At 63.0% G+C, this 115,343-nt stretch carries 99 protein-coding genes, 1 tRNA gene, 2 pseudogenes and 1 riboswitch (1 of these 103 running past the window's edge); of the genes and pseudogenes, 56 read left to right on the plus strand and 46 right to left on the minus strand.

Annotated elements, in window-relative coordinates; translation table 11 throughout:
- A pseudogene (locus FJ949_RS14390) lies at positions 1-356 on the minus strand (NAD(P)(+) transhydrogenase (Re/Si-specific) subunit alpha); the annotation flags it as partial.
- A 168-nt stretch (positions 357-524) separates the two neighbouring features.
- Between FJ949_RS14390 and FJ949_RS14395 the strand changes: the two are divergent.
- From FJ949_RS14395 to FJ949_RS14435, 9 genes are all read left to right on the plus strand, one after another.
- Positions 525-2,327: an IlvD/Edd family dehydratase gene (locus tag FJ949_RS14395; RefSeq protein WP_140496487.1), complete on the plus strand. Its 1,803-nt coding sequence runs from the start codon at positions 525-527 to the stop codon at positions 2,325-2,327.
- Between the two features lie 159 nt (positions 2,328-2,486).
- Positions 2,487-3,554 carry a PilN domain-containing protein gene (locus FJ949_RS14400; protein WP_140781785.1) on the plus strand — a complete coding sequence of 356 codons (1,068 nt, stop codon included), beginning with the start codon at positions 2,487-2,489 and terminating at the stop codon, positions 3,552-3,554.
- On the plus strand, positions 3,551-4,159 hold the full coding sequence (locus tag FJ949_RS14405) for a GspMb/PilO family protein (protein WP_140496491.1): 609 nt from the start codon (positions 3,551-3,553) through the stop codon (positions 4,157-4,159). Before FJ949_RS14400 ends, FJ949_RS14405 begins: the two co-directional genes overlap by 4 nt.
- Positions 4,156-4,647, plus strand: a complete 492-nt coding sequence (locus tag FJ949_RS14410; protein WP_140496494.1) for a hypothetical protein — start codon at positions 4,156-4,158, stop codon at positions 4,645-4,647. The genes FJ949_RS14405 and FJ949_RS14410 overlap by 4 nt, the downstream gene beginning before the upstream one ends.
- 124 nt (positions 4,648-4,771) lie before the next feature.
- Positions 4,772-5,977, plus strand: a complete 1,206-nt coding sequence (locus FJ949_RS14415) for a type II secretion system F family protein (protein ID WP_140624774.1) — start codon at positions 4,772-4,774, stop codon at positions 5,975-5,977.
- Positions 5,978-5,989: 12 nt separating this feature from the next.
- Complete coding sequence (gene gspG, locus FJ949_RS14420; RefSeq protein ID WP_140496499.1) at positions 5,990-6,430, plus strand: type II secretion system major pseudopilin GspG; 441 nt, start codon at positions 5,990-5,992, stop codon at positions 6,428-6,430.
- 37 nt (positions 6,431-6,467) lie between these two features.
- Positions 6,468-6,887 (plus strand): hypothetical protein, encoded by a 420-nt coding sequence (locus FJ949_RS14425; RefSeq protein WP_140496501.1) that lies wholly within the window; start codon positions 6,468-6,470, stop codon positions 6,885-6,887.
- Positions 6,884-7,252 carry a prepilin-type N-terminal cleavage/methylation domain-containing protein gene (locus FJ949_RS14430; RefSeq protein ID WP_140496503.1) on the plus strand — a complete coding sequence of 123 codons (369 nt, stop codon included), beginning with the start codon at positions 6,884-6,886 and terminating at the stop codon, positions 7,250-7,252. Before FJ949_RS14425 ends, FJ949_RS14430 begins: the two co-directional genes overlap by 4 nt.
- The gene (locus tag FJ949_RS14435) at positions 7,249-7,899 is read left to right on the plus strand and encodes a prepilin-type N-terminal cleavage/methylation domain-containing protein (RefSeq protein ID WP_140496507.1); all 651 of its coding nucleotides are present in this window, start codon (positions 7,249-7,251) and stop codon (positions 7,897-7,899) included. Before FJ949_RS14430 ends, FJ949_RS14435 begins: the two co-directional genes overlap by 4 nt.
- Positions 7,900-8,035: 136 nt before the next feature.
- Here FJ949_RS14435 and FJ949_RS30655 read toward each other — a convergent pair.
- A pseudogene (locus FJ949_RS30655) lies at positions 8,036-8,370 on the minus strand (DDE-type integrase/transposase/recombinase); the annotation flags it as partial.
- A gap of 368 nt (positions 8,371-8,738) precedes the next feature.
- Here FJ949_RS30655 and FJ949_RS14445 point away from each other — a divergent pair.
- Positions 8,739-10,478, plus strand: coding sequence for an FAD-dependent oxidoreductase (locus FJ949_RS14445; protein ID WP_140497280.1), 1,740 nt, complete (start codon positions 8,739-8,741; stop codon positions 10,476-10,478).
- 244 nt (positions 10,479-10,722) lie between these two features.
- Here FJ949_RS14445 and FJ949_RS14450 read toward each other — a convergent pair whose 3' ends face one another.
- Both FJ949_RS14450 and FJ949_RS14455 read right to left on the minus strand, forming a co-directional pair.
- On the minus strand, positions 10,723-11,649 hold the full coding sequence (locus FJ949_RS14450; RefSeq protein WP_140496511.1) for a LysR family transcriptional regulator: 927 nt from the start codon (positions 11,647-11,649) through the stop codon (positions 10,723-10,725).
- A 422-nt stretch (positions 11,650-12,071) separates the two neighbouring features.
- Positions 12,072-12,473, minus strand: a complete 402-nt coding sequence (locus tag FJ949_RS14455) for a hypothetical protein (RefSeq protein WP_140496513.1) — start codon at positions 12,471-12,473, stop codon at positions 12,072-12,074.
- 366 nt (positions 12,474-12,839) lie between these two features.
- Between FJ949_RS14455 and FJ949_RS14460 the strand changes: the two genes are divergently transcribed.
- The 7 genes from FJ949_RS14460 to FJ949_RS14490 all read left to right on the plus strand — a co-directional run bounded on the left by FJ949_RS14460 (position 12,840) and on the right by FJ949_RS14490 (position 21,519).
- Positions 12,840-13,739 (plus strand): DeoR/GlpR family DNA-binding transcription regulator, encoded by a 900-nt coding sequence (locus FJ949_RS14460; protein WP_318013633.1) that lies wholly within the window; start codon positions 12,840-12,842, stop codon positions 13,737-13,739.
- A complete protein-coding gene (locus tag FJ949_RS14465; protein WP_140496515.1) occupies positions 13,726-14,826 on the plus strand; it encodes a four-carbon acid sugar kinase family protein in 1,101 nt (366 codons plus the stop codon). Before FJ949_RS14460 ends, FJ949_RS14465 begins: the two co-directional genes overlap by 14 nt.
- Before the next feature lie 223 nt (positions 14,827-15,049).
- Positions 15,050-16,081: a 4-hydroxythreonine-4-phosphate dehydrogenase PdxA gene (pdxA, locus tag FJ949_RS14470; RefSeq protein WP_210239487.1), complete on the plus strand. Its 1,032-nt coding sequence runs from the start codon at positions 15,050-15,052 to the stop codon at positions 16,079-16,081.
- Between the two features lie 41 nt (positions 16,082-16,122).
- Positions 16,123-17,607, plus strand: a complete 1,485-nt coding sequence (aldA, locus tag FJ949_RS14475) for an aldehyde dehydrogenase (protein ID WP_140496519.1) — start codon at positions 16,123-16,125, stop codon at positions 17,605-17,607.
- Between the two features lie 76 nt (positions 17,608-17,683).
- A complete protein-coding gene (locus tag FJ949_RS14480; protein ID WP_140496521.1) occupies positions 17,684-18,826 on the plus strand; it encodes a substrate-binding domain-containing protein in 1,143 nt (380 codons plus the stop codon).
- 165 nt (positions 18,827-18,991) lie between these two features.
- Entirely contained in the window at positions 18,992-20,575 is a 1,584-nt protein-coding gene (locus tag FJ949_RS14485; RefSeq protein ID WP_140496523.1) for a sugar ABC transporter ATP-binding protein, read from the plus strand.
- Between the two features lie 62 nt (positions 20,576-20,637).
- Positions 20,638-21,519, plus strand: a complete 882-nt coding sequence (locus tag FJ949_RS14490; RefSeq protein ID WP_181165435.1) for an ABC transporter permease — start codon at positions 20,638-20,640, stop codon at positions 21,517-21,519.
- Between the two features lie 121 nt (positions 21,520-21,640).
- On the opposite strand, the gene FJ949_RS14495 is transcribed toward FJ949_RS14490, so the two are convergent.
- From FJ949_RS14495 to FJ949_RS14520, 6 genes are all read right to left on the minus strand, one after another.
- Positions 21,641-22,858: a DUF2235 domain-containing protein gene (locus FJ949_RS14495; protein ID WP_140496527.1), complete on the minus strand. Its 1,218-nt coding sequence runs from the start codon at positions 22,856-22,858 to the stop codon at positions 21,641-21,643.
- 141 nt (positions 22,859-22,999) lie between these two features.
- Complete coding sequence (locus FJ949_RS14500; RefSeq protein WP_140496529.1) at positions 23,000-24,199, minus strand: mandelate racemase/muconate lactonizing enzyme family protein; 1,200 nt, start codon at positions 24,197-24,199, stop codon at positions 23,000-23,002.
- Between the two features lie 9 nt (positions 24,200-24,208).
- Entirely contained in the window at positions 24,209-24,535 is a 327-nt protein-coding gene (locus FJ949_RS14505; protein WP_140496531.1) for an NIPSNAP family protein, read from the minus strand.
- 102 nt (positions 24,536-24,637) lie between these two features.
- Positions 24,638-25,999, minus strand: coding sequence for a mandelate racemase/muconate lactonizing enzyme family protein (locus tag FJ949_RS14510; protein ID WP_140496533.1), 1,362 nt, complete (start codon positions 25,997-25,999; stop codon positions 24,638-24,640).
- Between the two features lie 66 nt (positions 26,000-26,065).
- Complete coding sequence (locus FJ949_RS14515) at positions 26,066-27,232, minus strand: mandelate racemase/muconate lactonizing enzyme family protein (RefSeq protein ID WP_140496535.1); 1,167 nt, start codon at positions 27,230-27,232, stop codon at positions 26,066-26,068.
- A gap of 52 nt (positions 27,233-27,284) precedes the next feature.
- The gene (locus tag FJ949_RS14520; protein ID WP_140496537.1) at positions 27,285-27,995 is read right to left on the minus strand and encodes a GntR family transcriptional regulator; all 711 of its coding nucleotides are present in this window, start codon (positions 27,993-27,995) and stop codon (positions 27,285-27,287) included.
- A gap of 214 nt (positions 27,996-28,209) precedes the next feature.
- Here FJ949_RS14520 and FJ949_RS14525 point away from each other — a divergent pair, with 214 nt between their 5' ends.
- From FJ949_RS14525 to FJ949_RS14555, 7 genes are all read left to right on the plus strand, one after another.
- Positions 28,210-29,688, plus strand: coding sequence for a sugar ABC transporter substrate-binding protein (locus FJ949_RS14525; protein WP_140496539.1), 1,479 nt, complete (start codon positions 28,210-28,212; stop codon positions 29,686-29,688).
- A gap of 78 nt (positions 29,689-29,766) precedes the next feature.
- The gene (locus tag FJ949_RS14530; RefSeq protein WP_140496541.1) at positions 29,767-30,726 is read left to right on the plus strand and encodes a sugar ABC transporter permease; all 960 of its coding nucleotides are present in this window, start codon (positions 29,767-29,769) and stop codon (positions 30,724-30,726) included.
- Positions 30,723-31,613 (plus strand): carbohydrate ABC transporter permease, encoded by an 891-nt coding sequence (locus FJ949_RS14535; RefSeq protein WP_140496543.1) that lies wholly within the window; start codon positions 30,723-30,725, stop codon positions 31,611-31,613. The genes FJ949_RS14530 and FJ949_RS14535 overlap by 4 nt, the downstream gene beginning before the upstream one ends.
- 10 nt (positions 31,614-31,623) lie before the next feature.
- The gene (locus tag FJ949_RS14540; protein ID WP_140496545.1) at positions 31,624-32,721 is read left to right on the plus strand and encodes an ABC transporter ATP-binding protein; all 1,098 of its coding nucleotides are present in this window, start codon (positions 31,624-31,626) and stop codon (positions 32,719-32,721) included.
- Between the two features lie 31 nt (positions 32,722-32,752).
- Positions 32,753-33,916, plus strand: coding sequence for a mandelate racemase/muconate lactonizing enzyme family protein (locus FJ949_RS14545; protein ID WP_140496547.1), 1,164 nt, complete (start codon positions 32,753-32,755; stop codon positions 33,914-33,916).
- 24 nt (positions 33,917-33,940) lie between these two features.
- Entirely contained in the window at positions 33,941-34,681 is a 741-nt protein-coding gene (locus FJ949_RS14550) for a ribonuclease activity regulator RraA (RefSeq protein ID WP_140496549.1), read from the plus strand.
- A 1,150-nt stretch (positions 34,682-35,831) separates the two neighbouring features.
- Positions 35,832-36,176, plus strand: a complete 345-nt coding sequence (locus FJ949_RS14555) for a hypothetical protein (protein ID WP_140496551.1) — start codon at positions 35,832-35,834, stop codon at positions 36,174-36,176.
- 116 nt (positions 36,177-36,292) lie between these two features.
- Here the strand turns inward: FJ949_RS14555 and ggt are convergent, their stop codons facing one another.
- The 3 genes from ggt to FJ949_RS14570 all read right to left on the minus strand — a co-directional run bounded on the left by ggt (position 36,293) and on the right by FJ949_RS14570 (position 41,726).
- Positions 36,293-38,032 carry a gamma-glutamyltransferase gene (ggt, locus tag FJ949_RS14560; protein WP_140496553.1) on the minus strand — a complete coding sequence of 580 codons (1,740 nt, stop codon included), beginning with the start codon at positions 38,030-38,032 and terminating at the stop codon, positions 36,293-36,295.
- 211 nt (positions 38,033-38,243) lie between these two features.
- On the minus strand, positions 38,244-39,536 hold the full coding sequence (gene rhaI / locus FJ949_RS14565; protein WP_140496555.1) for an L-rhamnose catabolism isomerase: 1,293 nt from the start codon (positions 39,534-39,536) through the stop codon (positions 38,244-38,246).
- An 87-nt stretch (positions 39,537-39,623) separates the two neighbouring features.
- The gene (locus FJ949_RS14570) at positions 39,624-41,726 is read right to left on the minus strand and encodes a bifunctional rhamnulose-1-phosphate aldolase/short-chain dehydrogenase (protein ID WP_140496557.1); all 2,103 of its coding nucleotides are present in this window, start codon (positions 41,724-41,726) and stop codon (positions 39,624-39,626) included.
- 187 nt (positions 41,727-41,913) lie between these two features.
- Between FJ949_RS14570 and FJ949_RS14575 the strand changes: the two genes are divergently transcribed.
- The 7 genes from FJ949_RS14575 (at position 41,914) to FJ949_RS14605 (ending at position 49,048) form a co-directional block, all read left to right on the plus strand.
- The gene (locus tag FJ949_RS14575; protein ID WP_140496559.1) at positions 41,914-42,717 is read left to right on the plus strand and encodes a DeoR/GlpR family DNA-binding transcription regulator; all 804 of its coding nucleotides are present in this window, start codon (positions 41,914-41,916) and stop codon (positions 42,715-42,717) included.
- A gap of 56 nt (positions 42,718-42,773) precedes the next feature.
- The gene (gene rhaS / locus FJ949_RS14580) at positions 42,774-43,769 is read left to right on the plus strand and encodes a rhamnose ABC transporter substrate-binding protein (RefSeq protein WP_140496561.1); all 996 of its coding nucleotides are present in this window, start codon (positions 42,774-42,776) and stop codon (positions 43,767-43,769) included.
- An 81-nt stretch (positions 43,770-43,850) separates the two neighbouring features.
- A complete protein-coding gene (locus FJ949_RS14585) occupies positions 43,851-45,392 on the plus strand; it encodes a sugar ABC transporter ATP-binding protein (RefSeq protein WP_140496563.1) in 1,542 nt (513 codons plus the stop codon).
- Positions 45,389-46,366, plus strand: coding sequence for an ABC transporter permease (locus FJ949_RS14590; protein ID WP_140496565.1), 978 nt, complete (start codon positions 45,389-45,391; stop codon positions 46,364-46,366). The genes FJ949_RS14585 and FJ949_RS14590 overlap by 4 nt, the downstream gene beginning before the upstream one ends.
- Complete coding sequence (locus tag FJ949_RS14595) at positions 46,363-47,358, plus strand: ABC transporter permease (protein WP_140496567.1); 996 nt, start codon at positions 46,363-46,365, stop codon at positions 47,356-47,358. Before FJ949_RS14590 ends, FJ949_RS14595 begins: the two co-directional genes overlap by 4 nt.
- Positions 47,358-47,675 carry an L-rhamnose mutarotase gene (rhaM, locus tag FJ949_RS14600; protein ID WP_140496569.1) on the plus strand — a complete coding sequence of 106 codons (318 nt, stop codon included), beginning with the start codon at positions 47,358-47,360 and terminating at the stop codon, positions 47,673-47,675. Before FJ949_RS14595 ends, rhaM begins: the two co-directional genes overlap by 1 nt.
- Complete coding sequence (locus tag FJ949_RS14605; protein ID WP_140496571.1) at positions 47,672-49,048, plus strand: FGGY-family carbohydrate kinase; 1,377 nt, start codon at positions 47,672-47,674, stop codon at positions 49,046-49,048. Before rhaM ends, FJ949_RS14605 begins: the two co-directional genes overlap by 4 nt.
- A gap of 16 nt (positions 49,049-49,064) precedes the next feature.
- Here the strand turns inward: FJ949_RS14605 and FJ949_RS14610 are convergent, their stop codons facing one another.
- Entirely contained in the window at positions 49,065-50,315 is a 1,251-nt protein-coding gene (locus FJ949_RS14610) for a D-amino acid dehydrogenase (RefSeq protein WP_140496573.1), read from the minus strand.
- Positions 50,316-50,421: 106 nt separating this feature from the next.
- Entirely contained in the window at positions 50,422-51,417 is a 996-nt protein-coding gene (gene galE, locus FJ949_RS14615) for a UDP-glucose 4-epimerase GalE (RefSeq protein ID WP_140496575.1), read from the minus strand.
- A 277-nt stretch (positions 51,418-51,694) separates the two neighbouring features.
- Here galE and hemA point away from each other — a divergent pair, with 277 nt between their 5' ends.
- Positions 51,695-52,972 (plus strand): 5-aminolevulinate synthase, encoded by a 1,278-nt coding sequence (gene hemA, locus FJ949_RS14620; protein WP_140496577.1) that lies wholly within the window; start codon positions 51,695-51,697, stop codon positions 52,970-52,972.
- A 73-nt stretch (positions 52,973-53,045) separates the two neighbouring features.
- Here hemA and FJ949_RS14625 read toward each other — a convergent pair whose 3' ends face one another.
- A complete protein-coding gene (locus tag FJ949_RS14625) occupies positions 53,046-54,212 on the minus strand; it encodes a pyridoxal phosphate-dependent aminotransferase (RefSeq protein WP_140496579.1) in 1,167 nt (388 codons plus the stop codon).
- A gap of 110 nt (positions 54,213-54,322) precedes the next feature.
- Positions 54,323-54,745 carry a large conductance mechanosensitive channel protein MscL gene (gene mscL, locus FJ949_RS14630; RefSeq protein ID WP_140496583.1) on the minus strand — a complete coding sequence of 141 codons (423 nt, stop codon included), beginning with the start codon at positions 54,743-54,745 and terminating at the stop codon, positions 54,323-54,325.
- A gap of 222 nt (positions 54,746-54,967) precedes the next feature.
- Here mscL and FJ949_RS14635 point away from each other — a divergent pair, with 222 nt between their 5' ends.
- Positions 54,968-58,474, plus strand: a complete 3,507-nt coding sequence (locus tag FJ949_RS14635) for a PAS domain-containing hybrid sensor histidine kinase/response regulator (protein WP_140496585.1) — start codon at positions 54,968-54,970, stop codon at positions 58,472-58,474.
- A gap of 173 nt (positions 58,475-58,647) precedes the next feature.
- On the opposite strand, the gene FJ949_RS14640 is transcribed toward FJ949_RS14635, so the two are convergent.
- Positions 58,648-59,307, minus strand: coding sequence for a response regulator transcription factor (locus FJ949_RS14640; protein ID WP_140496587.1), 660 nt, complete (start codon positions 59,305-59,307; stop codon positions 58,648-58,650).
- 126 nt (positions 59,308-59,433) lie between these two features.
- A complete protein-coding gene (locus tag FJ949_RS14645; RefSeq protein ID WP_140496589.1) occupies positions 59,434-59,868 on the minus strand; it encodes a hypothetical protein in 435 nt (144 codons plus the stop codon).
- 107 nt (positions 59,869-59,975) lie between these two features.
- On the opposite strand from FJ949_RS14645, the gene FJ949_RS14650 reads away from it, so the two are divergent.
- Both FJ949_RS14650 and FJ949_RS14655 read left to right on the plus strand, forming a co-directional pair.
- Positions 59,976-60,326 carry a DUF952 domain-containing protein gene (locus FJ949_RS14650; RefSeq protein WP_140496591.1) on the plus strand — a complete coding sequence of 117 codons (351 nt, stop codon included), beginning with the start codon at positions 59,976-59,978 and terminating at the stop codon, positions 60,324-60,326.
- On the plus strand, positions 60,323-61,402 hold the full coding sequence (locus tag FJ949_RS14655; RefSeq protein WP_140496593.1) for a quinone-dependent dihydroorotate dehydrogenase: 1,080 nt from the start codon (positions 60,323-60,325) through the stop codon (positions 61,400-61,402). Before FJ949_RS14650 ends, FJ949_RS14655 begins: the two co-directional genes overlap by 4 nt.
- Here FJ949_RS14655 and FJ949_RS14660 read toward each other — a convergent pair.
- Positions 61,395-62,657: an MATE family efflux transporter gene (locus tag FJ949_RS14660; protein ID WP_224518988.1), complete on the minus strand. Its 1,263-nt coding sequence runs from the start codon at positions 62,655-62,657 to the stop codon at positions 61,395-61,397. The two genes, FJ949_RS14655 and FJ949_RS14660, sit on opposite strands and share 8 nt — an antisense overlap.
- Positions 62,658-62,885: 228 nt before the next feature.
- On the opposite strand from FJ949_RS14660, the gene FJ949_RS14665 reads away from it, so the two are divergent.
- Positions 62,886-63,788 carry a histone deacetylase gene (locus FJ949_RS14665; RefSeq protein WP_140496597.1) on the plus strand — a complete coding sequence of 301 codons (903 nt, stop codon included), beginning with the start codon at positions 62,886-62,888 and terminating at the stop codon, positions 63,786-63,788.
- 3 nt (positions 63,789-63,791) lie between these two features.
- On the opposite strand, the gene FJ949_RS14670 is transcribed toward FJ949_RS14665, so the two are convergent.
- Positions 63,792-64,055, minus strand: coding sequence for a DUF6460 domain-containing protein (locus FJ949_RS14670; protein WP_140496599.1), 264 nt, complete (start codon positions 64,053-64,055; stop codon positions 63,792-63,794).
- A gap of 441 nt (positions 64,056-64,496) precedes the next feature.
- Between FJ949_RS14670 and FJ949_RS14675 the strand changes: the two genes are divergently transcribed.
- From FJ949_RS14675 to FJ949_RS30345, 5 genes are all read left to right on the plus strand, one after another.
- Positions 64,497-65,525, plus strand: a complete 1,029-nt coding sequence (locus tag FJ949_RS14675) for a glycosyltransferase family 2 protein (RefSeq protein WP_140496601.1) — start codon at positions 64,497-64,499, stop codon at positions 65,523-65,525.
- Between the two features lie 69 nt (positions 65,526-65,594).
- Positions 65,595-67,085 (plus strand): hypothetical protein, encoded by a 1,491-nt coding sequence (locus FJ949_RS14680; protein ID WP_140496603.1) that lies wholly within the window; start codon positions 65,595-65,597, stop codon positions 67,083-67,085.
- A 201-nt stretch (positions 67,086-67,286) separates the two neighbouring features.
- Entirely contained in the window at positions 67,287-69,179 is a 1,893-nt protein-coding gene (locus tag FJ949_RS14685) for an acyltransferase family protein (RefSeq protein WP_140496605.1), read from the plus strand.
- Between the two features lie 107 nt (positions 69,180-69,286).
- A tRNA-Gly gene (locus FJ949_RS14690) sits at positions 69,287-69,360 on the plus strand.
- Positions 69,361-69,566: 206 nt separating this feature from the next.
- Complete coding sequence (locus FJ949_RS30345) at positions 69,567-69,932, plus strand: hypothetical protein (protein WP_181172112.1); 366 nt, start codon at positions 69,567-69,569, stop codon at positions 69,930-69,932.
- Here FJ949_RS30345 and FJ949_RS14700 read toward each other — a convergent pair.
- Complete coding sequence (locus FJ949_RS14700; protein WP_140496609.1) at positions 69,910-70,899, minus strand: LysR family transcriptional regulator; 990 nt, start codon at positions 70,897-70,899, stop codon at positions 69,910-69,912. The genes FJ949_RS30345 and FJ949_RS14700 overlap by 23 nt on opposite strands.
- Positions 70,900-71,188: 289 nt before the next feature.
- Here FJ949_RS14700 and chvE point away from each other — a divergent pair, with 289 nt between their 5' ends.
- The 4 genes from chvE to araD1 all read left to right on the plus strand — a co-directional run bounded on the left by chvE (position 71,189) and on the right by araD1 (position 76,373).
- Positions 71,189-72,259, plus strand: a complete 1,071-nt coding sequence (chvE, locus tag FJ949_RS14705; RefSeq protein WP_140496611.1) for a multiple monosaccharide ABC transporter substrate-binding protein — start codon at positions 71,189-71,191, stop codon at positions 72,257-72,259.
- A 98-nt stretch (positions 72,260-72,357) separates the two neighbouring features.
- Positions 72,358-73,890 carry a multiple monosaccharide ABC transporter ATP-binding protein gene (mmsA, locus tag FJ949_RS14710; protein ID WP_140496613.1) on the plus strand — a complete coding sequence of 511 codons (1,533 nt, stop codon included), beginning with the start codon at positions 72,358-72,360 and terminating at the stop codon, positions 73,888-73,890.
- On the plus strand, positions 73,887-75,179 hold the full coding sequence (gene mmsB / locus FJ949_RS14715; protein ID WP_140496616.1) for a multiple monosaccharide ABC transporter permease: 1,293 nt from the start codon (positions 73,887-73,889) through the stop codon (positions 75,177-75,179). The genes mmsA and mmsB overlap by 4 nt, the downstream gene beginning before the upstream one ends.
- Positions 75,180-75,380: 201 nt before the next feature.
- Positions 75,381-76,373 carry an AraD1 family protein gene (araD1, locus tag FJ949_RS14720; RefSeq protein WP_140496620.1) on the plus strand — a complete coding sequence of 331 codons (993 nt, stop codon included), beginning with the start codon at positions 75,381-75,383 and terminating at the stop codon, positions 76,371-76,373.
- A 48-nt stretch (positions 76,374-76,421) separates the two neighbouring features.
- On the opposite strand, the gene FJ949_RS14725 is transcribed toward araD1, so the two are convergent.
- A complete protein-coding gene (locus FJ949_RS14725; protein WP_140496622.1) occupies positions 76,422-77,195 on the minus strand; it encodes an ABC transporter substrate-binding protein in 774 nt (257 codons plus the stop codon).
- Between the two features lie 98 nt (positions 77,196-77,293).
- Complete coding sequence (locus tag FJ949_RS14730) at positions 77,294-78,388, minus strand: 2'-deoxycytidine 5'-triphosphate deaminase (protein ID WP_140496624.1); 1,095 nt, start codon at positions 78,386-78,388, stop codon at positions 77,294-77,296.
- A gap of 77 nt (positions 78,389-78,465) precedes the next feature.
- A riboswitch (SAM riboswitch) is annotated at positions 78,466-78,543 on the plus strand.
- 57 nt (positions 78,544-78,600) lie between these two features.
- On the opposite strand from FJ949_RS14730, the gene FJ949_RS14735 reads away from it, so the two are divergent.
- A complete protein-coding gene (locus FJ949_RS14735; RefSeq protein ID WP_140496626.1) occupies positions 78,601-79,788 on the plus strand; it encodes an O-succinylhomoserine sulfhydrylase in 1,188 nt (395 codons plus the stop codon).
- A 21-nt stretch (positions 79,789-79,809) separates the two neighbouring features.
- On the opposite strand, the gene FJ949_RS14740 is transcribed toward FJ949_RS14735, so the two are convergent.
- From FJ949_RS14740 to FJ949_RS14750, 3 genes are all read right to left on the minus strand, one after another.
- A complete protein-coding gene (locus FJ949_RS14740; protein WP_140496628.1) occupies positions 79,810-80,136 on the minus strand; it encodes a BrnA antitoxin family protein in 327 nt (108 codons plus the stop codon).
- Complete coding sequence (locus FJ949_RS14745) at positions 80,120-80,335, minus strand: BrnT family toxin (RefSeq protein WP_140496630.1); 216 nt, start codon at positions 80,333-80,335, stop codon at positions 80,120-80,122. The genes FJ949_RS14740 and FJ949_RS14745 overlap by 17 nt, the downstream gene beginning before the upstream one ends.
- 160 nt (positions 80,336-80,495) lie before the next feature.
- The gene (locus FJ949_RS14750; protein ID WP_140496632.1) at positions 80,496-81,647 is read right to left on the minus strand and encodes a ceramide glucosyltransferase; all 1,152 of its coding nucleotides are present in this window, start codon (positions 81,645-81,647) and stop codon (positions 80,496-80,498) included.
- Between the two features lie 231 nt (positions 81,648-81,878).
- Between FJ949_RS14750 and apaG the strand changes: the two genes are divergently transcribed.
- Positions 81,879-82,271, plus strand: coding sequence for a Co2+/Mg2+ efflux protein ApaG (gene apaG, locus FJ949_RS14755; RefSeq protein WP_140496634.1), 393 nt, complete (start codon positions 81,879-81,881; stop codon positions 82,269-82,271).
- 136 nt (positions 82,272-82,407) lie between these two features.
- On the opposite strand, the gene FJ949_RS14760 is transcribed toward apaG, so the two are convergent.
- From FJ949_RS14760 to FJ949_RS14770, 3 genes are all read right to left on the minus strand, one after another.
- On the minus strand, positions 82,408-83,439 hold the full coding sequence (locus tag FJ949_RS14760; protein WP_140496636.1) for an Hsp33 family molecular chaperone: 1,032 nt from the start codon (positions 83,437-83,439) through the stop codon (positions 82,408-82,410).
- Between the two features lie 123 nt (positions 83,440-83,562).
- Entirely contained in the window at positions 83,563-84,474 is a 912-nt protein-coding gene (gene argF / locus FJ949_RS14765; protein WP_140496638.1) for an ornithine carbamoyltransferase, read from the minus strand.
- Positions 84,475-84,489: 15 nt separating this feature from the next.
- Positions 84,490-85,689: an aspartate aminotransferase family protein gene (locus tag FJ949_RS14770; protein WP_140496640.1), complete on the minus strand. Its 1,200-nt coding sequence runs from the start codon at positions 85,687-85,689 to the stop codon at positions 84,490-84,492.
- 355 nt (positions 85,690-86,044) lie between these two features.
- Here FJ949_RS14770 and FJ949_RS14775 point away from each other — a divergent pair, with 355 nt between their 5' ends.
- On the plus strand, positions 86,045-86,563 hold the full coding sequence (locus tag FJ949_RS14775; RefSeq protein WP_140496642.1) for a GcrA family cell cycle regulator: 519 nt from the start codon (positions 86,045-86,047) through the stop codon (positions 86,561-86,563).
- Positions 86,564-86,660: 97 nt separating this feature from the next.
- On the opposite strand, the gene FJ949_RS14780 is transcribed toward FJ949_RS14775, so the two are convergent.
- The 3 genes from FJ949_RS14780 to FJ949_RS14790 form a co-directional block, all read right to left on the minus strand.
- On the minus strand, positions 86,661-87,668 hold the full coding sequence (locus tag FJ949_RS14780) for a magnesium and cobalt transport protein CorA (protein ID WP_140496643.1): 1,008 nt from the start codon (positions 87,666-87,668) through the stop codon (positions 86,661-86,663).
- Between the two features lie 96 nt (positions 87,669-87,764).
- Entirely contained in the window at positions 87,765-88,490 is a 726-nt protein-coding gene (gene phoU, locus FJ949_RS14785) for a phosphate signaling complex protein PhoU (protein ID WP_140496645.1), read from the minus strand.
- Between the two features lie 112 nt (positions 88,491-88,602).
- Positions 88,603-89,868, minus strand: a complete 1,266-nt coding sequence (locus tag FJ949_RS14790) for an ATP-binding protein (RefSeq protein ID WP_140496647.1) — start codon at positions 89,866-89,868, stop codon at positions 88,603-88,605.
- A gap of 194 nt (positions 89,869-90,062) precedes the next feature.
- Between FJ949_RS14790 and ppk2 the strand changes: the two genes are divergently transcribed.
- Positions 90,063-90,971, plus strand: coding sequence for a polyphosphate kinase 2 (ppk2, locus tag FJ949_RS14795; protein WP_140496649.1), 909 nt, complete (start codon positions 90,063-90,065; stop codon positions 90,969-90,971).
- Between the two features lie 56 nt (positions 90,972-91,027).
- Here ppk2 and FJ949_RS14800 read toward each other — a convergent pair whose 3' ends face one another.
- The 3 genes from FJ949_RS14800 to FJ949_RS14810 form a co-directional block, all read right to left on the minus strand.
- On the minus strand, positions 91,028-91,777 hold the full coding sequence (locus tag FJ949_RS14800; protein WP_140496652.1) for an enoyl-CoA hydratase-related protein: 750 nt from the start codon (positions 91,775-91,777) through the stop codon (positions 91,028-91,030).
- Positions 91,778-91,791: 14 nt separating this feature from the next.
- Positions 91,792-92,430 (minus strand): acyl-homoserine-lactone synthase, encoded by a 639-nt coding sequence (locus tag FJ949_RS14805; protein WP_140496654.1) that lies wholly within the window; start codon positions 92,428-92,430, stop codon positions 91,792-91,794.
- Positions 92,431-92,526: 96 nt separating this feature from the next.
- Positions 92,527-93,453, minus strand: coding sequence for a LuxR family transcriptional regulator (locus FJ949_RS14810; protein ID WP_246680010.1), 927 nt, complete (start codon positions 93,451-93,453; stop codon positions 92,527-92,529).
- 60 nt (positions 93,454-93,513) lie between these two features.
- Between FJ949_RS14810 and FJ949_RS14815 the strand changes: the two genes are divergently transcribed.
- Complete coding sequence (locus FJ949_RS14815) at positions 93,514-94,365, plus strand: transporter substrate-binding domain-containing protein (protein ID WP_140496656.1); 852 nt, start codon at positions 93,514-93,516, stop codon at positions 94,363-94,365.
- Between the two features lie 68 nt (positions 94,366-94,433).
- Here FJ949_RS14815 and FJ949_RS14820 read toward each other — a convergent pair whose 3' ends face one another.
- Positions 94,434-94,841 (minus strand): tellurite resistance TerB family protein, encoded by a 408-nt coding sequence (locus FJ949_RS14820; protein WP_140496659.1) that lies wholly within the window; start codon positions 94,839-94,841, stop codon positions 94,434-94,436.
- 159 nt (positions 94,842-95,000) lie between these two features.
- Here FJ949_RS14820 and FJ949_RS14825 point away from each other — a divergent pair, with 159 nt between their 5' ends.
- Positions 95,001-96,647 carry a lysine--tRNA ligase gene (locus tag FJ949_RS14825; RefSeq protein WP_140496661.1) on the plus strand — a complete coding sequence of 549 codons (1,647 nt, stop codon included), beginning with the start codon at positions 95,001-95,003 and terminating at the stop codon, positions 96,645-96,647.
- Here the strand turns inward: FJ949_RS14825 and FJ949_RS14830 are convergent.
- The 8 genes from FJ949_RS14830 to FJ949_RS14865 all read right to left on the minus strand — a co-directional run bounded on the left by FJ949_RS14830 (position 96,613) and on the right by FJ949_RS14865 (position 106,123).
- Positions 96,613-97,464 carry a thermonuclease family protein gene (locus FJ949_RS14830; protein WP_348640298.1) on the minus strand — a complete coding sequence of 284 codons (852 nt, stop codon included), beginning with the start codon at positions 97,462-97,464 and terminating at the stop codon, positions 96,613-96,615. The genes FJ949_RS14825 and FJ949_RS14830 overlap by 35 nt on opposite strands.
- Before the next feature lie 11 nt (positions 97,465-97,475).
- Positions 97,476-98,120 carry a helix-turn-helix transcriptional regulator gene (locus FJ949_RS14835; protein WP_140496665.1) on the minus strand — a complete coding sequence of 215 codons (645 nt, stop codon included), beginning with the start codon at positions 98,118-98,120 and terminating at the stop codon, positions 97,476-97,478.
- Between the two features lie 83 nt (positions 98,121-98,203).
- A complete protein-coding gene (locus FJ949_RS14840) occupies positions 98,204-98,788 on the minus strand; it encodes a thioesterase family protein (RefSeq protein WP_140496667.1) in 585 nt (194 codons plus the stop codon).
- 64 nt (positions 98,789-98,852) lie between these two features.
- Positions 98,853-101,072 carry a 3-hydroxyacyl-CoA dehydrogenase NAD-binding domain-containing protein gene (locus FJ949_RS14845; RefSeq protein ID WP_140496669.1) on the minus strand — a complete coding sequence of 740 codons (2,220 nt, stop codon included), beginning with the start codon at positions 101,070-101,072 and terminating at the stop codon, positions 98,853-98,855.
- Positions 101,073-101,086: 14 nt separating this feature from the next.
- Entirely contained in the window at positions 101,087-102,295 is a 1,209-nt protein-coding gene (locus FJ949_RS14850; protein ID WP_140496671.1) for an acetyl-CoA C-acetyltransferase, read from the minus strand.
- A 31-nt stretch (positions 102,296-102,326) separates the two neighbouring features.
- Complete coding sequence (locus FJ949_RS14855) at positions 102,327-103,496, minus strand: acyl-CoA dehydrogenase family protein (protein WP_140496673.1); 1,170 nt, start codon at positions 103,494-103,496, stop codon at positions 102,327-102,329.
- Positions 103,497-103,608: 112 nt separating this feature from the next.
- Complete coding sequence (locus FJ949_RS14860) at positions 103,609-105,399, minus strand: acyl-CoA dehydrogenase (protein WP_140496675.1); 1,791 nt, start codon at positions 105,397-105,399, stop codon at positions 103,609-103,611.
- A 262-nt stretch (positions 105,400-105,661) separates the two neighbouring features.
- On the minus strand, positions 105,662-106,123 hold the full coding sequence (locus FJ949_RS14865) for a MerR family DNA-binding transcriptional regulator (protein ID WP_140497287.1): 462 nt from the start codon (positions 106,121-106,123) through the stop codon (positions 105,662-105,664).
- Between the two features lie 446 nt (positions 106,124-106,569).
- Between FJ949_RS14865 and FJ949_RS14870 the strand changes: the two genes are divergently transcribed.
- From FJ949_RS14870 to FJ949_RS14885, 4 genes are all read left to right on the plus strand, one after another.
- On the plus strand, positions 106,570-110,580 hold the full coding sequence (locus FJ949_RS14870) for a peptidoglycan-binding protein (protein WP_140496677.1): 4,011 nt from the start codon (positions 106,570-106,572) through the stop codon (positions 110,578-110,580).
- A 192-nt stretch (positions 110,581-110,772) separates the two neighbouring features.
- Positions 110,773-111,696 carry a sulfite exporter TauE/SafE family protein gene (locus FJ949_RS14875; RefSeq protein ID WP_140496679.1) on the plus strand — a complete coding sequence of 308 codons (924 nt, stop codon included), beginning with the start codon at positions 110,773-110,775 and terminating at the stop codon, positions 111,694-111,696.
- A complete protein-coding gene (locus FJ949_RS14880) occupies positions 111,696-112,484 on the plus strand; it encodes a TIGR02186 family protein (RefSeq protein WP_140496681.1) in 789 nt (262 codons plus the stop codon). Before FJ949_RS14875 ends, FJ949_RS14880 begins: the two co-directional genes overlap by 1 nt.
- Positions 112,485-112,663: 179 nt before the next feature.
- Positions 112,664-113,920, plus strand: coding sequence for an Hsp70 family protein (locus FJ949_RS14885; RefSeq protein ID WP_140496683.1), 1,257 nt, complete (start codon positions 112,664-112,666; stop codon positions 113,918-113,920).
- 12 nt (positions 113,921-113,932) lie between these two features.
- Here the strand turns inward: FJ949_RS14885 and FJ949_RS14890 are convergent, their stop codons facing one another.
- Complete coding sequence (locus FJ949_RS14890; protein ID WP_140496685.1) at positions 113,933-114,835, minus strand: LysR family transcriptional regulator; 903 nt, start codon at positions 114,833-114,835, stop codon at positions 113,933-113,935.
- 277 nt (positions 114,836-115,112) lie between these two features.
- On the opposite strand from FJ949_RS14890, the gene FJ949_RS14895 reads away from it, so the two are divergent.
- On the plus strand, positions 115,113-115,343 hold the start of the coding sequence (locus FJ949_RS14895; protein WP_140496687.1) for a molybdopterin oxidoreductase family protein. Its footprint extends 2,700 nt past the window's final position; 231 of the gene's 2,931 nt are visible here — the first part of the coding sequence; the start codon lies at positions 115,113-115,115; its stop codon lies beyond the right edge, outside the window.

Genomic DNA, 115,343 nt, shown 5'->3' on the forward strand with positions numbered 1-115,343 from the left:
AATTCCATCGCAAAGGCCGTCAGCCCGGCCTTGGCCAGCGCCGCGACGGCGGCATCGTTGCCATACGGATCCATGATGGCGATGACCGCAGCGCCTGACTTGTAGCTTTTCAGCTCCGCATCAGTCGGCCGGCGCACCTTCAGAATCACATCCGCACGGGCCGCATCGGATGCGGAACCAATGGTGGCACCGGCCTTCGCGTAGTCTTCGTCGGCGATGCGGGACAGTGTGCCCGCTCCGCTCTCAACCACCACGTCGAAGCCAAGGGCGGCTATGCGCTTCACCGTATCGGGCGACGCCGCGACACGGGGTTCGCCCGAGCCGCCCTCGGCGGGAATGAAGATGATCTGGCTCACGCTTGGCTACCCCTCCCCGGCACGCGGCGCATCTGCGCGCCTGCCGTATCGTTCACATCTTACTACAATCCACAAAATGGGCAATTTGTCCACATATCTGATTGAGGGTACTTGTCCGCCAGTTGCCGATGCCATATCGATGGCCAAACGGCGGTTCTGGAGGTGTAAATGTCCAAGATCAATGGTGCGAAGCGGCTACGCTCGCGCGAGTGGTTCGACAATCCGGACAATCCCGGCATGACGGCGCTCTACCTCGAACGCTATCTGAACTATGGGCTGACCCGCGAAGAACTGCAGTCCGGAAAGCCGCTTATCGGCATCGCCCAGACGGGCTCGGACCTGTCACCTTGCAACCGGCATCATATCGAGCTCGCCAAGCGCGTGCGCGACGGCATTGTGGCCGCCGGCGGGGTGCCGTTGGAATTCCCGGTCCACCCGATCCAGGAGACAGGCAAGCGGCCCACCGCCGCGCTCGACCGCAACCTCGCCTATCTCGCTCTCGTCGAGTTGCTTTATGGCTATCCGCTGGATGGCGTCGTGCTGACCATCGGCTGCGACAAGACCACCCCGGCGCTGCTGATGGCCGCGGCCACCGTCAACATTCCAGCCATAGCGCTGTCCGTCGGCCCGATGCTGAACGGCTGGCACAAGGGCGAACGCACCGGCTCCGGCACGGTCGTGTGGAAGTCACGCGAAAGGCTGGCGGCAGGAGAGATCGACTACGACCAGTTCATGGACATCGTCGCTTCATCGGCGCCGTCCGTCGGCTACTGCAACACGATGGGCACGGCGACGACGATGAACTCGCTGGCCGAGGCGCTCGGCATGCAGTTGCCGGGCTCCGCCGCCATTCCAGCACCCTATCGCGAGCGCGGCCAGATCGCCTACCAAACCGGCAAGCGCATCGTCGACATGGTGCGCGAGGACTTGAAACCCTCCGACATCATGACGCGGCAAGCCTTCGAGAACGCCATCGTCGTCAATTCTGCCATCGGCGGCTCGACCAATGCGCCGATCCACCTCAACGCCATCGCGCGGCATCTCGGCGTGTCGCTGACCGTCGATGACTGGCAGAAGGTCGGTCACCACGTTCCGCTAATCGTAAATCTCCAGCCGGCCGGTGAATATCTCGGCGAGGACTATCATCATGCGGGCGGTGTGCCGGTCGTGGTGGCAGAGCTGATGAAGGCCGGCTTGCTGCCGCATCCTGGAGCCATGACCGTCAACGGCCGCACGATCGGCGACAATTGCGCCGCGGCAGAGAATCTCGACGGCAAGGTCATCCGTACCGTGGCCAATCCGCTCAGGAAGGATGCCGGCTTCATCAACCTGAAAGGCAATCTGTTCGATTCCGCAATCATGAAGACGTCGGTCATCTCGCCGGAGTTTCGCGACCGCTATCTGTCAAATCCGCGAGACCCCGATGCCTTCGAGGGCGTCGCCGTCGTCTTCGACGGTCCGGAAGACTACCACCGTCGCATTGAGGATCCGTCACTCGGCCTGAACGAGAATACCATCCTGTTCATGCGCGGAGCCGGCCCAGTCGGTTATCCGGGCGGCGCCGAAGTCGTGAACATGCAGCCGCCAGCCTACCTGCTGAAGGCGGGCATCCACTCGCTTCCCTGCATCGGCGATGGCCGTCAGTCCGGCACTTCCGGCTCTCCATCGATCCTCAACGCCTCGCCCGAGGCGGCCGTCGGTGGTGGCCTTGCGCTGCTGCGTACGGGTGACCGGGTACGCATCGACCTGCGCAAGGGGACCGCCGACATCCTCGTGTCGGACGACGAGATTAAGCGCCGTCGCGTCGACCTGCAAAACGAGGGCGGCTATGCATATCCGAAGCATCAGACACCCTGGCAGGAGATCCAGCGGTCAATGGTTGACCAGTTGTCCGAGGGAATGGTTCTGAAGCCGGCGGTGAAGTACCAGAACATCGCCGTCACCAGCGGCCTGCCGCGCGACAATCATTAGGACAGTTCCTACTTGGGCCTGCGTTCAAGATCGGTGCTCGATTGGCGAAGAACTGTGACTGATCTGGAATTAGGACCTGAAGATGCGCTATGATTTGTATTCACGCGGGCGACGGAACTCCGGATCCGGTGCCGGCTTCTGCTCTGGGGTTTGACCGGAATGGCTTATCCTTTCACCGCGGCGATCCGCGGCTTGGATGACTGGATCGCGGGACCGGCCTCCCTGCTGGATGAACTTGCGCGCGTCAAATCCAGCAGCCGCGTGGTCGCGCGGGTCGCGGACGATGGGAGCGCGTTTGAAATCGAGCCGGCGACCAGCCGAAAGCCGTCAGCACCCCTGTTGATACTGATTTCTCCAGACACGCAGGCGCCGGCCGCATTGCGCGCCGCGGTGAATGGAAAGGCGGTCCATCTCGGCATCCCGGCGAGCTGGGTGATCGCGCGCCGGATCGAACTGCCGATGGAGGCTGCCAGCCACGTCGAAGGCATCGTTACGTCGCGGATGGGCGCGCTTTCGCCATTGCCTGCTTCCGATATCTATTTCGGCCACAGGGTCCTCGGGATCAGCCGTGAGGCGCGGCAGATCACCGTCGCCGTCGCAATCGTTCCGAGGTCGCGTGTCGCTGCTGCCTTGGCCTGCCTGAATGTGGCCGAGGCCCGCCAGGTCGTGATCTCGGCGCCGTTTCCGGAAGGCGATGCCGTGGAAGTATTGACACAGCGGCAACGGGTCACCGGCACGCGTGGCCGGATAAAGTTTGTCCTTGCCGGAGTTCTGGGCGTAAGCCTAGTCGCTGCAGTCACGGCTCCGGCGGTGCGGCCGATGATCCAGAACAACTATGCCGAGCGCCGCGCCGCCGTCGAGATCCGGGCCGAGAAGGCGCGCCAGGCAATCGCGCTGGCGGCGACTCCGGACAAGGCTGAAACAGCGCCTGAGCAGGAGGCGCGGAATATCAAGGACAACGCGATAAGCGCGCTGGGAGCATTGGACGACCTGGCTCAGGTTTTGCCGACGCATTCCTATGCCATTGAGGTGTCCTTCGCCAATGGCCGCATGCGTCTCTCGGGCCGGACCAAGGACCTGCCCGAAGTACTGACCGCGCTGGAATCATCGGGTCGCTTCGAAGACAGCAAGCTGGTCGGATCGGCCCTGCGCGGCGAGGATGGCGTTACCTCGGAGTTCGAGGTCGATACCCGCCCGCTCATCCGCACGGGAGGTTCGCTGCGATGAGGACGACACCCCTGTGGCGCGACACGCGGCTTCAATCCCTGGTCGTCATGGCCCTGCTGGTCGTCGGAGCTCTTGTACTCGTCGCCGATACGCTGCTGTCCTGGCGCGCGGAGGCGGGCGCGCTGGCGCTCTATGAGGAACGTACCGCCTTGCTCGAAAGCAAGGCGTCCACTTCCCCGGTTCCCCAAGGCGCGAACCAGGCTCTGGATCCCGGCGAGGGCAAGATTCTTCTCGATGCGCAAACCAGTGGGCTCGTCTCGGCCGAATTCCAGAGTCTGCTCTCCAACCGCGTTGAACGCGTGGGTGCCGTTATCCGGCGCGTCGATGTTCCCACAGACGGTCAGGTCGCCGATATAGGCGATCCTCAGTTGGAGTCTTTGGAACGCATTCGTTTAACTGCCGATATCGAGGTTATGGAGCAATCGCTGCCCGATCTCATGTATGCCATCGAGGCAAGCTCGCCCGTCATGGTCGTTGATAGCTTCAGGCTTCGGTTGAACCGAAACGTCGATCTGGGGGGAAATCAGACCTCGGGTTCCATGGATCGGCCGCTGTCGCTGAACGTCATGCTGTCGGCCTTCCGGGAGAAGGGACCCCAGTCATGATGACCATGCTGGGCGCGACAATGATGCTCGCCGCCATCGCGGCCTCTTCGAGCCTGTCCTTCGGCGCAGAAAAGCTATCGGTCAGGGAACGCCAGGTGAGCGACTATGCGGCGCTTCGGGATCGGCCCCTGTTCTCGCCGGACCGGACTGCCCCGATCGCGTTCGGTGCCCCCGAGCCGGAACCTATTGTCGTGCAGCCCGAGCCGGAACCCGAGCCCCCGCCTGCCGCGGCGCCCGAGTGGCAATTGGTTGGCATCGTGCGGTCGGAAAGGCTCAACAGCGCGACCTTCACCACCCCGGCCGAAATGGCGGCCTTCACGCTGCGCACGGGGGAAAGCCGGGAAGGTTGGACCCTGAAGGAAGTCGGCCAGTTCGAAGTCAAGCTCGATGGAGCGGGAGGACGCGCCTCGCTGCGGTTTTCGGATGAGGCAAGCGGTGAACAAATGTTGCCACCGGAGGAGCCGGTGCCCACGCCTTCAGGGGGTTGATCCAAATGGAGTGGTTGCACATTCCGAGCCTCCGGCAGGGATTAATGGAGCGAGTTTCTTTCACAGACAGCTATCAGGAACGAACGTCTCCAGTAGAGGCGTACAGTTAGGAAATTTGGCCTCCATGGTCTCCACGGCATTCGCATACAAGGCTTTGAATGGCGAGGGTCGTCTCGAACTCGGGCGGATCGATGCGTCCGATTCCGACGATGCCGTCCAGAAGCTCGGGGCGCGCGGGCTGATCCCGGTAAGTGTCGAACCGAGGCAGTCTGCATCGCGCGCACCGCTGTTTTCGACCCGAATACCGGCGTCGCAGGTCACGCGGCTGCTCTCCGACCTGTCGATCATGCTGAATGCGGGGATCCGGATCGACGAAGCGCTGGCGATCATGGAAAAGGAATTCGACAGCGGCAGGCTTCAGCCCGTGGTTGCCGGCATTCGCACCGACCTGGCGTCGGGCACCTCGTTCTCCAGAGCGCTGGAAGCCTGGCCCGCTCTGTTCCCGGCGTTCCAGGTCGCCATGGTTCGTGTCGCGGAGACCTCCGGCAAGTTACCCACCCTCCTGTCGCGCATCGTGCAGGAGCGCCAGCATTTCGAGGCATTGCGGGCCAAAGTCAGCGAGGCGCTGCGGTATCCGGCAGTCCTGTTTGCCGGCACGATCTGCGTACTGGTCTTCTTCCTGGTGGGGGTCGTTCCTCAGTTCGAACCGATGCTCATGCAGAGCGGCAAGAAGGACACGCTGATGGTGGTGATGTTCGCGGTCTCGAATTTCCTGCGCGCTTATGGGCTGGTCCTTTTGCTTGCGGCTTCGATACTCGTATTGCTGGGGTTCGTGGCGGCGCGGCGGGGCCTTCTCTGGGCATGGCTTTGGGGTTTCGCCAAGAAACTTCCGCTTTTGTCGGAGATACCGGGGAGCTATCGGACGGGGCGCTTCGCCCGTCTCCTGGGCATCATGGTCGAGACTGGCGTGGCGGTTCCTGTGGCTTTCAAGCTCATCAGCGATACCGTCGACCACGGCGAGGCCGCGCGGGCACGCGCGCAGCAGGCGTCCGACGCGCTGAGGCAGGGGAATAGGCTTGGCCATGCGCTTGAGATTCTTCAGCTTCCCCCCCTGGCGGTGCGCATGTTGAGGCTCGGCGAGCAAAGTGGCGAACTCGCAGGGCTGGCCTATCGTGTCGCCGACTTCTATGAAGTGCGGCTGGAGCGTTCGCTGTCCCGTATCGTCGGGCTTGTCGGCCCTGCGGCAGTGGCAACCATCAGTATCTTGATCGGTGGTATGATCGTGTCGATCATGTCCACCCTCATGTCATTCAACGACATGGTCCGCTAGGAGGCTGTTTGCATGAGCGTTCATTTCGCAGTTGGTCCCAATCTCATGCAGCGCAAGCGTGCCCGGCGCCGCGAGGCAGGCTTTACGCTGATCGAGATGCTGGTCGTGCTGGCCATCATCGGCCTGATCTCGGCGCTCGTCGGTCCTCGTGTTCTCGCGCAGTTGTCCGACTCGCGCGTGCGTGCGGCGAAGCTTCAGATCGAGGCGTTTTCCAGCGCGCTCGACATCTTCTACATCGATGTCGGCCGTTATCCGGTGCAGGCAGAGGGGCTGGGAGCGCTGGTGCGCAAGCCCTCGACCATCCAGGTCTGGAACGGGCCATACGTTCGCGGCGAGACCGTTCCGCTCGATCCGTGGGGTCATGAATACAGATACGCAAGCGACGGAAAGACGTTCAACATCACCACCGACGGGCCCGGTGGGCGCGGCTCCAATGTGTCCGCCCAGCCCTAAGGGCAACAGCAACCGCAAAAGGACGCAACGCGGTGTCGTGCTGCTCGACGTGGTCGCGGCGCTTGCGATCGTCGCTCTCGCGGCCTTCGTGCTGATGCCGCGCCCGCGTTCCAGCATCGGGGCTGCCGAGCTTTCTGGCGAGGCGGTTCGCGTCAGCGGGGAGTTCCGCAAGGGCAGAGCGAAGGCGCTGACCACGGGCAGCGTCGCCGACGTGAGGGTCGATCCGGGAAACAAACGCATCCAGGTGGATGGCGCCAATCCGATCTCGATCAGGGATGGGGTGGCCATGAACTGGGTCACGTCGGACCGGTGTCCCATACGAGGCGGAAGCAGAGCCTTGCGCTTCCTTGCCGACGGACGGTCGTGTGGGGGCGTCATGACACTGTCCGCCAGCGGCCGGGAGATCGAACTGCGCGTCGACTGGTTGACCGGCCGCGTGGAAATGAGGCCGAAATGACAGGACGGCGCAGACGCGGCTTCACGCTGATCGAGGTTCTGGCCTCGCTTGCCGTCGCCGTGCTGCTGATCGTTCCGATCGCGCGCATGATCACGGGCACCGCAGGTGCGTTCGCGGGTCTGGAACGATCGACCGAACGCCGTGTCGGCATGCAGGCTGCCATGGCGGCGGCGATGACCCTTAGCCCGTTGCGAACGGGCCGGCGCGTGATCGGAGGCTTCACGGTCATCGTGGAACCGTACCGCTTCGAACGCGGCACTGCCCTGGCTCGCGCCGGATGGCAGCTTTACTCCGTCACCGTTCGCAGCACCGACGGATCGGATGACGACGCGATGCAGACCGTGCGCCTCGGCAAGCGGCAATGACAAGGAAACGCAGCGCTCGGGCCGGCTTCACGCTGATCGAGGCATTGGCTTCGCTGGTGCTTGCGACGATGCTGTTTGGCGGGCTGGCACTCTACACCGGAACCTGGCTGCGCCAATGGCAGGGGATAATCGCCAGAGGCGGGCAGGAGGACACGGTGGCGGTGATTCTCGACCGGATGGTCGAGGATCTGGAGGCGGCGCAGCCCGGCTATTCCAACCCGGAGGGAGCCGCTGCGATCCGCTTCACCGGCCATGCCGACGAGGTCACCTTCGAGCGCCCGGCGCTCGGCTACGAGCCGCGTGCGGGACTTGATGACATCACCTATTCGATGGGTCGGGCCGGAGCCGACGAGGCCCTCATTCGTGCCCGCCGCGATCACAGGATGGGCGAGGGCGGGGAGGATCTTCCGCTGGTGCGAGGCGATCTGAAGCTTTCGTTCAGCTATGCCGGGCCGGACGGCGCGCTCAGCCCCGAATGGACAAGCACCAACCGCATGCCGTCACTCGTCCGTATCGAGATATCCGGCAGTTCTCCGCGTCCCTGGCGGCAATGGGCCTATGCGCGGTTACGCGTCGAGCTGCCCGCGCGTTGCGGCGCGGCCGAAGCGCTCGCGCCGTGTCTGCAGCGCTACGGCATCGGCTTCTGAACTCCGCAGGGCTGTACGATTGGCGCCGATAACAGGCTTGCAAAACAGCGTGGCATGCAGACGGCGCAAGGCTGCCGCTGGCTATCGACATTCGCGGGCTCTGTCGCAAATCGTTCTTTTGTTTTCGCGTCGCTGATCAGGCTGCCAGGATCTCGAACTGCTCGGCGATCGAGGGAGATGGATTGTAGGCAAACCTCGCCTGCTGTCTGCGCATCATGTGAACCATCTCCATGCCAGTGAGAATAACCTCGGCGGTCGCATTCACTTGAAGCCGAACATGGAGTGGATGCGGCGCTTGACGCGTCGATGGTTCTGTTCGATCCAATTATTGAGGTACTTGCTGTTGCGGATGTGAATCGGCTTCGGTGAACGTCGCGGGCGGTCCCGCAGACGGCTTTCAGCATCGCAGGAAATGACCGCCTCGCGGTTGGTTTGGCTGCCGTCGATGACAATGCGTTCCGGCCTGCCGTAACCCAGCGGCGACCGAAGGTCGTCTCGATTTCCTGCAATGCCTTGCTCGCCCGGTTGCGTCAACGCGACCTGCTGCGAGGCTTTGAGGAGCGAGCCATGCTCGCCCAGCGCGAGTAGGAGCCGCAACTGTTTCAGGTGGATCCTGGAAACGATCGAGTGGAGCGGTGGGGCCATGCCTGGGTTGAGTAAACGTTATACCGAGATCACATCTTCTCAGTTGTCGCGCGAGCGAATGCTGCAATACTCCGGCCGGCCAAGTCTCTGCGGCGATCACGATTAATGAGTTTCGCTGTTCAGGCCCAGATCCAAACAATCCCGAATGCGCTGGCCCGAATGCGCTGGTCTAAAAATATCAGGAGGAGAACGTAATGACAGTCAGCCGACGCTCATTGTTGAAGGCCGGCGCCGGAATCGCCGCCGCAGGGGTGGCCAGCAGCATATTGCAGCCGAGCATTGCCAATGCCGCGGACCCGCGCGTAGCCGATATCGTCGTTGTGGGTTGCGGCTCGGCGGGCCTCGGGGCCGCAGTCGCCGCCGCAGAGGCGGGCGCGTCGGTTATTGTCCTCGAGGCGCAACCGCACATCGGGGGACGTGGCATCGTCAGCTCAGGCAACATTCCCCTGGGAGGCGGAACCCCTGCCCAGATGGCGGCCGGCATCGCGGACTCGCCAGACCTCCTGTATCGCGACCTTACCGACTGGTCCATCGTCCAGGCGAACGGCTTTCCGAGCTACCGCTATAACGATCGCGAGCTGATCCGGGCATTTGCCGACGTCAACGTCGACCTTTACAACTTTCTGGTCCGCCATGGCGTCGTGTGGACGACATCCAGGCCCGACAATGTCGGCGGCAATGAGGTCGGCAACTCGGTGAACCGTATGATGCATACGGCGATCATGAACTACGTCTCGGTCCGGACCGGCTTGCCGGTAGCCGCGAGCCAACAGCGGACGACGTCTCAAGGGCCCGGCTTCATATATCCGCTGGAGGCCGCGGCAAAGGCGCGTGGCGTGAAGATCCTGCTGAATTACCGTTTGGAGTCACTGCTGCGGACGAAAGCGGGCGTGGTCGGGGTCGTAGCCTCCAATCAGGGCCGCCTCGTTAACATTCAGGCACGCAAGGGCGTAGTGATTGCGAGTGGCGGCGGAAACGGCAATGTGGAATACCGCCGACAGTTCGACCCACGGCTCACCGCGGAGTACTGCGGCGTCGCTGGCGAGCCCTATTCCTTCCAGGACGCCAGCGGCATACTCGCAGGGCTGAATGTCGGCGCGTCGCTCGCGGGCACGTACAACCAGACTGGAGAGTTCGGCACTAACATCACCAAGCCAACCGCCATCGGAACGCGGTACAACTACTCGTTCCTGCAGTGGGGGCCCAATAGCCCTGTCTTCCACCTTGCGAAAGCTTCGGGACTAGCCAACGTCAACAACCAGAACGTTATCCATGTAAACATGATCGGGAGGCGGTTCTACGACGAAACGGGAGGTCAATTCGGGACGAACAGCGCTGGCTCGGTCAACCCGTACACTCAGGGCAGCTACCTGAACGCCAAGAACATCACATACAACCCGCAAAACTGGATCAACGCCGCTCTGGCTGGAATCGGCGACGGCCACAACGGCGGTGGCCCGATCTGGGCCATCTTCGATGCAGATGCCGTGGCCCGCCAGAGATGGAATGTGGCGCCGCCCTTCGTCGATCCCGATGGATTCTTCTTCCAGGAAAACACGCTGGAGGAACTCGCACAGAAGATCGTCATGCCGCATCAGCGGGTTCCGATGCCGGCAAGCAACCTGGTCGAAACGGTGACGCGGTACAACAGCTTTGTTGACGCGGGTGCCGACGCCGACTTCGGCAAACCGACACCCCAATACAAGATCCAACGGGGCCCCTTCTATGCCGCCTGGTCGACGCCGGTGATCCACGACGCCCGGTCCGGCCTGCGCATCAACGGCTCAAGCCAGGTCCTCGACTATGCCTCTCAGGTGATTCCCGGCCTCTACGCCGCCGGCGAAGCTGCTGGCGGATTCAGTCAGCACGGGAACGGTCGAGCTCTCTCTCAGGGCATCATCGCAGGAAGGCACGCAGCCTCCAGTTCGTATTAGCAGGACTACAGCTCTCAACAATAGTCCCGCCAGGCCTCTCGGTCCGGCGGGACTACCTGTTCCTCGGACCCGAGGCCAGTGATTCCAGCACCGGCGGCATGAAGAACTTGGCCATGCCGGCCGCCTTCGTGCCCCGGTCCGTCGAGATCACCGCCACAGGGCCGCTTCCGATGCTTTTTTTCAGGGCGACGGCGGCACCCTGGCGGATACAGCGCTGACCGGCGCGGTCGCGCCGACCTGATGCTCAGGACTGGCGATGGACCAATTCGTCGATCAGCAGTTTGGCGGCGGGCGGAACCCACGCCCCCTTGCGGGTGACGAGCTCATAGGCCTCGCTTCGCGACGCCAGGGCCAGCGGCAGGATGCGCGTCATCTGCCGGTGCGCGAAGAACTGCGCGACTTCGATTGACACCAGGGCCACGAAGGACGGGTTGGCCTGCAGCAGCGCCAGCGTCGCAAAAGCGGAGGTCGTCTCGAGCAGGTGCTGCGGGAACCGGATCCCGCAATCGCGGTATTCGCGTTCGAGCAAGAGCCGCATCGGCATGTTCGCGCGGTATACCACCCATCGGTATGGCGCCAGCTCCTGCAGGGTGAGCTTCTTCGCGTGCCGGAGCGGATGGCCGACGTTCGCGATCACCGCGAGCGTTTCATCCTGGAGCTTCACGCTGTCGTAGACCTGCGGCGCCTGGCTGATGGTCGTGCGGCAGATCGCCAGGTCGAGCCGGCCGGCTTCGAGCTGGGCCAGCAGGGCGGCGCTGGTGTCCTCGACGATCTCGACGGACAAGTCGGCCTGCCGCGCAACGAGCGCGGAGATGGCATCGGTGAGCAGCGGCACCGCGCCCATGATGACGCCGGCCGCCACCCGCCCGCCCTGGCCACGCATGATTCCGACGATCTCGTCGCGCAGGTGCGCGAGATCCGTCTGGATCAGGCGCGCATAGCGGATCACGCAATGGCCGACGGCATTGGGCTCCAGGCCCCGGTTGGTGCGAACGAACAGCGGCGTGCCGAAGGTCGTCTCGATTTCCTGCAATGCCTTGCTCGCGCCCGGTTGCGTCAACGCGACCTGCTGCGATGCCTTCAAAAGCGAGCCGTGCTCGCCCAGCGCGACTAGGAGCCGCAGCTGTTTCAGGTGGAGCCTGGAAATGATCGAGTGGAGCGGTGGGGTCATGCCTGGATTGCGTAAATGTTATATCGAGATCACATCGACCGCAAGGATTTCAAATGAAGATCATTGGCGGTCCTCCGCCAGATTGGGTCCCATCTTCCGCCAAGTCGCCAAACGGAAACTTGGCCAAGTCTATCATCGGGTCGATCTTGCTATACCTGCAAACGACATTTGAATAGCGGCTTCGATCCTGCCAACCCTGGCAAACGGCAATGCCCTTGACGCGAACGATCGCCCAGTTTTCCGACAAGTTCGTCGCGGGCTAGATCGCCGAATTCCGGGCTGTCGAGCCAAGGGGCAAGGTCGTGTATGTCATAGCACAGCTCGGGCAGGGGTGCCGGATCCACAAATTTGCGGACCCCATCCTCGTGGGGAATTTCCCCAACCTGACCATTGTCAAATCGTGGCAAAATTAGCCACCGTACTCAATCGGTTACACCGCTCGTTTCTCCTGTGACGCCGCCGGCCATCGCCTTGATGTCATCGACCAGGCTTTTGAGGATTTCAATCTCGATATCCTCGGCATCGGTATAGTCGCGTTCCCGAACTCTCACTTTCGCGGCTAGGCCTTCAATGGTTTTCGCCCTGGTCTTCATGACCTTATCGAGCGCACGGCCGAAGGCCACTGCCCTTTTCTCCTCCTTCTTTTCCGCCTTTGCGATGCGCGACATGAGACGCGATTTGAGGCGGTCAATCGCCTTTTCGAATTTCTCCTCAACTGCCGCCGTCCGGTCCGTCGCCTTGTTCCATCGATCGCTCGCGGCGTTGAATTTGGCTTCGAGCCGGAGGAGCTTGGCGTCGGGATTCCTCGCCTTGGCGCCCATCATCTCGCCTTCCCTGCGGGTCGCTTGCTATCCGAGGCCGCGGCAGCGACGACGGCCGATTTGAGGCTCGACAAGAAAGACATGGTTCCTCCAATCCGGTTCGCAACGGAAGCCCACAGGGACCGGCATTGCTGTTGAATGTTTGACGAAAACTGCTCGTTTTTCAATTTCTCCTGACCAAGGTTGACCGCATTTGATTAGCATATGCGGTCAAAATCAGTCAAAATAATTCCAATGGAGCCAAACGGTGGGAAATCGCCCACCAAAATGACAAACGATTGGGCTCGCTGGATGGATTGGTGATATTTGCGGGACATCGCTCGCGTGATTCAGGCGAGCGCGTTTGCGGCACCGTGCGGAGATACAAACGTGGCAAGGAATGTCCGAAAATCAGCGGTGGAGGACATGGCGCCCTCGGCGTCCGCCGGGTCCCGGGAAGACGATGGCGGGCGCGGACGGGTCGATTTGATTCCAGCCAAGCGTCATGCCTTCATTCTCGAATGCCTTAAACGGCAAGGAGCTGTAGGCGTTCAGGAACTCATCGATCTCATCGGCGCATCGCCTTCGACCATCCGGCGCGATCTCGAGATGCTTGAACGGCAGGGAGCACTGGAGCGAACGCATGGCGGGGCGATGCTTCAGCGCACGGAACTCGCCACCTTCGAGCCGGATCTCGCCACCGCGGCGCATTTCGCCAGGGCAGAGAAAGAGGCCATCGGTGCCGCCATGATGTCGGAACTCCGCGCCGGCCAAAGCGTCATTTTCGACGCAAGCACGACCGTGCTGGAAGTCGCCCGCGCCATCGCCGCGGCGCCTATCCCGCTTACCGCCGTTACCAACAGTCTTGCGATCGCGCAGATACTTGCAGCCGTGCCGGAAGTACGCCTCGTCATGCTTGGAGGCACCTGCAAGCCAGGCTCACTGACCCTGGTCGGCCAGCCCGGCGAGAATTTCCTGAGAACCATCCACGCCGATGTGGCCATTCTTGGGACCCATGCCATCACCGGAGACATGCTCACGGAGACCTCGCTAGAGGTTGCGGCGATGAAGCAGGCGATGATCGCGGCGGCGCGCCGTGTCGTCGTGCTTGCGGACAATTCGAAGTTCACTGCCCCCAATTTCTGCACCATCTGCCGTCTGGCCGATATCCACCAGATCATTACCGACGAGGGCATCGATCAGGCTCACCTCACCAATCTTCGGACGCTCGATGTGAACGTCCGCGTCGTGCGCGTCAGCCGTCCAGGTTCTTCAGTTGAGCGCTCTTGAGATTGCGGATATCCGGGTCGTAGCCGACGACCTGACCGGCGCCCTGGACAGCGCGGTTTCCTTCGCGTCGCCTGGCCACGGCATTGGGGTGAGCTGGCGACTGGACGGTCCGTTTTCGGGGCGCATGGCTGTCGATGTCGCCACACGAGAGGGCGCCGAGGCCACGGCCGTCGCCAGGCACCAGGCGCTCGCGCCATGGCTCGCCGCCGGACAGCTGAGTTTCAAGAAGATCGACAGCCTTTTGCGCGGTCACGTCATCGCCGAAATAGAAGCCTGCATCGTCGAGGGGACGTACCAGCGCGTTGTGCTGGCGCCTGCTTTCCCATTTCAAGGGCGTGTTACGCGCGCCGGGCGCCAATGGCGGCTCGATCGGCCTGAAATGGTTGGTCCCGACCTCCTCGCCGACCTCGGCCAGCGCTTTTCGGTCGGGCGTTCAACACCGAGGGCACGACCGGTCCATTTCATCACCCTCTACGATGCCGAAACGGACACGGACCTGGACAAGATCGTCGCAACGGCCGGAATGCCGGAGGCACGAACCTTGTGGGTCGGTACAGGCGGCCTGGCGGCGGCACTCGCCCGGCACATGAAAGCACCGCAGGAGCCTGCTCCTGCGTTATCCGGGCCATTCCTTGGCCTTGTCGGAACAAATCACGAGATCACTGCGGGACAGGTGGCCCTCTTTGCCGCCCGGCATGCGGATGCGCATATCGTTATCGAACACGACATCGACAAAGCGAAAAGGCGCTTGGCGGAACGGATGATGCAAGGCGCGCCTTCGATCGTCAGCGTCGCCGCATCGGGTGATCGCCACGCGGTGGCGGATCATATCGGCAAGGTGTTTGCCTCGCTTCTCGAAGATTTGCCGAAGCCCGGCACGTTGCTCGTCACTGGCGGCGAAACATTGCGGTCGGTGTGCGACAGCCTAGGCGCCGTCGAACTCACGGTCGAAAGCGAGATCGAGCCGGGGCTGCCGGTTTCCGTCATCAAAGGCGGCGTTTTCGAGGGGCTGGCCACGATTTCGAAATCGGGCGCGTTCGGCGACAGCGCCCTGCTCTGCAGGCTTGCCGCTCTCGCGCGTTCCTGATCAGGACGATCGCCGGCGAAGACGCGGCACATCCGCCTTGCCGGTCAAATAGCGTCAAAAAACACTGCGAAGCCGGGTGCGGTCGAGATTTCAGCCCGCAGAGGGAGAGGCGCAGTCCGATCAGCCGTGAAATTTGATTGCGAATGATCGCGAAAGAAAACTATTGCGCATATCTGGCCAGAAGGATTAGAAGATGATCACAATTGACCGATATGGGGTGTTTATGTCTGGTCCAAGGCTCGGCATCACAATGGGTGATCCCGCGGGCATCGGCCCCGAGATCATCGCGAAGGCATGCGCACGGCTGAAACCGCGCCTTGCCGAGGGGTCACTGTCGCTTCTCATCATCGGCAGCGTCACCGCGATGCGCGCGATGGAGTCCATTTCAGGACGTATCGAGCGGGAAGAACCGTCGGCTTCGCCCAACGGACATTTTCCGCCCGTGGCCATTCTTGAGGCCGGACCAGAGCGGACACCCATAGAGACAGGCGTCATGTCGGCCGAAGGCGGGCGCCTTGCCTACCTGGCCATCGAAAAGGCTGTTCGCCTGGCCCAGGCCGGCTCGATAGCAGGCATCGTTACGGCCCCTCTCAACAAGGAAGCACTCAACCTGGCCGGCTATCACTATGCCGGCCATACCGACATGCTGGCGGAGCTGACAGGCGCACGCGATTCCGTGATGATGCTTGCCCATGGCGATTTTCGCGTCAGCCATGTCTCGACCCATGTGGCGCTGGCTCAGGTTCCGTCGAAACTGACCGAACCTCGTTTGCGCCGGGTTATCGAGTTGACTGTCGAGGCATTGCAGAGCCTCGGCATTGCCCATCCGCGCATTGCGATTGCCGCGCTCAACCCGCACGCTGGCGAAGGCGGCATTTTCGGTCGTGAGGACATCGACATCACGACCCCGGTCGTCGCCTCTTACACATCGCCCGATTTCGCCGTGGTTGGACCTGTTCCGGGCGACACGGTCTTCGTCAAGCTACGTGCCCGTCAGTATGATGCGGTGGTCGCGATGTATCACGATCAGGGCCATGTTCCGGTGAAGCTGCTCGGCTTCAATGTCGATCCCGCGACCGGTGAATGGAAAGCGCTCTCCGGTGTCAATGTGACGCTCGGCCTTCCGATCATTCGTACCTCCGTCGACCACGGCACGGCCTTCGACATCGCCGGCAAGGGCATCGCCAACGAGGACAGCCTGGTCGAGGCGATCGAGTTCGCCGTTCAGATGGCCGCGGCAAAATCCAAACCTTAGGCACCGGCACGCCTGCAACGCACGAAGAAGCGGATCGAACCATGGCTGTAGAGAAGTCCCATCTCATGCTGATCGACGGCAGATTTGTCGCCGGCGAAGCCGGCACGCGCCCGGTGATCAACCCGGCCAACGGCAAGGTTTTTGTCGACGTGCCCGAGGCAAGTCCGGATCAGGCTCGCCAGGCGATAGAGGCAGCCCGTAAGGCGCAGAAAGCCTGGGGGCTCAAATCACCCCTCGCCCGTGCGGCGATCATGAAGCGGATCGCGGTGTTGATCCGGCAGAACACCCGACATCTGGCCGAGGTGGTCGTCAGGGAACAAGGCAAGCCGATCAATGAGGCCATGGGTGAAGTGGGCGGTGCGGCCGAGTTCTTCGACTACTACGCCGAGTTTGCCCGCCGCATTCAAGGTGAGATCCTGCCATCCGACTACGCGGGAGAGCAGGTCTGGATCCAGCGCGTACCCGTAGGCGTCGTCGCCGCCATCATTCCCTGGAATTATCCGAGCGCCCTGGTCAGCCGAAAGGTGGCGCCCGCCATGATCGCCGGCGACACCATCGTCCTCAAACCGCATGAAGACACGCCGCTTTCGGCGCTCGAAATGGCTCGCATCTTTGTGGAAGCGGGCGTGCCGGACGGCGTCGTCAACATCATAACAGGACGAGGCGAAACCATAGGCGAGGTGCTGTGCACGGAACCCGGCGTCGACCTCATCACCATGACCGGAAGCGTGCCGACCGGCAAGCGCATCATGGCGAATGCTTCGCGCCACCTGACGCCCGTTTCGCTGGAGCTTGGCGGCAAGGCGCCCTTCATCGTCCTGGCCGATGCCGATCTCGACCTGGCGGTGCGGTCGGCGGCCACTTCGCGCTACATGAATTGCGGGCAGGTCTGCATATGCAACGAACGCACGCTCGTTCACCGTTCGATTTACGATCAGTTCGTCACGCGCTTCGTGGAGTTCTCGAAGTCGCTGGTCGTCGGTGACCCGATGCAGGCGAATACCGATATCGGTCCCAAAGTCAGCCGTGAGGAATTGGAAAAGGTCGAGGTGGTCCTGGCGGAAGCCGTCGCGGGCGGCGCGAAGCTGGCGCTGGCCGGCGGACGCCCGGCCAAGGCGCCGATCGACGGCGGCTACTGGCTCAATCCGACCGTATTGACCGACGTGACGCCCGACATGCCGATCATGACGCGGGAAATCTTCGGCCCGGTCGTGCCGATCATGCCCTTCGACACCTTCGAGGAGGCAGTCAGCATCGCCAATACCAGTCGCTATGGCCTGTCGGCCTATCTTTTCACCAACGATCTTGGTCGCGTCATGAAGGCCGTCAACGAGGTTTCGTTTGGCGAAATCTATGTGAACCGGATCGGGCCAGAAATGCTGCAGGGCTTCCATGTCGGCTTCCGCGAGAGCGGATTGGGCGGTGACGACGGCGTACACGGGCTCGAGAGCTACATGCGCAAGAAGACGGTCTACGTGAATTACTCGGGTGCCGCCACGGCGGCATTGATGCCTTACGGGCGCTGAACAGCGCCCAGCCAGTACGACCAGCCAGGTCGCTACCCGGCCGCAATGGCCGTTTCATCTCATCGGGAGGAATAAAATGCACTATCGTGGATTCATGGCGGCGGCTTTGGCCGTGGCACTATCAGGACTGGCCGCATCTTCGGCGATCGCCGACGACACCATTCCACCGGAAGCAAAGGCATTGCTTGAGCCGTTGCCCCTGTCGCCGAGAGGCCAACCCGTTCCGGGCTTCCCTGACGGTCCACCGGCGGTGTCGCCAGACGTGCTGAAATTCTCCGATGCCGATCTTGCAAAGCTGAAGGCCGGAAAGTTCACCGCCGGGCTGGTGATGCACACGATGGATGCCGGCTGGCCTCAATTGCAGGTGGCCGGGATCTCGAACACGCTCAAGGACCTTGGCATCGAGGTTGTCGGAACCACCGACGCCAAGTTCCAGCCCGGCCAGCAGATCAGCGATCTCGAGCAGATGATCGCACGCAAGCCGGATGTGATCTTCTCGATCCCGATCGATCCGAAGTCCGAATCCGAAGCCTACAAGAAGGCGGCGGCAGCCGGCATCAAGCTGGTTTTCATGGACAATGTTCCGGTCGATATGGCGCCGGGCAAGGACTATGTGTCCGTTGTCGCTTCCGACAATGAGAAGAACGCCTATTTCGCTGCGCAGGAACTTGTCGGGGCCATTGGCGGCAAGGGCGAGGTCGGCATCATCACGCTGGTCTATGACTATTACTACTCGGTCGCGGCCCGCAAGGTCGGCGCACTCAAGGCATTCGGCGAACACCCCGACATCAAGGTCGCGGACGTCGGTACCTTCACCGCGCCTGAGAAGGCCTACGAGGTCGCCACCGCCATGTTGACGGCGCATCCCGACATGAAGGGCATTTTCGTTGCCTGGGACACGCCCGCGCAGCAGGTCGTGGCCGCGGCCAAGACACTCGGCCGCGACATCGTCATCACCACGAATGACATTGCCGCAGACAGCGCGCTGAACGTTGCACGTGGCGAGTTTCTGGCCGTGGGTGCGCAACGCCCCTATGACCAGGGCGTCGCGGAGGCCAAGGCGGCCGCGCTTGCTCTGCTTGGACATGACGTCCCGCCGTACATTTCGGTACCGACATTGCGCGTCAAGAAGCTCGACCTTCTCAGTGCCCTCAAGCAGGTCACCAAGGAAGATGCGCCGGCTTCGGTGGTGAAAATCTGCAACGGCGAGTGCTTCTAGAGCAGTTCACCGTTTCACGGAAACGGCGAACCGCTCTATCTCTTTGTTTTTGCGCAATTCCAGACGGAAAACCGTACACACTTTTCCTGGAATTGCTCTGGCTCCTTCTTTCGCCGGCGGGCCGCAGCAGTCCGCCGGCGCTCCCCGAGCGATCGAGAAATCGTCATGGCCGAAGCGAAAACTTCAACGTCCCAGCGCCCTATCGTAACGATGCAACGCATCGGCAAGTCGTTTGGCGCGAACCGCGTGCTGTCGGACATTTCGTTCGAGGTCAAGGCCGGCGAAACGCATGCACTGCTCGGCGAAAATGGTGCGGGCAAGTCGACGCTCATGAAGATCCTCATGGGCGCGTATCGGACGGACGAAGGCCGGATTCTGTTCGACGGCGAGGATGTCACCGCCCTGTCGCTTCGAGAGAGGATCGATCGCGGGATCGCAATGATCTTCCAGGAGCTGAGCGTCTTGCCGAACCGTTCGGTTGCCGAAAACCTGTTTATCCTTCGCGAGCCGCTCGCCTTCGGCCGACGTGTCGATGCCAGAAAAATGCTGCGCGAGGCCCGGGCTCTGATCGGGCGATATGCCTTCTCGCTCGATGCTTCGGCACGTGTGGGCGACCTGGCGTTCGCTCAGCGCCAGATGGTCGAGATTCTCAAAGCGATCTCGCGGGGCGCCAAGCTGCTCGTAATGGACGAGCCGACTTCGTCCCTGACCATCCATGAGGAGGAAACGCTTTTTCGGACAATCGGTCAGCTCAAGCAGAACGGAATCGGTATCGTCTACATCAGCCATCGCATGGCCGATGTGCTGCAGCTTTCGGATCGCATCTCGATCATCAAGGATGGACGTCTGGTCGGTCCGCTCGATCCGGAGAAGACGTCCATCGAGGATATCGCGGCGTTGATGTCCCGGCCCAAGGTCCAAACGCCTTCCCCCGCCGCAGCCGCGCCAGCAAATCGGCAGCCTGCAACGCCCGCCGGGACGCCGGCTCTTGAGGTCCGTGACCTTGCCACCTCGCGCAAACTGTCCGGCGTGTCGTTCTCGATCGGCCCGGGCGAGATCGTCGGCCTTGCCGGGCTTGTCGGCAGTGGCCGCTCGACCCTGGGCAAGGCCTTGTTCGGCATCCTTCCGGATGTAACCGGCCACATCGCCGTCGGGAGCGACCCCGTCCAGCCGGGCAGTGTCAGCAGGGCCATCGCTGCCGGTATCGCGCTTGTCCCCGAAGACCGTCGGCTCGAAGGTCTTGTGGGTGGACGTTCGATCGAGGAGAACCTCGCACTTCCCCGCCTTTCCGAGTTCTCGCTGGCGGGTCCGTTCGGGCCGATGGCGAAGGCCCGGATAACGGCTCTGTTCAGACAATACCGGGACGATCTCAGTATCCTGTGCCGCGGTCCCTTACAGAAAGCCCAGGAGCTTTCGGGCGGCAATCAGCAGAAGATCGTCTTCGCCAAATGGCTGGCCATGAAGCCGAAGCTGTTGATCCTCGACGAACCAACCTCCGGCGTCGACATCAATGCCAAGCGCGATATGCGCGAACTTGTGCGCCGCACGGCCGGCGAAGGCGTCGCCGTGCTGCTCATTTCTTCGGAACTCGAAGAACTCCTGGATTTGTCCGATCGCATTCTGGTGATGGCGCAAGGGCGGATCACGCGCAGCATCGATCGCGCGGACGACGAGACAAAACTTCGCGCGTTGCTGCAGGCCGAGGCGGCCAGACAAGCCAGTGCGCGCGCCCAGGGAGTTGCAGCATGAAACCGTCCCCTATGCCCTCGCACGCAAATGCGATAAATTTTTTCCGCGATCACATCACCTATGTGATCTTCCTGGCGATAACCCTCTACTTCGTCCTGTTTGCTCCACACTTCGCGTCTGTGTCGACCGCAAGCGCGGTTCTGCGCATCACGGCCATCGTTTCGGCAATGGCGATCGGCATGACATTCGTCATCATCTGCGGCGAAATCGACCTGTCGGTAGGATCGGTTGCAAGTTTTTCGGGGATGATCGGAGCGCTGCTGCTCGGCCAGGATGTTCCCACCTACGTCGCAGCTCTTCTGGTGCTGGCAGCCGGCGCAGCGATCGGGGCCACCTCCGGCATCCTTGTTACAAAAATACGCATTCCATCGTTTCTTGTGACCCTTGGCATGCTGTCGATCTTTTCCGGACTGGCGCTGACGATCACCGGCACCCGGCCAGTGTCGATCGTCGACGATGATTTCTCGAACCTGTTCTGGAACGGTAGTTTTCTGGGCGTGCAGGCGCCAATCTGGTGGACAATCGTCCTAACTTCCGTCGGCTATTATCTTCTGCACCAGATGCCCTTCGGCAGGCGTGTTTATGCGACTGGTGGAAACCCTGTAGCCGCCCGCTTTTCCGGGGTGCGGACGGACAGCGTCAAAATTTTCGCCTTTGTGCTGTCCGGCATGATGGCATCCCTTGCAGGGATGATGCTCGCGGCCCGCTCCACCGCCGGCAATCCCAGCCTGGGGGCGGGTCTCGAACTCGACGTCATCGCGGCCGTGATCATAGGCGGGACAAGTCTCTTCGGCGGCTATGGATCGATCGTCGGTTCTGTCGTCGGAGCAATCTTCATAGGAATTCTCGGATTCGGTCTTCTCGTGCTCGGTCTTTCGACCAGCATCCAGGAGGTGATCAAGGGCGCTATCATCATCATTGCCGTCTCGTTGAACCGGCGTTGAAAGCAGCAGAGTTCCATGACCCGACGAAACGCGCGCGTTCCACGCGTTGACTGCCGAAGTAGGACCGACCCACCCGAAATTCTCTGCCGTCACAGACCTGCTGGCCCGCTCGGTGTCTGCGCTAGGTAGCGGCTTCGTTGGCCAGGTGGTCCTGCATGAGGTCACCATAAGGTTCAACATCGAATGCGGTTGGAAAATTCTCGGGCTTATAGGCCGGGATCGCCGCCTTCCGATCCAGAACCGACTGATGGACCAGCGGCCGCCGTTCCTGTCGCTCGATCGTGCGCGGCTCGGCTTGCGGTAGGTAGAAGCCGAGGACCGATTTTCGCTTCCATTCACGCCATTTGACGGACTTTGGGATCCACTCGAGCGGCTTCCAGCCCACGGTCATTGAATCATGCACGATCCCCAACGGATCGGGGCTGACGAACGTCATCGTCCCCTCGCCCTTCCCTTCCCCGAAGACAAGCCGCTCCAGCATGCGGGAATTGGTCTGCAATCCAAATGCTTTGGCCTGATCAACCATCCAGTCGAGCGGAAATTTGGATATGGCGCTTTCCTCTTCAGGATAGCCACCGCCGACATCGGAATGAGATCCGGCGAACCAGACTTGTTTGATATCCTGCTCTTTTGCCGGCGAAATCTTGTCGAAAGGATTTTCGACGAATGGCTGCGGCTCGACCCACCGGTTCAGCCGGAACATGCGACGATGCTCATCGATCGCAATTGCATGTCGAAAGACTTCGACGCTCGGGTTGGTCCTCGTATGCGGCAGTGTGAGGAGCTGTGGCAGAAGCCGGTCGCCTCGCGGCACGATGATCGACGCTACGGTGTCCCAGACACCAAGAAACTTGATGCGCGCGTCCCGGGCTCCTGAAACCTTGGAAAAGTGCCAGGCAACGTTAAGGTCGTGCTCGTCGCTGGCTTGCTTGTAAGAGCTTACGGCATACTCGACGATGTTGAGTTGGTCCGGATGCAGCAGGCCGATCATGTGGATCAAGCCCGCAACGGCGCGGGCTGTATAGGCTCCCCGGCTGAAGCCAAAGAGGAAGATTGCGTCCCCTTCGACGTAGTGCCTGCAGATGAAGGCGTAGGCGCCGGCGATTTCGGCGTCGAGACCATATCCAGTTGCGAGCTCGAACACGGATTTCGCGTTCTGGCGCCATCGCGTCCAGGCATCGCTGGCACCGATGGTTCCTATGCCGGCGTCGTAATAGACGCGCTGCTCCTCATTCTTCTTCAGGATGCGGAACAACTTCAAGACGTTCGAGAGATTGCGCTCGATCTGGTTTCCCGTTCCATCGCAGCAGACAACGATGTTTTTGCCAGTCCGCTTCAACACCACCGCCTTTGAAGGTCCAGTTCAGACCAACCAATTTTGACCCAAGCTGTGGATCACATCAACAGGCGTCTGACGATGGGTACCGATGAGAATGTAGCGGCGCGGTCGGCGTGGTTCCGGTGGCGAAAGAAGAGGGGCTCAATCAAAGAAGCCCGTATCCTCTTCCCTGAGATACTTCCTGGCTGCTTCGGCGTCGATATCGAGGCCCAGGCCCGGCGCTTCCAGCAGGTCCACCATGCTGTCCTTCACGATCTGCGACGGCAGGCCGATCACGAGATCCTCCCACCAGGGGTCGGAGGCGCTGGGATATTCGAAGGCGATGTAGTTGGCGGGCAAGGTGGCGCAAACGTTGATCAGGGCGCCGAGGCCCAGCAGGCCGTTCGCGGTGCCGTGCGGCGCCATCAGGATCGAGTGCATGTAGGCATGCTCGGCGACCCATTTGAGCTCGGCAATGCCGCCGATATCGGCAGGATCTGGGCCGATGACGCGCACCGCCTGCGTCTCGATCAGCTCCTTGAAATTGTGCCGCAGGTAAATCTGCTCGCCGGTATGGATCGGCGTCGAGGTGGAGGTGGTCAGCTCCCGATAGGCCTGCGGATTGACCCACGGCACATAGTCGCCGGTCAGCATGTCCTCGAGCCACATCAAATTGTACTTCTCCACCGCGCGAGCGAACTTGATCGCATCGGGCAGCATCCAGCCCGGGCCGCAGTCGAGCGCCAGGCTGACCTTGTCGCCCAGCACTTCCTTCATGGCGATCACGCAGTCGAGCATGTGGTTGAAACCGCGCTCGCTGATCACGCCCTGATCCATGGCACCGTGATAGCCGGCCTTCTTCTGCGTCACGCCATAATGGAAGTCCTCGATGCTGTCCTTCATGTTCGAGTGGAACGAGATTCCTTGCTTGACCATGAAGAAGTTCTGCGGCTGCTCCATCATCCATTTGACGTCGGCCGCATAATCCTCCGGCCGGTCGCCCGCGCGTTTCCGGCGGATCGAGCCGTTATAGACGCGCACCTTGTCGCGCACCTTGCCGCCGAGCAGTTTGTAGGCCGGCACGCCAGCGGCCTTGCCGGCAATGTCCCACAGCGCATGCTCGATCGCGGAGACGGCGGCGCCATAGGGCTTGAACGAACCTCGCTGGCGGATCTTCAGCATCACCCGCTCGACGTCGGTCGGATCCTCGCCGATCAGCGCCTCGCGGAAATGCAGCACAAAGGGCTTGAGATAGGTCTTTGTGAACTCGACCTCGCCAAGGCCATGGAGGCCCTCGTCAGTGACGACGCGAACGATGGGATGCCGCCCGATGACGGCGCAGCGCAGGTCGGTGATCTTCATGGCACAGTCCTATTTCACAGACGAGAAAGCTGTCGGTGTGAGCAGCTGGCTGGCGATATTGGCAACGATCTGCCCGTCACGCTCAGACTCGTCCCGGGCCCTGTGCCATGCCGGATCGGTGACGAAAGCCGCCCATTTCGCCTCGCGCTCGGCCAGCGATTCCCAGGCGAGGAAATAGGTAAGGCGATTGCTGTTTTCGCCGATCGCCGTGGTGAAAAACCCGGCTTGGCGGATGCCATGCCTCTCCCAGATGGCCAGCGTCTGGTCGGAAAAGCGCTTGAGCAAAGCCGGCAGCCTGCCCGGCAGGCAGTCATAGATACGCAGTTCGTAGATCATGGTTTCGTCCGTTTCTTTCTTCGCCTCTCCCCTCGGAGAGGGCGACACGAATGGTCGGTCGTTGGCCCTGTGAGCTTGAGGAATGAGGGCTGGGCGTCTGGGCTAACTCCAGGTCCGGTCCCAGCTATATTCATTGTCCCAATGCTCGGTGGATTGCCAGATGCCGGTGACACCCGGCTGCAGATGCTGCGAGATCACCTCGTCTACGACGTCGTCGATCCCCAGACCCGGCTTGTCCGGAACAGTGATGAACCCGTCCTGCACGAGCGGCTTGGGAAGGCCGGTGACGATATCGTCCCACCAGTCGACATCGGCGGAGTGGTATTCGAGCGCCATGAAGTTCTCGGTCGCGGTGGCGACATGGGCCGCGGCCATCGCGGCGATTGGACTTTCGGCCATGTGGATGGCCATGGCAACGCCGTGATCCTGCGCCATGTCGCCGATCTTCTTGGTCTCCAGGATGCCCCCGCTGGTGAGCAGGTCCGGGTGGACAATGGAGAGGCCACCGCTCTTGAGCAGAGGCTCGAACCCCTCCTTGAGGTAGATGTCCTCGCCGGTGCAGATGGGCACCGTGGTGGCGTCCTGCAACTGCCGGTACTGCTCGATGTACTGCCAGGGGATTACATCCTCGAGCCAGGCCGGCACGTATTTTTCAATTCGCCTGGCGAGCCGAATGCAGTTCTGGAGTGAGATGTGGCCGACGTGGTCGATAGCGAGCGGGATCTCCATGCCGATGACCTCGCGAACCTCGGCAATGTACTGCTCGAGCAGGTCGAGGCCCTTGTCGGAAAAATGGAGGCCGGTAAACGGGTGGGCGACATTATGCAGGTCGTAGGCCGCGTTGCGGGCGCGCCGCTCATCAACGGTCTTGAGCGGGCCGCGGGCGGGATGAACGCGGTAGCCTTCGAGTGAGCCGGCAGGAGACACGACCGCGCCGGGCACATCCGCGATCTGCATCAGCCCCAGATCCATCTTGAGGAAGGTGAAGCCGAGCTCCATGCGCTGCTTGAGGCGCTTGCCGGTCTCTGTGCCGCTCGGCACGGTTGCATCGGTATCGCAATAGAGGCGCACCTTCTCCCGAAACCGGCCGCCGAGCATCTGGTAGATCGGAACGCCATAGGCCTTGCCGGCGAGATCCCACAGCGCGATTTCGACCGCCGAGACGCCGCCACCTTGCCGGCCGTGCCCGCCGAACTGCTTGATCCGGCGAAACAGGCGATCGATGTTGCAGGGATTCTCGCCAAGCAACCGGCTCTTCAGCATCAGCGCGTAGGTGGCGCTGGCCCCGTCGCGCACCTCGCCAAGCCCGACGATGCCCTGGTTGGTGTAGATCTTGAGCAGCGCCGTTGTGAACGGTGCGCCGACGATTTCAGCCACCCGCATGTCGGTGATGCGAAGATCGGACGGCTTGGAGTTCATGTTCACCCGATCAAGGGCTTCGTCGGCTCCACCGGTCTTGGGCATCACTTATCCTCGTTTTGGTAGGCGGGCTTTTCGGCGGCATGCAGCCCCGACATGAGGCGACATGCGTCAGCCCAGCTCAATCTCGTGGGCTTGCAGGTACTCGCGGTCCATCTCGATGCCGAGACCGGGCCTCGACGTCAGTTTGAGGCTGCCGTTCGAAACGTCGAGCGGTGTGTCGATGAGATGATCGTATTTACCCAGGTTCCACTCCGACGTCTCGAGCTTGTAAAAGTTAGGAACTGTCATCATCACCTGCGCGCCCGCCACCACGTTGATCGGCCCCGCGGCGTCATGCGGCGAGACCGGGACGTAGTAGGCTTCGCACAGGGCAGAGATCTTCTTGAGTTCGGTAATGCCGCCGGTCCAGGTGACGTCAGGCATGATGTAGTCAGCGAGCTTGTTTTCGAGCACCGGCACGAAGTCCCACTTGGTGTGGCCGCGCTCTCCCCACGAGATGGCGGCGCTGACCTTCTCACGCACCTGCTTGAGGGCATTGAGGCTCTCGGGCGGGCAAGGCTCCTCGAACCAGTCGATCTGGCCGGCTTCCTCGAGGCTTCGGCAGAGGCGAATGGCGGTTGGAACATCGAAACGGCCGTGCGCGTCGATGAGAATGTCGACATCAGGGCCCGCCGTTTCGCGGATCAGAGCCGTGAGTTCGGCCGCTTCGCGCTCGTCCTTGCGAGTCATGCTGCCATCGAGGTAGCCGTCCCGCTGTTCGCGCGACACGCCATCGGCGCTACGTCCCTGATGCGGGAAAGGATCAAACTTGAGCGCGGTGTGTCCGGACTCGACGATGTCCCGAATTTCGCGGACCACCGCCTCCTTGCTGGTAAATTTGGACTGGTTAGGATGGGTGTAGAGCGCGATTTCATCGCGCACCGGCCCGCCCAGCAGCTCGTAGATGGGCTTGCCCAAAACTTTGCCCCGGATGTCCCAGAGAGCTATGTCGATGGCGCTCACGCATTCGACCGCGGCGCCGCGGCTGCCCATATAGGTGAAGCTGCGGAAAATCTTGTGCCAGAGATGCTCGATCCGGGCCGGGTCCTCGCCGGTCACGGCGGCGCCGATCTGCCGTAGGATCGTGCAGAGCGCGCGGTTGGCGAGCTTGGTGGTGGTCGTGATCTCTCCCCAGCCGCTCACCCCCTCGTCGGTCGTCACTTCGACGAACAGGTACTCTCCCCAATAGGACGCATCGGACTTGATCAGCCACGGCCGAATGCTCGTAATTTTCATGTCAGCTACCTCTGTCTGATCGTCGGGCTAGCGATGTTCTGGAACGGGCATTCTATCCGGCCCGAGCGGCGTTGCGCGCACGCATATGTTCGAGGATGTGCCGGCCGGAGCCCTCGACATGGCGAGCAACGAGTTCGGCCGCCTTGTCGGCGTCTCCGGCTTTTACGAACGCGATGAGCTCGCGGTGCTCGCGAATGATCGCGGCACGCCGGGCAAGCGTGAAATTGAAACGCCGGCTCACGGCTCGCAGCACTTCACGATGCTTCCACCAAAGCTCGGCGGCATGGCGGTTGTAATGCCGCTGGTACATCACGGTGTGGAAGGCGGTATCCAGCTCGCTGTGCCTGAACGTATCGGCGAAGTTGTTCTCTTCAATCAGGTCCTGGAGACGTTGGAGTTCGGCGATGTCCTCGCCGGTGGCCATATTCACAAACCATCGCGTCAGGGCCGGCTCGATCAGAACGCCGATCTCATAAATGTCGCGGACAAACTCCTGATCGATAGGCCGGACGCGCGCCCCGCGGTTGGGGAGAAAGGTGACAAAGCCTTCGCCGCGCAACAGCTGCAAGGCTTCGCGCACGGGGTTGGTCGAGGTGCCGTGGCGCCGGGCGAGATCAGTGACCACGAGCCGTTCGTTGGCGGCAAGCCGTCCCTCGATGATGTCTTCCCTGATCAGCTCATAAAGCGAGGCGCCCTCGCTGGACGCCCCTATGGGGTCAATCCCCACCGGTGGCTTGGCTTTGAAATCGTTTGGTTCGGCCAAGGCCGGCTCCCCTGGATTAATACACACCCTTTCCGATTAACACGCAAAGTTTCGATAAACAATGTACGATCTAACGCGTTGACAGGCAATTCATGATCTGAAAACGTACAAGGCTCCCGAACGGGTACACAGATACAAAGACGTCCTGCGATCAAACGAGCAAGACCGCTTTGCCTCGCCGCAAAGCGGCATGGGAGAACCAGGGAGGATACCTATGACGAGGATTATACTCGGCAGTGCGGTCCTGCGCGGCACTGTCGCCAGCGTTTTGGCGGCATCACTGATGTCCACATCGGCGCTGGGCGCGCCGCCGGTCGACCTCAGCAAGTGGTCGCCGGAATATGTCCGCGCCATTGCGGGCACACAGGATTTCGACACGGCGGCCGATTGTGCCAAGGTCACCCCGCTGGACTACAAGGGGCGACTGACCTTCTGGTATCAGGGCGTTTTCGAGGGCGACCCCGACCTCCTGCGCCAATACTACAAGGAATTCTTCGAAACCTTCCGCAAGACCTATCCAAACATCCAGCTCGAGGAACAAGCCCTCACCTATAACGATCTTCTCGACAAGTTCCGCACCGCGCTCCTCGGCAATGCCGCGCCGATGGCGGTCCGCTTGCAAATCCTGGGTGGTACCGAATTCGCTTCAAAAGGCTATCTGCAGCCGCTGAAGCCCGAGGATGTGGGCTATTCGACCGAGGACTTCTGGCCCGGCGCCATGAAGGCCGTGACCTGGGACGGGGTGACCTACGGCATTCCAACCAACAACGAAACGATGGCGTTCATCTGGAACGCCGACATCTTCAAACGCGCCGGCCTCGATCCGGACAAGCCACCGGCAACCTGGGACGACGTCATCAAGTATTCCAAGCAGATCCACGACAAGCTCGGCATTGCCGGGTATGGCCTCGTGGCTCGCAAGAATGCCGGCAATACGCCGTATCGCTTCATGCCGCAGCTATGGGCCTATGGTGGCGGCGTCTTCGACGAAGCGGCGGCAAACCCGACCTATGAGCAGGTCGAACTCGACAGCCCGCAGAGCAAGGCGGCGCTGCAGGCTTCCTACGACATGTATGTTCGCGACAAGTCGGTTCCGGTTTCGGCACTCACCAACCAGCAGGCCGATAACCAGCCCCTGTTCGTCGCCGGCCAACTCGGCATGATGATCTCGCACCCGTCCGACTACAATGTCATGCTCGACCTGCAGAAGAAGGCGACGGGCACCGACAAGGACAAGGCGCAGACCGTCATCGACAACATGCGCTACGGCCTGATCCCGGCCGGGCCCGACGGCAAGCGCGCGGTCGTGTTCGGCGGCTCGAACATCCACATCCTGAAGCCCGAATATGTCGAAGGCGGCAAGGTAGACGAGCCGGCGGCGAAGGCTATCATCTGCATGTGGACGAGCCCTGAATGGTCGCTGAAGATGGCCTATGCCGGATCGAATCCCGGCAACCTGAACGGCTTCAAGACCAAATGGATGAAGGAACGTCTGGACAACATCAAATTCCTCGATGTCACGACCTCGATGCTGCCATACGGCATCCCGTTCCCGGCGCTGCCGCAGGCCCCGGAGATCATGAACATCATCGTCCCGGACATGCTGCAGAATGCCCTGACCGGAGCGATGACCGTCGACCAGGCGGCGGACGACGCGGCCCAGAAGGTGAAAGACCTGATGGGCGGGCTCTAGCCTGCGCCTGACCCACGACCTGACCGGCTGCGCTGACAGCGCAGCCGGTTCGTTCCGAAGAAACAAGGGCATACCATCGTGACGATCGTGACCGGCAAGGCCGAGGCGCGCCGAAAATTGCAACCCGGCAGGTCCGGTGCGCTGCGGGATATCTGGGAGCATCGCGCCGACTACGCGTACGTGCTGCCCGCGATCGCCGTGATGCTCATCGTCATCGCCTATCCGATCTACTACACGATCGAGCTGTCGTTCTATAAGACGCCGCCCGGCTTGCAGCTTCGTGACAAGACCTTCATCGGCTTCGACAACTACACGGCCATCCTCACCAGCGAGGTGTTCTGGAAAGTCACCTGGAACACGCTGATCTGGACATTCGGGTCCACTTTCATCTCCTTTGTCCTGGGGTTTGCTACAGCGCTGGCGCTCCACCGCGACTTTATCGGCCGCGGTGTGCTGCGCGCTATCCTGATCATTCCCTGGGTCATCAGCGCGGTCGCCGCCTCCTATATCTGGAAGTGGATCTACCATTCGGATTTCGGCATCATCGGCGCAGTGCTGGTCGGCCTCGGATTGGCCGACCGACCGCCGAATTTCATCGACAATGTCAGCACCGTTCTCCCCTCCCTGATCGTCGTCAACATCTGGCGCGAGTTTCCGTTCGCCATGATCATGATGATGGCGGGCCTGCAGACAGTCCCCGAGCAATTGCTGCTCGCCGCGAAAGTTGACGGAGCCAATGCCTGGCAGCGCTTCTGGCACGTCACCTTCCCGCACCTTCGAAACGTCTCGGTGGTGACGATCCTGCTGCTGGCAGTGGCCAACTTCAATTCCTTCATCATCCCCTGGATCATGACCGGCGGCGGGCCGTCGAACGCGTCGCATATCTGGATCACCCATATTTACGAACTCGCCTTCGGCCGGCAGCGCTGGGGCGTGGCATCGGCCTATTCGGTGCTCCTGTTCATCATCCTGATGACGCTGGGCTACTTCTATGTCCGTGCGCTGAGCGGCAACGAGCGGAAGGAGGGCGGTGCATGAGCGCGATTGCCGAGACGGTCTCCCGAGGCCAGACCCGTCGCCGTATGCGCGTCGACGGATGGCGGTGGGCCGGGCGCATCTTTCTCGTGTTCATGCTGCTTTATACGGCATTGCCGATGATCTGGATGCTGATCACCTCGATCAAATCCGGGTTCGCGGCGACGCAATTCCCGCCGCAATGGTGGCCGGACGAGCCGACCCTCGCCAGCTATCAGAAACTGCTCGATCCGCAGAACAGCGTCGGCCAGGACTTCCTCCGCTTCTTCTGGAATAGCCTGTTCGTGTCGACCGTCACGACAATCCTTTCCGTAATCGTGGCTGTCCCCGCGGCCTACGCTTTTTCGCGCTTCAGTTTCCCCGGACGGAACTTCCTGTTCTTCGCCGTTTTGCTGCGCAACATGTTTCCGGCAGTGATCTTTCTCGTGCCGCTCTTCATCCTGATGCGCGCGATCGGCCTGGTGAACACGCACGGCTCGCTCATTCTCACCTATCTGACCTTCGGGCTGCCGCTGGCGATCTGGCTGCTCAAGGGCTTCTACGACAACATCCCGGTGCAACTCGAGCAGGCGGCGCGCATCGACGGCGCAACGCGGTTCCAGGCCTTCATCCTGATCGTGATGCCGCTCTCGACGCCTGGGATCATCGCCACCGCGATCTATTCCTTCATCGGCGCCTGGAACGAATACATCTACGCCTACACCTTCCTTTCCAAGAACGAGCAATTGACGCTGCCGGTCGGCATCCAGCGCTTCTTCTCGGAAAACACGACGGACTTTCCGGGCCTGATGGCGGCCAGCTTCATGATGAGCGTGCCCGTCGTGGTGCTGTTCCTCGTCCTGCAACGATACTTCGTACGCGCCCTTACAGAAGGCGCGGTCAAGCATTAGGGAGTTGCCAATGGCCCACGTGGTCCTCAAAGATCTCGTCAAGACCTATGGCGGCTTCAAAGCTGTCAACGATGTTTCGCTGACGGTCAATGACGGCGAGTTCGTTGCGCTGGTCGGCCCGTCAGGCTGCGGCAAAACAACCACGCTCAATCTCGTCGCGGGGCTGACCTCGATCACATCGGGCGACATCGTCATCGGAGACCGGGTGGTCAATGATCTCGACCCCAAGGACCGGGACATCGCAATGGTGTTCCAGAACTACGCGCTGTACCCGCAGAAATCGGTCTACAAGAACCTGGCGTTCCCGCTGCAGATGCGCAAACTCTCCAGGGACGAGATCGACAAGAAGGTCAGGGAAGCGGCGCGCGTTCTCGACATGACGCACCTGCTCGAGCGCAAACCGCGGGAACTTTCGGGCGGGCAGCAGCAGCGCGTCGCCCTTGGCCGTGCCCTCGTCCGCGACCCCGCTGTGTTCCTCATGGACGAGCCGCTCTCCAACCTCGACGCCAAACTGCGCGTGCAGATGCGATCCGAGATCAAGCGCTTCCACCAGGACCTCAAGGCAACGATCATCTACGTGACGCACGACCAGCTCGAAGCCGTGACCATGGCCGACAAGATGGCGGTGATGAATGGCGGCTATCTGCAGCAATACGATTCACCGGCGCAGGTCTTTGCCCATCCGGTCAACATGTTCGTCGCCAGCTTTATCGGCAGCCCGGCGATGAGTCTCATTCCGCTGGAGGCTTCGACGGCAAACGGCAGCACCGCGCTGACCAGCGCGGAAGGCTGGACGCTTGAGCTGTCGCAACTCAACGCGCGCAAGGTCCAGGGAGCGACCACCAAGAAGGTCGTGCTCGGCGCGCGGCACTCGACGATCAAGCTGCACAAAAGCGCGGTCCCGGGCGCCATTCCGGCCAAGGCCTATACGGTGGAGCCGACCGGAGACGTCACCTTCGTGCAAGCATTCCTGTCGGGCGCCATCGTCAACATCAGCGTGTCGCCCAACGTCGCCGTCAAACCTGATGAGCGGATCTGGCTCGAGTTCGACCAGGAGCGGATGCATCTGTTCGACGGCGAAACTGAAATGGCCCTCAAGGCCGATTGAGACAGGGGATGCGCGTGGAACGCGGGCGTGTATGACCAAGAACCTGAAGATCACCGCGATCAAGCCCTACCCGGTATGGGTGGGAACGCGCAACCAGATGCTCGTCAAGGTCGAGACCGACCAGGGTATCTTCGGCTGGGGCGAGAGCGGCTTGAGCGGTCGCGAGAAAGCCGTGGCGGGCGCGGTCGAGCACTATCGCGAGTTTCTCATCGGCCGCGACCCGATGCAGATCGGCCTGATCTGGCAGGAGGTTTACCGCAGTCAGTACTTCGAAGGAGGCCGGGTCCTGCAGGCGGCGATTTCCGCCATCGACATCGCCCTTCATGACATCAAAGGCAAGGCGCTGGGGGTGCCCGTCTACGAGCTGCTTGGCGGCAAGCAGCGCGACCGCGTGCCCACCTTCGCCTCGACCGGAGACGAGGCCGAGGGCGATGTTGCGATCGAACGCGCCCGCGAACTGCGCGCGCAGGGCTGGCAGGCAATCCGCTTCTTCCCCATCGGACAAAGCAGCAAGGACGTCTTCGAGCCGCGTGAATCGATCGGCCCTACGGCGAGCATGCTGAACAAAGCGCGCGAGGCGCTGGGCGATGAGGTGGTGCTCGGCGTCGATTATCATCACCGGCTGTCGGTGGCCGAGGCGGCGAGCTTCTGCAGCAAGCTCGGCCGCGGCGTGCTTGATTTCCTCGAGGAGCCGATACGGGCCGAGACACCAGAGGCGTACGAGTCCCTTCGTACGATGACCGACATCCCCTTTGCCATCGGCGAGGAATTTGCCAGCAAGTGGCAGTTCCTGCCTTACATCGAGCGCGGCATCCACCAGTTCAACCGGCTCGATGTCTGCAATGTCGGCGGGCTCACCGAGGCGATGAAAGTCGCTGGCTGGAGCGAGGCGCACTATGTGGACCTGATGCCACACAATCCCCTTGGCCCGGTGTGCACGGCCGCAACCGTGCATCTCGCCGCCGCGGTGCCCAACTTTGCGTGGCTAGAAACCAGGATCCCCGAAAGGAAGCTGGGTTTCGACAATTCCGACTTTTTCCCCGTACAGCCAAGGCTCGACGGGCCCGATTATCCGGTCAGCGACCTGCCGGGGCTCGGCGTCGAGGTCAATGAAGCGGCGGTCCAGGCGCAGAGTTTCCGTTTCTGGGAAGCGCCACATCTCAAGCGCCGCGACGGCTCTGTCACCAACTGGTAATTCAATTTCAACCGGAGTCCGAAAATGACGCATACTCCCGATATCACGCGGCCGCCCAAGGACCTGATCGACGCGCTAAGGGAGATCGGCGCCGCCACGGTCGCGGGCACACTTGGCCATATGGGCTTTCGCAATCCGCACATGGTCGGCCCGGTGCCGCAGAACCATGGGAAGTCGATCGTCGGGCCGGCACTGACATTGCAGTTCATGCCGCAGAGACCGGACCTCTTCACCGAGGGAGAATATGCCGATCCGGAGACGCAACTTCACAGACATGTGCTCTACCATGCGCAGGAGGGCGACGTGGTCGTCGTCGACGCGCGCGGCGACATGAGCTCCGGTGTCTTCGGCGATATGATGTCGACCTATTTCAAGGGCAGAGGCGGTGCGGGCATTGTCATCGATGGGTGCATGCGCGACCGGCCCAATGTCGAAAAGCTCGACCTGCCTCTTTGGCTGCGCGGCTGGACGCCAAATTATCATGTGCAGACCAGCATCTATCCCAATGCGGTCAACGTTCCGATTGCCTGCGGCGGTGTCACGGTGATCCCCGGCGACATCATCGTCGCCGATGACGACGGGGTGGTGGTGCTTCCCGTCGCAATGGCCCCGAAGGTCATCGAAGAATCCCAGAAGCATCACGATTGGGAGGAATTCTCACGAATGAAACTCATGGGGGGCGCGCCGTTGCAACGCTACTATCCACTGCACCCAAGCGCGAACGACGAGTACGAGGCTTGGCGGAAAGCCAACGCCAAACCTTGATAGACAGGATGGGCTGACAGTCGCCAGCGCGCGTCAGCCATTCCCCCTAATTTATCCTGGCGCCGCGCTGTGCGTCGAACAGGTGCGCCTTGCGCATCATCGTCTCCAGCCCGATCTCCTGATCAGGTTTGAATGGCGGCCGATCCCGGCTCTCCGCCCGCTCGTTGACCTAAGCTGGGTTTAATCCCTGGCCAATCCAGACCTGTCCCTGCCGAAAGCTGGCGGCTTTTGCATCGGGAGATACCTGACCGCGCTGGTGGCGACACATTACCGTAACGGAAGCGGTCCTATCATTCATTCGGTGATTTTGGGCGAGGGTCGGGGATCATCGGCCGGGACCGTCAAAATTAGGGGACCTGATATGGCCACGCAGCTTTGTCACATAGAGACAGCATTCTCGGGAACGGGCTCGGCAATGGCTCCAAAGTTCGCGGAATCATGCGCTTGGGCGAATGCACGAGGCGTAACGATCTATCAGCGTTCAAAAACGGTATGGATCGCGGCCGGCGGCTATCGAGGCCGCGATTTGAAAGTAAAGGGACGGTCGCCTGCCACCGCGCTCGCACTATGGATTGAGGCTGTCCAGTACAGAGGTTCGACATGAGGCTGACCAACGAGGCGTCCAAGGCACGCAAGGAGATCAGCATCCATCGTATCGCCGCCCTGATACCAGCTTAGGATATCGCAGGCCGTCGCCGAAAATCGATCCCCGGCCGAGCTTTGTCCATGCGATCAGCCCGGCCGCTTTGGTCGAGCTGGTTCATCATGAGCCCGCGAGCGCCAGCATGACGCTCGCCCAAGTGCGGAACGCACCTGGCTCAACATCAAGCGGACGCCCGGAGCTGAAAATTTTACGCGGCCGCGCCTGGCGCCGCGGCTCCGGTCGCGTAAAAATGCTTCTGTCGAAGCTCGAATCAATTCCGCCATCATGTTTTCTCCAGAAGAAACGCCCATATAAAAACAGGTTGGCGGGCCGTTGCCATTCGGGCCGACACCGCTGGAGTTGCGGCGGTGGTCCGAACCCGCCAAAACGGATGGCGCGCCCTGCCGGAACGGTTTGATGTCGCGGTCAACACGTAGGGAGAAACACGCGATCGGGTTGCGCTCGGCATGTGTTGATGGTTTGTTGCCGGTCAGCGGAGAACGAGTGATGCGAGAATCCATCGGTCAAGACGAATACGGGTCGACCAGCCCCTTCGATCCGGATGACCTGCCGAATTTGAATGCAATCGGTCCGGCGATGGGCAGCGGCAATGACTTCGAGAGATACGCGGTCGCCGTCATAATCGTGTTCGGCGCCCTGATCATAGGCGGGCTGATGGCCGCGTCGATGACCTTCGGCCACCGCAACGGTTTCCTGTTCGCGCTCGGCGGCGCCACATCGGCCTGGATATCGGGAAACGCGCTTCTGCTCGACCGGCCGCGCATCTACGCACTGTTCGTCGGCATCGCGGCCCTGATGCTGATCGCATCCACCGTCACGCTGATTTCGTGACGGCTTGATCGTCAATTAGAGCGGTCGTTTCACGGAAACTCAGGCCGCCCTGTCTTTTCGTTTTCGACGCGATTTCGGGCGCGGGTTCACACGCTTGCGGAGTGCGCCCAGTCCCATCAATAGCCGAGCGCCTCGCCGGAAGCAGCGCGGCTGTCGATGGCGCCATTGTAGCGGGCGCCGCCACCCTTCCCGATTTCCGCCAGGCTCTTGCCACCGACCAGGATGCCCGCCGCCTGGCCCCAGGTCTTGTCGCTGAGATCGAGGTGATAACCCATGCCGGCCAGCAACCTTTCGGTGTCCGGCGACAGGCCGAACGGCTCGATGTAGACCGTGTCGGGCAGCCATTGATGATGGATGCGCGGCGCGTCGATCGCCTCCTGGATGTTCATGCCGTGGTCGATGACGTTGACGATGGCTTCCAGCGTAATGGTGATGATGCGCGAACCGCCGGGGCTGCCGATGACCATGAACGGCTTGCCGTCCTTGGCCACCACGGTCGGGCTCATCGACGACAGCGGCGTCTTCTTCGGCTGGATGGCGTTGGCCTCGCCCTGGACCAGGCCGTAGAGGTTGGGCACGCCGGGCTTCTGGGTGAAATCGTCCATCTCGTTGTTGAGCAGGATACCGGTGCCGTCGGCGACGACGCCGGCGCCAAACGAGCCGTTGAGCGTGTAGGTGACCGCGACCGCGTTGCCGTCCTTGTCGATGATCGAATAGTGGGTCGTCTCCTTGCTCTCGCCGAACCCCTTCGGCATCAGGTCCTGAGAGACGCCGGCCCGGAACGGATCGATCTTGTCGCGGATGTCCTTGGCGTAGGCCTTGTCCAGCAGTTTCGAGACCGGATTGTCGACGAAATCGGGATCTCCGAGCGCCGAATTGCGGTCGACATAGGCGTGGCGCATGGCCTCGACCATGACATGCACGGTCTCGGCCGAACCGGCGCCAAGATAGGACAGCGGATAGCCTTCCAGCACGTTGAGGATTTCACAGATGATGACGCCGCCGGAGCTGGGCGGCGGCGAGGAAATGATCTCGTAGCCGCGATAGGAACAGGTCACCGGCTTGAGCTCGCGCACCGCATATTGTTCGAAATCGCCCTTGGCCAGGATACCGCCCTTGGCGCCGCTTGCCTTGACGATGGCATCGGCGATGGCGCCCTTGTAGAAGGCGTCGGGGCCTTTTTCGGAAATCGCCGAGAGCGACGCGGCTAGGTCGGGTTGGACCAGCCGCTCGCCGATGCCATAGGGCTTGCCATCCGGCTTCAGGAATATGGCCGCCGCGGCGGGATCCTTCGCCAGCCTGTCGGCACCTCCGGCAAACGAGGCGGCGTCACCCTGATTGAGGATGAACCCGTCCTTGGCATAGCGAATGGCCGGCGCCATGAGGTCCTGCCGGGACAAGGTGCCGTATTTTTCGCGCGCCATCTCGAAACCGGCGACGGAGCCCGGCACGCCGACGGCGAGGTAGCCGTCGAGGCTGGCGCCTTTCACCGGTTTGCCGTCCTTGTCGAGATACATGGTCTTGGTCGCGGCCAGCGGCGCACGTTCGCGGAAATCGAGGAAGGTCGACTTGCCGTCCTTGAAGCGGACAGTCATGAAGCCGCCGCCGCCGATATTGCCGGCATTGGGATAGACGACGGCGAGCGCATAACCAACGGCGACCGCCGCATCGACGGCGTTGCCGCCCTTCTTCAGGACTTCGACGCCCACCTCCGACGCCAGATGCTGCGCGGTGACAACCATGCCGTTCTCGCCTTTGGCAGGCGCTGGCGAGGCGGCGAAGGCGGCCGCCCATGGCGCGAAAGCGATTGTGAAGGAGAGGCTGACGGCGATCAGCGTGCGGCGAGTGATATGCATGGCGAGGCTCCTGGCGGGGGACGCCTAGGAAACCGTGTTGGGGTGATCGAGTCCACTAACAATTGAGGGAGCACGAGAAAGAGCCCCCACCCGGATTGCCATCCGACCTCTTCCCTAGTGGAGAGGAGGCCGTCAGCGCTCGCGCCAGTCTCTTCTCCCCAGCGGGGAGAAGGTGGCCGCGAAGCGGCCGGATGAGGGGGCGGGCTCGGCCTCAGACAATGCCACCGCTGCCGCCGGCAACGGCCGGGCGTTCCGCCGCGACCTTGGCGCGGTAGCCTGCCGCCCGGTAGGCGGCGACCGGGTCGATGGCGCCGCCGGTGTTCAGCCGCGCCATGGCCAAGATCGGCTCGACATCGGTGCGGTAGGCTGATTTTAGCGTCTGCGTTGCCATCAGCGCGTCGTTGCCGTCCTGAAAACCTTCAAGCGCTTTGCGGTCGACCAGCAGCGCCTGCGCGTAGGCGCGCTGCACCTCGACCGCGGACAGCATCAGGCTCTCGATCGGATCGGTGACGTTGTGGCTCTGGTCGAGCATATGCGCCGGATCGAAGCCGTCGGCGCCGGACAGTTCGGCGTCGACCAGTTCGTTGAAGACGAGGAACAGCCGGTAGGGGTCGATCGAACCGGCATCGAGGTCGTCGTCGCCATATTTCGAATCGTTGAAGTGGAAGCCGCCGAGTTTCCTGAACTGGATCAGCCGCGACACGATCATCTCGATGTTGACGTTGGGCGCGTGGTGGCCGAGATCGACCAGGCAGAAGGCCTTGTCGCCCAATTCCTTGGCAATGATGTAGTTTGTGCCCCAGTCCTGCACGACGGTGGAATAGAAGGCAGGCTCGTACATCTTGTGTTCGGTGAACAGCTTCCAGTCAGCGGGCAGCCCGACATAGACCTCTTTCATGGCATCGAGATAGCGCTCGAACGCCCTGGCGAAGTTGACCTGGCCGGGGAAGTTCGAGCCGTCGCCAATCCACACCGTCAGCGCCTTCGACCCAAGCGTCTTGCCGATCTCGATGCATTCGAGATTGTGCTCGACCGCTTGCCGGCGCGTTCCGGCGTCGGCATGCGAGAGCGAGCCGAATTTGTAGGACAGCTTTTGGTCCCTGGCGTCGGAGAACGTATTGGAGTTCATGGCGTCGAAGCCGAGGCCGAAACGCGAGGCCGCCTGCTTCAGCCGGTTCGGGTCGGCCTTGTCCCAGGGAATGTGCAGCGACACCGTCGGTGTCGCCTGCGTCAATTGCTTGATGACGGCGCAATCCTCGATCTTGTCGAAGATGTCGCGCGGTTCGCCGGCGCCGGGGAAACGAGCAAAGCGCGTGCCGCCGGTACCGACGCCCCAGGAGGGGATCGCCACCGCGAATTTCTCGACCTTGTCTCGGATCGCGTCGATGGCGATGCCGCGACGGTCGAGCCGTTCGCCGAGCGAGGCGTAGTCACGCTCGAGATCGGCCTTGCGCGCGGCGTTGTTTTTTTCGACGACGTCGGCCGAGATGATGGTTTCGGACACTGCTGTTCCTCCCAGATTTCGTTCGGCTGGCGCTGCCCCTCATCCGCCTGCCGGCACCTTCTCCCTGTGAATGGGGAGAAGGAAGGCCTAGCGCGTAAAGCTCTGCGCGTTGCCGGCGTCGACATTGACGATGTTGCCGGTCGACTTGGCCGACATGTCGGAGGCGAAGAAATAGATCGCTTCGGCAATGTCCTCGGGAAACACCGAGCGCTTCAGCATCGAGCGCGAGCGGTAATGTTCCTCAAGGTCGTCGGTCGACATCTTGTAGGCGGCGGCGCGCTGTTCCTTCCACTCGCCGGACCAGATCTTGGAGCCGCGCAGTACGGCGTCCGGATTGACGACGTTGACCCTGATCTGCGCCTCCGCGCCCTCCAGCGCCAGGCAGCGGGCGAGATGGATCTCGGCGGCCTTGGCGGTGCAATAGGCGGCGGCGTTCGGCGAGGCGGCAAGGCCGTTCTTGGAAGCGACGAAAACGACGTTGCCGCCGATCTTCTGCACCCTGAACAGCCGGAACGCTTCCCGCGAGACCAGGAAATATCCCGTCGACAGGATGTCCATGTTCTTGTTCCACAGCGCCAGCGTCGTGTCCTCGATCGGCGCCGAGGAGGCGAGGCCGGCGTTGGAGACCAGAATATCGATGCCGCCGAACTCGACCGCCGTTTCGGCAAAGCCGGCGACGACCTGATCCTCCGACGTGACGTTGATGACCACGGGGCGGACAAAATCCTTGCCATAGGCCTTGGCCAGTTCGTCGTTGGCGCTGGCAAGTGCTGTCTCGTCGATGTCGGCGAGCACCACGCAGGCGCCTTCGCGCAGCAGCCGGCTCGCCGTCGCGCGGCCGATGCCGCCCGCGCCACCAGTGACGAGCGCGATCTTGCCGGCAAGAGCCTTCGGCTTCGGCATGCGCTGCAGCTTCATATCCTCGAGCAGCCAGTATTCGATGTCGAAGGCTTCCTGCGCAGGCAGGCCGACATAGGAGGAGACGGTCGAGGCGCCGCGCATGACGTTGATGGCGTTGACGTAGAACTCCCCCGAAATGCGCGCCGTGGCCTTGTCGCCGGCGAAGGTGAACATGCCGACGCCGGGCATCAGATAGACGACGGCGTTGGGATCGCGGATGGCGGGCGAGTCCGCATGCTTGCAGCTGTCATAATAGGCCTGGTAGCCGACGCGGTATTCGGCAATGTCGTCGGCCAGCCGCGCGATGACGGCATCGACATCGGGCTTGGACGGATCGAACTCGATAACCAGCGGCCGGATCTTGGTGCGCAGGAAATGGTCCGGGCATGAGGTGCCGAGTGCCGCCAGCGGGCGCAGATCCCTGGAATTGACGAATTCGAGCACGGCGGCGGAATCGTCGAAATGGCCGAGCTTATGGCTCTTTTCCGAGATGAGGCCGCGGATCCTCGGCATCAGCTTCGCGGCGATGGCGCGGCGTTCGGCGGCGTCGAGCGACTTGACCGCTTCGCCACCGAAAATGGCGACGCCCTCGGAACGCCGCTCGAACCACTCGATCGCCTGGTTGATCACCGAGATCGTCGTTTCGTAGCATTCCTTCGGGCTGTCGCCCCAGGTGAACAGGCCGTGGCTTTCCAGGATCACGCCCTTGGCGGCTGGATGGTCGAGGCAGAATTTCTCCAGCCACAGGCCAAGTTCGAAGCCCGGCCGCTTCCACGGCAGCCAGCCTATGGCGTCGCCGAAGATTTCCTTCGTCAGGGCCTTGGAATCTTTGGCGGCAGCGATGGCGATGATGGCGTCGGGATGCATGTGATCGACATAGGGCTTCGGCACGTAGGCATGCAGCGGCGTGTCGATCGAGGCCGCGCGCGGATTGAGATTGAAGGTGCAATGGGGTAGATAACCCACCATCTCGTCTTCATGCTCGACGCCGCGATAAAGGCCTTTGAGGGCTCGCAATTTGTCCATGTAGAGCGTGGCAAAACCATCAAGCTTGATCGAAGCGCTGTCGCCGCCGGAGCCCTTCACCCACAGCACTTCCACGTCCTGTCCGGTGAGCGGATCCTGTTGCCGGATTTTCGACGATGTGTTGCCGCCGCCGTAATTGGTGACACGCTTGTCGGAGCCGAGCGTGTTCGAACGATAGACCAGAAGCTCGGGATCGCTCATCCCCCTTACCTTCGCATCATCCCAAAGATTGGCGAGGCGCGAGCCGGAGCGCTTGTCGAGCATGGGTAATCCTCCCTTGAAGCGCGGACGGTGCGCTCCTCTTTTCGTCGGGAATGTCTACGCAAGGCGTGGCTTTGTCAATCACAAACGATCAACATCAACCATATTGCACCGCACAATGAAATTATATGATCGGAAATGATTGACACTGCGCGATTTCTAATGCCAGATGGCCATGCAGGGAGGAACTATGCACGAAAAAGAGCGCCACAGGATCATTCTGTCCGCCGTCCAGGAAAAGCCTGTGGTGACGGTGCAGGAAATGGTCGACCTGACGGAGTCTTCCGAGGCGACGATCCGGCGCGATATCGCGGCCCTGCACGTGCAAAAGCGACTGCGCCGGGTGCGCGGCGGCGCCGAGGCGATCACGCCGCCACAGTTCATCGGCCTTGCCGGCAGGCCTTTTTCCGTCAACGAGACGCTCAATGCCGCGCAGAAGCGGGCGATAGCGCGGGAAGCGGTGGAACTCTGCAAGGACGGCGAGCCGATCATCATCAACGGCGGCACCACCACCTTCCAGATGGTGCATTTCCTGACCGGCCGCCGCATGCCGATCTTCACCAATTCCTTCCCGATCGCCGAAAGCCTGCTCAAGCACTCCAAGAACACGGTGATGCTGTCCGGCGGCACCATCTACCGCGAGCAGAACATCATCCTGTCGCCCTTCGACAATGACGTGACGCGCAATTTCTACGCGCGCCGCATGTTCATGGGCGCCCAGGGGCTCGGGCCGCTCGGCCTGATGGAAGGCGATCCGCTCTTGATCCAGGCGGAACAGAAGCTGATCGATCAGGCCGACGAGTTGGTGGTGCTGGTCGATTCTTCGAAATTCCGCAAACGCTCCAGCCTGATCCTGTGCGGCCTGTCGCGCATCGCCACCGTCATCACCGACGACGGCATCGAGGACCGCGAGGCAAAGATGCTCGAAACAGCGGGGGTAACGCTGATCGTCGCCCGCAAGTCGGCAAAGGAAGAATCTTCGCTGCAAGCCTGAGACACCCTCACGCCCGCAGCGGCGATGGAATGCAACGCTCAAGGGAGGAATATTCGATGAGCTTTCTGAAGAAACTGATGGTTACGGCGGCCTTTTCCGCCGCCATGGTCGTGAATGCCGCCTATGCCGAGAACGTCAAGATCGCGCTGGTGGTGAAGTCGCTCGGCAACGGCTTCTTCGACGCCGCCAACAAGGGCGCCGAAGAGGCGGCCAAGGAACTGGGCGATGTCGACATCATCTACACCGGCCCGACCAAGGCGACCGCCGAAGCGCAAATCGAGGTGGTCAATTCACTGATCGCGCAAAAGGTCAACGCCATCGCCATCTCGGCCAATGACGCCGACGCGCTGGTGCCGGTGCTGAAGAAGGCCATGGAGCGCGGCATCACCGTCATCTCCTGGGATTCGGGCGTCGCCAAGGAAGGCCGCCAGCTTCACCTCAACCCGTCCGATACCGGCCTGATCGGCGAGACCATCATCAAGCTCGCCGCCGACTATTTGCCTGAGGGCGGCGACGTCGCCATCCTGTCGGCCTCCTCGACCGCGACCAACCAGAACGCCTGGATCGACGCGGCCAAGAAGGTGCTGCCGGAGAAATTTCCGAAGATCAAGCTCGTCGCTACCGTCTATGGCGATGACGACTCGGCCAAGAGCACCGACGAAGCCAAGGGCCTCTTGAAGTCCTATCCGAACCTGAAGGCGATCATCGCGCCGACCACCGTCGGCGTCGTCGCCGCTGCCCAGGTCGTCACCGATGAGAAGCTGATCGGCAAGGTCAACGTCACTGGCCTCGCGCTGCCGTCGGAGTTCAAGAAGTTCATCGACAACGGCGCTTCACAGGCCGTGGCTCTTTGGAACCCGATCGACCTCGGTTACTCCGCCGTCTACCTCGCCCACGATCTGGCGGTGAAGAAGGAAGAGGCCAAGCCCGGCGCGACGCTGTCGATCGGCCGCGTCGGCAAGGTGACGCTCGACGACACCAATTCGGCTGCGATGGCTCCGCCCTTCCAGTTCGACAAGACCAACATCGAGAAGTTCTCCAAGATCTACTGATCCGGAGCTTCAAGCTGACGCGGCGGGGTTCACGCCCCGCCGCAACTTCAAACGCACCTTGTTTCAGGGCTTGATACGACCATGGACACGACAGCCCAACACGGCACGGTGAAGGACGGGCCCCTGGCCTCCACGCCGCGCCTGACGCTGTCCGGCATCTCGAAGAGCTTTCCCGGCGTGCGCGCGCTGCACAATGTCAGCCTCTCGCTCTATCCGGGCCAGGTGACGGCGCTGATCGGCGAGAACGGCGCCGGCAAGTCGACGCTGGTCAAGATCATGACCGGCATCTACCAGCCCGATGCGGGCACGATCAGCATAGACGGGCAGGACGTCACCCTGCCCAGCGCGCACGCCGCCTTCGGCCATGGCGTTACCGCCATCCATCAGGAAACCGTGCTGTTCGACGATCTGACGGTCGCCGAAAACATCTTTCTCGGCCATGCGCCGCGCACCCGCTTTGGCACCATCGACTGGCGCACCATGCGCAGAAATGCGCGCGAAGTGCTCGACACCATGCATGCCGGCCATATCGACGCCGATGCAAGGCTGAAGGACCTCGGCATCGCCAACAAGCATCTCGTTGCCGTGGCGCGGGCCATGTCGATCGACGCGCAGATCGTCATCATGGACGAACCGACGGCCGCCCTTTCGATGAAGGAGATCGAAGAGCTCTTTTTGCTGATCGAGTTCCTCAAGAGCGAAGGCAAGGCGATCCTGTTCATCAGCCACAAGTTCGACGAGATCTACCGCATCGCCGACCGCTACACCGTGTTCCGCGACGGCGAGATGGTCGGCGAAGGGCTGATCAAGGATGCCGCCCAGAGCCAGATCGTGCGCATGATGGTGGGCCGTGCGGTCGATCACATCTTTCCACAGCGCAAGGCCGAGATCGGCGCGCAGGTGCTGTCGGTCTCCGGCCTGTCGCACCCCACCGAATTCAACGACATCGGTTTCGAACTGCACAAGGGCGAGATTCTCGGCTTCTACGGTCTTGTGGGCGCCGGCCGCAGCGAGGTGATGCAGGCGATTTCAGGGATCACTCGCACCTCCGGCGGCACGATCACGCTGGACGGCAAGTCGATCGTGCCGAAATCGGCGGCGGATTCGATCGAGGCCGGCATCGTCTACGTGCCGGAGGAACGCGGCAAGCAAGGCGTGGTGATCGGCCTGCCCATCTTCCAGAATGTTTCTCTCCCGTCGCTGGCACGCACCTCCAAATCCGGCGTGCTGCGGCTGGCGGAGGAATTTTCGCTCGCCCGCTCCTACACCGAGCGGCTCGACCTCAGGGCCTCCTCGCTCAGCCAGGATGTCGGCACGCTGTCGGGCGGCAACCAGCAGAAGATCGTCATTGCCAAATGGCTGGCGACCACGCCCAAGGTCATCATCCTGGACGAGCCGACCAAGGGCATCGACATCGGCTCCAAGGCCGCCGTGCACGGCTTCATGGCCGAGCTGGTGGCGCAAGGCCTGTCGGTTATCATGGTGTCGTCGGAGCTGCCCGAAATCCTCGGCATGTCCGACCGCGTCGTCGTCATGCGCGAGGGCCTTGTCGCGGCCGTCTACGACAACAACGGACTGGACGCCGAGACGCTGGTCCGGACGGCGGCGGGGATTGCGGCATGAAGGCTTTGCTGAAATATCGCGAAATCTGGTTGCTGGCGGCCATTCTCGTGCTGATCGGGCTGATCTCGACGCGTTTTCCCGCCTTCGCCGACCCCGGCAATTTGCGCCAGGTGTTCAACGACACCTCGATCCTGATGATCCTGGCGCTCGGGCAGATGGTGGTCATCCTGACCCGTTCGATCGATCTGTCGATGGCGTCGAACCTCTGTTTCACCGGCATGGTGGTGGCGATGCTGAACGCCGCCCACCCGGCGATCCCGATCCCGCTGCTGATCGTCATCGCGCTGGTCGTCGGCCTGGTGCTCGGCGCCATCAACGGCCTTCTGGTGTGGCGGCTGAACATCCCCTCGATCGTGGTGACATTGGGCACGCTGACCATCTATCGCGGCGCCACCTTCGTCATCTCCGGCGGCGCCTGGGTCAATGCCGACAAGATGAGCCCCGAGTTCATCGGCTTCCAACGCGCGGCCTTACTCGGCATTCCGGTGCTGTCCTGGATCGCCATTCTGGTCATCGCGCTGTTCTTCATCCTGATGACGCGCACCGCGCTCGGCCGCTCGATCTATGCCATCGGCGTCAATCCTACGGCGTCGGTTTATGCCGGCATCGATGTCGGGCGGACGAAATTCATCGTCTTCTGCATCTCCGGCATGATCGGCGGGCTCGCCGGCTATCTCTGGATCTCACGCTACGTGATCGCCTCGGTCGAGGTCGCCAATGGCTACGAGCTCAACATCATCGCCGCTTGCGTCATCGGCGGCATCTCGATTGCCGGCGGCATCGGTTCGGTCGGGGGCGCGGTGTTGGGGGCGCTGTTCCTGGGCATCATCTCCAACGCGCTGCCGGTCATCAACATCTCGCCCTTCTGGCAGATGGCGATTTCGGGCAGCGCCATCATCCTCGCCGTCGTGCTCAACGCGCGCGGCGAACGCCAGCAGGGCCGCATCATCCTGAGAAAAATGGAGGCGGCATGAGCGACGTCCCTGTCCCGCGCCACATTCCGGACCGGCTCGACAAGCCGTTTCGTTCGGCGATCTTTTCCTGGGAAGCGCTGCTGGTCGTGGTGGCCCTCGCCATCTTCGCCATCAACAGCTTCGCCTCGCCCTATTTCCTCGACCCCTATTCGCTGTCGGACCTGACCTTCAACTTCACCGAGAAGGGCCTGATCGCCTTCGCCATGGCGCTGCTGATCATTTCGGGCGAGATCGACCTGTCGGTCGCCGCCATCATCGCGCTGGCCTCGACCATGATGGGCATGGCGGTGCAGGCCGGCGCCGGAACGCCGGTGCTGGTGGCGATCGGCACCGTCGTCGGGCTCGGCTGCGGCGCCTTCAACGGCCTGCTGGTCACGAGGCTTGGCCTGCCCTCGATCGTCGTCACCATCGGCACGATGAGCCTGTTTCGAGGCATCGCCTTCATCATCCTCGGCGACCAGGCCTACAAGGGTTATCCCGAGAGCTTCGCCTTCTTCGGCCAGGGTTACGTCCGGTGGGTGGTGTCGTTCGAATTGGTGCTCTTTCTCATCGCCGCCGTCGTCTACTGGTTCGTGCTGCACCGCACGAGTTTCGGCCGCCGCGTCTTCGCCATCGGCAACAATCCGGTCGCGGCACAGTTTTCCGGCGTGCGTGTCGGCCGCATCAAGTTCATCCTGTTCTGCCTGACCGGGCTGATGTCCGGCATCGCCTCTGTGCTGATCACCTCCCGGCTCGGTTCGACCCGTCCCTCGATCGCGCAGGGCTATGAGCTGGAAGTCATCACCATGGTGGTGCTTGGCGGCGTCAGCATCCTTGGCGGCGCAGGCAGCATTGTCGGCGTCGTGCTCGCCGCCTTCATCATGGGGCTGGTGACCTTCGGGCTCGGCCTGCTCAACGTGCCCGGCATCGTCATGTCGATCTTCATCGGCCTGCTCCTGATCATCGTCATCGCGCTGCCGATCGTCTGGCGGCGGCTGCGCGGGGGACGCTGATGGCCGAAAAATACGCGTTCAAGATGATGCTCAAGCCCGGCATGAAGGCGGAATACAAGAAGCGTCACGACGAGATATGGCCATCGCTGGTCGCGCTGTTGAAGCAGGCCGGGGTTTCCGACTATTCCATCCATCTCGACGAGGAGACCAACATCCTGTTCGGCGTGCTGTGGCGGCGGGACGACCATGGCATGGCCGACCTGCCGAAGCATCCGGTGATGCAGCGCTGGTGGGCAGACATGGCCGACCTCATGGAGACCAGGCCTGACAATGAGCCGGTGGCCGTGCCCCTGGAAACCATGTTCCACATGGCATGAGTGCCCCGCGCCACATCGCCGTCATCGACATCGGCAAGACCAACGCCAAGGTGGCGCTGGTCGACCTCGCCACGCTGCGCGAGGTCTCGCTGCGCCGAGTGGCGAACGCGCCGGTGCGGCAAGCCCGCTACCCGCATCACGACGTCGAGGCGCTGTGGGCCTTCATCCTCGACAGTCTTGCCGATCTCAACCGCGAACAGACCATCGACGCCGTTTCGATCACTACCCATGGCGCGACGGGCGCTCTGGTTGAGGCCTCCGGCGAACTGGTGTTGCCCGTGCTCGACTACGAATTCGACGGCCCCGAGGAACTCGCGGCCGAGTATGACGCGATCCGTCCGCCCTTCGCTGAAACCGGCACGCCGCGGCTGCCGCTCGGCCTCAATCTCGGCGCGCAATTCTTCTGGCAGCAGAAGCGCTTTCCGACGGAATTCGCCAAGGCAACGGCGATGTTGATGTATCCCCAATATTGGGCGCTGCGGCTGACCGGCATCGCCGCCAACGAGGTGACCTCGCTCGGCTGCCACACCGATCTGTGGAACCCGTGGAAAGCGGATTTTTCGGCAATGATCGACCGCCTCGGTTGGCGCGCGTTGATGGCGCCGGTGCGGCCGGCAAGGGACCGGCTCGGCCCGCTCCTGCCGGCGCTTGCCGAGCGAACGGGGCTCGATCCGCGGACGCCTGTGTTCTGCGGCCTGCACGATTCCAACGCCTCGCTGTTGCCGCATCTTCTCGCCGACGCGCCGCCTTTCAGCGTCGTCTCGACCGGCACCTGGGTGGTGTCGATGTCGGTCAGCGGCAGATCGGTGGCGCTCGATCCGGCGCGTGATACGCTGGTCAACGTCAACGCGCTGGGCGATCCCGTGCCATCGGCGCGCTTCATGGGCGGCCGCGAATTTTCCGTGCTGACGGATGATCAGCCGGAGAACTGGACCGAAGACGATGTCGGGGCCGTGCTGGCAAAAAGGACGCTGCTGCTGCCATCGACACAACAGGGGTCGGGACCGTTCCCGCATCATGCGGCGGCGTGGCTCAACGCTGACGGCATGAACAGCGGCCAGCGCTTTGCCGCCATCTCTTTCTATCTGGCGCTGATGACGGCGACCTGCCTCGATCTGATCGGCGCCGACGGCCCGACCATTGTCGAAGGCCCTTTCGCCCGCAACCGGCTCTTTGTCGGCATGCTGGCGGCGGCGACCGCCAGAAGCGTCGTCGCCTCCGAAGCCGCGACCGGCACCAGCATCGGTGCCGCGTTGCTGGCATCGGACAAGGCTGAGGCGCATGGCAAGGGCTTGAGACAAGAACCGCCGGTCGACCCCGCCTTGACGGATTATGCAAGCACCTGGCGTGCGGCGGTCGAAGGGCGGGGCTAACTACGGATCCGCTTGCCTAATCTTCATAGACCAGCCCCTGTGGATCGATTTCGGGCTTTCGGCCGGCGACGAGATCGGCGAGGAATTTGCCCGAGCCGCAGGCCATGGTCCATCCGACATGGCCGTGGCCGGTGTCGAGATAGAGATTTTTGTAGCGGGCCCGGCCGATGACCGGCACGGAATTGGGCATCATCGGCCGCAGGCCCGCCCAGAACATGGCCTTCTTCTCGTCGAAGGCGCCAGGGAAAAGATCCTTGCCGGTGCTGATGATGGTGTTGAAGTCAGCGGGCTTGAAGCTTCGGTCAAAGCCGGTGAACTCGGCCGTCGAGGACATCCGCAAGCGGTTGCCCAGCCTGGAATAGCCGATCAGCCGGTCCTCGTCGGCGCCACCCATAGTCGGCCCCTTGCTTTCGTCCTCCAGGGGGATCGTCGCGGTATAGCCTTTCACCGGATAAACCGGCAGGTCGATGCCGTAGCGGCGGCCGAGTAGGCCGCTTTCCGGGCCCATTGCGATGACAACCGCATCGCCGGCCACCGGGCCTGACGAGGTGATGACGGCCCGCACCCTGTCGCCTTCGATATCGAAACCTTCGACCGTGGTGCCGAACCGGAACTCGGCGCCAAGCCTCTCGGTCGCATAGGCGGCGAGCCTGTCGACAAACAGTTTGGAATCGCCAGTCTGGTCAGTGGGCGAATAAACCCCGCCGGCTATCTTGTCCTTCACCCCGGCAAGCCCCGGCTCCAGTTCGACCAGCCGGTCGCGCCCGACGATCTCGATCGGCAAGCCATGCTCGGCAAGATAGCGATAATTGTCGGTCCCGGTGTCGAGACTCTTCTGCGAGCGGAAGAAGTAGAGGATGCCCTTCTTGCGCTCGTCATAGTGGATGCCGGTCGCCTCCGACAGCGCATTGATGCAGTCGCGCGAATAGAGCGCGAGCCGCAGCTTGATGTCGGTGTTGGCGCGCAGGCGCGCCACCGTGCACTGGCGCAGGAAGCGCAGGCTCCAGGCGAGAAAATAGGGATCGAAGCGCAGTCGCACCTTGATGCCGAGATCGTGGTTGTAGAGCCCGCGCAGGAAGGTCTTCAGCGCCGCCGGGGAAGCCCAGGCGGTGGCATCGCCCGGCGACACCAGCCCGGCATTCGACTGGCTGGTGCCCCGCGCCGGCGCCGGATGACGCTCGATGACGGTGACCTCATGGCCGTCGCTCGCCAGATAGTAGGCGGCCGCCGTGCCGACGACGCCGGCTCCGAGCACCGTTATCTTCATGTCGTCCCCCCAAAAAAGGTCGAACCGGGCAGCGCGCTTCCGCACCCTCCGCGAACGCTTCCATAGCGCTTCGCGGAGCGGCTTGCGAGCCCTTGGGAAAACCCGCTCAACCGCGTGCGGAATTCTTCCCCGTCAGGATACGCTCCCAGGCGAGCGCATCTGCAACGATCTGGTCGAGATCGTCGCGTTGCGGCGTCCAGCCGAGTTCCGTCCGGGCGAGATCGGAATTGGCAACCACCGCGGCGGCGTCACCGGGGCGGCGCTCGCCCGTCCTGACCTCGAAATCATGGCCGAAGGCGCGGCGCACGCTCTCGATCACCTCCAGCACCGAGTAGCCGTGGCTGTAGCCGCAATTGGCGACGAGGCTCGCGCCCCCGGCGCGCAGCCGCTCAAGGGCCAGGCGATGCGCCGCGGCCAGGTCGCTGACATGGATATAATCGCGCATGCAGGTGCCGTCGGGCGTCGGATAATCGGTGCCGTACACCTGCATGAACGGCCGCTTGCCGAGCGCCGTCTCGCAAGCGACCTTGATCAGATGCGTGGCGCCCGGCGTCGACTGGCCGGTGCGCCCCCTGGGATCGGCGCCCGCGACGTTGAAATAGCGCAGCGCCGTATAGCGCAGGCCATGCGCGATCGCCGCATCGCGCAGCATCCATTCGCTCATCAGCTTGGAGAGGCCGTAGGGCGATTCCGGCGCCAGGCGGGCATCCTCGCGCACCGGTTCCAGCCCGGCGCCGCCATAGACGGCGGCGGTCGAGGAGAAGATGAAGTTCGGCACGCCCTCGCGCACCGCCGTTTCGATCAGCGTGCGCGTCTTGCAGGTGTTGTTCTCGTAGTAGCCGAGCGGATCGGCGACGGATTCGGGAACGACGATCGAGCCGGCGAAATGGATGATCGCGTCGACATTGTTGTCGCGGATGATGGAGCCGACCAATTCCTTGTCGGCGACGTCGCCGACGACCAGCTTTGCCTCCGGTGCCACCGCCCATTCGAAACCGGTCGAAAGCCGGTCGAGAACGACCACGCTTTCGCCCGCATCCAGCAATTCCCAGACCATATGGCTGCCGATATAGCCGGCGCCGCCTGTCACCAAAACCGTCATTCCGCGTCCTCGCATTCAAGATCTATCGGAAACTGTCTCAACACCCGCTCTACTGGAAAGCCCGCCCTATGACCAATAAAACCCTGCGTAACCGACTTGGCCGGCATATGGCATCATGTCGAAACAAAAGCGCCCTACAGGCCGTTATCGCCAGGAAATAGGCCATGATCCGCCCCTCGTTAGGAACAGGTGCGGGGCGTGGCATTTTGACCAAAACGGGCCGGTGGACGGCCAATCGGGCAATGATTATGATCCAGCGCAAAACTGGGAAGCCGACATGAATTATCAGCGGTTCTTCGAGGACGCGATCGACCAGCTCCATGCGGAACGACGCTACCGCGTCTTTGCCGACCTCGAGCGCATAGCGGGCAAATTTCCGCGTGCCATCTGGCGCGCCAACGGCCGCGCAGAGGAAATCACCGTCTGGTGCTCCAACGACTATCTCGGCATGGGCCAGCACCCGGATGTCATCGCAGCGTTTCAGAACGCGGCGGGCCGGATGGGTTCGGGCGCCGGCGGCACCCGCAACATCTCCGGCACCAGCAATCCGCTGGTCGAACTCGAGCATGAGCTCGCCGACCTGCACGACAAGGAAGCCGCGCTGGTCTTCACCTCCGGTTTTGTCTCCAACGAGGCCTCGATCTCGACCATCGCGCGGCTTTTGCCCAACTGCCTGATCATCTCGGACGAGTTGAACCATGCCTCGATGATCGAAGGCGTGCGGCGCTCGGGCGCGGAAAAGAAGATTTTTCGCCACAACGATGTCGCGCACCTGGAAAGCCTGCTGCAGGCGGCGGGCCGCGAACGCGCCAAGCTGATCGTGTTCGAGAGCGTCTATTCGATGGATGGCGATATCGCGCCGATCAGAGAGATCGTCGACCTCGCCGAGCGCTATAACGCCATGACCTATATCGACGAGGTCCACGCCGTGGGCATGTATGGTCCGCGCGGCGGCGGCATCACCGAGCGGGAAGGCCTCGCCGACCGCATCGACATCATCGAGGGCACGCTCGCCAAGGCTTTCGGCACGCTGGGCGGCTACATCACCGGCACGAGCGCTGTCATCGACGCCGTGCGCTCCTATGCGCCGGGCTTCATCTTCACCACCGCGCTGCCGCCGGCCATCGCCGCCGCTGCCACTACCTCGATCCGTCATCTCAAGCGCTCGCAGGCCGAGCGTGACGCCCAGCAGCAGCAGGCGACGCGGACCAAGCAGATCCTCTCCGCCGCCGGCCTGCCGGTGATGGAATCGGCGACCCACATCGTGCCAGTGCTGGTTGGCGACCCCGAGCTTTGCAAGATGGCAAGCGACCGGCTGCTCGGCGTGCACGGCATCTACATCCAGCCGATCAACTATCCGACCGTGCCGCGCGGCACGGAGCGGCTGCGCATCACGCCGACGCCGTTCCATTCGGATGCGCTGATCGCCGAGCTGCAGGACGCCCTGATCGAGACCTGGGACGCGCTCGGCATTTCCTATGGTTCAGCAGGACGACCTTCCGTGGCCAAGACCGACCGGATCATTCCCCTGCTGGTGCCCAAGTCAGGCGGCTGAAGCCGTTTGAAACTCCACTCCGGCGGCCATCTGGCGCGCCGGAGCGACTTTCAATTCGGGCTTCGTCAACCTCTCAAACAGCCGTCATCCACTTCGCCAGCCGGTGCGCCGCCTCCTCGAGCTGGTCGAGACGGCGGTGGAAGCACAGCCTGAGGAAGGCTTCGCCGCCCGGGCCGAAGGCCGTGCCCGGCGCCAGGCCGACATTGGCCTTGTCGACGATCTCGAAGGCGGCGCTGCGCGAATCGGTGATGCCGTCCACCCTGAAGAACAGGTAGAAAGCACCTTGCGGCACGGTGAACCGGGCGCGGTCGGTGGCGCCGAGAATGCCGCAGACCAGATCGCGCGCCTTCCTAGCCCTCTCCACCTGTTCGGCGACGAAGACATCGCCTTCATCGAGCGCCGCGACCGCGCCGCGCTGCATGAACTGGGCGACACCTGAATTCGAATACTGGATCAAGTTCTCGAACACCTGCTGCAAGCTCGGATGGGTCTTGATCCAGCCGACGCGCCAGCCGGTCATCGCCCAGTTCTTGGAGAAGCTGTTCACGAACAGGATGCGGTCCTCTGCGGTGGCGATGTCGAGGAAGGACGGCGCGCGGCCTTGGCCATAGTGGAACAGCGAATAGATCTCGTCGGCGATGATCCAAAGGCCATTTGCCCGGGCGAGATCGAGAATGGCGCGCAAAGTCTCATGGTCGGCGGTCCAGCCGGTCGGATTGGACGGCGTGTTGATGAACAGCGCCCTGGTCCTGGGCGTGATGGCGGCCGCGATCTTCTCGACGTCGCACGACCAGCCATTGCCGGATTGATCGAGCGTGACCGGCACCGGCACTGCACCGGCGATGGCGGCGGCGGCGTCGAAATTCGGCCAGGCGGGCGACAGATAGATCACCTCGTCGCCGGCACCGGCGAGCGCGTCGAGCGCAAGCTGGATCGCATGCATGCCCGAGCCGGTGACGATGAATTCGTCCTCGGCGAAGTGTTTGCCGAAATGCCTCTGGTAATAGCGGGCAAGCGCCTGCCTGAGATCGGGGATGCCCCTCTGCCAGGTGTAGAACGTCTCGCCACCGGCCAGCGCCTTCGACGCGGCATCGGTGATGAAGGACGGCGTCGGCAGATCGCCCTCGCCGGCCCAGAGCGGGATCAAGCCGTCGCGCAGCCTGCCATAGTTGACGACGGCGACGATACCGCTTTCAGGCGCAGCCAGGGCCTCGGGGCGCAGGTTCTGGATCAGGGTCATGGGCAGGTCCGTTCGAACAGGGATAGCATGCCGGCTGTTCTACTACGGGCGAAAGCAAAAAACCCCGGCCGTGAACGACCGGGGTTTTGGTCCAGAAGAACCTGATGTCTCTATCTCCTGGCGAGCAGATCGCGGATTTCGGTCAGAAGCTGCACATCGGCAGGCGGCGGCGCGGCGGCAGGCGCGGGCTTTTCGGCCTCCAGGCGCCTGCGCAGGTTGTTCACCGCCTTGACCATCAAGAAGATGATGAATGCGAGGATGAGAAAGTTCAGCACGACGGTGATGAAGCTGCCATAGGCGAAGACGGCGCCCTCTTTCTTTGCCTCCGCCAGCGTGCCCGAGTGGACGTTCGAGGACAGTCCGAAGAAGTAGTTGTTGAAGTCCAACCCGCCGAAAATCGCGCCCACGATCGGCATGATGATGTCGTTGACAAGGGAATCGACGATCCTGCCGAAAGCAGCGCCGATGATGACGCCGACGGCCAGGTCCATCACATTGCCCTTGGAAATGAATTCCTGGAATTCTTTCAGCATTTCGACCCTCCTTGCCATGATCGGCCGCGTTCTCCAGCGCCGGCCAAGCCCACAATAGCAAAAACCTCCGGTTGCAAAACCGGAAAAAGGGCCAAGGCACCGGTTTGTTTTTACCCGCATCATCAGACGTCCATGCGCCGAACGCCGCGATGGACTCAGCTTCCACGCTGTGGTTGCGTGCGGTGAGCGGGCGTCGAGCCGGCCAGGGAGGAAGCGCGAGCCGTGCAGGGCTTGTTCATCGTTGTCATCGCGATCGCTTATGTGACGCTTCTGTTCGCCATCGCCAGCCTTGGCGACCGCCGCTCGGCCAGCTCCGGGCCTGGACGGGCGCGCCCGTTCATCTATGCGCTCAGCCTGGCCATCTATTGCACCTCCTGGACGTTCTTCGGTTCTGTCGGCCTGTCTTCCGAACGTGGCCTTGAGTTCCTCGGCATCTACACCGGCCCGGTGCTGGTGTTCGTGTTCGGCTTTCCCTTGCTCAACCGTCTCGTGCGGCTGGCCAAGACAGAGAAGATCACCTCGATCGCCGACTTCCTCGGCGCGCGCTATGGCAAGAGCTTCACCGTGGCCGCGATCGCCACGCTGATCGCGACCATCGGCGCGGTGCCCTATATCGCGCTGCAGCTGAAGGCGATCTCCGGTTCCGTCAGCCTGATGGTCGAGCACTACACCGGTTCGCCGCCCTCGTTCGATCCTTTCGTCAGCGACATCTCGCTGGTCGTCGCCATGCTCCTGGCGCTGTTCGCGGTGCTGTTCGGCACGCGCCACGCCGACGCCACCGAGCACCAGGACGGGCTGGTGCTGGCGGTGGCGGTCGAAACCGTGGTCAAGCTTGCCGCCTTCCTGGCGATCGGCCTGATGGTCACTTTCCTGATCTTCGGCGGGCCCGGCGACATGTTCGGCAAGCTGGCCGAAAACGGCCAGGTGCGGCAGGCGATGGGCTATTCGACGTCGCTCGCCACCTGGCTGGTGCTGACCTGCCTGAGTGGCTTCGCCATCATCCTTCTGCCCCGGCAATTCTACGTCACCATCGTCGAGAACCGCAGCGAGGCGGAACTGCGCACCGCGACATGGGTGTTTCCGCTCTATCTGGTGGCGATCAACCTGTTCGTGCTGCCGATCGCCTTCGCCGGACTGTCGCTGGTCGGCACGAAGACGAGCAGCGACCTATATGTGCTGTCGCTGCCCTTGTTCAGCGGTCACGATTTCCTGGCCATGGCTGCCTTCATCGGCGGCCTGTCGGCGGCCACCGCCATGGTCATCGTCGAGAGCGTGGCGCTGTCGATCATGATCTCCAACGACCTCATCATCCCGCTGTTCGTGCGGCGGCTGCTGAGGACGACGTCTTCCGAAAACGAGGACTGGTCGACGCTCATCCTCAACGTGCGGCGGGCATCGATCTTCATCATGCTTTTCATCGCCTTCCTCTACTACCGCGAGAGCACCGACAGCGCGCGGCTGTCGTCGATCGGCCTGATGTCGTTCGCGGCGATCGCGCAATTCGCGCCGGCGCTGATCGGCGGGCTGATCTGGCGCGGCGCCAATGGCAGGGGCGCGGCCCTCGGCATGGTCGCCGGCATCCTGATCTGGGGCTACACGCTGCTGTTGCCATCGCTCGTCGCGCCCGAAACCGGCATATTGGTGCATGGCCTGTTCGGCTTCGAAGCGCTGCGGCCGCAGGCGCTGTTCGGCACCGTTGCGGAGCCGTTGAACCACGGCGTGCTGTGGAGCCTGTCGATCAACGCACTGTTTTTCGTGCTGGGCTCGCTGTCGCGCGCCGCGGTGCCGCTGGAGCGCATCCAGGCGTCGATCTTCGTGCCGCGCGAAGCCGGGCCGATGCCCAGCCTGCGCCGTTTCCGCACCGCCGTCACCGTCAACGACCTGAAGGACACCATCGCGCGCTATCTCGGCGTGCAGCGCACCGAGCGGTCGTTCCAGTCCTTCGAAAAGACCACCAACGTCATCCTGCATGGCAATGAGCAAGCCAGCATGGACGTCATCCGCTTTTCCGAGCAGCTTTTGGCCAGCGCCGTCGGCTCTTCGTCGGCGCGGCTGATCCTGTCGCTGCTGTTTCGCCGCCACGACCGCGAATCCAGGGATGCCTTCCGGCTGCTCGACGACGCCACGGAAGCGTTGCAACACAATCGCGACCTGTTGCAGATCGCGCTCGACCAGATGGAACAGGGCATCACCGTCTTCGACCGGGATTTCCGGCTGATCTGCTGGAACCGCCAGTACCGCGAGCTGTTCGACCTGCCCGACGACATGGGCCAGGTCGGCGTCTCGCTCGACCAGATCCTGCGCCATCTGGCGGAGCGCGGCGATATCCCGACCGACCAGCGGGTGACGATGCTCAACCGGCTGACCAGCTTCGTCAGCCCCTGGCAGATGGAACTGAAGACCAGCGGCCGGATCCTGGAGCTGCGCTCCAACCCGATGCCGGACGGCGGCATCGTCGCCACCTATGCCGACATTTCCGGCCGCGTCGAGCAGGACCTGGCGCTGAAGCGGGCGAACGAGTCGCTGGAACAGCGGGTGAAGACCCGCACCATCGAACTGACCAGGGTCAACGAGGAGTTGACCCGGGTCAACGAGGAACTGGCGCAGGCGCAGATGCTTGCCGAGGAGGCCAATCTGGGCAAGACGCGCTTCCTCGCCGCGGCCGGCCACGACATCCTGCAACCGCTCAACGCCGCCAGGCTCTACTGCTCGTCGTTGATCGAAAAGGCCGGCAAGGGCCCGGCCGGCAAGGCCGCGGTCAACATCGACTCCTCGCTGGAATCGGTCGAGACCATTCTGGGCGCCGTGCTCGACATTTCCCGCCTCGATGCCGGTGCCATGAAACCGGACGACACGGCCTTCAACCTAGACGCATTGCTGCGCCAGATCGGCAATGATTTCCGGCCGCTTGCCGCGGAAAAGCAACTCAAGCTGACGATCATGCCCTCGTCGCTGACAGTGATGACGGATCGCAACCTGTTGCGCCGCCTGATCCAGAACCTCGTTTCCAACGCCATCAAATACACACGTCACGGCCGCATCCTGGTTGGCGTGCGGCGGCGCGGCGAACTGGCGGAAATCCAGGTGATCGACACTGGCATCGGCATTGCCGGCGACAAGCTGAACACGGTGTTTCGCGAATTCACCCGGCTGGACGAAGGCGCGCGCGAGGCCGAAGGCCTCGGCCTCGGCCTTTCGATCGTCGATCGCATCGCGCGGGTGCTGAGGCTTGAAATCCATATTTTCTCCAATCCGGGCAAGGGCACGCGCTTTTCCGTCATCCTGCCGGTGGCGGCCGTGCAGGAACCGAAACGCGAGGTCGAAACCAGGGCGCCGGCCCGCGCGGCGGCTTCGCTGGCCGGACTGAGCGTGCTGTGTATCGACAACGACGCCCGCATCCTGGAAGGCATGCGGCTGCTGCTCGAAGGCTGGGGCTGCGCCGTCGAGACCGTGTCCGGCACAACGAACCGGGATATCGCGATCCGCCGCCCGGACATTGTCCTTGCCGACTATCATCTCGATGGCGAAACCGGCCTCGACGCCATCGTCGGGCTGCGAGCGATCCACGGCGACGACCTGCCCGCCGTGCTGGTCACCGCCGACCGTTCCAACGAGGTACGCACGGCGGCGGCCGGGCTCGACGTCCCGGTGATCAACAAGCCGCTCAAACCGGCCGTGCTGCGCTCGATGATGGCCAGGGTCAGGCCGCTGGCGCCGGCGGCGGAGTAACTGTCAGATCTGCTTCATTTCGGCCCCGCCGACGGCGCCCAGGCTTCGAGATAGGCGCAAAACATGTCGGCCGTCGCTTCGGCATGGCTTCTATCTCTGCCGACGGGCGAGGCGTTTCCGAAAAACTGGTCGCCGGGCCGACATCCGCATAACCATCCGCCAGGTTCGGGCGCTCAGTTCACCGGCTGCAGCGGATCGCTGCCGATCTTGGACAGCAGGATCACCGCCTGGGTGCGGCTGTCGACGCCGAGCTTCTGCAATATCGCCGAGACATGCGCCTTGATCGTCGCCTCTGAGACGCCGAGCTCATAGGCGATCTGCTTGTTGAGAAGGCCTTCCGCCAGCATGCCGAGCACGCGGGTTTGCTGCGGCGTGAGCGCCTGCAAGCGCTTGATCAGGTCCGATATTTCGGGATCGCGCTCGACACCGAGATCGATGCCGGCCGGTGCCGCGATATCGCCCGCAAGGACCGATCGCACGGCGTCGCGGATTTCCTCCATGCTGGCCGATTTGGAGATGAAACCGGACGCGCCGAGGTCGAGCGCGCGCCGGATGGTCGCCGGGTCGTCATGGGCGGAGACCACCACCAGCGGCGCCGCCGGATGGATGCCGCGCAACGAGATCAGGCCGGAAAGGCCGCTCGCGCCCGGCATCGACAGGTCGAGCAGCACCAGATCGACCTCCTCGTTGGCCACGACCAGCGCCTTGGCGCTTTCGAAATCGCCGGCTTCGTGAATAGCGGTGACATTGCCGATGCCGGCAAGCGCTTCGCGCAACGCACCGCGAAACAGCGGGTGATCGTCGGCGATGACGAAAGAATAGCCTGATGGCAAATATCCCTCCCCGGATCCCTTGATGGTCTTCTGTTTTCTCGGGACCTGATGCAACGATTATGAGGCGCTTCGCGCTGTTTTCAAGCAGCAAAGCCGGCGCACCGGATTTCCCCAGACGGCCTGTCTTCAGGTCTTCTGCGAGTTGGGTTTGGCGCCGTCGCCGCTGTCCTTGTCCATATCCTTGACGATGCCCATGAAGCCCTTCAGGAAACGCTCCATGTAGCTCATCGTCTTGTTGAAATCCTCCTCGCTCGGCAATGTCGATTCGAGGCGGGCCGAGAGCGAATTCTCGAGCCTGGTGACGCGCTCGTCCATGGCTTTCATCGAAGTTTGCAGGCGATCGACCTCGTCCTGGAAGGCAGCGCGTTCATCGGCCGCCATCTTGCAGACGAGTTGGCCGGAGCGCTCCTCGCAGATCGACATCGCGCCTGTCTGCGTGTCCATGCGGACATAGCCGTTGGCGGATTTCTCCAGACGATAGCGGTCGGTCTCCTCGGAAAAGGCGGACGCCGCGACCAGCGAAACGAGCGCGGCGGGGATCAAGATGTGCTGCAGACGCATGTTGTCCTCCATGGCCAAAGCCTGAGATATCGCATGTTTGCGCCGGAAATGGGGAAGATCCTTGGCACGGCCTTCCCCGCACGGCTGGTTCGGACTATAGCGCAACCATGTCTCAGATTATCTACAAGATAACCCCGGAAGGGCCTTGGCGCGAGGCCGAAGCGAACGGCCGCTTCACCGGAGCGCCGATCGATGTCGCCGACGGCTTCATCCATTTCTCCACGGCGGCACAGGTCAAAGAGACGGCGGCGAAACATTTTGCCGGCCAGGCGGGGCTTCTGCTGGTCGCCATCGACGGGACCAGCCTGGGCGATGCGCTAAAATACGAGGCCTCCCGCGGCGGCGCGCTGTTTCCGCACCTCTACGGCGTGCTCGACCTGAAAGCCGTGCTGTGGGTTCGGCCGCTGCCGCTCGGCGCCGACGGCACCCACCAGTTCCCGGCGCTGGAGGCCGAATGAGCGTGCTCGACCGGATTGGCCAGAAGCTGCTCTTCACGTTCGACCCGGAAACCGCGCATGGCCTGTCGATCGCGGCGCTGCGCTGCGGCCTGCCGGTCGGCGCACGGACGGCGCGCGACGCACGGCTGAAGGTCAGCCTCTGCGGCCTCGATTTTCCCAATCCGCTCGGCATGGCTGCCGGTTATGACAAGAATGCCGAGGTGCCCGATGCGCTTCTCGGCCTCGGCTTCGGCTTTGCCGAGGTCGGCACGGTGACGCCGCTGCCGCAGCCTGGCAATCCGAAGCCGCGCATCTTCCGGTTGCCGGCGGATGAAGCGGTGATCAACCGGCTCGGCTTCAACAATGAAGGCCATGCGGCCGCCGAGAAACGCCTGGTCGGCCGCGAGGAGCGCTCCGGCATCGTCGGCGTCAACATCGGCGCCAACAAGGACAGCGCCGACCGCGTCAACGACTATGAGCGCGGTGTCATCCGCTTCGCGCCTTACGCCAGCTATCTCACCGTCAATATTTCCTCGCCCAATACGCCCGGCCTGCGCACCATGCAGGCGCGCGAACAGCTTGGCGAGCTCCTGTCGCGCGTCATGGCCGCGCGCGCGGCGGCGGCAAGGCAGCCGCCGGTGTTTCTCAAGATTGCGCCGGACCTGGTCGAAGCCGAGCTGGAAGACATCGCCGCCGAGGTCACCCACAACGCCATAGACGGCATCATCGTCTCCAACACCACCATTTCTCGCCCGGCGCTACGCTCCAGCGGCGCGGCAAGCGAGACCGGCGGGCTTTCCGGCCGGCCGCTATTCGAGCGCTCGACCATCGTGCTGGCCCGTATGCGCAGGCTGCTGGGGCCGGACATGGCCATCATCGGCGTGGGTGGGGTCAACTCCGCCGAGACTGCGCTGGAGAAGATCCGCGCAGGCGCCGATCTCGTCCAGCTTTACACCGGCATGATCTATGCCGGGCCGGCGTTGCCGGGGCGCATCGTCGCCGGCATGGCGCGTTTCGCCGAGACGGAACGGCTCAACTCCATCAGCGACTTGCGCGACCGCCATCTCGACCAATGGGCTTCAAGGCCGCTCAACTGAACGCCGTCCGCAGCCGCAGCCGCAGGATGGCCAACAGGCTGAGGCCACGCACCAGCAGGAAGACATGCAATGCCGCCCACAGGCCATGATTGCCGAAAGCAGGCGCCAGCGTAATCAGCGCGGCCGCGAAGGCCAGGAAAGACAAAAGCATCATGTTGCGCATGTCGCGCGACCAGGTCGCGCCGATGAAGACGCCGTCCATCTGGAAAGCCAGCACGCCGCTTAGTGCGGTGAAGGCCGCCCAGGGCAGGTAGGTGTCGGCCACCGAGCGGACTTCCTGCGACGTGGTGACGACGGCAACCAGATTGGCACCGGCCAGCAGAAGCACCAGGGTTGCGGCGCCCGCCAATCCGAAACCCCAGAACAGGGTCAACCGCACCGCGCGCCGGAACGGGTGCTCAGCCCGCGCACCGACGGCGCGGCCGGCGAGCTGTTCCGCGGCGGTGGCGAAACCGTCGAGGAAATAGCCTGCGACGAGGAAAAAATTCATCAGCACGGCGTTGGCGGCCAGCGTAACCGTGCCGAATTGCGCACCCTGGCGGGTGAACAGCGCAAAGGCGGCAAGCAGCGAGAACGAGCGGATCATGATATCGCGGTTGAGCGACAGCATGCGCAGGAACGCGCTCATGTCGAGCAGGCGTTGGCGTGGCACGGGCGGGCTTGCCCTGAACCGCCTGATGACGATGGCGAGGCCAAGCAACATGGCCAGGAATTCGCCGGTGACGGTTGCCCATGCGACGCCGGCGACGCCCCAGCCAAGCTCCAGGCCAAGCAGGATGCAGAGCGCGATGTTGATGCCGTTCAGCACCAGCTGCAGCACCAACCCGAGCCCGCCCTCGCCTCGGCCGAGGACATAGCCGAGAATGGCGTAGTTGATAAGCGAGAAAGGTGCCGCGAGCAATCTGATGCCGATATAGACGCCCATCGCCTCGCTGACGCGCGGCCCGGCATCCATGAACCACCGCCCGCCGGCCGCGATCAGCGGCGAAAGCGCCGCCAGCACGATGCCGGCGACAACAGCGATCAGCACCGCGCGCCAGAACACCGCCTGTTCCTCCAGCGCGTCGTTGCGCCCGAAAGCCTGGGCGACCAGACCGGTGGTGCCGGAGCGCAGGAAATTGAAGGTGGTGAAGACGACGTCGAAGACCAGTGCGCCTGCCGCCAGGCCGCCAAGCAAGGCGGCGTCGCCGAGCTGTCCGACAACAGCCGTATCGACCATGCCGAGCAGCGGCGTCGTCAGGTAGGCGAGCGTCATCGGCACGGCGATGACGAGCACCGTGCGGTTGGTGACGACAAAGGATCCGGGAACGATTGGGGATCCGGCGTCGGCTGGGATTGCACCCTTCTCCAAAGAATTGCTGCCTTGCTGATTGCGGCTTGATCGAACAGCCGGTGTGCCCCATTTTCCGGCCACCGCGCAATCCATCCTTGCCATGGCGGCCAACCGAAATTCCGGTCTGGCGCGAGCCGCCGGATCCGGTCCATGTCCCTCCAGATCGTCCATCACCCCGACTACGACGCCGGCTTCGCCGTCAACCATCGCTTTCCGATGAGCAAATATCCGCTGCTGATGGAAGCCTTGCGCGCACGCGGACTGGCCATGCAGGGGGCGCTCAGCATGCCGGAAGCGGCGCCGGCGCCATGGCTGAAGCTTGCCCATGCGGCCGACTATGTCGACCAGGTCATCAGCTGTTCGGTGCCGGACAAGATCGAACGCGAGATCGGCTTTCCGGTCGGCCCACGCGTCTCGCTGCGCGCCCAACTCGCCACCGGCGGCACCGTACTGGCGGCCCGGCTGGCCTTGCGCCACGGCATCGCCTGCAACACCGCCGGCGGCAGCCATCATGCGCGGCGCGCGCAAGGCGCGGGCTTCTGCACCTTCAACGACGTCGCCGTCGCTTCGCTGGTGCTGCTCGCCGAAGGCGCGGCGCGGAACATACTCGTGGTCGATCTGGATGTGCATCAGGGCGACGGCACGGCGGATATCCTGGCCGGCGATCCGCGCGTGTTCACCTTCTCCATGCATGGCGAGCACAACTATCCCGCGCGCAAGATCGCCTCCGACCTCGATGTCGCACTGCCCGACGGCACGGGCGATGCCGCCTATCTCGAAAGGCTGATCGCCATCTTGCCGGAGCTGTCCGCCCATGCGCGCTGGGACATCGTTTTCTACAATGCCGGCGTCGACGTCCATGTCGAGGACCGGCTCGGCAGGCTGGCGCTTTCAAACGACGGGCTTCGTGCCCGCGACGCCATGGTCATCGGTCACTTCCGCTCGCGCGGCATCGCGCTATGCGGCGTCATCGGCGGCGGCTATTCTACCGACGTAGCCGCGCTCGCGGCGCGCCACGCCATTCTGTTCGAGGCGGCGGCGGACTACGCCTGACCGCTATTTCCTGTAGTTGGCGATTCTGAGCAGGATGAACGCCGGAACCACGATCGCCGCACCCAGCAGAATATAACCCAGGAAGCGGTCGATGGCATGGAAGCCCAGATTCCAGAGATCCAGGAAGAATTTGCGGATGCCATAGAGCACGTCCATCGGCGACCAGCCGAAGGCGGTCATGACGAGGCCGACGAGGAACGACACCACCAGCAACTTCAGGAGTACCCTGAGCGGGGTGTCGCCGAGAAAGCGCGTCAATGCGGACAAGACCTGTCTCCGGCTCTGATCGCCCGATTCGGCGACAGGATCAGAAATACGCACTTGGCCGCCCCGCTTCAAGCCGGGCGGGCCAAGGCTCTGAACCTGGCTGACAAAGCCTATGACGGCCGGTCCGGCGGTTCCGCCGGCTTTTCATGATAGGAATTTTTTCCTTGACGGGGTGAAGGCAACTATGGTAGATATTTGGCTATGGTGCTGAGTTGCGCCAGGGACCCGCCGCACAGGCGGGTTTATCCGTTCAAGGCTCCGTCAACAGCGCACCGTCGAAGGCTCCGAAGGAACTCGTTAACGCGGATCGTGCCCTGGTACCAAGCCGGCGACCATAGGCGCATGGCAGGCGAGCAGCCGGCGGCGGCTGATCGCGGCCGGCTTATCTGTTTTCTAACCAATTGCCGCTATTGCCATTCCTGGAGCGGGAGCCAGGCTTTGATGGAAGCGGAAAAAATCGGCGCGCGCCGCGCGGTCATGCTTTCGGTTGTCGTGCCGTGCTATAACGAGCGGGACGGCGTGGCTGAGCTTCACCGACGCGTCACCGCCGCTTGCCTGGCGCAAAACCCTTCCTACGAGATCGTGCTCGTCATCGACGGGGCGACCGACGGCACCCGCGAGGCCGTTTTCGAACTGGCGCAAAAGGACGACCATGTCGTCGCCATCGACCTTGCCCGCAACTATGGCCACCAGATCGCGCTGAGCGCGGGGCTGGAGTTCTGCCGGGGCCAGCGCATCCTCATTCTCGATGCCGATCTCCAGGATCCGCCTGAACTGCTCGGCGCGATGATGGCGAAGATGGATGAAGGCTTCGACGTCGTTTACGGTCAAAGGGCCAAGCGTGATGGCGAAGGCTGGTTCAAGCTGGCTTCCGCGTCGATATTCTACCGGCTGCTGCGCCGGATGGTCGACGTCGAGATCGCGCCGGACACCGGTGATTTCAGGCTGATGAGCCGCCGCGCCCTCGACCATCTGAACGCCATGCCGGAGCGCTACAGGTTCATTCGCGGCATGGTGAGCTGGATTGGGCTGAGACAGGCCGCCTTCTCCTATGAGCGGCAACGGCGTTTCGCCGGCGCCACCCACTATCCGCTCAAGAAGATGGTCCTCCTGGCTGTCGATGCGATGACCAGCTTTTCCATCGCGCCGTTGCGGTTTGCCTCGCTTCTGGGAATGCTTTCCGGCGTGCTGGGGATGGTCGTGCTCGGCTATACGCTGCTCGAGTGGTCGCTGGGAAACGTGCTGCCGGGTTGGACCAGCCTTGCCGCGATCATGCTGATCCTGGGCAGTGTTCAGCTTCTGGTGCTCGGCATATTCGGCGAATATCTCGGCCGGATGTACATGGAGACGAAGCGGCGGCCGCTCTATTTCGTCAACGAGATCGTTTCGCGAAGCGATGTGGCCGTCGAAAACCAGGACCTGCCTGTCCACCGCCTCCAGGAAATGGTGAAGAGAGCCGCGCGTGGCTAAGGCGACGATCGACCGGCCGCAACGGGACCTCTCGACCGGAACGAACGCGAAATGGCCGGGAGCCGCGACATGAACCAAGCCACGGCAATCGCGATGGCTACGCCGTCGCTCGAGGATGCACAGCGCAGCAGGCTGTTGTTCTGTCTTTTCTGCGCCTGCACCGTTGCCTACGTGCTGATGAGGCATGCCAACTCCCTCCTTCTGGATCCTGACAGCTGGTGGCAGGTGAAGGTCGGGCTGGATTTCCTGGCGAACCGGACATTTCCGACCGTCGACCCCTATTCCTATACCTTCGCCGGCCAGCCCTGGATCGCCAAGGAATGGCTGGGGCAGGTGCTTCTGGCGCTCGCCTATGGCGCCGGTGGCTGGAATGGCGTCGTCACGCTGATCATCGCCACGATCGGCCTGACAGTCTTCCTGATGGGATGGTTCCTCAGCGCATGGCTGAAGCCGGTGTTAGCGGTGGTGCTGGCTTTCGTCGCGGCTTTCCTTGTCGCCCCGATCTATACGGCGCGCCCCCACGTCTTCACTTTGCCGATCATCGTCATTTGGACGGCAATGCTGTTTCGCGCGGCGCAGGAGGAAAGAGCGCCATCCCCGTGGCTGCTCGCGCTCGTCGTGTTGTGGGCGAACCTGCATGCCACATTCACCTTGAGCTTCGTCATCGCCGGCTTTGCCGGTCTGTATCTCCTGTCGCGCATAGGCCTGTCGAAACCGGTTCTCCTGGCGAAATGGGTCGCGTTCGGCCTGCTCTGCCCAGTGGTCAGCCTGGTCCATCCCTATGGCGTCAAGGCCATCCTGGCGACGCTTACCGTCGCCTATGGCAATGAAGCGGTGCCGCTTATCCTGGAGTGGCGGCCCTTCAACGCCCAGGAAGAGCTCGTCAAGGAAGCCGTGATGCTGCTGGCGCTTTTCGGGCTGTTGGTGTCACGGCTGCGGATCGGCTGGGCCAAGGCACTGTTCATCCTCTTCACCCTGCATGCCTATCTCAGTCACCAGCGGTTCATGTATCTGTTCTTCCTGCTGGTTCCGCTGGTGATCATGGCTGAGGTCGCACAGCAATATCCCGCACTTTCAGCCGCGACCTGGCTGGCGCAAAAGCGCGACGGATTGGAAAATTTCTTCGCCAGGCATTACTACGCCATCTCAGGCGCGGTGGCCGTCCTGCTGATCGGCGCGGTCTCGGTCCTCGGCAGCGTCCAACAGATCGCGCCGAGCCCGAAGACGTCCGCCATCGGAGCACTCGCCTTCGCAAGGGATCAGCACCTGTCCGGCAACGTGCTGAATTCCTACAATTTCGGCGGCACGCTGATCTTCCACGGGATCAAGACCTACATCGACGGCAGGACGGACCAGCTGTTCCTGGACGGGTTCACGAAAGCCGACGACGCGACCGGACACAGTGACGGCAAACCACTGCTCGAGGCCCGGCTGAAGAAATACGCCATAGGCTGGGCGCTGCTGGCGGCCGGCGACACCCGCATTCCCTTCTTCGAGGAATTGGGCTGGAAGCGGGCCTACGCGGACGAATACGCCGTGATCTACCTGCCCGGCGCCTGATCCGCGGCGCCAGCCCAAACCGGCTTCGGCCCTCCAGCATTCGCCTTGACACCGATGTTGCGGTGCAGCAAATTGCACCGGAGAGGACGAAGAAGTGGGACCGAGAATCAAGGCTTTCTCGCATCGCGGCAATGCCGCCGCATGGGCCGGTAAACCGGGTGCGCCACGACTGCCCCCGGCCACGGCGCGCGAACCGGTCGCATGAACTACAGACGCGACATCGACGGCTTGCGGGCCATAGCGGTGCTGCCTGTCGTCCTCTTTCATTTCGGCTTGTCCGCCATCCCAGGCGGCTTCACCGGCGTCGACATCTTCTTCGTCATATCGGGCTATCTGATCAGCGGCAGCCTGCTCGACGATCTCGAACGAGGCCAGTTCTCGATCGGCCGCTTCTATTGGCGCCGCGCGCGGCGCATCCTGCCGGCGCTGACCTTCGTCATCGTGCTCGCAGGCATTGCCGCCTGGTTCATCCTTTTGCCGTCGGACCTGCACGAATTCAGCCTCAGCGTCATCGCGGCCTCGACCTTCTGGTCGAACATCTATTTCTGGAAGACGACGAACTATTTCTCGATCGACGCCGAGCTGCGGCCGCTGCTGCACACATGGTCGCTCTCGGTCGAAGAGCAATATTACATCTTCGCGCCCATACTGGTGTACCTGATCTATCGCTATGCCTCGAAACGCTGGCTGACGATATTGCTGCCGATCGCGATCGGCAGTTTCGCCCTGGCGGTCATGGCGACCTCGATGGCGCCCACGGCGGGTTTCTACCTGTTGCCGACGCGCATCTGGGAACTGGCCCTAGGGGCCATGCTGATGCTGAGAAAGCCGCCGGCACTTGCCAGCCGGCCGGCAATGGAACTGATCGGCCTCGCCGGCTTTGCCATGGTCGCCTTCGGCTTCGTCACGATTTCAGAGAGCGACCCCTTTCCGGGCTACAATGCCTTGTTCCCCTGCATCGGCACCGCCCTGCTCATCTATGCCGGCCACGAAAGGGCGGGCGAACAGGGGCCGGCAACCATCGCCACGCGGGTGTTGCAGTTTCCGCCGCTGGTCTGGATCGGCCTCATTTCCTATTCGCTCTACCTCGTTCATTGGCCGATCAATTCCTTCGTCCATTACGTTTCGCTGAAAGCCATCGGCGTGCCGACGATCATCGCCATGACCGTGGCAAGCTTCGCCCTGGCGGCGTTCTCGTGGAGATATGTCGAGCAGCCGTTTCGGCGGAAACGGGCCTACACCGCACCGCTGCCTATCTTCGCCTTTTCCGCGACGGCAATCGTCCTGCTCTGCGTCGGCGGCGTGGCCGGGGCGCTCGGCAACGGTTTTCCGCAACGCTTCCCGGACTTTTCAACGGAACGGATCCAGGTTGGCGATTGGCGCAACGGCATCTGCTTCAACGAAGGCTCGAACCGGATCGAGGACTGGAACCTTGCCGCCTGCACCCGAACGAGCGGCTTTGCCACCAATGTGCTGTTGTGGGGCGATTCCTTCGCCGCCCACTATGTCTCGGGACTTGAAGCCAACGCCCAGAAAATCCAGGCTAACGTCATCCAATACACCTATGCCGGCTGCCCCCCGGACCTGACCTATTTTTCCTATGCCCGACCTGCCTGTACCAGCTTCAACGAGCGGGCCATGTCGATCATCCGCGAAGCCAACATTCAGGCCGTGATCCTGAGTGGCCGATGGACCGACTACGAGGTCAGGGGCTTCGGCGGTCTCCAGAAGACGATCGACCGGCTTCGCCAGATGGGCGTCAAGGTCTACGTCATCGGCCAGTCTCCCGAATTCATCGCCGACGTCCAGAAAATCGCCTTCTTCGCAAGACGAGGAGATACCGCGAACATGTCCTGGCCGATGGCCATGGATCCGGACATCAACAAGCGGGTTCTACCCTTCGTCAAAGGCGCTGACTTCATAGACCCGCTGACCTATCTGTGCGACGCCGCAGGCTGCTCGTATGCCGATGCCGGCAACAAGCAATTTCTCTATTTCGACTACGGCCACTTCTCTTCCGCGGGCGCAGCACTCGCCATCTCGAGATACTGGCCGAGCTTTGCAGCCGGCACCGAGATCGCGAAAGTGAAATAGCAGGCGTGACCGGCATGCGGCGCGCCGGCGCTGGGACGGTACCGTGTGGAAAGTGAGCCGCTTTGCGATTGCCCGATGGCCAGCCCTCATGGTAACGAGGCTGCTGCGCGGGTATGATGTAATGGTAGCCTGTCAGCTTCCCAAGCTGAACGCGCGGGTTCGATTCCCGCTACCCGCTCCAGTCTGCGCAGCAAGGGGCTTGCACCCTTGCCAAGCCGCTCCAACTACCGGTTTCTCGCGCAATTCCGGGAAAACCGCTCCAGCCGTTTTCCCGGTATCGTTTTAGAGCCAAACACTGACCCAGACGCGCCTGCGCCAGCAGCGGACATGGCGGCGGCCGCGGCGCCAATAGCTGCGGCAGACCCTGCGCCAGGCGCGGCGGCGCCCATGACGACGGTGCCGGCGATGCCACCGGCGATGCGAGATCTGCTCCACCTCGGCTTGATCGTCTCCTTCGAAGACGGCCGCATCAGCCCTGTCGAGGTCGTCCTTGTCGAGCTCGTCAAGGATTCCGTTGCCGTTCGGGACCCCGGCAACTGCTGTGCCGGGCCTGGCCAGGCCTGCAAAAGCCACGGCCCCCGCGACGCCAAGCATTCCAGTAAGAAACAACCGACGTTCCATCAAAATCTCCCGAGTTGTTTATCATCGGCGCATCGTTCCCCGGCTCAAAACGAGCTCCGGCGCGAACGCCGATTGGCCTTTGAACGCACTTACCTGGTTTTTGTTCCGGTCATCCCACTTCGCGCAGGATGAAGTCATGCAGCATCTTTGCCGCCGGCGACAGGGCGCGGTTCTTCACTGTGATCAGGCTGTAGGGCCGGACCTCGATGTCGAATTCGGTCTGGACGACATCGATGGCGCCGGCCAGCCCTTCGGGATTCTGGATGAATTTCGCCACCTGGATCGAGACCGGCGCGATGGCGTCGGAGTGCGCGACCATGACCAGGGTCAGGAGCAGCGAACTGGTGTTGAGGATGCGGTCCGGCAGCGCGATGTTGCGGTTCAGGAAATTGCTCTCCATGGCCTGGCGCAGCGGCGAGCCGCCGGACTGGAAAACCCAGTCATAGGCCGCGGTCTCCTCCAACCGCACCGCCTTGCCCTCGGTCAGCGGATGGCCCCGGCGCACGATCAGGCAGGCTTTCTCGACGCCGATCACACGGGACTCGAACAGCCGCGGGTTGAGATCGTCGGGGATGCGCGCGATGATGAAGTCATGGCGCGACGCGATCAACTCGCGCGCCAGCACGTTGGAGGTCTCGACCTGCATGGTGATCTCGATGCGCGGGTAGATGCGGCGGATTTCGCGGATCGCCGGCACCGCGAGCTCGATCGCGGGCGCCGTCACCGCACCAAGGAACACCGAGCCGCCCTTGCCCGCCTTGAGTTCGGAGATCTCGCGATCGACCTCGCGCATCTCCAAGAGGATGGAGCGCGCGCGCCTGGCGAGCGCCTTGCCATAGGGCGTCAAGGTGACGCCGCGCGGCAGCCTTTCGCAGAGCGTGACGTCCAGCACGGCTTCCATCTCGGCGATCATGCGCGAGGCCGCCGGCTGTGAGATATTCATGACCTGGGCGGCGGAACTGACCCGGCCGTGATCGTCCAGTGCAACGATCATGCGCATATGGCGCAGGCTGAGGCCGCTGCGCAGCAGGGTCTCGCCGTCACCGGGGAGCACCTCGTAACCTTCTGAAATCCCGCCAGGATTGCGCAACGTTGCCATTGATTTCCCTTCGCTCCCAATGCCCTTGAGTTTAGCGTCAACGTATACCAGTTTCGGTATAGCAATCATCAAAGATCGCATTTGACAGTTATGGCAAAGGGACACACCCTTCGCGCGTCCTGGGGCGTGCCAGTCGATGACGAGGAAAATCGTGTCGATTGAAATCAGTCCCAGGGCCGATTGGGAGGATACCGGAGATCGATAGACGACAGCGGCGCTTGCGCTCCTGCTCGCCTGCGCGGCCCGCGAAGCCCCGAGGTGTCGCGTCCATCAACCAGGGAGAGTAATTGTGAAGATCATCAAGACGCTGGCCGCCGTCGCGGCCCTTGGCATCGCTGCCATGACCTATTCGGCGCACGCCGCCGACAAGGGTCTCGTCGGCGTGCTGATGCCCACCAAGACCTCGCAGCGCTGGATCAACGACGGCGATGCCGTCAAGTCCCAGCTCGAGGCTTTGGGCTATACGGTCGACCTGCAATATGCGCAGGACGACATCCCCAACCAGCTCAGCCAGCTGGAAAACGAAATCACCAAGGGTCCGAAGGCGCTGATCATCGCCTCGATCGACGGCACCACCCTGTCGGATGCGCTGCAGAAGGCCGCTGATGCCGGCGTCGTCGTCGTCGCCTATGACCGCCTGATCAAGAAGACGCCCAATGTCGACTACTACACCACGTTCGACAATTTCGGCGTCGGCGTGATCCAGGCGAATTCGCTGGTCAAAGGCCTCAAGGAGCGCTTCCCGAATACCAAGCCGTGGAACGTCGAATTGTTCGGCGGCTCACCCGACGACAACAACGCCTTCTTCTTCTACAATGGTGCGATTTCCGTCCTGCAGCCGCTGATCGACGACGGTTCGATCAAGATCAAGTCCGGCCAGACCGGCATGGACAAGGTCGGCACGCTGCGCTGGCTCGCCGCCACCGCCCAGGCGCGCATGGACAATCTGCTGTCGGCCAACTATTCGGACGGCAGCCGCGTCGATGGCGTTCTGTCGCCCTATGATGGCCTGTCGCGCGGCATCACCGCCTCGCTGCGCGCTGTCGGTTACGGCACGGAGGCCCAGCCGTGGCCGATCGTGACCGGCCAGGACGCCGAGACCGCCTCGGTGAAGCTGATCATCTCGGGCGAGCAGTACTCGACCGTGTTCAAGGACACCCGCGAACTGGCCAAGGCCACCGTCGAGCTCGTCGACAAGGTGCTCTCGGGCGGCAAGCCGGAAGGCCTCGACACCAAGACCTACAACAACGACGTCAAGGTCGTTCCCTCGATCCTGCTGACGCCGCATGAGGTCGACAAGTCGAACTACCAGGCCCTGGTCGTCGACTCCGGCTACATCAAGGCCGACGAACTGAAGTAAATTCGGTTGCATAGCCAGGGGTCCTGCGCAACGCAGGGCCCCTTTTCGTTCACCAGCGACCCCGGTATTGTTGCGGGTCTCGCAGGAGCACTTTACTCATGGCCTCGACGATTTTGGAGATGCAGGACATCACCAAGACGTTTCCCGGCGTCAAGGCGCTGTCGAACGTCAACCTTCGGGTCGAGGAAGGCGAGATCCACGCCGTGGTCGGCGAGAACGGCGCCGGCAAATCGACGCTCATGAAGGTGCTGTCGGGCGTCTATCCCTCCGGCACCTATGACGGCCAGATCATCTTTCAGGGCCAGGAATGCCAGTTCAAAGGCATTCATGACAGCGAACGCAAGGGCATCGTCATCATCCACCAGGAGCTTGCGCTGGTGCCGATGCTGTCGATCGCCGAAAACATCTTCCTCGGCAACGAACACGCCCGATACGGCGTCATCGACTGGAATGCCAACGAGGCGCGCACCAGCGCCCTGCTGAAGAAGGTGGGCCTCAAGGAGGACCCCAAGACGCTGATCACCAATATCGGTGTCGGCAAGCAGCAGCTGGTCGAAATCGCCAAGGCGCTGAGCAAGGAGGTCAAGCTCCTGATCCTCGACGAGCCGACGGCGTCGCTCAGCGAAAAGGACAGCCAGGCGCTGCTCGACCTTCTGCTCGAATTCAAGCGACAAGGCATGACCTCGATCCTGATCTCGCACAAGCTCAACGAGGTGAACCGGGTCGCCGACAAGGTGACCGTCATCCGCGACGGACGAACCATCGAGACGCTGTCCAGGAAGGACATCTCGGAAGACCGCATCATCACCTCGATGGTCGGCCGTTCGCTCGACGACCGCTATCCGCCGCGCGAGCCCGATATCGGCGAGGTCGTGTTCGAGGTGAAGAACTGGTCGGTCTATCACCCGCTCCATGCCGAGCGGCAGGTGATCAAGGGCATCGACATCAATGTGCGCAAGGGCGAGGTGGTCGGCATTGCCGGGCTGATGGGCGCCGGGCGAACCGAATTCGCCATGAGCCTGTTCGGCCGCTCCTATGGGCGCCGCATCACCGGCGAGGTGCTGCTCAAGGGCAAGCCGATCGACGTCTCCTCTGTGAGCAGGGCGGTCGAACACGGCATTGCCTATGTGACCGAGGATCGCAAGACCTACGGCCTCAATCTCATCGACCATATCAAGCACAACATTACGCTGGCCAATCTCGGCGGCGTGTCGCGCCACAGCGTGATCGACGATTTGCGCGAGCTTGCCGTCGCCAACGACTATCGCAAGCAGACCAACATCCGCGCCTCCAGCGTCTATCAGATGACCGGCAATCTTTCCGGCGGTAACCAGCAGAAGGTGGTGCTGTCGAAATGGCTGTTCGCCGACCCGGAAGTGCTGATCCTGGACGAGCCGACGCGCGGCATCGATGTCGGCGCCAAATATGAAATCTATACGATCATCGCGCGCCTTGCGGCCGAAGGTAAGGCGATCGTGGTCATCTCGTCGGAAATGCCAGAACTGCTCGGCATCACCGACCGCATCTATGTCATGAACGAAGGCCGCATCGTCGGCGAAATGCCCGCGGCGGACGCAAGCCAAGAAAGAATAATGCGCGCCATCGTTCGGGGAGAAGGAAAAGCAGCATGAGCACGGAAAGCGCCCCCGCCCCGCAAAGCAACGTCGCCGAAGATGTAGGGCAGCGTCCACGCATCGCCGTATCGGCGCTGGCGACGAACCTGCGCGAATACGGCCTGATCCTGGCGCTGATCGCCATCATGGTGTTCTTCCAGTTCACCACCTCGGGAACGCTGTTCAAGCCGGTGAACCTGAGCAATCTGGTGCAGCAGAACTCCTTCATCATCGTGATGGCGCTCGGCATGCTGCTGGTCATCGTATCGGGTCATATCGACCTCAGCGTGGGGTCCGTGGCCGGCTTCATCGGCGCGCTGGCGGCGATGATGATGGTGATCTGGCCTCTCGGCATATTCAGCAACCCGCTGGTGGTCTCCATCGTCTGCCTGATCGTGGGCGGCCTCATCGGCGCGGCGCAAGGCTACTGGATCGCCTATCACCGAATACCGAGCTTCATCGTGACGCTGGCCGGCATGCTGATCTTCCGCGGCATCTGCCAGGCGCTGCTCGGCGGCGGATCTTCGGTCGGGCCGCTGCCGCCCGAGTTCAAGGCACTCAGCTCCGGCTTCATTCCAGATGTCATCGGACCGCTGACGCTGATCCCGCCAACGGTGAATGCAGCCGGCAAGACGATTATGGGCAGCGGCCTGACGCTGCACATGACGACGATCGTGCTGGGCCTGATCGCCGTGCTGGCCTATGCCTATTTCGGGCTGCGGACGCGACGCAAACGCGAACGCCACGGCTATGAGGCCGAGCCGTTTACCCTGTTCGTCATCAAGACGCTGGTCGGCAGCGCGCTGGCGCTGTTCCTGGTCTACCAGTTCGCCAGCTATCGGGGCCTGCCGGTGGTGCTGCTCGTCATGGGCTTGCTGATCTCACTGTTCGTCTTCGTCACCAAGCGCATGACGATCGGCCGCCGCATCTATGCGATGGGCGGCAATGCCAAGGCCGCGCAGCTGTCGGGCATCAAGACCGAGCGGCTGACGCTTTACGTGTTCGTCAATATGGGCGTGCTGTCGGCGCTTGGCGGCCTGATCATCGCGGCGCGTCTCGGCCAGGCCGTGCCGGCGGCAGGCCTCGGCAGCGAGCTCGACGTCATCGCCGCGGTGTTCATCGGCGGCGCCTCGGCGATGGGCGGCGTCGGTCAGGTCATCGGCGCGGTGGTCGGCGGCTTTATCATGGGCGTGATGAACAACGGCATGTCGATCATGGGCGTCAATGTCGACTGGCAGCAAGTGGTCAAGGGCCTGGTGCTGCTCGGCGCCGTGATCTTCGACGTCTACAACAAGAACAAGGCCTGAACAGGTTTCAGGCGAGGCAAGCAGGAGGCATACGGTCGCGGCGCTGCCGGCAATTCGCCGGCTTGAAGAAGTCCTTCAGGGACCGGGCTCGCGAGCGCAATCCGGACGAAGAGTTCAACCCGTGGCACGGCCAGTCCGAGCCGCGCAGGTCAGGGTTTGCCAGAAGGCAGCCATGCCAAGACATATGAGAGAGGACTGATCATGCTGATCTCGCAGATTCTCGACGACGCCGAGACCATCCGTGTCGTTGCCCGCACAGGCGGCAAGACCCGGATCATCAACGGCGCACGCAGCGTCTATTCGCTGGCGATGGAAGCCGCTCGTACCGGCGTCGGCCTTGCCGCGTTGATCGAACGCAAGGGGCTCGGCGAGACCGTCGATCTCGACGCCGCCTACAAGAAGGGGCGGCTGCTGTCGCCGATCAATCATCCCGATCCGGCGCATCTGCATCTGACCGGCACGGGGCTAACGCATCTCGGCTCGGCGGCGACGCGCGATTCCATGCACAAGAAGCTCAGCACCGACGGCGAGGAGCAGCTCACCGATTCCATGAAGATGTTCCGCATGGGGCTGGAAGGCGGCAAACCCGCGAAAGGCCAGATCGGGGTGCAGCCGGAATGGTTCTACAAGGGCAATGGCACGATGGCCGTGGCGCCGGGTGCCGCGCTCCTGTCGCCGGCCTTCGCCAAGGATGCCGGCGAGGAGCCCGAGGTTGCCGGCATCTATGTCATCGGCGACGACGGCGCGCCGTTCCGGGTCGGCTTCACGCTGTCCAACGAATTTTCCGATCATGTGACCGAACGCGTGAACTACCTCTTTCTCGCCCATTCCAAGCTGCGCAACGCTTCCTTCGGACCGGAGATCCTGGTCGGCGACCTGCCCGCCGACATCAGGGGCTCCTCACGCATCTGGCGCGACAGCAAGTTGATGTGGGAAAAGCCGTTCCTGTCGGGCGAAGCGAACATGTCGCACACCATCGCCAATCTCGAACACCACCATTTCAAATATTCGGCTTTCCGCCAGCCGGGCGACGTGCATGTGCACATGTTCGGCACCGCGACCCTGTCCTTCGCCGACGGCATCAAGACCGAGGCCGGCGACGTGTTCGAGATCGAGGCCGGCGATTTCGGCCTGCCGCTGCGCAATCCGCTCGAAATCGAACAGCCGGTGAAGGTGGCGGTGAAGGCGCTGTGAGATGAGCGTGATCTCCTCCCTGGTGGGAGGAGATCGGCAGCTTCCATCTCAATAAATATCGAAGTCGAAATACTTGTCCTGGATCTTCTTGTAGGTGCCGTCGGCGACGATGGCGTCAATGGCTGCGTTGAGCTTGTCGCGCAGCGCCGTATCCTCGAGACGCACGGCAATGCCGGCTTCGGTCTCGGTGCCCTTGACGTCACCGACCATCTTGCAGCAACCGTCGCTCGCCTTCTTCATCCAGTCCATCAGCACGAACTTGTCGGAAAGGACGGCGTCGAGGCGGCCGTTCTGGAGATCGGTGATTGCCTCTTCCTGGGTCGGATAGAGCTTCGCTTCGGCGCCGGCCTTGCCATAGACGTCCTGGGCGTAATTGGCCTGCGTGGTCGCCGCCTGGGCGCCGACCGTCTTGCCGGTGAGTGCCGCCGGTTCGGTCGAGGCGATGTCGCTGTCCTTCAGGGCGACGAGCGACAGCGGCGTCGTATAATATTTGTGGGTGAACGCGACCTGCTTCTTGCGCTCCTCGGTGATGCTCATCGAAGCGATGATGGCGTCGAACTTCTTGGCCTGCAGCGCCGGGATAATGCCGTCCCAGTCCTGGGTGACGATCTCGCATTCGACCTTCATCTGCGCGCACAAGGCGTTGGCGATGTCGATGTCGAAGCCCTCGACCTTGCCGTCGGGCGTGATGGTGTTGAACGGCGGATAGGCTCCCTCGGTGCCGATCTTGATTTTCTCCGCCGCATGCGCCGACAGGGCGCCGGCACCAAGCGTCAGCATGGCGGCGGCCGCCGCCGATATTATCCATTTCGAAATCTGCATTTTCATTCCCCTTGAGCGCCGCCACGTCGGCGGCCGGCGAGGCAGCCAAGCATGGCGAGCCGGCGCAGGCAAGTATCTTGCCTGACGGTGATGAGCGTTCAGGGCGCGGCGCGAAAGTGCTTGGACAGCTTCAGGCCCTGCGCCTGGTAGTTCGAGCCGAGCTCGGTGCCGTAAAGCGCCTGCGGCCGCTTCAGCATATGCTCGTAGACCAGCCGGCCGACGATCTGGCCATGATCGAGGATGAACGGCACCTCATGGCTGCGCACTTCGAGCACGGCGCGGCTGCCGGTGCCGCCGGCCGCCGAATGGCCGAAACCCGGATCGAAGAAGCCGGCATAGTGGACACGGAACTCGCCCACCAGCGGATCGAAGGGCGTCATTTCGGCCGCGTAGAGCGGCGGCACATGCACCGCTTCCTGGCTGACGAGGATGTAGAACTCGTCCGGATCGAGCACCAGCTCGCCGGCGCCGCTCTTGTGGATCGGCTCCCAGAAGTCGACGATCTCCTGCGCCGCGCGTTTGTCGACATCGACGAGGCCGGTATGGTGTTTGCCGCGATAGCCGACCAGCCCGTCACTGTCGCCGTTGAGATCGATCGACAATGCGATGCCGCCGCCGGAGATGTTCGGCGGTTCGGTGGCGACCAGCATTTCGGCCCGGTGCAATTGATGCAACTCTGCTTCCGAGAGCAGCGCATTGCCGGTGCGGAAGCGTATCTGCGAAAGGCGCGAGCCGGCGCGCACGACGATCGGGAAGGTGCGTGGGCTGACTTCGAGATAGAGCGGACCATGATAGCCGGCGGCGATCTTGTCGAACTCGTGGCCGCGATCGGTCATCACGCGGGTGAAGATATCGAGCCGCCCGGTCGAGCTCTTGGGATTGGCGGACGCCGAAATTTCCGCCGGCAGCGCCAGGCTTTCGAGCAGGGGCACGATGTAGACGCAGCCGGTTTCCAGAACGGCGCCGTCGGCCAGGCTGATCTCGTGCAGCTTCAGCCGGTCGAGTTTTTCACTGACCTTGTGGTTGGGACCCGGCAGGAAGGACGCGCGCACCCGCCACGCCTTGTCGCCGAGCCTCAGATCGAGGCTGGCCGGCTGGATCTGGTCGGCGTCGAGCGCACGCGACGACTTCAGCGCGCCGGACTGGAACAGCGCCGCAATGTCCTGATCGGGAAGAATTCCTGTCTGCCGCAAAGTCTGGCTCCGCTCTGCTGGTACAAGTCTCTTAATGAAGCCGGCAATTGACGCAAGCGTGGCGCGGGTCTAAAGGGTCGTTATCCCGTGGTGATTTGGCCGGTCGGCTTGCAGCCACGTTAAACAAGTCGCTAAAGGACCGTCGGGCCGCAAGGCCGCATGGACCGGTTGCGACTTTTTCGCGGCCGGTTTTTTTGTGTTTGGATAGGACGATGACGAGCAAGACGCGCAACTGGAAGCCTCAGACCGCACTCGTGCATGGCGGGACTCTGCGTTCCGGCTTCGGTGAAACTTCCGAGGCGATGTACCTGACCCAGGGCTATGTCTATGAAACGGCCCAAGCCGCCGAAGCCCGCTTCAAGGGCGAGGAACCGGGCTTCATCTATTCGCGCTACGCCAATCCGACCGTCGACATGTTCGAGAAGCGCATGTGCGCGCTCGAAGGCGCCGAGGACGCGCGCGCCACCGCGTCCGGCATGGCGGCGGTGACGGCAGCACTCCTGTGCAGCGTCAAGGCCGGCGATCATATCGTTGCGGCGCGCGCCCTGTTCGGCTCCTGCCGCTGGGTGGTCGAGACGCTGGCGCCGCGTTACGGCATCGAGGCGACGCTGGTCGACGGCACCGACATCGCCAATTGGGAAAAGGCGGTTCGGCCCAACACCAAGCTGTTTTTCCTGGAAAGCCCGACCAACCCGACGCTTGAGGTGGTGGACATCGCCGCCGTCGCTTCGCTTGCTAATTCGATCGGCGCGCGGCTGGTTGTGGACAATGTCTTCGCCACGCCGCTGCAGCAGAAGCCGTTGCAGCTCGGCGCGCATATCGTGGTCTATTCGGCGACCAAGCACATCGATGGCCAGGGCCGATGTCTCGGCGGCGTCATTCTGTCGGACAAGAAGTGGATCGACGAGAACCTGCACGATTATTTCCGCCATACCGGCCCCAGCCTGTCGCCGTTCAATGCCTGGACGCTGCTGAAGGGCCTGGAAACGCTGCCGCTGCGCGTGCGCCAGCAGACGGAGAGCGCCGGCAAGGTCGCCAATTTCCTGGCCGAGCAGCCGGAGATCGCCCGCGTCATCTATCCCGGCCGCGCCGACCATCCGCAGGCCGATATCGTGAAGAAGCAGATGTCGGGCGGCTCCACCCTGATCTGCTTTGACGTCAAGGGCGGCAAGCAGGGTGCCTTCGCCTTGCAGAACGCGCTCGACATCGTCCTGATCTCGAACAATCTCGGTGACGCCAAAAGCCTGATCACCCATCCGGCGACGACGACGCACAAGAACCTCAGCGACGAAGCGCGCGCCGAGCTCGGCATCGGACCCGGCACGCTCAGGCTGTCGGTCGGGTTGGAAGATACCGACGATTTGCTGGACGACATCGCGCAGGCGTTGAAGGCCCGATGAGGACTGGTGGCAGACCGAGGATTACAGGCCTGCCGCTTTGCGCAACGCTTCGTTCATGCGCGTCTGCCAGCCATCACCACCGGCCCTGAAACGGTCGACAACATCGGCGTCGAGGCGCAACTGTACCGCACGTTTGGGTCGCGCAAGCGGCGGTCGGCCAACTTTGCGGCGCGAAGCGGCATCGGTCGGCTGCGCATCCGGATCGGCCTCGGCGGCGGCAGTGATCGCAGCATCTTCCTCGTCGGTCCTCGCGCCAAGCGCCTTTCTGGCGAGCCCCAAAGCATCAGCGCGCGACTGCTTTGGGGGAGTAGCCTCGCGGCGAACGATCGTCTTAGAGGTTTTCGACATAGTCCGTAATCTCCTGTCTCGTTGCCTTGCGTAGCGAAATTACCCGGATCGCATGGCTTCGCTCGACATAGACCATCACATAAACGCCAGCCTCGATCAGACCGATGGCAACAAGACGATCCTCGCCAAAATCCTCGCTGTCATCGAGCCGGATAACGGCATTGGCGAAATCGAAGGACGGAGCGATCGCGAAATCCACGCCATGCTTGGCCCTGTTTGTTTTTGCCTTGTTTCATCCCACTCGAACAGCATCGCCGTCGGGGCGCTCCATAGGTTATTGTATACACAAAAATAGAGCCTTATTCAACAATTTTTGTATATACGATAACCTTCCTCGACATCAAGCTGAACCGCCGACATCAAGCGCGGGAGGGCGTCTCTTCGAGCTCGGCCGCCTTGGTGCCGATGGTCATGGCGTTGCCGCGCCAGTCGACGGCCCCGCCCAGCCAACCGCGCATCCAGATCGCCGGCAACATCAGGTCGCGTGCGATCATCGCGGTGACGATGCGCGGCGACAGATACCAGCCCTTTGCCGAGGCGAGCATGCATTCCGGCAGGTAGGCGAGCGCCAGCACGCAAAGCGCTGTCATGGGCAGGCTGACGCCGGCGCTGGCGGCGGCGATCAGCGCCAGCACGAGCGGAGCCGCCACGCCGGTCAGGATCTCGGGCGCGAAGAAGAGCGGAAAGGTGACGCGGCGCAGGCGCGCCCAGCGGGCCTGGCGCGACCAGATCTCGCCCGGCATGCGCTGCCCGAGCGGCTGCTCGAAGGGCGAAGCGACGAGATTGACGCGCAGGCCGAGCCTGTTGACCAGTTTGGTCGACGCGGCATCCTCCGCGATCTCGGCGGCGAGCACACGGATGCCGCCATTGGCGTCGAGCATCTGCTTGTTCCACAACATGCTCTTGCCCTGGGCAAAGCCGAGGCCAAGCGCCTCGCCGGCATATTGCCAGCGCGCCTGCAGCGTGTTGAGGAAAGCGCATTCGACTTCTGCCCAGAAGCCGTCGGGCCGCGAACCGATCGGCGTCGAGCAAACCAGGCCGGTGTCCCGCCGCCATGCCGCCATCAGGTGCTGGACGTAGTCTTTCGGCATCAGCACGTTGGAATCGGCGAGAATGACCCAGTCGTGGCGCGCTGCCTCCCAGCCCTTGACGCAGTTGTTCAGTTTCGGGTTGGCGCTGACGCGGTCGTCGCCGGTGAGCAGGCGGGCCGGCACGGCTGGAAAGCGGGCAATCGCGGCGCGGATCGGCTTGACCGCGGGGTCGTCGGCATGGGCGACACAGAAGATCAGTTCGTAGCGCGGCCAGTCGAGCGAGAAAGCGCGCTCAAGCGTCTCATGGGTAAACGGCTCGACGCCGCGCGCCGGGATGACGATCGAGACAGGCAGCGGCTTGCCGGCCGGCGGCGCGATGGCGGCGCGCCGTTTCAGGCGCGAGCAGGCGAGCAGGATGCTGGCGAGATTTGAGGCGATAAGAGCGATCGAAAGCGAGCCGGTTATGAGAGCGAGTTCCATCGATATCCGGTCACTCCAGAAAACCCGGCCCGCTTGGCGGCCGTTTTCGACAGTTCGACAGAGCGCCCGAGTCGCCCGGCATTGCTGGTGCACACCATCATTGTCATGTGTCACTCAAATGACATTGTTTGTCGGCACCTGCCCTTCAGGGACAGCAACTCGGACGCGCACGGTTGATCGAACCGCAAAGAGCGCCGAATGTTCCACACCGGATTTGTTTTGGAGCCGCTCATGTACCGCGCCGTCACGCGCAACATCGAAGTGCAGGTCAGGCCGTTCTATCTCGAGGACCGCTCGGATCCTTCGGAAAACCGCTATGTCTGGGGCTACCAGATAACGATCGACAACCAGTCCGACGAATTCGTGCAGCTGTTGTCGCGCTATTGGCACATAACCGACGGCGCCGGCCGGGTCGAGGAAGTGCGAGGTGCCGGCGTGGTCGGCGATCAGCCCGAACTCAATCCCGGCGACAGCTATCAATACACGTCGGGCTGTCCGCTCTCGACCCCGTCGGGGATCATGGTCGGCCACTACACCATGCGCAACGAGCGGGGCGAGACATTCGACATCGCCATCCCCGCCTTCTCACTCGACCTGCCGGGGACAAGGCGGACGGTGAATTAGACGAGGCGAAATCGGCGACAGCGTCGTTCTCCCCGTCACTATACGGCGAGAAATGTCCGGCAGGAATGAGGGGCAGCGCCGCCCCTCATCCGCTCTTGGGCCCCTTCTCCCCGTAGAACGGGGAGAAACAAGAACCCTACTGCGTCGTAAATTCCGCCGGGTCGAAGTCATATTGCGTCGAACAGAACTCGCAAGCGACGTGGATGCCGCCGTCCTCGGTGCTGTCCTTGATCTCCTGCGCGGAGAAGCCCTCGAGGATGCCGCGGATCTTGTCGCGGGAGCATGAGCACTGATCGGCGACGGGAACGCCGCCGAAGACGCGGACGCCATGCTCGTGGAACAGACGATAGAGCAGCCGCTCTGCGCCGATGGTCGGATCGATCAGTTCGGTCGGCTCGATGGTGCCGAGCAGCGCCAGTAATTCCTGCCAGGAATTGTCTGTGGGATCGTGGATCTCCTCGCGCGGATCGCCATCCCCGCCGGGCAGGTCAGGAACGCGCATGCGCTCGGAGGCCTGCGGCAGGAACTGCGCCAGGATGCCGCCCGCCCGCCACTGCTCGCGCGCGCCGCCGGGGCCGGGCGTCAAAAGCTTGGCGACCGAAAGCCGGAGATCGGTCGGGATCTGCTCCGACTGGCGGAAATAGGTGCGCGCGGCCTCTTCCAGGGTCTCGCCGTCGAGCTGGACGATGCCCTGGTAGCGTTGCGTGTGGGCACCTTGGTCGATGGTCAGCGCCAGCACACCGTTGCCGAGCAGCGTCTGCTGCGAGGTCTCGCCGGCCGCAATCAGCGCCTCCAGCCGGTCGACATCGAAGCGCGCATAGGCACGCAGCGCCGAGGGGGTGGAAAAATCCGCGACCAGCATGTCGACAGGCCCGTCGGTGCGGGTCTGCAGGATGAACTTGCCCTCGAACTTGAGCGAGGTGCCGAGCAGCACCGTCAGCACACAGGCTTCCGCCAGCAACCGGGCGACCGGCTCGGGATAATCATGGCGGCCAAGGATCGCATCGAGCATCGGCCCGAGCTGAACGGTGCGGCCGCGCACATCGAGCGGGCCGACCTCGAAGGGCACGACGTGATCATCGCCGGCGTAACCGAATTCGCCGAGTTTGGGGTGATGTTCAGCCACTTGATGGGTTTCCAGCATGACAAAGCTCCAGGGCGCGGCCATGCCGCCCTTTGGGGAGCATGCGTCTAAACGCGCTTGATTTGCGTGATGCCGCGCAGATAGGCATCGCGCCTCCGGAGATCAAGTTCCCCGGCACGTCAAGCGCCAAGACACTTCAAGTCCACTTCAGGCCCCAAGACACCAGGCAAGCACGGCCTTTTGGGCGTGGAGCCGGTTCTCGGCCTCGTCGAACACCACCGAATGTGGACCGTCGATGACCTCGTCGGTCACTTCCTCGCCGCGATGCGCCGGCAGACAATGCATGAACAGCGCGTCGGGCTTTGCCTTGGCCATCAGCTTGGCGTTGACCTGGTAGGGCGAAAACACATTGTGGCCGCGGGCACGGTGCTCCTGGCCCATCGACACCCAGCAGTCGGTGACGATGCAGTCGGCCTGGTCGACGGCTTCCTCTGGCGAGCGGGTAAAGGAGAGCTTGCCGCCATGCGCCTTTGACCAGTCGACATGCTTCTGCGCCGGCTCGCTGCCTTCGGGCACCGCGACGTTGAGGTTGAAGCGGAACCGCGCCGAGGCTTCCAGCAGCGAATGCAGCACGTTGTTGCCGTCGCCGGTCCAGGCGATGGTCTTGCCGGCGACCGGACCGCGATGCTCCTCGAAGGTCATGATGTCGGCCATCAGCTGGCAAGGATGGGTATCGTCGGTGAGCCCGTTGATCACCGGGATGGTCGCATTCTCGGTCAGCTCCAGCAGCCGCTCATGCGAGGTGGTGCGGATCATGATGGCATCGACATAGCGCGACAGAACCTTGGCGGTGTCGGCGATGGTCTCGGAGCGGCCGAGCTGCATCTCGGTGCCGGTCAGCATGATGGTCTCGCCGCCAAGCTGACGCATGCCGACATCGAAGGAGACGCGCGTGCGCGTCGACGGCTTGTCGAAGATCATCGCCAGCACCTTGCCTTCGAGCGGTTTCGAGCGCTCGCCCGCCTTGAGGCGCGCCTTGCGCTCCACTGCGTCGGTCAGCATGGAGCGCAGGTCGCCTTCGGAAACGGCGGAGAGGTCGGTGAAATGACGAAGTGACATCAGGAGCTTTCGAATTTACTTCGCGGCTTCAGCGGCGATTGCCTCGGTCAGGGCCTTGGCGCCGGCGCGAATGCGCTCCAGCGCTTCATGGATCTCGCTGTCCGTGACGGTGAGCGGCGGCAGCAGGCGAATGACGTTGTCGCCGGCCGGAACCGCGAGCAGATGCTGGTCGCGCAGCGCCATGTTCACCTTGCCGTTGGGCATGGCGCATTTGAGGCCCAGCATCAGCCCCGTGCCCCTGATATCCTCAATGACCTCGGGGAATTCGTCGGCCACCCCTGCCAGCCCTTGCTTCAACAACAGCGCCTTGCGCTGCACATCCGCCAGGAAGCCCTCCTCCAGCACCACGTCGAGCACGGCATTGCCGACCGCCATGGCCAGCGGGTTGCCGCCGAACGTAGTGCCGTGGACGCCCGCGGTCATGCCGACAGCCGCCTCGTCGGTGGCAAGGCAGGCGCCCATCGGGAAGCCACCGCCAATGCCTTTGGCGATGGCCATGATGTCTGGAGCGACCCCCGACCATTCATGCGCGAACAGCTTGCCGGTGCGGCCGATGCCGCACTGGACCTCATCGTAGATCAACAGCAGGCCGTGCTGGTCGCAGAGCTGCCGCAGCCGCTTCAGCGATTGTGTCGGCACCGGGCGGATACCGCCCTCGCCCTGCACCGGTTCGATCAGGATCGCCGCGGTCTCCGGCGTGATCGCTTTTTCGGCGGCGTCGATATCGTCGAAGCCGACCTGGTCGAAACCCTCGACCTTGGGGCCGAAGCCTTCGAGATATTTGTACTGGCCGCCGGCCGCGATGGTCGCCAGCGTGCGGCCATGGAAGGCGCCCTCGAAAGTGATGACGCGGAAACGCTCGGGATGGCCCTTGACGAAATGGTAGCGCCGCGCCGTCTTGATCGCGCATTCCAGCGCCTCGGCGCCCGAATTGGTGAAGAACACCTTGTCGGCGAAGGTGGCGTCGGCCAGCCGCTCGCCGAGCCGGCTCTGCCCCGGGATCTCGTAGAGATTGGAGACGTGCCAGAGCTTGGCAGCCTGTTCAGTGAGCGCCGCGACCAGATGCGGATGGCCGTGGCCCAGCGAATTGACGGCTATGCCGCCGGCAAAGTCGAGATATCGCTCGCCCTTGTCGGTAACCAGCCAAGTGCCTTCCCCATGGTCGAAAGCCAGGGGTGCGCGAGCAAAGGTCTCGAAAAGCGCCGAACCGCTCATTATATGCGTCTCCGGAACCGGAAAATCAAAAAAGCCGCCAAAGCGGCGGCCTTTGCGGCTTATCGGGTTTTTCAGCCATGAAGTCAACGAAAACGTCGCGTAGTGGCGCGCGGCAAGCCTCCCGACGGGACGCCGGCTCATAAGTGAGCTGGCAAGTTGGGGAAAACCGAAAAAACCGATTCGTGTTGCACTTCGGACTCTTGTCACCGAGTCAGCGCATAAGGTAGTTGTAGTCGGGAAATAACTAGATTTCGTGCGGCGGACCTAATCACCAGATATATGTGGTGTCTGCCCCAGCAGTGGTGCTGGGCCGGGAATGGATTCCGATTGCCGTACGCTTAGCAGGAGCGCGGTCATGAATTGGACTGACGAGCGGGTCGAACTCTTGAGAAAACTGTGGTCGGAGGGTCTGAGCGCAAGCCAGATTGCTGCCCAGCTTGGAGGGGTCAGCCGCAATGCCGTCATCGGCAAGGTGCACCGGCTGAAATTGTCGGGCCGCGGGCGCGCCACGGCAGCGCCGGCACGCCAGAAGAAGACGGCGCAAGGGTCGGGCGCGCAGAAATCGGTGTCGCGCCCCGCGAGTGCGACCCGCCACGTCACGACATCGATCGGAGCAACGGCGCTGCAAGCGCAGTTCGATGCCGAGCCGGTGGCCCGCCACTATATCCGGCCGGTCGAGAATGTGGTGGTGCCGATCTCGCGGCATCTCCAGCTCACCGAACTCACCGAGCGCACCTGCAAATGGCCGAACGGCGATCCGCTGTCGGAGGACTTCAATTTCTGCGGCAACGAAGCCGCCGAAACCGGACCCTATTGTAAATACCATGCCCGCGTGGCGTTCCAGCCGGCAGCGGAGCGGCGGCGGAATAGATAAGGGACTAAGGCAGTAGGGCAGTAGGGCAGTATGTTTTGAATTTGCGCTCCCGAGCGTTTAGCCTACTGCCTACTGCCTACTGCCTACTGCCCTACTCTCACAGCCATCCATTCTTGCGAAACCGCCAGTAGAGGAAGCTGCAGATCAGCGCGATCGCCAGCAGCACCATCGGGTAGCCGTATTCCATCTTCAGTTCCGGCATGTCGCTGAAATTCATGCCGTATATGCCCGCGAAGGCTGTCGGCACGGCCAGGATTGCCGCCCATGAGGCGAGCTTTTTGGAGATCGCCGTTTCCTGGCTCTGGCCCACCAGCAGGCTCGCCTCGAAAGCAAAGGCCAGCACTTCGCGCAAGCTGTCGATCTTTTCCTGGACGGTGCGGATATGGTCGGTCACGTCGCGAAACAGCGGGTGCATGGCTGAATGGATCTGCGGCAGGTCGGCGCTGGTCAGCCGGCGGCAGACCTCCACCAGCGGCAGTGCGGCATTGCGCAGCCGCAACAGATCGCGACGCAGCATATAAAGGCGTTCGATATCGGGGCCGGTCATCGGCTTCAGCAGGACCCGGTCCTCGATCGCCTCGACCTCATCCTCGATCTGCTCGAGCACCGGCATGTAGTTGTCGACGATGAAATCGAGAATGGCATAGAGGACGAAATCCTCGCCCTTGGCCAGTGAATGCGGGCAGCTTTCCCAGTGCTGGCGCACCACAGCATAGGATGTCGAAGGGCCGTGCCTGACGCTGACGATGTAGCCGCTGCCCACGAACAGATGCGTCTCGCCGAAGGTGACGCGGCCCTCGATCAGCTGCGCGGTGCGGGCGACGATGAACAGCGCATCACCATATTGCTCGATCTTCGGCCGCTGGTGCGGATGCTCGGCATCCTCGATTGCGAGCTCATGCAGATGAAATTGCGCCTGCACGCGCAGCAGAAGCTCGCGGTCGGGTTCAAGCAGCCCGATCCACACGACGTGTCCCGCTTTCCTGGCCCATGTGCCGGCTTCCTCGATCGGGATGTCGGCGATGCGGCGCCCGGCTGTGTAGACGCTGGAGGCGATGACGGCCGATGTCGGCGGCGCGGGCTTGAAGTCCCGGACATATTCCATCGCAGCCTCCCGAAGCACTGCCTTTGCGGGGAACCAGCAGGCTTGCCTCAGGGATAGTCTAGCGCAATACGACCAAGCGTTCGAGAGAAAGTGCGTTCACTTGATCGGCTGCGTTGCGGAAAGGCCGATCTTGTCCGTCTTGTCGCCCTTCGGCCGGTCGGCAGGCATCTGGTCGCCGGTGACGATATAGTAGATCGTCTCGGCAATGTTGGTGGCATGGTCACCGATGCGTTCGATGTTCTTGGCGCAGAACAGCAGATGCGTGCAGGGCGTGATGTTGCGCGGATCTTCCATCATGTAGGTCAGCAATTCGCGAAACAGCGACGTGTACATGGCGTCGATCTGGTCGTCGCGGTCACGTACGAAGCCGATCCTTTCGACCGAGCGCGAGGCGTAGACGTCGAGCACTTCCTTGAGTTGGGTCAACGCCAGGTCGGCCAGGGCTTCGAGGCCGCGGAACAGGCTGGTCGGCTGGCGCCCGTCGGCAACCGCCACCACACGCTTGGCGACATTCTTGCCGAGATCGCCGACCCGCTCGAGATCGGCCGAGATGCGGATCGCGCCGACGATCTCGCGCAAGTCCGTCGCCATCGGCTGGCGCCGGGCGATGATGATGATTGCCCTGTCGTCGATTTCGCGCTGGCCTTCGTCGAGGACGGCGTCGTCGCGGATCACCTTCTGGGCAAGGCCGGGATCGGCATTGACCAAGGCGGAGATCGCCTGTTCGACCATGCGTTCGGCATGTCCGCCCATGGCGGCGATGCGCTTCGACAGATCTTTCAGCTCCTCGTCATAGGCGCTGACTATGTGCACGGACTGCATGACCGGATGCCTTCCCACGGATGATCTGATTTTGAGTCGTTTCCTCGAATCCCCGCTGATACGCTAACCGGATGACAGAAAAAAGAAATGGCACCTTGGAAACTAGGGCGGCTCAGGCCGCCGGCAAATGAACCGAGAAGGCGGCGCCCTTGCCGACTTCGGACTTGATCGAGAGCCTGGCGTTGTGGCGCGTCAGGATATGCTTGACGATCGACAGGCCAAGGCCTGTGCCCTTCTGGGTTCGACTGCTCTCGACGTCGACGCGATAGAAGCGCTCCGTGATGCGCGGAATGTGCTCCTCGGGAATGCCGGGGCCAAAATCCCTGATCGTCACGTCGATGCCCGCTTCGCCCTCGGCGTCGCCGCGCTCGATCGACACCACCACGCGGCCGCCCGACTGCCCATATTTGCAGGCGTTTTCCAGAAGGTTCTCGAAGACCTGGAACAGTTCGTCGCGGTCGCCCGGCACGTCGAGAGGGCCGTCGGCGAAATCCCGCTCGATGACGACGCCGTTTTCCCGCGCCAGCGGGGCCAGCGAATCGATGACGCTGTCGACGGTCTGGCGCAGGTCGACCTCGGTCCCCGGCCGCAGATAGGGCTTCATCTCCAGCCGCGACAGCGACAAAAGGTCATCGATCAGGCGTGCCATGCGGCCGGTCTGGTTCTGCATGATCTGCAGGAACTGCTCGCGCGCCGCCGGGTCATTGCGGGCCGGTCCGCGCAGCGTTTCGATGAAACCCGATATCGAGGCGAGCGGCGTGCGCAATTCGTGGCTGGCATTGGCGATGAAATCTGCGCGCATGCGGTCGATGCGGCGCGCTTCGCTCTGGTCCTTGAACACCATCACGTAGAGATCAGTGCCGTGACCGACGGAGGAGGCACTGACCCGGTAAGTCCGCTCGACCGGCAGCCTCTCGGTGTAATCGATGACATCCGACGCGACCTCGCCCGACAGCACGCCGTCCAGAAAAGCCTGCATTTCCGGCGCCCGGAATTTCAGCGACAACGATACGCCAGGCGCGATGCCGCCGAAGGCGGCGAAGGCGGCGGCGTTGGCATGAACGATGGCCGCGGCATGGTCGAAGATGATCAAGGGGTCGGCGACGGCCGCCGCCAGATATTCGCCGGACAGGCGTTGCAGGCCGATGGCCTCGATCGCCGCGCCGCTTTCGCCGGGCTGGCGCGTGGCTCCAGCCGGTATCATCGCCGCCACCAGCAGCAAAGCCAGCGCCGGCAGCAGCACATAGGCGGAAATGCCCGCAAAGGCATAAACCGCCATGACCGCGACAAGACCGGCGACCAGCAACCATCGGCTGTTCCACAGCCGCGCGGCAAGCGCCTGCGTCACGCCCTTCTCATCTGCGCCCTGGTCCGCCATTCGCGCCTGCGCCCCGCTCCCGGTCCGGCAATTTCGCTGGACCGGCCTGGCGCATGACGCCGAAAAATCAGAATCGATTTTCGGAAAGGATCATGCGCAAAATCCAAAAGTGCAGCGCCCTTTGCGTCTGAAGCGGCGCGCGGCACTGCAATGGCTCAATAGCACGAGTCCGTAAGCTGGAAAGGTTCGTCTCGATGAAAAAAGCCAAGGAAAACACCGCCGCGCCGACCCCGGGGCCGCTGAAGCTCAGGATCAACGGCAAGGAGCGGGAGTTCGACATCGAGAATCCAGCACTGCCGGACTGGATCGAGGAGCGCAAGCTGACCGCGGGCGGCTATCCCTACGACAAGAAGATGAAAAGCGACGAATATGACGAGACGCTCGAGGCATTGCAGATCGAGCTGGTCAAGGCGCAGGCGTGGCTGCAGTCGACAGGCAGGCGGATGATGGCGCTGTTCGAGGGCCGCGACGCGGCCGGCAAGGGCGGCACGATTTTCGTCCTGCGCCAGTACCTCAATCCGCGCACGGCACGCAACGTGGCGCTGACCAAGCCGACGCCGACCGAGCTGGGGCAATGGTACTACCAGCGTTATGCGGACCACTTCCCGACCGCGGGCGAATTCGTCACGTTCGACCGTTCCTGGTACAACCGCGCCGGCGTCGAACCGGTGATGGGCTTCTGCACGCCAGAACAGCACGAGAAGTTTCTCGACGAGACACCGCACTTCGAAAGGATGATCGTCAATGACGGCATCCACTTCTTCAAATTCTGGCTGAACATCGGCCGGGAAACGCAGCTCGAGCGATTTCACGATCGCCGCCACAGTCCGCTGAAGAGCTGGAAGTTTTCGCCGATCGACATTGCCGGCATTACCAAGTGGGACGATTACACCAGGGCGCGCGATACCATGTTCGAGCGCACCCACAAGGAATTCGCTCCGTGGATCATCGTGCGTGCCAACGACAAGCGCCGCGCGCGGCTGGCGGTGATGCGGCGCATCCTCCTGTCGCTGCCTTATGACGGCCGCGACCTCGACATCATAGGCAAGGAAGACAAGAAAATCATCGGCGAAGGGCCGTCATTCCTGGCAAAACAGGACTGACGGTGCCTGCGCCACGCGGCACTGGACCGCGTGGCGCAACGCCTTCGGCGCGACGCTCAGGCCGCCAACCGGGCAATCCGCTGCAGCCGCCGCAGCGTGGTGTCGTCCTGCAGCGCCTGCTGGAACAGCGAGATCTCCTGATCGATGCGTTCGCAAAGTTCCGCGGGGTTCCCCTTGAGCAGGCCCCGCGTCTGCAGCAGCGCGGCGACCGGCTTCCTGGCGAGCTGCCTTGCCCGGCCGAGGGTTGCCTCCTCGACGCTGCCTTCGGAGACAATCTCGGCGACCAGCCCGAGCGCCCTGGCGTCGTCGGCGCGCAGCGTGTCGCCGAGGCAGAAAAAGCGGAAGGCGCCGGCGTAGCCGAGCTTCTGCGGCGCCAGGATGCTGGTCGCGGCATCCGGCACTAGGCCGAAATCGACGAACGGCACCCGGAACGTGCTTTCGGCGGACGCGATCACCATGTCGCAATGGAACAGGATGGTGCAGCCAACGCCGACCGCATCGCCGTCGACACAGGCCAGTATGGGTTTGGGGAACGTCGCCAGCGTGCGGAACATGTCGGTGACGGCGGCGATCAGCTTCTGGTGCTTGGTAGCGTCGAGAAATTCGGAAAAATCGCCGCCGAGGCAGAAGCAGCCCGCCAGACCGCGCAGCACGACGACACGCACATCGTCATTGTCGGCGGCTTCGTGAAATGTCCTGGCCAGGCTTTCATAGGCCCTTCTGTCGAGCACCGGCCGGCCGTCGGTCGACGAGACCGTGACGATCAGCGTGTGGTTGCGCAGTTCGGGTTGCGGGTGCGCGTTCATGGCCGTTTCCGATCTCATGACGCCCGCCTTTGCCCGAACATATCGGGATATCCCCTGGCCAGAACGGGAGCGTGGTGATTGCGGCGCGAACGCACCACATCCAGCGTGTGCTCATTGAAGGTGAGCAGCGTCGCGACGACCTGCTGGTTGCCATAGGTGCGCTGATAGCCCAGCGGCGTGGCCAGGAAATGCAGCTGCAGCGCGCGCAGCACCCACATCGGCTCGAACTCGATGATCACCTTGTCGACGCCGCGCTTCAGCCCCCACTCGACGAAGCCGGCAATGAGCTCGGTACCGACGGTCGAAACGCCTCGGCGGCCGTCGCGAAAGCCGGGAGCGACCGCATAGCGGGTCAGTTCCCAGATGTTCGGACCCGACGGCGGCGTTCCCACGGAAAGATCGGCCAGCACCTCCGTTAGCAGATGCGGCCGCGTGGTCGGCAACATCCTCTGATAGCCCGCGACCTCGTTGCCTCTGATGACGATCTGATGCACCGCTTCGTCATGATCGAACTGGTCGATCTCGAATCCATCGGGGCGCCGCAGGTCCTCCCACCCCATTTCCTCGACAAAAATCCTGTAGCGCAGCCGATGCACGGCCTCCCACAGATCGGGATGTTCCATCAGTTCTTTTGTTGTAAGGGAAAAAATCATTTTGCCGTCTCCTGTTCAAGAGGAAGATACGGCCGTGCCCTCGCAAGAAAATTACGCGATCACGTAGGCAGGAATTTCTAGGCCGACCCGGCCGACCTAACTAATATAGCCGCGCCTTAACGCTTCAGCGACTGCCTGTACGCGGTTGACGGCGCCGAGTTTGCTTTTGGCGTTAAGGAGGTGTTTCTCCGACGTGTGTTCGGAGATGCCGAGGATTTGCGAAATCTCCCATTCGGACTTGCCGACGGCGGCCCATTGCAGGCATTCGCGTTCGCGCGGCGTCAGCTCGACATTATCGATGGTCTTGCTGGCCTTCGTGTGAAGCTGCATGGCCCGGCCCACCGCATAGGTCGACACCAGCGACACCAGGCCGAACTCGGCGGCGGACAGTTCCACGGCCTCGCCACCCAGTGACACCATGACGATCTGGCCGTCGAGCGTGATCAGCGGGAAGGCCAGCCCGTCGCGCAGCTTGAACACGACGGCGTCGCCCATCACTTCGCCGCTGCTTCTGTCGATGCTAACGCCCTGGGCCGCTTCCCGCCACTGGAACGGTGCCTGCAACTGTTTCATGTGGCTGACGATCGGGTCGTGATCGACATAGTTGCGCGCCACGTAGCGCTCCAACCATTCGACAGGCCAGTCGCAAAGCAGCACATGCTGCTTTTGCTGGCCGGTCGGCGTGCCCGGTTGCGGTACGGTGCCCGCCATCAGAGCGGTCAGGCCAAAATCCGACGTTATGCCCAACAGCCTCTCGCAAACCGCAGCCGCCGTTCCGGCTTGCTGCAGGTGATCTATGTATTCCAGCGTGCGATCGAACTGACCCATCGCAACATCAAACCCCATGTTGCCTCGTTGAAATCGATGATCCGTGCCTTGTTGGCACTTCGCCACCGACCAGGGATTGCAAAGCGTTGCCTTGTGGTTGTGGTTCTCGACCCTGGTCCCCACCCGGGCAGCCACCGCTGTTTGCAAACCTGCTAAAGCATATCCTGAAATCGACGCGTTGAAATCAAAAAGCATTGTGCCTGTACTATTTTCGTACCAGAACCGATGCGAACACAGGTGCGGTGGAAGTTTATCATGGCGTTCCAGCGGAGGTCTCTCGTCCTTGCGTCGATGCTGATCGCGTCGCTGGCGTTGGGTGAGCGCGCGCGCGCGGCCGAGCCGCAGGTGCCGGTGCTGTGGGATGCCAAGGAGCGGCTACCGAAACCGGATCTCTCCGCACTGCCGCGGCTGCGGTTCCTGACCACCACCGATTTCCCGCCCTTCAACTTCCTGGACGCCGCGGGAAAGCTGTCCGGTTTCCACATCGACCTGGCGCGCGCCATCTGCGCCGAGCTCGGCATCGTCGACAAATGTCAGATCCAGGCATTGCCCTGGGCCGAGCTCGAAGGAGCGCTTGAGAAAGGCGAAGGCGAAGCGATCATCGCCGGCATCGCCGCGACGCCGCAGTCACGCCAGACATACGCCTTCTCGCGGTCCTACCTGCAATTTCCGGCGCGCTTCATCATGCCGAAGGGCGAGGCGCTGACCGAGCCGCTGTTCGCCAAGCTGCGCGGCAAGCGTGTCGGCGTGATATCAGGCTCGGCGCATGAGCGCATGCTGCGCGATTATTTCAACACCGTTCAGGTCGTCACCTTCGACAGGCCGGAAGACCTCTACGCCAACCTCAAGGCCGGCAAGATCGATGCCGCCTTCGGCGACGGCATGCGTTTCGCCTTCTGGCTGGGCGGTTCGGATGCGGCCGGCTGCTGCCGCTTTGCCGGCGGACCTTATCTGGCGCCGGAATATCTGGGTTCGGGCATGGCCGTCGCCGCCCGATCCGATGACCCGGCGCTGGCCGCCGCTCTCGACTACGCGCTGCAGGAGATTTCGCTGAAAGGCACGTTCGCCGAGTTCTACCTGCGCTATTTCCCGGTCAGTTTCTTCTGATCCGGTCCCGGTCAGCTTTTTCTGATCCGGTCCCGATCAGTTTCTTCCGGTCGGTTGAGTGTCGCCGCTCAGGTCAGCGTGCGCAGGCGCGCCTTGGCCGCACGGGCGATCGCCGCGACGGTCAGCGTGTCGAGATCGAGCTTGAGGCGAATGAGTTGGAGCACCCGCACCTCCTCCATCCGCATTTCGAGATCGACGGCCGCGACCTCGAAAGCGGCCGCATAGGCGGTGTCGCGCAGGCGCTCCGGCAGGGCCTCGGCCACGCTTGCCAGGACACCCTCCAGCCCGCCCTTTTCATGCAGCTTCTTCTGGCAGGCTTGGGCGACGCCAACCAGGCGGTCGTGGTCGAAATCCTCGAATACCGGCCATGAGCGGACGACCTCGCCGATCCGCGCCAGCTCGACATCCGTCATGTCGCGGTCGGAGGCGGAGGTGATGACCATCAGGTAGATCAGCGCTTCATGCGGGGTCGGCATTCAACAACTCCTCGATACGGGCTGCGAAGGTAGGAACGCGTTCCCTGCGCTGCAAGGAAAAAGCGCCGCGCTCGTTGACGCTCCGGTCAGGCGCGCATAGAGACCGGTTGAAAATCCTCACTTGCGGCTTTGCCGGCGTCTAATTTGGAAAACAGTGACATGGCGGGATCAAACATCATCGATCTCAATCCCGAAGTGCTGACGGCGGCGGCCGAAAGCAAGGCGTGGCCGTTCGAGGAAGCTCGCAAGATCATTGAGCGCTACAAGGGCCGCGAACTCCCGCAAACGGTGCTGTTCGAAACCGGATATGGCCCGTCCGGCCTGCCGCATATCGGCACGTTCGGCGAGGTGGCGCGCACGTCGATGGTGCGGCATGCCTTCCGCGTCATCACGCAGGACAAGGTCGCCACCAAGCTGCTGTGCTTTTCCGACGACATGGACGGCATGCGCAAGATACCCGACAGCGTGCCGGATCGCGCGGCGCTGGAGCCGCACCTGCACAAGCCGCTGTCTTCGGTGCCCAACCCTTTCGGCGGCGATTATGCGAGTTTCGCCGACCACAACAACGCGATGCTCTGCCGCTTCCTCGACACGTTCGGCTTCGACTACGAGTTCGCCAGCGCGACGCAGTACTACAAGACCGGCCGCTTCGACGCGATGCTGTTGCGCGCGGCCGAACGCTACGACCAGATCATGGCGGTGATGCTGCCGACGCTTGGCGAGGAGCGGCAGGCGACCTACAGTCCGTTCCTGCCGATCTCGCCGAAGAGCGGCCGCGTGCTCTACGTTCCCATGAAGCATGTCGATGCCAGGGCGGGCACCATCACCTTCGACGATGACGGTACCGAGACCACGCTTCCGGTTACCGGCGGCAAGGTGAAGCTGCAGTGGAAGCCCGATTTCGGCATGCGCTGGGCGGCCCTTGGCGTCGATTTCGAGATGTTCGGCAAGGACCATCAGACCAATGCGGTGGTCTATGACCGCATCTGCAACATCCTCGGCGGGCACGCGCCGGAACATTTCGTCTACGAGCTGTTCCTGGACGAGAACGGCCAGAAGATCTCCAAATCCAAGGGCAATGGGCTGACCATCGACGAATGGCTGACTTACGCGCCGACGGAGAGCCTGGGACTCTATATGTACCAGCGGCCGCGACAGGCCAAGAAGCTCTATTTCGACGTCATCCCGCGGGCCGTGGACGAATATTACACCTTCCTTGCAGCCTATCGGAGGCAGGACTGGAAGGAACGGCTGGGCAACCCGGTCTGGCACATGCACGACGGCAATCCGCCCGCCATCGACATGCCCGTGCCGTTCTCGCTGCTGCTCAACCTGGTCAGCGCCTCCAATGCGCAGAATAAGGACGTGCTGTGGGGCTTCATCTCGCGCCATGTCCGGGGCGTGACGCCGGCGACCCACCCTGAGCTCGACAGGCTGACGGGTTATGCGATCCGCTATTTCGACGATTTCGTGAAGCCGACGAAGACCTTCCGCGCGCCCGACGACGTCGAGCGGGAGGCGCTGGAAGCGTTGGATCAGGCGCTTGGCGCCCTGCCGGCGGGCTCGGACGGCGAGGCGATCCAGAACGCCGCGCTCAACGTCGCCCGCAAGGTGGAACGCTATCAGGATCATTCCAAGAAGAGCCCCGAAGGTGGTCCGGGCGTTTCGGGCGCCTTCTTCCAGATGATGTACCAGGTGCTGATCGGGCAGGAGCGCGGACCGCGCTTCGGCTCGTTCGCGGCACTCTACGGCATCGCCGAGACGCGCGGGCTCATTCAGAAGGCGTTGGCTGGTCAGCTGGCTTGAGAATGCCGCCGACCTCTTCCAAGATCGAGCCCGGCGCTTGCGGCGCCGGGGCGCGCGCGGCCGGCATCGAAGGCACGCCTGAAAGGCTTGGCGCCGATCCGAAAATGCCTTTCCTTTCGCTGCGCGCTTTTTCCCCGACTTCGACGTAAGGGCCGCCTTTGGCGGCGCGCGCCCAGCCGTTCTCGACCAGCCATCGGCCGACATCCTGCTTGCCGATCCGGCAGTCGGCGGCGATCAGGTCGCGGCCGCCTTCCGGCGGCACGGCGCAGACCACCGCCCGGCCGCGCAGGAAGGCGCGGAACGCCGTGCGCGCGCGGACGCCGCAGGGCCAGGATTTACCGTCCGAGGTGCAGGTCTCGTCCTGCCCGACAATGTCGACGCCGGAAACCGCGACAGAATAGCCCTTCGCCTCGATCAGTCCGGCGGCGGGCGCGACCGGCTGGAACAGCTTCGTCCCTTTCCAGTCGTCCGGCATTTTCGGCTTGGGCGGCATGGCCAGCGCCAGCTTGCTCAACGGCGCGCGCGGCTCCACCCGCTCCAGCTCCTTGCTGGGAAGCTCCGGCGGCGCCACGACTTGGGGATCGATCGCACGCGAGTGCGGGCTAGCGGCGGGGGGCGGCGGAGCGGCAATGGCCGATGTGGCCGGCTCCTCCGGCACGCCGTCGGTGCCTGGCTGAGAGACCGTATCGGCGCTCGGATCGATCTGTTCCACCGCGACGGCAGCTTCGCCGCTCTTCAGCGCGCGGCCGCCGGCGACTACCAGCGCGGCCATTCCAGGGACCATCAGAACCGCAAGGACAAGATGAGGAAGCCGCACCAGCCCGCACCCTATTGGCTTGCCCAGACGATCCGCGCCACCCATTCAACCTCGCGCATGGGAATGTCGCGGTCCGGATGATCGGGATTGAGCGAAACCAGTGCGATCGACCTGGCGGTCTGGCGATCGAGCACCTTGGCCATCACCTCGCCGCCCGTCGTCTTGACGACGACGCGATCGCCCTTGCGGATGAGGGCTGCCGGCTCGACGATGAGCACGTCGCCATTGCGGTAGAGCGGCAGCATTGAATCGCCTTGCACCTGAAGCGCATAGGAACTCTCGGTCGATTGCGCCGGCAGTTCCACCAGATCCCAGCCTTGACCGGCCGGGAAGCCGGCATCGTCGAAAAACCCGCCGGCGCCGGCCTGGGCAAAGCCGAGCAGCGGAACGGCACGCCCGCGGGCGGGCATCGCGCCGTGGCCGGCCCGACCTTCTATCAGCCCGGTGAATTCGTCGAGCGAAGCGCCCGTCGCCTCGATGATCTTGGCCAGCGATTCGGTCGAGGGCCAGCGTGGCCTGCCGTCCGACGACAGTCGCTTCGACTTGTTGAAGGCAGTCGAATCAAGGCCGGCCCGCTTCGCCAAGCCGGAAGCCGAGAGCGAATACCGCTCGGCCAGAGCGTCGATGGCGGCCCAAACACGGTCATGCGAGAGCAATTCCGCTCTCCTTGCAAAAAGGAAAAAATGCCTTTCCTTTCTAGTCTTCGAATGAAGGTTTGTCCACCGGCTGTGGCATCGCATCACATCTTCCTGCTGGCCGCGCCAATTCCGGTTCCCGGGTCACCGATCCGCTTGGCCTGCTCGCGGAGGTTCCGGTGCGAGGCCATGAACGCCCGCTCGGCTTCGCTGGGCGGACGCGGCTGGGCGGAGCGGCCAAGCGCGGCGACGACCTCGTCAATATCGAGAAAGCGCCGGGCGGCGCGGTCGTAGACGCCGGCTGTCGTCATGATCAATGCGGCGGTCTCGCCATTGTCGAGGACGAAACGGTGCTTGCCGATGACCTGGCTGCCTTCCCAGGTCTCGATCGAAGACACCACTTCGAAACGCCGCCACAGTTTGATCTCACGCACATAGGCCGATTGCAGCCCGCCGATCATCGGCGCCCAGCCATTCGTTCTCGCCAGAGTGATGAGGCCGGCGCGGATGAAGATATCGATGCGGCCAAGGTCCGCCAGCATCATATAGCGGGCATTGTTGAGATGGCGGTTGAAATCGATGTCCGTCGGCAGGCAGCGAAAGGCCAACCGGCTTTCATCACCCATCTGGTAGGAGCCACGGCTGCCCGCCGTGGCCATCATACGCGCAAGGCGCCCCCAGACATACATTACGGCGCGGCGCGTCTTTTCGGACGCGCAAGGGACGCCGCGGCACCTTTGATTCCGACCACGCTCAGGCCGCCTGCTTCACGTCGCCCTTCGCGTAGGGGTCGAAGCGCTGGTAGAAAGTCTCGCCCTTTTCGGCCATGTCGAGCAGCAGCCTGGGCACCTTGAACTCGGCGCCGTATTTCTTCTGCAAGCCCTTTGCGATCTTGACGAACTGCCCGGCGCCGATGCCGTCGATGTAGGACAGCGCGCCGCCCGTATAGGGCGCGAAGCCGAAGGCCAGGATCGAGCCGACATCGGCCTCGCGCGGATCGGTGACGATGCCCTCCTCCATCACCCGAGCCGCTTCCAACGCGATGGTGACCAGCAGGCGCTGCTGCAATTCCGCATAGTCGACCTTCTCCGGCTTGAGCTGCGGATAGAACTCCCTAAGGCCCGGCCACAGCTTCTTCTTGGCCGGCTTGGCCGGATAGTCATAGAAGCCCTTGCCGTTCTTGCGGCCGAAGCGGCCGTGGTCGTCGACCATGGTGTTGATCAGCGCCATCTGCTTCGGGTCGACCGCCTTGTCGCCGAGATCCCTGATGGTCTGCTTCATGATCTTCTGGGCGAGGTCGATGGCCGTCTCGTCGGTCAGCGCCAGCGGGCCGACCGGCATGCCGGCGGCCTTGGCGGCGTTCTCGATCATCGGCGCCGGAACGCCCTCGATCAACATCTTGTAGGCTTCCGACATATAGCGCAGGACGCAGCGGTTGACGTAGAAACCGCGCGTATCGTTGACGACGATCGGCGTTTTCTTGATGGCGCGCACGAAGTCGATCGCGGTGGCCAGCGCCTTGTCACCGGTCTTCTTGCCAAGGATGATTTCGACCAGCATCATCCTGTCGACGGGCGAGAAGAAATGGATGCCGATGAAATTCTTCGGCCGCGCCGAATTCTTGGCCAGGGCGGTGATCGGAATGGTCGAGGTGTTCGACGCCAAGACCGCCGACGACTTCAGCACCGCTTCCGCCTGTTCGGTGGCGCTTTTCTTCACCGCGGAATCCTCGAACACCGCCTCGACCACGAGATCGCAGCCGGCAAGGTCGGCATAGTCCGATGTCGGCGTGATCAGCGACAGGAGCCTGTCCTTGTCCTCAGGCTTGGCACGGCCCTTCTTCACCTGATCCGAGATCAGGCCATCCGAATGGGCCTTGCCCTTCTCGGCGGACTCCATGTCGCGGTCGAGCAGCACCACCGGAATGCCGGCTTTGGCCGTGACATAGGCGATACCGGCGCCCATGAAGCCGGCGCCGAGAATACCGATCTTCTTGAACCTGGTTTCCGGCACGCCGGCCGGGCGGCGCGCGCCCTTGTTGAGTTCTTGCAACGACACGAACAGCGAGCGGATCATCGCCGCCGCTTCCTTGGTCTGCATGATCTCCGTGAAATAGCGCTGTTCGATCCTGAGCGCGGTGTCGAACGGCACCAACAGGCCCTCATAGACGCATTTCAGGATCGCCGCGGCGGCCGGATAATTGCCATAGGTCTCGCGGCGCAGGATGGCGATGGCCGGCGGCCACAGATTGGCGCCCGCCGCCGAATAGACCGGACCGCCGGGCAACTTGAATCCCTTCTCATCCCACGGCGCTACCGGCTTGAGGCCGTTCCTGATCATGGCCTTCGCAGTCTCGACCAGCTTGGCCGGCTCGGCGATCTCGTGGATCAGGCCCATCGACTTCGCCTTCTGCGGCGACAGGTTCTGGCCGGAGGTCAGCATTTGCAGCGCCTGCTGCTGGTCGGTGAGACGCGGCACCCGCTGGGTGCCGCCGGCGCCCGGGAAAATACCGATCTTCACCTCGGGGAGCGCCATCTTCACCTTGTCGGAATCGGCGGCGACGCGGCCATGGCAGGCCAGCGACATTTCGAATGCACCGCCCATGCAGGTGCCGTTGATTGCCGAAACCCACGGCTTGCCCGACGTCTCCAGCTTCCGGAACAGGCCGGTCATGGTGCCGGCGTTTTCGAACAGCGCCCTGGTGGCCTTTTCGAGATCCTTGCCCTTTTCAACCGCGAAGGTCGTCAGCATCTTCTGGAGCATGGTGATGTCGGCGCCGCCTGAGAACGTATCCTTGCCGGAGGTGATGACCGCGCCCGTGATGGCGGCGTCGCCCGCCACCTTATCGACGATGGCGTTCAGCTCGCGCATCACCTCCTCGGTGAAGACGTTCATCGAGCGGTCCCGCATGTTCCAGGTGACCAGCGCAATGCCGTCGGCGTCGATGTCGAGGGTGAAATTGGTGTAGCTCATCGTTTCTCTCCCCGTCAGACGCGTTCGATGATGGTTGCGGTGCCCATGCCGGCGCCGATGCACAGCGTCACCAGCGCGGTGTTGAGATCGCGGCGCTCGAGCTCGTCCAGCACGGTGCCGAAGATCATCGCGCCGGTGGCGCCCAGCGGATGGCCCATGGCGATGGCGCCGCCATTGACGTTGATCCTGTCGTGCTCGATATCGAAGGCCTGCATGTAGCGCAGCACCACGGAGGCGAAGGCCTCGTTGAGCTCGAACAGATCGATGTCCGACAGCTTCATCTTGGCGCGCTTCAACAGCTTCTCGGTGACGTCAACGGGGCCGGTCAACATCAGCACCGGCTCGGAGCCGATGTTGGCGAAGGCGCGGATGCGCGCGCGCGGTTTCAGGCCCATGGCCTTGCCGGCCCTCTTCGAACCGAGCAGCACGGCCGCCGCGCCATCGACGATGCCCGACGAATTGCCGGCATGGTGGACGTGATTGACCTCCTCCACTTCCGGATGCTTCTGCACCGCGACGGCGTCGAAGCCGCCCATTTCGCCGGGCGTGACGAAGGAGGGATTGAGCGAGGCCAGCGACTGCATGTCGGTCGATGGGCGCATATGCTCGTCATGGTCGAGGATGGTGAGGCCATTCTGATCCTTGATCGGAATCACCGAATTCTTGAAGCGGCCATCGGCCCAGGATTTTGCCGCGCGCTTCTGGCTCTCGACGGCGTAGGCGTCGACATCGTCCCGGCTGAAGCCGTATTTTGTGGCGATCAGGTCGGCCGAAATACCTTGCGGCACGAACCAGCCGGGCAGGCCGACCGAAGGGTCCATGAACCAGGCGCCACCCGAGGCGCCCATGCCGACGCGCGACATCGATTCGACACCGCCGGCAATGACGATCTCATCGGCGCCCTGGGCTATCTTGGCGGCGCCGAAATTGATGGCGTCGAGGCCGGAGGCGCAGAAGCGCGAGATCTGCATGCCGGGCGCCGAGGTCGCGTAGCCGGCCTCGAAGGCCGCGGCGCGCGGAATGACCGACCCCGCCTCGCCGACCGGGTCGACACAACCGAAGATGATGTCGTCGACAGTTGCAGTGTCGAGCCCGTTGCGGTCGCGCAGCGCCTCCAGCGTCCTGGCGGCGAGCCGCACTGCCGGCACTTCGTGCAGCGAGCCATCCTTCTTGCCCCTGCCGCGCGGCGTGCGAACGGCGTCATAGACGTAAGCTTCGGCCATTTTCCTGCTCCTTGGGTTTGCCGACCGATGCTCAGAGCGAGCGGCCGATCAGCAATTTCATGATCTCGTTGGTGCCGCCATAGATGCGCTGGACGCGGGCGTCGCGGAACATGCGGGCGATCGGATATTCATTCATGTAGCCATAGCCGCCATGCAATTGAAGGCATTCGTCGACGACTTTGCCCTGCAGGTCGGAAAGCCAGTACTTGGCCATCGACGCCGTCACCGGATCGAGACCGCCATCGATGTGGCGCGCCACGCAATCATTGTAGAAGACGCGGCCGATCGTGGCCTCGGTCTTCAGTTCGGCCAGCTTGAACTGGGTGTTCTGGAAATCGATGACCGCCTTGCCGAACGCCTTGCGCTCCTTGACGTATTCGATGGTCAGCGCCAGCGCGCGCTCGACCATGGCAATCGCGCCTGTGCCGATCTGCAAACGCTCCTGCGGCAATTGCTGCATGAGCTGGATGAAGCCTTGTCCCTCCTCGTGGCCGAGCAGGTTGGAGGTCGGCACACGCGCATCGTTGAAGAACAGCTCCGATGTGTCATTGGCCTTCAAGCCGATCTTGTCGAGGTTGCGGCCGCGCTCGAAGCCGTCGACCTCGTCGGTCTCGACGACGATCAGCGAAGTCCCCTTGGCGCCCTTGTCCGGATCGGTCTTGGTGACGACGATGATGAAATTGGCGAGCTGGCCATTGGTGATGAAAGTCTTGGAGCCATTGATCTTGTATTGGTTGCCGTCCCTCTCGGCCCGCGTCTTGACGCCTTGCAGGTCGGAGCCGGCGCCGGGCTCCGTCATGGCGATGGCGCCGATCAGTTCGCCGGTGGCGAGCTTCGGCAGCCATTTCTTCTTTTGCTCCTCCGAGCCGTAGTGGAGGATGTAGGGGGCGACGATCGAATTGTGCAGACCGATGCCGAAGCCGTCGACGCCGACATGGCCGATGGCCTCGATGATGGCGCTCTCATGGGCGAAGGTGCCGCCCGATCCGCCATATTCCTCCGGCATTGAGGCGCAGAGCAGGCCGGCGGCACCGGCCTTCAGCCAGCTCTCGCGGTCGACCATTTCGTTCTTCTCGAACTCGTCGTAACGCGGCGCGATCTCTTCGGACATGAAGCGGTGCGCCATGTCGTAGAGCATGCCGACCTCGTCCGCCGCCCAGGCGGGCTTCGGCAGGCCAAGGATTTCGGCTGGGTTGGTCATGCGATGATCTTCCTCCCAAGGTCTGCCATCGAAATTGAGATCCGCGCACTGTCGCGGCGCCCCCTCCCGGCCCCTCTGGACCGCCCTCCCCTCAAAGGGAGAGGGACCATTTCTAGAACGCTTCCGCCGGCAGTGCCATCAACGTATCGGCGCCACTGGAGATGCGGGCGAGACGCGTCGCGGTTTCCGGCATGATCCGCTCCATGAAGAAGCGCGCCGTCACCAGCTTGTTGTCGTAGAAGGACGACGCGCCGTTGGCGCCCGGCTTGCCTTGGGCGGCCCTGGCCATCTGCGCCCACATATAGCCGAGCGCCACGAGGCCGAAGAGATGCATGTAGTCGGTCGAGGCGGCGCCGGCATTGTCGGGCTTGGCCATGCCGTTCTGCAGCAGCCACATGGTCGCCGTCTGAAGATCGTTGAGGCTCTTCTTCAATGCCTTGGTGAAGGGGGCCATCTTCTCGTCGGCGCGGTTCTCTTCGCAGAATTCGCCGACTTCCTTGAAGAACAACTGCACCGCGCGGCCGCCGTTCAGACCCAGCTTGCGGCCGACGAGGTCGAGCGCCTGGATGCCGTTGGCGCCTTCATAGATCATGGCGATGCGGGCATCGCGCACGAACTGGCTCATGCCGTGCTCTTCGATGTAGCCATGGCCGCCGAACACCTGCTGCGCCATCACGGCGTGATCGAAGCCCTTGTCGGTGAGCACGCCCTTCACCACCGGCGTCATCAGCCCTGTGTAGTCGTCGGCCGCCTGGCGGTCCTTGTCGTCGGCGGAGCGATGGGCGATGTCCGACTTGATCGCCGTCCACAGCGCCAGCGCGCGGCCGGCCTCGTTGAAGGCTCTCATGGTCATCAGGCTGCGGCGGATGTCGGGATGGACGATGATAGGATCGGCCTTCTTGTCCGGCGCCTTCGGCCCCGACAGCGAGCGGCCCTGCAAGCGGTCCTTGGCGTAGGCGACGGCGTTCTGGTAGGCAATCTCGGACAGCGAAAGCCCCTGCAGGCCGACGCCGAGCCGCGCCTCGTTCATCATCGTGAACATCGCCTTGAGACCGCCATTGGCCTCGCCCAGCAGCGTGCCTTGCGCCTCGTCATAATTCATGACGCAGGTCGAATTGCCGTGGATGCCCATCTTTTCCTCGATCGAACCGCAGGAGACGGTGTTCCTCTCATCGGGATTGCCAGAAGCATCGAGCTTGAGCTTCGGCACGATGAACAGCGAGATGCCCTTCACCCCTTCGGGCGCCCCCTCGATGCGGGCCAGCACCAGGTGGACGATGTTGTCCGCCATGTCGTGCTCGCCGGCCGAGATGAATATCTTCTGGCCCGAGATCTTGTAAGTGCCGTCGCCATTCGGCACGGCCTTGGTGCGCAGCAGGCCCAGATCGGTACCGCAATGCGGCTCGGTCAGGTTCATGGTGCCGGTCCAGGCGCCCTCGACCATCTTCGGCAGCCATTTGGCTTTCTGCTCGTCGGTGCCATGGGTGATGATCGCCGCGATCGCGCCCTGCGTCAGGCCCGGATACATCATCAGCGACATATTGGCCGACACCATATACTCGGCCACGGCGGTATGCACGGCATAGGGCAGGCCTTGGCCGCCGAACTCGACGGGCGCCGCCAGCCCCATCCAGCCGCCCTCGCGATACTGATCGAAGGCTTCCTTGAAGCCCTTCGGCGTCGTCACCGAGCCATCGTCATGGCGCACACAGCCTTCCATGTCGCCGACACGGTTGAGCGGATGCATGACGTTTTCCGCGAGCTTGGCGCCCTCGGCGAGGATCGCCTCCAGCACGTCGGGCGTTGCATCAGAAAAGCCGGGGAGATTGGAATGGCGCTGGTAGCCCAGCACCTCGTTGAGCACGAACAGCGTATCCTGCACCGGCGCCCTGTAGATCGGCATGCTCTTCTCCACCCTGCGGACCTGATCCGAAACCCCCGAATTCATGTCAGGCGGCATGCGGACCCGTGTTCAGCGGGAGATAACAAAAATTGACGTTTGCGTAAACGTCAATTCAGCCGATGCGACAAAATTTCTCCTGCACCGCAGCAAACCGCACGCGATGCAGTACATGTGTTGGAACCCTCAATGACAAAAGCCGCGTGGCGCTCGCCACACGGCTTTTTTCGATCATGGATGTTGCGCCGCAAGGCGGCGGCCCAAATCAGCCGGCGACGCTCGCCTGCGGCGCCGAGCGCTCGACCAGCATCTGCCGGACGGCAGCCATGGAGGTGCTCAACTCGCTGATGGCGTCATCGATGAGCGTGCGCTGCTTCTGGAGGCGGGCAAGCTGCTTCTCCGACTTGTCCAATGCCAGCCGCAACTGCTTGGTGTTGGAGCCGGTGGGATCATAGAGATCCATCATCTGCTTGACGTCGCGCAACGAGAACCCGACCTTGCGGCCGAGCAGGATCAGTTTCAGCCGAACCCTGTCGCGGCGCGTGTAGAGGCGGGTTGAACCGTCGCGCTGCGGGTTGAGCAGGCCCTTGTCTTCGTAGAAACGCAGCGTGCGCAGCGTCACGCCATATTTCTTGGCCATTTCGCCGATGCGGACGAGGTCCTCGCCCGAGTCGACGGATATAGTGTTGGTATTGGCCGCGGTCTCGCCGGCCGAGATAAGCTTCATGGTCACTGGCTTTCCCCGTCTGTGGCGTCGCGGTCCTGGACCAAGCGATGCCTGACTGAAAGCGGGGGCGTGCTTCCAGCCGTGGTTTCGACAAACAAATCGCAAACAGCACGCTTGATGCGCCTTTTACGTTTACGTCAATTCTATACCGATAGCCCTCTCATGACGCAAGGGCGTTGTGCGGGCGGCGCTTTATGCCGCAGCGGCCGGTTCACCGCGAACTTCGTCGCAACTTCTTAAGCTTGGTTAACGCGTTGTTTACCACGTTGGGCGAATTGTGCGCATGTCGGCTACCCGTGTTTATCCTGTATCGAATTTTTCACGGTTTTTCGGAGCGCGGGTGAACCCCGGGAAGCTTGTCTTCCACCGTGGTGCGGCCGCCTTCGTTCCGGCGAGGATTTGGGGAGCTGGTCGCAAACCGGCCAATCTGAAAGACGGACGCACCGATGAACAGCAAGCGGTCCTACCTCGATACACTCAACGCCGGCAGGCAGCGCAGGCCTCAGACCACGCTCGAGCAGTTGAACCGCTCGCTGGAGACGCTGGAACAGCGGCTAGAGAGGACGCGCGAGGATACGATGGCACGTCCCGATCCCCGCCAATATGGCGCCGAACCGCGCTATCCCGCAGCACAGCCTTCGGCTCAGCCGCGCTGGTACCAGGATCCGCAGCCCGCGCCGCATCCGCAGGCGCCGATGCCGGCGCCGGCCGTCGGCCAGAACTACCAGAACCTTGCCCGCGATATCGACCGCATCCGCGGTCAGGAAGACAGCGTTGCCATGGTCGGCAAGATAGCCGGCGAGCTGCGCGGCATGCGCGAGGAATTGCGCCACCAGATGACTGCCGGGCTGCAGAGCGAATTCGAGGCGCTGCGCAAGGACATCGACCGCGCCCTGCTGGCAAACGCCAAGTCAGGCGCTTCGGGCAAGGGCAGCGCCGAACTTGGCCTCGAATTCGAGCGGCTTTCCGGCGCCATCAAGACGCTGTCGGAAAAAAGCGACGACAGAAGCGTCAACATGCTGCGGCTCGAACTCGAACAGGTCAAAGCCGCGCTCGACACGCTGGCGCGCGAGGAGAGCGTGCAGAAGGTCGACCGCCGCTGGGACGATTTCGATCGTCGCTGGACAGCCTTCGAGGACCGCGTCGACGCCGACCAGCGCAACCGCTCACCGGACCCCGCCATTTCGGGCCTGACCGATCGGCTGGAGCAGATCAGCAACGCCGTCAACAACCTGCCGGAATCGCTATCCCTGCGCTCGCTGGAGGAAAAGGTCCGCACGCTGGCCAGCGCCGTGGATCATTTCGCCAGCCAGCAGGACAATCGCGGCGGCAGCACGCTGGCCATGATCGACGAGCGGCTGGACGAGATCTCCCGCGCCATCGTCGCCTCGACCGTCGCGGCACAGGCCAATACGCTCGACCATGAAGCCTTCGAGCGCATCGAGAAACGGATCGATTCGCTCGCCCGGCAGATCGAGGAAGTGGCGCAGGACCACCCCGGCAACGCCGTCGTCGACCGGCTGAACACGCTGTCGAGCCGGGTCGACGAACTCGCCGGCCGCGCCGCCCTGCCCGAGCAGGCGATGGAACGGCTGGCCAAGCAGATCGCGCTCATCGCCGACAAGATCGACCGGGCGCCGGCCATGCCCGACGCCGACTATATCTTCCACGGGCTTGAGCAACGCTTCGACGTGCTGTCGTCGATGATGGAACGGCGCCAGGGCGACGCCATCGAACAGGGCAACATGCTGTTCCGCGACCTTGAGCGCCGACTGGACGAGGTCGCCGACCGGCTCGACCAGCGCATGCCGCAAGTCGACGGCGCCGGCATCATGGAAGCCATCGATGCCCGCTTCACGGCCCTCGCCAAGCGCATGGAAACACGCATTCCCGACCCCGCCGGCGAAGCCGCGATCCGTGGCCTGGAAAGCCGGCTCGAAGACATTTCGAGCCGCCTGGACTCGTCCGCCGCGCAAGTGGCCGGCATCGATCCGGCGCTGATCCGCAGCCTGGAGGCGCAAGTCGCCAGCCTGTCCGCCCACCTGTCCAGGCCCAGCGCACCGCTGCCGGAGTTCGAGGACATCAGCCCACGCCTCAATGAAATCGAGAAGGCGCTGGCGGGAACGCGCGACTCCATCCTTGGCGCGGCGCGCGAGGCGGCCGAGAACGCGGTGCGCTCGCTGGCCGGCTCGGGCGCCGACACGTCGGCGGTTTCCGGCCTTGCCCAGGACCTGAAGACGCTCGAGACGCTGACACGCCGTTCCGACGAGCGTAACTCGAGAACGTTCGAGGCCATCCACGACACGCTGCTCAAGATCGTCGACAGGCTGGGTTCGCTGGAGCCAGGCGAACCGTCCGAGGCGATGAGCGAGCTCCTGGATGCACGCCCGGACGAAGCGATCGGCAAGCGCCGTGCGCGAGCCGACAAGATGGCCGTGGACGCTCCGTCGATGGATATCGACGAGCCCATGCCGCTGACAGGGAACATGGCCGATCTCGACGGCCGCGCCGCCGCGATCATGCGCAGCCAGCCCGCTTCGCCACGCGGGCCGGGTGCGCGCTCGCCCGCGGAGGCGGCGGCCGCCGCCGCCATGGCCGCGCTTGGTTCCGATCCGATCGCCGGGAAGGGCGAGCCGACCGGCCGCCGCAAATCGATGCTGGGCGGCTTGGCGCGCGCGTTCAAGGGCAAGAAGGAAGCAGACGTTCCGCCGCTGGCGGGCTCGATGCCGGGTCCGGAAATCCCGAGCGTCGATCTCGACGAGCCGCTCGACCCGAAAATGGCCAATCGGCCACTGGAGCCCGGCTCCGGCGCGCCCGACCTCAACGCCATCATGAAGCGCGTGCGCGACGAGCGCGGGCAACCGGCGAAGCTCAGCGACAGCGATGCCGCAAAATCGGACTTCATCGCGGCGGCTCGCCGCGCGGCGCAGGCCGCCGCCGCCGAGGCCGACGCCTTGAAGCGCCAGTCGACGATGAAGGGACCGGTGAAGGCGCTCAGGATCGGCGACCTGCTCAAGGCGCGGCGCAAGCCGATTCTGATGGCGGCCGCTGCGATCATGCTGGCGCTTGCCGGCCTGCAGCTTGGCAAGGCGTTCCTCGCCGATCCCGCCCAGGTGGCAAGCAATGATGCGCCGGCCGTTGCCTCGCAACCGCTGGAAACCGCATTCGTCGACGCCGCGAGCCCGCCCAAGCCGAAAACCCAGTTGGCGGCAGCGAACAGCGAACCGGCCCGTGAGGTCAGGCAGGCCGAGCCCTCCGCTCCGGCGGTCAAGGACGACATGGTGGCGCAGACCGCGCTCGCCATGCCGTCGGACGGCGATGGGCCGACGAACGCTGGCCCGACGGCGGAGCGGGCTCCGACGGCGATGGCTCCCGTCATGCCTGCCGGCGCGGGTGCGGCAGGCTCCGACGCGATGGCTTCGGCAGAACCCATTTCCGCCGGTCCAGCGGCTCCTTCTTCTCCGGCCCCTTCCGCTGCTGCCGGCGGAACGCAAACGACGGATGCGGACAGCGGTATCCAACCGACAGTGGCTGCACCGGCCATGGCCAATGACAGCACCGGCGCCGTCGTGCCCGCCGGCGCTCCCGCGGCCCCGGCCAAATTCGACATTCCCGCCGATGCAGGCCCGGTCGCCCTGCGCGACGCCGCAGCCACCGGCGACGCCAAGGCGCTGTTCGAGATCGGCTCGCGCTATTCCGAGGCGCGCGGCGTCAAGGAAGACATGGCGGCCGCGGCCAAATGGTATGAAAAGTCCGCGGAACTCGGCTTCGCTCCGGCCGAGTATCGCATCGGCAATTTCTACGAGAAGGGCATCGGCGTCCCGCGCGACATCAAGAAGTCGAAGACCTGGTACCAGCTCGCCGCCGAGCAGGGCAACGCCAGCGCAATGCACAATCTGGCAGTGCTGTTCGCCATGGCCGCGGACGGCGTGACCGACAATGAATCGGCCGCGCACTGGTTCCAGGAGGCCGCCGATCTCGGCGTGAAGGACAGCCAGTTCAATCTCGGCATCCTCGCCGCCAAGGGCGTCGGCATGAAGCAGAACCTGGAGGAGTCCTACAAATGGTTCGCGCTCGTCGCCAAGACCGGCGACAAGGACGCTGCCGCCAAGCGCGACGAGATCGCCAACGCGCTGCGTCCCGAGCAACTCGAGCGCGCCCGCGCCGCCACCGAACTGTGGAAGGCCAAGCCGCTCGATCAGGCCGCCAATTCGGCCGACATTCCCGAATCCTGGCAAGATGGCACACCGCAGACCACGGCCAGCATCGATATGAAGAAGGCGGTCAAGAACATCCAGCTCATCCTCAACAAGAACGGCTACGACGCCGGCGGCGCCGACGGCGTGATGGGCGCGAAGACCAAGAACGCGATCGTCGCGTTCCAGACCGACAACAAGCTGCCTGCGACCGGTGCGGTCGACGAAAAGCTGGTCAAGGCGTTGCTGGCGCGCAAATAGCGGCAGGAGCGTCGTATCCGCGACGCCCCTGCCACACATTTGCCTGTTAACTGCTTGAGATGTTTTTTGTTTCGGCGCGGCGGCGGGGTTTGACCCGGCCGCCGCTTCGGCGCAAGGAAAAATTGGCTTTTCGGTGCGATACTATCCGCAACGGCGGTATTCGCCGACTGGCAAACTGATCGAGACCGACGGGTGGGCATCTATCTCCCGATTGCGGAAATTTCCGTCAACGTCTTCGTGCTGCTGGCCATGGGCGCTGCGGTGGGCTTTCTGTCGGGCATGTTCGGCGTCGGCGGCGGTTTTCTCATCACGCCGCTCCTGATCTTCTACAACATCCCACCGGCAATCGCGGTGGCGACCGGCGCCAACCAGGTCATCGCCTCATCCTTCTCCGGCGCGCTGTCGCATATGAAGCGCGGCACGCTCGACTTCAAGCTCGGCGGGGTGCTGCTTGCCGGCGGCATCGTCGGCTCCACCGGCGGCATCTATGTCTTCGCTTTCCTGCGCAGGCTGGGACAGCTCGACCTGTTCATCTCGCTGCTCTATGTCGTGCTTCTGGGCACCGTCGGCGGGCTGATGCTGGTCGAAAGCATCAATGCGCTGCGCGCCACGCGCAGCGGCGCGGCACCGGTGCTGAAGAAATCCGGCCAGCACAACTGGATCCACCGCCTGCCGCTGAAGATGCGATTCAGGGCCTCGAAGCTGTTTGTCAGCGTCATCCCAGTGCTTGGGCTGGGCGCGGCCATCGGCTTCCTGTCGTCTATCATGGGTGTCGGCGGCGGCTTCATCATGGTGCCGGCTCTGATCTATCTCCTGAAAGTGCCGACCAACGTCGTCATCGGCACCTCGCTGTTCCAGATCATCTTTACCTCGGCCTACACCACTCTGGTCCACGCCACCACCAATCAGACGGTCGACGTGATGCTGGCCTTTCTTTTGATGGCCGGTGGTGTCGCCGGCGCGCAATATGGCGCCAAGGCCGGCCAGCGGCTGCGCGGCGAGCAGTTGAGAGCGCTGCTGGCGATGCTGGTGCTGGCGGTGGCGATAAGGCTTGCCATCGACCTCTTCGTCACGCCGCCCAATCTTTATTCGCTGTCCGGCGCGGGCTTCAACTGATGAATGGCCTGAAAGCGCTCGCAACCGCCGCTCTTCTGTCATTGATCGCCGCCGCACCCGCGAAGGCGCAGACGCCGCCGACCGAAAGCATCCAGATCGGCCTTTCCACCGACAAAGTCTCGATCACCGCCGGCTTTTCCGGGGCCGACCTGACCATTTTCGGCTCGCTGGAAAATCCTGATCCGCTGGTGGCGCGCCAAGGCCGCTACGACATCATCGTCGTGCTCGAAGGTCCACCCAAGCCGGTGGTGGTGCGCCGCAAGGACCGGGTGCTCGGCGTCTGGGTCAACCTGGAATCCGAGACCTTCGAAAACGTGCCGGTGTCCTATTCGGTGGCGACGACGCGGCCGTTGCAGGACATCACCGAGCCGAACAGCTACAGGCAATTGTCGCTCGGCGCCTCCAATCTCTACATGCAGCCGGCCGATGCCGGCGACAGCCCGGCCACGATCGAGGAATTCACCGCGGCGTTGCGCGAACGCAAGGCCGCGACCGGTCTCTACAGCGAGAATGTCGGCGGCGTGCAGTTCCTGTCACAGAACCTGTTCCGCGCCACGGTGCGGCTGGCGCCGAACGTTCCGGTCGGCACCCACAAGGCGCGCGCGTTCCTGTTCAAGAGCGGCCTGTTCATCAAGGAGAGCTCGGCCCAGCTCGAGATCCGCAAATCCGGTTTCGAACAGTCGATCTTCCGTGTCGCCCACGACTATTCCTTCCTCTACGGCGTCTTCGCCATATCGCTGGCCATGGTGACGGGCTGGCTCGGAAGGTTGATCTTCCGCAAGGACTAAAGCGGCTACAAAGGGGTTTTCCTTTCCCGGATCATGCTATAGACCGCCACCTCCCGGTCTACCGGGCAACACGCACAATTCAATTCGGCAGAGCGGTCCGATCACCCCGGACGACAGAGAGCGCACGCTTCACAGACGGCGCCGAACCGCTGCTTTAGCAGAGATGACAGGAGGCTGCGATGCGACCAGCATTCGCCGGCATCGATTTTGGCACTTCCAACTCCACCGTGGGCGTGGTCAGGAGCGGCCAGCCGCACCTCGTCGCGCTGGAAGGCGGCGAGGTCACGCTGCCAAGCGCCGTGTTCTTCAACTTCGAGGACAACCGTACCTGTTTCGGCCGCCACGCAATCGCCAATTACACCGACAGCGTCGAAGGTCGGCTGATGCGCTCGCTGAAGAGCGTGCTCGGCAGCGCGCTCGCGCAGGAAAAGACGCGCATCAAGGCGCGATCGATCGGCTTCATGGAGATCGTCGGCCTGTTCCTCGGCCATCTGCGAAAAAGACTGGAGGACGATGCCGGCGGCGCCGTCGAGAGCGTGGTACTCGGCCGGCCGGTGCAGTTCGTCGACGACGACGCCGAGGCCGATGCCAGGGCACAAAGCGAGCTCGAAGGAGCCGCCCGCGCCCAGGGCTTCAAGCATATCGCCTTCCAGTTCGAACCGATCGCGGCGGCCCTCGACTACGAGCAGAAGGTGACGCGCGAGGAACTGGCGCTGATCATCGACATGGGTGGCGGCACGTCGGACTTCTCGATCGTAAGGGTCTCGCCGCAGCGTGCCCGCTCGCTTGACCGCAAGGACGATATCCTGGCCAGCCGCGGCATCCATATCGGCGGCACCGACTTCGACCGATTGCTCAGCATCGCGCATGTGATGCCGGAACTCGGCTACCTCAGCCCGACCAAGGACGGCAAGCGCAACCTGCCGGCCAGCTACTTCATCGATCTTGCCACATGGCAACGCATCAACCTGGTCTACACGGCCAAGGCGATGACGCATCTGCGCCAGATCCGCTACGAGGCCGAGCGCGCCGATCTCGTCGACCGCTTCATCCATATCGTCGAGCACCGGTACGGGCACGCGCTGGCCGCTCTTGTCGAAAGGGCCAAGATCGAGCTGACCGACAAGGTCTCGGCCGATGTCGAGGTGAGGCTGCCGGAAGTCCAGTTCGCCGCCGAGATCACCCGAAAGGCGCTGGACGCCACGATCGCCAGGGACATCGAGCGCGTTGCCGCCACGGTCGGCCAGACCATCGGCGACGCCGGGGTCAAGTCGTCCGACCTCACCGCCGTGTTCCTGACCGGAGGATCCACCGCGATCCCGCTGGCGAGACAAAAAATCCTGTCGCTGATGCCTCAGGCTTCGGTCATCGAGGGCGATATGTTCGGCTCGGTCGGACTTGGCCTTTCGCTGGACGCGCAGCGCAAGTTCGGCTGATATCCGGACAGTTCACGAACGCGCGGACGCCTTCTCGTCGGCCCCCAAATGCGCCTTGAGCGCCATCTGGGCCAAGCTTGCCTGGCGGTCGCGATGTGTAATCATGGCGAAGTCGCGTTTCGGCAGTTCGAGCGGCACGGACCGCAGGCTGCCTTCGGCGACGGCGCGTCCGACGACGAGCTCCGAAATGATGGTGGCGCCGGCACCGGCCTCGACCGCCTGGCGAACCGCCTCGTTGCTCGGCAGCACCAGAAATATCTGCAGGTCGTCAAGCGAAATCCCTTCGCGGCGCGCCAGATCCTCCAGCACCTCCCGCGTGCCGGAACCGCCCTCGCGGATGATCCAGCGCAGCCCTTTTATGTCGGGGCGGCCCGGCGCGATTTCGGCGATCTCGGGATGAGAACCGGCAACCACCAGCATCAACCGGTCGATATCGACCTTGGCGCGGCGCAATATGTCGGACTCGGTGCGCCCCTCGACCAGGCCGAGATCGGCGGTTCCATCCAGCACGCTGGCTTCGACCTGCCTGGTGTTGCCTATGCTGACGCTCAGCCTGACCGCAGGATAGGCTTCGTGGAAGGACGCCAGCCGGCGCGGCAGCCAATAGCTGGCGATCGTCAGGCTGGCGGCGATGGAGAGGCTGCCGGCAACCGTCTGCGAGACATGTTCCAGCACATTGCGTGCGGCGGCGGCTCGTTCCAGTACGGCCTTGGCTTCTGGCAGGAACCGGTGACCGGTCTGGGCAAGCTCGATGTTGCGGCCGACGCGGTTGAACAGATGGACGCCATGCTGCTCCTCAAGCGCGCGGATGGCGGCCGACGCGGCCGATTGGGAGATGCCCAGCAGCTCCGCCGCCTTGGTCATGTGGCCGCGCTCGGCGACGGCGACAAATATCCGCAACTGGTCAAGTGTCATAAGGCATTAAGAACCAATATCGATCGAATTTACAAGAACAACTGATTAGACGGGTTGATAGCTTTATTCTAAGTTTTCAATCGAAGTTAGAAAAAATTCGCTACCGATTGACAGAGAATGAAATGATCGGGCGGTTCAAGTCCCTGTTCGCGCACTGGACCCGCGGCCTGCGGCGGCGGCTGGCCGGCGATCGCTATCATCCGGAAGAGCATTACATGCGCGGTCCCGGGCCGAAAACCAGGGCCAAAGCCGCCAACCGCAGAAGCGCTCGGGGATCATGACCCAAGGATCTCTGCGCGGCGCGAATTCCGCCCCGTCCCAACGCCCGCTCGCCGACACGAACGCACCCGACGAGAACGATGGCGTCGACACCTCGCCCGCCGTCTCCGACCGCATCGCCAAGACCACATGCTATATGTGCGCCTGCCGCTGCGGCATCGACGTGCACATCAAGGACGGCAAGGTCCGCTACATCAACGGCAACAAGGATCATCCGGTCAATCGCGGC

The organism is Mesorhizobium sp. B2-4-1, from assembly GCF_006442185.1.
Taxonomy (GTDB): domain Bacteria; phylum Pseudomonadota; class Alphaproteobacteria; order Rhizobiales; family Rhizobiaceae; genus Mesorhizobium.

What these genes read in the sequence shown, in the direction of transcription:
- FJ949_RS14760 (WP_140496636.1), bottom strand. Translation starts at nt 83,439, where the DNA reads ATGGCCGCGCCCTGGAGCTTTGTCATGCTGGAAACCCATCAAGTGGCT.
- gspG (WP_140496499.1), top strand. Translation starts at nt 5,990, where the DNA reads ATGAGCGTTCATTTCGCAGTTGGTCCCAATCTCATGCAGCGCAAGCGT.
- FJ949_RS14815 (WP_140496656.1), top strand. Translation starts at nt 93,514, where the DNA reads ATGGCGTTCCAGCGGAGGTCTCTCGTCCTTGCGTCGATGCTGATCGCG.
- mmsB (WP_140496616.1), top strand. Translation starts at nt 73,887, where the DNA reads ATGAGCACGGAAAGCGCCCCCGCCCCGCAAAGCAACGTCGCCGAAGAT.
- FJ949_RS14725 (WP_140496622.1), bottom strand. Translation starts at nt 77,195, where the DNA reads ATGCAGATTTCGAAATGGATAATATCGGCGGCGGCCGCCGCCATGCTG.
- hemA (WP_140496577.1), top strand. Translation starts at nt 51,695, where the DNA reads ATGAATTATCAGCGGTTCTTCGAGGACGCGATCGACCAGCTCCATGCG.
- FJ949_RS14860 (WP_140496675.1), bottom strand. Translation starts at nt 105,399, where the DNA reads ATGCCGATCTACAGGGCGCCGGTGCAGGATACGCTGTTCGTGCTCAAC.
- FJ949_RS14550 (WP_140496549.1), top strand. Translation starts at nt 33,941, where the DNA reads ATGACGCATACTCCCGATATCACGCGGCCGCCCAAGGACCTGATCGAC.
- FJ949_RS14845 (WP_140496669.1), bottom strand. Translation starts at nt 101,072, where the DNA reads ATGAGCTACACCAATTTCACCCTCGACATCGACGCCGACGGCATTGCG.
- FJ949_RS14805 (WP_140496654.1), bottom strand. Translation starts at nt 92,430, where the DNA reads ATGATTTTTTCCCTTACAACAAAAGAACTGATGGAACATCCCGATCTG.
- FJ949_RS14880 (WP_140496681.1), top strand. Translation starts at nt 111,696, where the DNA reads ATGAATGGCCTGAAAGCGCTCGCAACCGCCGCTCTTCTGTCATTGATC.
- FJ949_RS14505 (WP_140496531.1), bottom strand. Translation starts at nt 24,535, where the DNA reads ATGATCTACGAACTGCGTATCTATGACTGCCTGCCGGGCAGGCTGCCG.
- FJ949_RS14450 (WP_140496511.1), bottom strand. Translation starts at nt 11,649, where the DNA reads ATGACCCCACCGCTCCACTCGATCATTTCCAGGCTCCACCTGAAACAG.
- FJ949_RS14685 (WP_140496605.1), top strand. Translation starts at nt 67,287, where the DNA reads ATGAACTACAGACGCGACATCGACGGCTTGCGGGCCATAGCGGTGCTG.
- FJ949_RS14825 (WP_140496661.1), top strand. Translation starts at nt 95,001, where the DNA reads ATGGCGGGATCAAACATCATCGATCTCAATCCCGAAGTGCTGACGGCG.
- FJ949_RS14545 (WP_140496547.1), top strand. Translation starts at nt 32,753, where the DNA reads ATGACCAAGAACCTGAAGATCACCGCGATCAAGCCCTACCCGGTATGG.
- FJ949_RS14605 (WP_140496571.1), top strand. Translation starts at nt 47,672, where the DNA reads ATGAGTGCCCCGCGCCACATCGCCGTCATCGACATCGGCAAGACCAAC.
- araD1 (WP_140496620.1), top strand. Translation starts at nt 75,381, where the DNA reads ATGCTGATCTCGCAGATTCTCGACGACGCCGAGACCATCCGTGTCGTT.
- rhaS (WP_140496561.1), top strand. Translation starts at nt 42,774, where the DNA reads ATGAGCTTTCTGAAGAAACTGATGGTTACGGCGGCCTTTTCCGCCGCC.
- FJ949_RS14885 (WP_140496683.1), top strand. Translation starts at nt 112,664, where the DNA reads ATGCGACCAGCATTCGCCGGCATCGATTTTGGCACTTCCAACTCCACC.
- FJ949_RS14570 (WP_140496557.1), bottom strand. Translation starts at nt 41,726, where the DNA reads ATGCTCGACAAGCGCTCCGGCTCGCGCCTCGCCAATCTTTGGGATGAT.
- FJ949_RS14740 (WP_140496628.1), bottom strand. Translation starts at nt 80,136, where the DNA reads ATGTCGAAAACCTCTAAGACGATCGTTCGCCGCGAGGCTACTCCCCCA.
- FJ949_RS14840 (WP_140496667.1), bottom strand. Translation starts at nt 98,788, where the DNA reads ATGTATGTCTGGGGGCGCCTTGCGCGTATGATGGCCACGGCGGGCAGC.
- aldA (WP_140496519.1), top strand. Translation starts at nt 16,123, where the DNA reads ATGGCTGTAGAGAAGTCCCATCTCATGCTGATCGACGGCAGATTTGTC.
- rhaM (WP_140496569.1), top strand. Translation starts at nt 47,358, where the DNA reads ATGGCCGAAAAATACGCGTTCAAGATGATGCTCAAGCCCGGCATGAAG.
- FJ949_RS14415 (WP_140624774.1), top strand. Translation starts at nt 4,772, where the DNA reads ATGGTCTCCACGGCATTCGCATACAAGGCTTTGAATGGCGAGGGTCGT.
- FJ949_RS14585 (WP_140496563.1), top strand. Translation starts at nt 43,851, where the DNA reads ATGGACACGACAGCCCAACACGGCACGGTGAAGGACGGGCCCCTGGCC.
- FJ949_RS14810 (WP_246680010.1), bottom strand. Translation starts at nt 93,453, where the DNA reads ATGCTTTTTGATTTCAACGCGTCGATTTCAGGATATGCTTTAGCAGGT.
- FJ949_RS14800 (WP_140496652.1), bottom strand. Translation starts at nt 91,777, where the DNA reads ATGAACGCGCACCCGCAACCCGAACTGCGCAACCACACGCTGATCGTC.
- FJ949_RS14650 (WP_140496591.1), top strand. Translation starts at nt 59,976, where the DNA reads ATGTCTCAGATTATCTACAAGATAACCCCGGAAGGGCCTTGGCGCGAG.
- FJ949_RS14575 (WP_140496559.1), top strand. Translation starts at nt 41,914, where the DNA reads ATGCACGAAAAAGAGCGCCACAGGATCATTCTGTCCGCCGTCCAGGAA.
- FJ949_RS14595 (WP_140496567.1), top strand. Translation starts at nt 46,363, where the DNA reads ATGAGCGACGTCCCTGTCCCGCGCCACATTCCGGACCGGCTCGACAAG.
- FJ949_RS14770 (WP_140496640.1), bottom strand. Translation starts at nt 85,689, where the DNA reads ATGAGCGGTTCGGCGCTTTTCGAGACCTTTGCTCGCGCACCCCTGGCT.
- pdxA (WP_210239487.1), top strand. Translation starts at nt 15,050, where the DNA reads ATGTCTGGTCCAAGGCTCGGCATCACAATGGGTGATCCCGCGGGCATC.
- ppk2 (WP_140496649.1), top strand. Translation starts at nt 90,063, where the DNA reads ATGAAAAAAGCCAAGGAAAACACCGCCGCGCCGACCCCGGGGCCGCTG.
- apaG (WP_140496634.1), top strand. Translation starts at nt 81,879, where the DNA reads ATGTACCGCGCCGTCACGCGCAACATCGAAGTGCAGGTCAGGCCGTTC.
- FJ949_RS14890 (WP_140496685.1), bottom strand. Translation starts at nt 114,835, where the DNA reads ATGACACTTGACCAGTTGCGGATATTTGTCGCCGTCGCCGAGCGCGGC.
- FJ949_RS14435 (WP_140496507.1), top strand. Translation starts at nt 7,249, where the DNA reads ATGACAAGGAAACGCAGCGCTCGGGCCGGCTTCACGCTGATCGAGGCA.
- FJ949_RS14660 (WP_224518988.1), bottom strand. Translation starts at nt 62,657, where the DNA reads ATGACGCTCGCCTACCTGACGACGCCGCTGCTCGGCATGGTCGATACG.
- FJ949_RS14405 (WP_140496491.1), top strand. Translation starts at nt 3,551, where the DNA reads ATGAGGACGACACCCCTGTGGCGCGACACGCGGCTTCAATCCCTGGTC.
- FJ949_RS14820 (WP_140496659.1), bottom strand. Translation starts at nt 94,841, where the DNA reads ATGCCGACCCCGCATGAAGCGCTGATCTACCTGATGGTCATCACCTCC.
- FJ949_RS14790 (WP_140496647.1), bottom strand. Translation starts at nt 89,868, where the DNA reads ATGGCGGACCAGGGCGCAGATGAGAAGGGCGTGACGCAGGCGCTTGCC.
- FJ949_RS14455 (WP_140496513.1), bottom strand. Translation starts at nt 12,473, where the DNA reads ATGATGGGCGCCAAGGCGAGGAATCCCGACGCCAAGCTCCTCCGGCTC.
- FJ949_RS14540 (WP_140496545.1), top strand. Translation starts at nt 31,624, where the DNA reads ATGGCCCACGTGGTCCTCAAAGATCTCGTCAAGACCTATGGCGGCTTC.
- FJ949_RS14870 (WP_140496677.1), top strand. Translation starts at nt 106,570, where the DNA reads ATGAACAGCAAGCGGTCCTACCTCGATACACTCAACGCCGGCAGGCAG.
- FJ949_RS14665 (WP_140496597.1), top strand. Translation starts at nt 62,886, where the DNA reads ATGTCCCTCCAGATCGTCCATCACCCCGACTACGACGCCGGCTTCGCC.
- FJ949_RS14535 (WP_140496543.1), top strand. Translation starts at nt 30,723, where the DNA reads ATGAGCGCGATTGCCGAGACGGTCTCCCGAGGCCAGACCCGTCGCCGT.
- FJ949_RS14780 (WP_140496643.1), bottom strand. Translation starts at nt 87,668, where the DNA reads ATGGAATATGTCCGGGACTTCAAGCCCGCGCCGCCGACATCGGCCGTC.
- FJ949_RS14865 (WP_140497287.1), bottom strand. Translation starts at nt 106,123, where the DNA reads ATGAAGCTTATCTCGGCCGGCGAGACCGCGGCCAATACCAACACTATA.
- FJ949_RS14400 (WP_140781785.1), top strand. Translation starts at nt 2,487, where the DNA reads ATGGCTTATCCTTTCACCGCGGCGATCCGCGGCTTGGATGACTGGATC.
- mscL (WP_140496583.1), bottom strand. Translation starts at nt 54,745, where the DNA reads ATGCTGAAAGAATTCCAGGAATTCATTTCCAAGGGCAATGTGATGGAC.
- FJ949_RS14645 (WP_140496589.1), bottom strand. Translation starts at nt 59,868, where the DNA reads ATGCGTCTGCAGCACATCTTGATCCCCGCCGCGCTCGTTTCGCTGGTC.
- FJ949_RS14775 (WP_140496642.1), top strand. Translation starts at nt 86,045, where the DNA reads ATGAATTGGACTGACGAGCGGGTCGAACTCTTGAGAAAACTGTGGTCG.
- FJ949_RS14485 (WP_140496523.1), top strand. Translation starts at nt 18,992, where the DNA reads ATGGCCGAAGCGAAAACTTCAACGTCCCAGCGCCCTATCGTAACGATG.
- FJ949_RS14680 (WP_140496603.1), top strand. Translation starts at nt 65,595, where the DNA reads ATGAACCAAGCCACGGCAATCGCGATGGCTACGCCGTCGCTCGAGGAT.
- FJ949_RS14525 (WP_140496539.1), top strand. Translation starts at nt 28,210, where the DNA reads ATGACGAGGATTATACTCGGCAGTGCGGTCCTGCGCGGCACTGTCGCC.
- FJ949_RS14515 (WP_140496535.1), bottom strand. Translation starts at nt 27,232, where the DNA reads ATGAAAATTACGAGCATTCGGCCGTGGCTGATCAAGTCCGATGCGTCC.
- FJ949_RS14445 (WP_140497280.1), top strand. Translation starts at nt 8,739, where the DNA reads ATGACAGTCAGCCGACGCTCATTGTTGAAGGCCGGCGCCGGAATCGCC.
- galE (WP_140496575.1), bottom strand. Translation starts at nt 51,417, where the DNA reads ATGACGGTTTTGGTGACAGGCGGCGCCGGCTATATCGGCAGCCATATG.
- FJ949_RS14395 (WP_140496487.1), top strand. Translation starts at nt 525, where the DNA reads ATGTCCAAGATCAATGGTGCGAAGCGGCTACGCTCGCGCGAGTGGTTC.
- FJ949_RS14625 (WP_140496579.1), bottom strand. Translation starts at nt 54,212, where the DNA reads ATGACCCTGATCCAGAACCTGCGCCCCGAGGCCCTGGCTGCGCCTGAA.
- FJ949_RS14410 (WP_140496494.1), top strand. Translation starts at nt 4,156, where the DNA reads ATGATGACCATGCTGGGCGCGACAATGATGCTCGCCGCCATCGCGGCC.
- FJ949_RS30345 (WP_181172112.1), top strand. Translation starts at nt 69,567, where the DNA reads ATGACGACGGTGCCGGCGATGCCACCGGCGATGCGAGATCTGCTCCAC.
- FJ949_RS14500 (WP_140496529.1), bottom strand. Translation starts at nt 24,199, where the DNA reads ATGAAGATCACCGACCTGCGCTGCGCCGTCATCGGGCGGCATCCCATC.
- FJ949_RS14590 (WP_140496565.1), top strand. Translation starts at nt 45,389, where the DNA reads ATGAAGGCTTTGCTGAAATATCGCGAAATCTGGTTGCTGGCGGCCATT.
- FJ949_RS14855 (WP_140496673.1), bottom strand. Translation starts at nt 103,496, where the DNA reads ATGACCAACCCAGCCGAAATCCTTGGCCTGCCGAAGCCCGCCTGGGCG.
- FJ949_RS14610 (WP_140496573.1), bottom strand. Translation starts at nt 50,315, where the DNA reads ATGAAGATAACGGTGCTCGGAGCCGGCGTCGTCGGCACGGCGGCCGCC.
- ggt (WP_140496553.1), bottom strand. Translation starts at nt 38,032, where the DNA reads ATGCATATCACTCGCCGCACGCTGATCGCCGTCAGCCTCTCCTTCACA.
- FJ949_RS14735 (WP_140496626.1), top strand. Translation starts at nt 78,601, where the DNA reads ATGACGAGCAAGACGCGCAACTGGAAGCCTCAGACCGCACTCGTGCAT.
- FJ949_RS14850 (WP_140496671.1), bottom strand. Translation starts at nt 102,295, where the DNA reads ATGGCCGAAGCTTACGTCTATGACGCCGTTCGCACGCCGCGCGGCAGG.
- FJ949_RS14655 (WP_140496593.1), top strand. Translation starts at nt 60,323, where the DNA reads ATGAGCGTGCTCGACCGGATTGGCCAGAAGCTGCTCTTCACGTTCGAC.
- FJ949_RS14480 (WP_140496521.1), top strand. Translation starts at nt 17,684, where the DNA reads ATGCACTATCGTGGATTCATGGCGGCGGCTTTGGCCGTGGCACTATCA.
- argF (WP_140496638.1), bottom strand. Translation starts at nt 84,474, where the DNA reads ATGTCACTTCGTCATTTCACCGACCTCTCCGCCGTTTCCGAAGGCGAC.
- FJ949_RS14675 (WP_140496601.1), top strand. Translation starts at nt 64,497, where the DNA reads ATGGAAGCGGAAAAAATCGGCGCGCGCCGCGCGGTCATGCTTTCGGTT.
- FJ949_RS14510 (WP_140496533.1), bottom strand. Translation starts at nt 25,999, where the DNA reads ATGCCCAAGACCGGTGGAGCCGACGAAGCCCTTGATCGGGTGAACATG.
- phoU (WP_140496645.1), bottom strand. Translation starts at nt 88,490, where the DNA reads ATGCAGTCCGTGCACATAGTCAGCGCCTATGACGAGGAGCTGAAAGAT.
- FJ949_RS14750 (WP_140496632.1), bottom strand. Translation starts at nt 81,647, where the DNA reads ATGGAACTCGCTCTCATAACCGGCTCGCTTTCGATCGCTCTTATCGCC.
- FJ949_RS14700 (WP_140496609.1), bottom strand. Translation starts at nt 70,899, where the DNA reads ATGGCAACGTTGCGCAATCCTGGCGGGATTTCAGAAGGTTACGAGGTG.
- mmsA (WP_140496613.1), top strand. Translation starts at nt 72,358, where the DNA reads ATGGCCTCGACGATTTTGGAGATGCAGGACATCACCAAGACGTTTCCC.
- FJ949_RS14555 (WP_140496551.1), top strand. Translation starts at nt 35,832, where the DNA reads ATGCGAGAATCCATCGGTCAAGACGAATACGGGTCGACCAGCCCCTTC.
- FJ949_RS14430 (WP_140496503.1), top strand. Translation starts at nt 6,884, where the DNA reads ATGACAGGACGGCGCAGACGCGGCTTCACGCTGATCGAGGTTCTGGCC.